Annotated in this window: 91 protein-coding genes, 3 tRNA genes and 2 pseudogenes; 41 read left to right on the top strand and 55 right to left on the bottom strand. The window is 67.4% G+C overall.

Going from position 1 to position 115343, the window contains the following annotated elements; translation table 11 throughout:
• Nucleotides 1-194 precede the first annotated feature (194 nt).
• From AC3WVS_RS00480 to treY, 8 genes are all read left to right on the top strand, one after another.
• The gene (locus AC3WVS_RS00480; RefSeq protein ID WP_492316894.1) at nucleotides 195-3611 is read left to right on the top strand and encodes a maltotransferase domain-containing protein; all 3417 of its coding nucleotides are present in this window, start codon (nucleotides 195-197) and stop codon (nucleotides 3609-3611) included.
• Between the two features lie 21 nt (nucleotides 3612-3632).
• A complete protein-coding gene (gene treS / locus AC3WVS_RS00475) occupies nucleotides 3633-6992 on the top strand; it encodes a maltose alpha-D-glucosyltransferase (RefSeq protein WP_492316893.1) in 3360 nt (1119 codons plus the stop codon).
• A complete protein-coding gene (glgB, locus tag AC3WVS_RS00470) occupies nucleotides 6989-9259 on the top strand; it encodes a 1,4-alpha-glucan branching protein GlgB (RefSeq protein ID WP_492316892.1) in 2271 nt (756 codons plus the stop codon). The genes treS and glgB overlap by 4 nt, the downstream gene beginning before the upstream one ends.
• Complete coding sequence (gene glgX, locus AC3WVS_RS00465; protein WP_492316891.1) at nucleotides 9256-11490, top strand: glycogen debranching protein GlgX; 2235 nt, start codon at nucleotides 9256-9258, stop codon at nucleotides 11488-11490. The genes glgB and glgX overlap by 4 nt, the downstream gene beginning before the upstream one ends.
• Nucleotides 11487-13736: a 4-alpha-glucanotransferase gene (gene malQ, locus AC3WVS_RS00460; RefSeq protein ID WP_492316890.1), complete on the top strand. Its 2250-nt coding sequence runs from the start codon at nucleotides 11487-11489 to the stop codon at nucleotides 13734-13736. The genes glgX and malQ overlap by 4 nt, the downstream gene beginning before the upstream one ends.
• Before the next feature lie 110 nt (nucleotides 13737-13846).
• Nucleotides 13847-16381: a glycogen/starch/alpha-glucan phosphorylase gene (locus AC3WVS_RS00455; RefSeq protein ID WP_492316889.1), complete on the top strand. Its 2535-nt coding sequence runs from the start codon at nucleotides 13847-13849 to the stop codon at nucleotides 16379-16381.
• 229 nt (nucleotides 16382-16610) lie between these two features.
• Complete coding sequence (gene treZ, locus AC3WVS_RS00450; RefSeq protein ID WP_492316888.1) at nucleotides 16611-18617, top strand: malto-oligosyltrehalose trehalohydrolase; 2007 nt, start codon at nucleotides 16611-16613, stop codon at nucleotides 18615-18617.
• On the top strand, nucleotides 18617-21304 hold the full coding sequence (treY, locus tag AC3WVS_RS00445; RefSeq protein ID WP_492316887.1) for a malto-oligosyltrehalose synthase: 2688 nt from the start codon (nucleotides 18617-18619) through the stop codon (nucleotides 21302-21304). Before treZ ends, treY begins: the two co-directional genes overlap by 1 nt.
• 32 nt (nucleotides 21305-21336) lie before the next feature.
• Here the strand turns inward: treY and AC3WVS_RS00440 are convergent, their stop codons facing one another.
• Nucleotides 21337-21972 carry a malto-oligosyltrehalose synthase gene (locus AC3WVS_RS00440; RefSeq protein ID WP_492316886.1) on the bottom strand — a complete coding sequence of 212 codons (636 nt, stop codon included), beginning with the start codon at nucleotides 21970-21972 and terminating at the stop codon, nucleotides 21337-21339.
• 418 nt (nucleotides 21973-22390) lie between these two features.
• On the opposite strand from AC3WVS_RS00440, the gene AC3WVS_RS00435 reads away from it, so the two are divergent.
• The 3 genes from AC3WVS_RS00435 to AC3WVS_RS00425 are packed head-to-tail and all read left to right on the top strand — an operon-like array spanning nucleotide 22391 to nucleotide 23435.
• Nucleotides 22391-22756: a BON domain-containing protein gene (locus tag AC3WVS_RS00435; RefSeq protein WP_010814552.1), complete on the top strand. Its 366-nt coding sequence runs from the start codon at nucleotides 22391-22393 to the stop codon at nucleotides 22754-22756.
• A gap of 34 nt (nucleotides 22757-22790) precedes the next feature.
• Nucleotides 22791-23021: a hypothetical protein gene (locus tag AC3WVS_RS00430; protein ID WP_010814553.1), complete on the top strand. Its 231-nt coding sequence runs from the start codon at nucleotides 22791-22793 to the stop codon at nucleotides 23019-23021.
• A gap of 30 nt (nucleotides 23022-23051) precedes the next feature.
• Entirely contained in the window at nucleotides 23052-23435 is a 384-nt protein-coding gene (locus AC3WVS_RS00425) for a hypothetical protein (protein WP_010814554.1), read from the top strand.
• Nucleotides 23436-23537: 102 nt separating this feature from the next.
• On the opposite strand, the gene AC3WVS_RS00420 is transcribed toward AC3WVS_RS00425, so the two are convergent.
• The 3 genes from AC3WVS_RS00420 to uvrA all read right to left on the bottom strand — a co-directional run bounded on the left by AC3WVS_RS00420 (nucleotide 23538) and on the right by uvrA (nucleotide 30736).
• Complete coding sequence (locus AC3WVS_RS00420; protein ID WP_492316885.1) at nucleotides 23538-24398, bottom strand: endonuclease/exonuclease/phosphatase family protein; 861 nt, start codon at nucleotides 24396-24398, stop codon at nucleotides 23538-23540.
• A 24-nt stretch (nucleotides 24399-24422) separates the two neighbouring features.
• On the bottom strand, nucleotides 24423-24773 hold the full coding sequence (locus AC3WVS_RS00415; protein WP_492316884.1) for an endonuclease: 351 nt from the start codon (nucleotides 24771-24773) through the stop codon (nucleotides 24423-24425).
• A gap of 101 nt (nucleotides 24774-24874) precedes the next feature.
• A complete protein-coding gene (gene uvrA / locus AC3WVS_RS00410; protein WP_492316883.1) occupies nucleotides 24875-30736 on the bottom strand; it encodes an excinuclease ABC subunit UvrA in 5862 nt (1953 codons plus the stop codon).
• 225 nt (nucleotides 30737-30961) lie between these two features.
• Here uvrA and AC3WVS_RS00405 point away from each other — a divergent pair, with 225 nt between their 5' ends.
• Together AC3WVS_RS00405 and AC3WVS_RS00400 are read left to right on the top strand one after the other, a co-directional pair.
• Entirely contained in the window at nucleotides 30962-31240 is a 279-nt protein-coding gene (locus AC3WVS_RS00405) for a type II toxin-antitoxin system RelE/ParE family toxin (RefSeq protein ID WP_035815279.1), read from the top strand.
• 11 nt (nucleotides 31241-31251) lie between these two features.
• Nucleotides 31252-31587 carry a HigA family addiction module antitoxin gene (locus AC3WVS_RS00400; protein WP_492316882.1) on the top strand — a complete coding sequence of 112 codons (336 nt, stop codon included), beginning with the start codon at nucleotides 31252-31254 and terminating at the stop codon, nucleotides 31585-31587.
• Between the two features lie 51 nt (nucleotides 31588-31638).
• Here the strand turns inward: AC3WVS_RS00400 and AC3WVS_RS00395 are convergent, their stop codons facing one another.
• From AC3WVS_RS00395 to ribA, 3 genes are all read right to left on the bottom strand, one after another.
• Nucleotides 31639-33009, bottom strand: coding sequence for a serine hydrolase domain-containing protein (locus AC3WVS_RS00395; protein ID WP_492316881.1), 1371 nt, complete (start codon nucleotides 33007-33009; stop codon nucleotides 31639-31641).
• A 46-nt stretch (nucleotides 33010-33055) separates the two neighbouring features.
• Entirely contained in the window at nucleotides 33056-33535 is a 480-nt protein-coding gene (locus tag AC3WVS_RS00390; RefSeq protein WP_010814561.1) for a MarR family winged helix-turn-helix transcriptional regulator, read from the bottom strand.
• A 178-nt stretch (nucleotides 33536-33713) separates the two neighbouring features.
• Entirely contained in the window at nucleotides 33714-34310 is a 597-nt protein-coding gene (ribA, locus tag AC3WVS_RS00385; protein WP_010814562.1) for a GTP cyclohydrolase II, read from the bottom strand.
• A gap of 268 nt (nucleotides 34311-34578) precedes the next feature.
• Between ribA and AC3WVS_RS00380 the strand changes: the two genes are divergently transcribed.
• Complete coding sequence (locus AC3WVS_RS00380) at nucleotides 34579-35109, top strand: riboflavin biosynthesis protein RibA (protein WP_492316880.1); 531 nt, start codon at nucleotides 34579-34581, stop codon at nucleotides 35107-35109.
• 8 nt (nucleotides 35110-35117) lie between these two features.
• Here AC3WVS_RS00380 and AC3WVS_RS00375 read toward each other — a convergent pair whose 3' ends face one another.
• Nucleotides 35118-35588, bottom strand: a complete 471-nt coding sequence (locus tag AC3WVS_RS00375) for an Lrp/AsnC family transcriptional regulator (RefSeq protein WP_492316879.1) — start codon at nucleotides 35586-35588, stop codon at nucleotides 35118-35120.
• Between the two features lie 151 nt (nucleotides 35589-35739).
• On the opposite strand from AC3WVS_RS00375, the gene AC3WVS_RS00370 reads away from it, so the two are divergent.
• On the top strand, nucleotides 35740-36081 hold the full coding sequence (locus AC3WVS_RS00370) for an AsnC family transcriptional regulator (RefSeq protein WP_492316878.1): 342 nt from the start codon (nucleotides 35740-35742) through the stop codon (nucleotides 36079-36081).
• A gap of 7 nt (nucleotides 36082-36088) precedes the next feature.
• Here the strand turns inward: AC3WVS_RS00370 and AC3WVS_RS00365 are convergent, their stop codons facing one another.
• Nucleotides 36089-37012, bottom strand: coding sequence for a LysR family transcriptional regulator (locus AC3WVS_RS00365; RefSeq protein ID WP_010814566.1), 924 nt, complete (start codon nucleotides 37010-37012; stop codon nucleotides 36089-36091).
• A gap of 130 nt (nucleotides 37013-37142) precedes the next feature.
• Here AC3WVS_RS00365 and metE point away from each other — a divergent pair, with 130 nt between their 5' ends.
• Complete coding sequence (gene metE, locus AC3WVS_RS00360) at nucleotides 37143-39521, top strand: 5-methyltetrahydropteroyltriglutamate--homocysteine S-methyltransferase (protein ID WP_492316877.1); 2379 nt, start codon at nucleotides 37143-37145, stop codon at nucleotides 39519-39521.
• 89 nt (nucleotides 39522-39610) lie between these two features.
• Here metE and AC3WVS_RS00355 read toward each other — a convergent pair whose 3' ends face one another.
• The 6 genes from AC3WVS_RS00355 to AC3WVS_RS00330 all read right to left on the bottom strand — a co-directional run bounded on the left by AC3WVS_RS00355 (nucleotide 39611) and on the right by AC3WVS_RS00330 (nucleotide 44698).
• Nucleotides 39611-41026 (bottom strand): DUF1254 domain-containing protein, encoded by a 1416-nt coding sequence (locus tag AC3WVS_RS00355; RefSeq protein WP_492316876.1) that lies wholly within the window; start codon nucleotides 41024-41026, stop codon nucleotides 39611-39613.
• Between the two features lie 247 nt (nucleotides 41027-41273).
• The gene (gene pcaD, locus AC3WVS_RS00350; protein ID WP_492316875.1) at nucleotides 41274-42053 is read right to left on the bottom strand and encodes a 3-oxoadipate enol-lactonase; all 780 of its coding nucleotides are present in this window, start codon (nucleotides 42051-42053) and stop codon (nucleotides 41274-41276) included.
• A gap of 39 nt (nucleotides 42054-42092) precedes the next feature.
• Nucleotides 42093-42377: a muconolactone Delta-isomerase gene (gene catC, locus AC3WVS_RS00345; protein ID WP_013953231.1), complete on the bottom strand. Its 285-nt coding sequence runs from the start codon at nucleotides 42375-42377 to the stop codon at nucleotides 42093-42095.
• 53 nt (nucleotides 42378-42430) lie between these two features.
• Nucleotides 42431-42727, bottom strand: coding sequence for a YciI family protein (locus AC3WVS_RS00340; RefSeq protein WP_492316874.1), 297 nt, complete (start codon nucleotides 42725-42727; stop codon nucleotides 42431-42433).
• A gap of 41 nt (nucleotides 42728-42768) precedes the next feature.
• Nucleotides 42769-44109, bottom strand: a complete 1341-nt coding sequence (locus AC3WVS_RS00335) for a short-chain fatty acid transporter (protein ID WP_011617321.1) — start codon at nucleotides 44107-44109, stop codon at nucleotides 42769-42771.
• Nucleotides 44110-44320: 211 nt separating this feature from the next.
• The gene (locus tag AC3WVS_RS00330) at nucleotides 44321-44698 is read right to left on the bottom strand and encodes a hypothetical protein (RefSeq protein ID WP_035815245.1); all 378 of its coding nucleotides are present in this window, start codon (nucleotides 44696-44698) and stop codon (nucleotides 44321-44323) included.
• Nucleotides 44699-44922: 224 nt separating this feature from the next.
• Here AC3WVS_RS00330 and AC3WVS_RS00325 point away from each other — a divergent pair, with 224 nt between their 5' ends.
• Entirely contained in the window at nucleotides 44923-46620 is a 1698-nt protein-coding gene (locus AC3WVS_RS00325) for an MBL fold metallo-hydrolase (RefSeq protein ID WP_492316873.1), read from the top strand.
• 89 nt (nucleotides 46621-46709) lie between these two features.
• A tRNA-Arg gene (locus AC3WVS_RS00320) sits at nucleotides 46710-46786 on the top strand.
• Between the two features lie 81 nt (nucleotides 46787-46867).
• On the opposite strand, the gene AC3WVS_RS00315 is transcribed toward AC3WVS_RS00320, so the two are convergent.
• A complete protein-coding gene (locus tag AC3WVS_RS00315) occupies nucleotides 46868-47764 on the bottom strand; it encodes a hydrolase (RefSeq protein ID WP_492316872.1) in 897 nt (298 codons plus the stop codon).
• A 217-nt stretch (nucleotides 47765-47981) separates the two neighbouring features.
• Between AC3WVS_RS00315 and AC3WVS_RS00310 the strand changes: the two genes are divergently transcribed.
• Entirely contained in the window at nucleotides 47982-49787 is a 1806-nt protein-coding gene (locus AC3WVS_RS00310) for a GGDEF domain-containing protein (RefSeq protein ID WP_492316871.1), read from the top strand.
• A 184-nt stretch (nucleotides 49788-49971) separates the two neighbouring features.
• Here AC3WVS_RS00310 and AC3WVS_RS00305 read toward each other — a convergent pair.
• From AC3WVS_RS00305 to AC3WVS_RS00275, 7 genes are all read right to left on the bottom strand, one after another.
• Nucleotides 49972-50058: transfer RNA gene (locus AC3WVS_RS00305), tRNA-Leu, on the bottom strand.
• 95 nt (nucleotides 50059-50153) lie between these two features.
• On the bottom strand, nucleotides 50154-51440 hold the full coding sequence (locus tag AC3WVS_RS00300) for an amidohydrolase family protein (protein WP_492316870.1): 1287 nt from the start codon (nucleotides 51438-51440) through the stop codon (nucleotides 50154-50156).
• 62 nt (nucleotides 51441-51502) lie between these two features.
• Entirely contained in the window at nucleotides 51503-52195 is a 693-nt protein-coding gene (locus AC3WVS_RS00295) for a TetR/AcrR family transcriptional regulator (RefSeq protein WP_492316869.1), read from the bottom strand.
• The gene (gene upp, locus AC3WVS_RS00290) at nucleotides 52195-52881 is read right to left on the bottom strand and encodes a uracil phosphoribosyltransferase (RefSeq protein ID WP_492316868.1); all 687 of its coding nucleotides are present in this window, start codon (nucleotides 52879-52881) and stop codon (nucleotides 52195-52197) included. Before upp ends, AC3WVS_RS00295 begins: the two co-directional genes overlap by 1 nt.
• A 72-nt stretch (nucleotides 52882-52953) precedes the next feature.
• Nucleotides 52954-54276 carry a URC4/urg3 family protein gene (locus AC3WVS_RS00285; RefSeq protein WP_492316867.1) on the bottom strand — a complete coding sequence of 441 codons (1323 nt, stop codon included), beginning with the start codon at nucleotides 54274-54276 and terminating at the stop codon, nucleotides 52954-52956.
• Nucleotides 54273-55511, bottom strand: a complete 1239-nt coding sequence (locus AC3WVS_RS00280) for a GTP cyclohydrolase II (protein WP_010814581.1) — start codon at nucleotides 55509-55511, stop codon at nucleotides 54273-54275. The genes AC3WVS_RS00285 and AC3WVS_RS00280 overlap by 4 nt, the downstream gene beginning before the upstream one ends.
• 276 nt (nucleotides 55512-55787) lie before the next feature.
• Nucleotides 55788-56888, bottom strand: a complete 1101-nt coding sequence (locus tag AC3WVS_RS00275; protein ID WP_492316866.1) for an acyltransferase family protein — start codon at nucleotides 56886-56888, stop codon at nucleotides 55788-55790.
• A gap of 652 nt (nucleotides 56889-57540) precedes the next feature.
• On the opposite strand from AC3WVS_RS00275, the gene AC3WVS_RS00270 reads away from it, so the two are divergent.
• The 6 genes from AC3WVS_RS00270 to AC3WVS_RS00245 all read left to right on the top strand — a co-directional run bounded on the left by AC3WVS_RS00270 (nucleotide 57541) and on the right by AC3WVS_RS00245 (nucleotide 63416).
• The gene (locus tag AC3WVS_RS00270) at nucleotides 57541-58638 is read left to right on the top strand and encodes a substrate-binding domain-containing protein (RefSeq protein WP_492316865.1); all 1098 of its coding nucleotides are present in this window, start codon (nucleotides 57541-57543) and stop codon (nucleotides 58636-58638) included.
• Nucleotides 58639-58690: 52 nt separating this feature from the next.
• Nucleotides 58691-59713 carry an ABC transporter substrate-binding protein gene (locus AC3WVS_RS00265; RefSeq protein WP_492316864.1) on the top strand — a complete coding sequence of 341 codons (1023 nt, stop codon included), beginning with the start codon at nucleotides 58691-58693 and terminating at the stop codon, nucleotides 59711-59713.
• Nucleotides 59714-59818: 105 nt separating this feature from the next.
• Nucleotides 59819-60637: an ABC transporter permease gene (locus tag AC3WVS_RS00260; RefSeq protein ID WP_492316863.1), complete on the top strand. Its 819-nt coding sequence runs from the start codon at nucleotides 59819-59821 to the stop codon at nucleotides 60635-60637.
• A gap of 10 nt (nucleotides 60638-60647) precedes the next feature.
• Nucleotides 60648-61523 (top strand): ABC transporter permease, encoded by an 876-nt coding sequence (locus AC3WVS_RS00255; RefSeq protein WP_492316862.1) that lies wholly within the window; start codon nucleotides 60648-60650, stop codon nucleotides 61521-61523.
• Nucleotides 61516-62574, top strand: coding sequence for an ABC transporter ATP-binding protein (locus AC3WVS_RS00250; RefSeq protein ID WP_492316861.1), 1059 nt, complete (start codon nucleotides 61516-61518; stop codon nucleotides 62572-62574). Before AC3WVS_RS00255 ends, AC3WVS_RS00250 begins: the two co-directional genes overlap by 8 nt.
• Nucleotides 62571-63416 carry a phosphodiesterase gene (locus AC3WVS_RS00245; RefSeq protein ID WP_492316860.1) on the top strand — a complete coding sequence of 282 codons (846 nt, stop codon included), beginning with the start codon at nucleotides 62571-62573 and terminating at the stop codon, nucleotides 63414-63416. The genes AC3WVS_RS00250 and AC3WVS_RS00245 overlap by 4 nt, the downstream gene beginning before the upstream one ends.
• A 196-nt stretch (nucleotides 63417-63612) precedes the next feature.
• Here the strand turns inward: AC3WVS_RS00245 and mdcH are convergent, their stop codons facing one another.
• The 18 genes from mdcH to AC3WVS_RS00155 all read right to left on the bottom strand — a co-directional run bounded on the left by mdcH (nucleotide 63613) and on the right by AC3WVS_RS00155 (nucleotide 85447).
• Nucleotides 63613-64530, bottom strand: coding sequence for a malonate decarboxylase subunit epsilon (gene mdcH / locus AC3WVS_RS00240; RefSeq protein WP_492316859.1), 918 nt, complete (start codon nucleotides 64528-64530; stop codon nucleotides 63613-63615).
• Nucleotides 64527-65171, bottom strand: coding sequence for a malonate decarboxylase holo-ACP synthase (locus tag AC3WVS_RS00235; protein ID WP_492316858.1), 645 nt, complete (start codon nucleotides 65169-65171; stop codon nucleotides 64527-64529). Before AC3WVS_RS00235 ends, mdcH begins: the two co-directional genes overlap by 4 nt.
• Nucleotides 65159-65995 carry a biotin-independent malonate decarboxylase subunit gamma gene (gene mdcE, locus AC3WVS_RS00230; protein ID WP_492316857.1) on the bottom strand — a complete coding sequence of 279 codons (837 nt, stop codon included), beginning with the start codon at nucleotides 65993-65995 and terminating at the stop codon, nucleotides 65159-65161. The genes AC3WVS_RS00235 and mdcE overlap by 13 nt, the downstream gene beginning before the upstream one ends.
• A complete protein-coding gene (locus AC3WVS_RS00225) occupies nucleotides 65992-66843 on the bottom strand; it encodes a biotin-independent malonate decarboxylase subunit beta (RefSeq protein WP_492316856.1) in 852 nt (283 codons plus the stop codon). The genes mdcE and AC3WVS_RS00225 overlap by 4 nt, the downstream gene beginning before the upstream one ends.
• Nucleotides 66840-67157, bottom strand: coding sequence for a malonate decarboxylase subunit delta (locus tag AC3WVS_RS00220; protein WP_492316855.1), 318 nt, complete (start codon nucleotides 67155-67157; stop codon nucleotides 66840-66842). The genes AC3WVS_RS00225 and AC3WVS_RS00220 overlap by 4 nt, the downstream gene beginning before the upstream one ends.
• Nucleotides 67138-68079, bottom strand: coding sequence for a triphosphoribosyl-dephospho-CoA synthase (locus AC3WVS_RS00215; RefSeq protein ID WP_492316854.1), 942 nt, complete (start codon nucleotides 68077-68079; stop codon nucleotides 67138-67140). Before AC3WVS_RS00215 ends, AC3WVS_RS00220 begins: the two co-directional genes overlap by 20 nt.
• Nucleotides 68079-69737 (bottom strand): malonate decarboxylase subunit alpha, encoded by a 1659-nt coding sequence (gene mdcA / locus AC3WVS_RS00210; protein ID WP_492316853.1) that lies wholly within the window; start codon nucleotides 69735-69737, stop codon nucleotides 68079-68081. Before mdcA ends, AC3WVS_RS00215 begins: the two co-directional genes overlap by 1 nt.
• 137 nt (nucleotides 69738-69874) lie before the next feature.
• Nucleotides 69875-70792 (bottom strand): LysR family transcriptional regulator, encoded by a 918-nt coding sequence (locus tag AC3WVS_RS00205; RefSeq protein WP_492316852.1) that lies wholly within the window; start codon nucleotides 70790-70792, stop codon nucleotides 69875-69877.
• Nucleotides 70793-70889: 97 nt separating this feature from the next.
• Nucleotides 70890-72293, bottom strand: a complete 1404-nt coding sequence (locus AC3WVS_RS00200) for an SLC13 family permease (RefSeq protein WP_492316851.1) — start codon at nucleotides 72291-72293, stop codon at nucleotides 70890-70892.
• A 585-nt stretch (nucleotides 72294-72878) separates the two neighbouring features.
• Nucleotides 72879-72954: transfer RNA gene (locus AC3WVS_RS00195), tRNA-Ile, on the bottom strand.
• Nucleotides 72955-73072: 118 nt separating this feature from the next.
• Nucleotides 73073-73540, bottom strand: a complete 468-nt coding sequence (locus AC3WVS_RS00190; protein WP_492316850.1) for a fumarate hydratase — start codon at nucleotides 73538-73540, stop codon at nucleotides 73073-73075.
• Nucleotides 73541-73788: 248 nt separating this feature from the next.
• Nucleotides 73789-74142 (bottom strand): hypothetical protein, encoded by a 354-nt coding sequence (locus AC3WVS_RS00185; RefSeq protein ID WP_492316849.1) that lies wholly within the window; start codon nucleotides 74140-74142, stop codon nucleotides 73789-73791.
• Between the two features lie 207 nt (nucleotides 74143-74349).
• Nucleotides 74350-75735, bottom strand: a complete 1386-nt coding sequence (locus tag AC3WVS_RS00180) for an FAD-binding oxidoreductase (RefSeq protein WP_492316848.1) — start codon at nucleotides 75733-75735, stop codon at nucleotides 74350-74352.
• 120 nt (nucleotides 75736-75855) lie between these two features.
• Entirely contained in the window at nucleotides 75856-79116 is a 3261-nt protein-coding gene (locus AC3WVS_RS00175; protein WP_492316847.1) for an AfsR/SARP family transcriptional regulator, read from the bottom strand.
• A gap of 759 nt (nucleotides 79117-79875) precedes the next feature.
• A complete protein-coding gene (locus AC3WVS_RS00170) occupies nucleotides 79876-80952 on the bottom strand; it encodes a lipocalin-like domain-containing protein (protein WP_492316846.1) in 1077 nt (358 codons plus the stop codon).
• Entirely contained in the window at nucleotides 80949-83474 is a 2526-nt protein-coding gene (locus AC3WVS_RS00165) for an FtsX-like permease family protein (RefSeq protein ID WP_492316845.1), read from the bottom strand. The genes AC3WVS_RS00170 and AC3WVS_RS00165 overlap by 4 nt, the downstream gene beginning before the upstream one ends.
• Before the next feature lie 3 nt (nucleotides 83475-83477).
• The gene (locus AC3WVS_RS00160) at nucleotides 83478-84173 is read right to left on the bottom strand and encodes an ABC transporter ATP-binding protein (RefSeq protein ID WP_492316844.1); all 696 of its coding nucleotides are present in this window, start codon (nucleotides 84171-84173) and stop codon (nucleotides 83478-83480) included.
• A gap of 209 nt (nucleotides 84174-84382) precedes the next feature.
• Nucleotides 84383-85447: a VWA domain-containing protein gene (locus AC3WVS_RS00155; protein ID WP_492316843.1), complete on the bottom strand. Its 1065-nt coding sequence runs from the start codon at nucleotides 85445-85447 to the stop codon at nucleotides 84383-84385.
• A gap of 74 nt (nucleotides 85448-85521) precedes the next feature.
• On the opposite strand from AC3WVS_RS00155, the gene AC3WVS_RS00150 reads away from it, so the two are divergent.
• The 4 genes from AC3WVS_RS00150 to AC3WVS_RS00135 are packed head-to-tail and all read left to right on the top strand — an operon-like array spanning nucleotide 85522 to nucleotide 89550.
• Entirely contained in the window at nucleotides 85522-86469 is a 948-nt protein-coding gene (locus AC3WVS_RS00150; RefSeq protein ID WP_492316842.1) for a S1C family serine protease, read from the top strand.
• A 12-nt stretch (nucleotides 86470-86481) separates the two neighbouring features.
• Nucleotides 86482-87495: an AAA family ATPase gene (locus AC3WVS_RS00145; protein WP_439669149.1), complete on the top strand. Its 1014-nt coding sequence runs from the start codon at nucleotides 86482-86484 to the stop codon at nucleotides 87493-87495.
• A complete protein-coding gene (locus AC3WVS_RS00140) occupies nucleotides 87473-88495 on the top strand; it encodes a DUF58 domain-containing protein (protein WP_492316841.1) in 1023 nt (340 codons plus the stop codon). The genes AC3WVS_RS00145 and AC3WVS_RS00140 overlap by 23 nt, the downstream gene beginning before the upstream one ends.
• On the top strand, nucleotides 88492-89550 hold the full coding sequence (locus AC3WVS_RS00135; protein ID WP_492316840.1) for a VWA domain-containing protein: 1059 nt from the start codon (nucleotides 88492-88494) through the stop codon (nucleotides 89548-89550). The genes AC3WVS_RS00140 and AC3WVS_RS00135 overlap by 4 nt, the downstream gene beginning before the upstream one ends.
• A gap of 229 nt (nucleotides 89551-89779) precedes the next feature.
• On the opposite strand, the gene AC3WVS_RS00130 is transcribed toward AC3WVS_RS00135, so the two are convergent.
• Complete coding sequence (locus AC3WVS_RS00130; protein WP_492316839.1) at nucleotides 89780-90025, bottom strand: helix-turn-helix domain-containing protein; 246 nt, start codon at nucleotides 90023-90025, stop codon at nucleotides 89780-89782.
• Between the two features lie 8 nt (nucleotides 90026-90033).
• Between AC3WVS_RS00130 and AC3WVS_RS00125 the strand changes: the two are divergent.
• Nucleotides 90034-90252, top strand: a pseudogene (locus AC3WVS_RS00125) (3-keto-5-aminohexanoate cleavage protein); the annotation flags it as partial.
• A 119-nt stretch (nucleotides 90253-90371) separates the two neighbouring features.
• Here AC3WVS_RS00125 and AC3WVS_RS00120 read toward each other — a convergent pair.
• The 4 genes from AC3WVS_RS00120 to AC3WVS_RS00105 form a co-directional block, all read right to left on the bottom strand.
• Nucleotides 90372-91769 carry an efflux transporter outer membrane subunit gene (locus tag AC3WVS_RS00120; protein ID WP_492316838.1) on the bottom strand — a complete coding sequence of 466 codons (1398 nt, stop codon included), beginning with the start codon at nucleotides 91767-91769 and terminating at the stop codon, nucleotides 90372-90374.
• 10 nt (nucleotides 91770-91779) lie between these two features.
• The gene (locus AC3WVS_RS00115) at nucleotides 91780-92958 is read right to left on the bottom strand and encodes an HlyD family secretion protein (RefSeq protein ID WP_492316837.1); all 1179 of its coding nucleotides are present in this window, start codon (nucleotides 92956-92958) and stop codon (nucleotides 91780-91782) included.
• Nucleotides 92959-93414, bottom strand: a complete 456-nt coding sequence (locus AC3WVS_RS00110; protein WP_492316836.1) for a DUF3302 domain-containing protein — start codon at nucleotides 93412-93414, stop codon at nucleotides 92959-92961.
• Nucleotides 93415-93483: 69 nt separating this feature from the next.
• A complete protein-coding gene (locus tag AC3WVS_RS00105; RefSeq protein WP_492316835.1) occupies nucleotides 93484-93909 on the bottom strand; it encodes a hypothetical protein in 426 nt (141 codons plus the stop codon).
• A gap of 269 nt (nucleotides 93910-94178) precedes the next feature.
• Between AC3WVS_RS00105 and AC3WVS_RS00100 the strand changes: the two genes are divergently transcribed.
• Complete coding sequence (locus AC3WVS_RS00100; protein WP_492316834.1) at nucleotides 94179-94655, top strand: hypothetical protein; 477 nt, start codon at nucleotides 94179-94181, stop codon at nucleotides 94653-94655.
• A gap of 368 nt (nucleotides 94656-95023) precedes the next feature.
• Here the strand turns inward: AC3WVS_RS00100 and AC3WVS_RS00095 are convergent, their stop codons facing one another.
• From AC3WVS_RS00095 to AC3WVS_RS00085, 3 genes are all read right to left on the bottom strand, one after another.
• Nucleotides 95024-98017, bottom strand: coding sequence for an ATP-binding protein (locus AC3WVS_RS00095; RefSeq protein WP_492316833.1), 2994 nt, complete (start codon nucleotides 98015-98017; stop codon nucleotides 95024-95026).
• Nucleotides 98017-98667 carry a response regulator gene (locus AC3WVS_RS00090; RefSeq protein ID WP_492316832.1) on the bottom strand — a complete coding sequence of 217 codons (651 nt, stop codon included), beginning with the start codon at nucleotides 98665-98667 and terminating at the stop codon, nucleotides 98017-98019. The genes AC3WVS_RS00095 and AC3WVS_RS00090 overlap by 1 nt, the downstream gene beginning before the upstream one ends.
• 303 nt (nucleotides 98668-98970) lie before the next feature.
• Nucleotides 98971-99507: a GNAT family N-acetyltransferase gene (locus tag AC3WVS_RS00085; RefSeq protein WP_492316831.1), complete on the bottom strand. Its 537-nt coding sequence runs from the start codon at nucleotides 99505-99507 to the stop codon at nucleotides 98971-98973.
• A gap of 282 nt (nucleotides 99508-99789) precedes the next feature.
• Here AC3WVS_RS00085 and AC3WVS_RS00080 point away from each other — a divergent pair, with 282 nt between their 5' ends.
• A complete protein-coding gene (locus tag AC3WVS_RS00080; protein WP_492316830.1) occupies nucleotides 99790-100152 on the top strand; it encodes an EF-hand domain-containing protein in 363 nt (120 codons plus the stop codon).
• Between the two features lie 182 nt (nucleotides 100153-100334).
• On the opposite strand, the gene fabI is transcribed toward AC3WVS_RS00080, so the two are convergent.
• The 4 genes from fabI to AC3WVS_RS00060 all read right to left on the bottom strand — a co-directional run bounded on the left by fabI (nucleotide 100335) and on the right by AC3WVS_RS00060 (nucleotide 105715).
• Entirely contained in the window at nucleotides 100335-101117 is a 783-nt protein-coding gene (fabI, locus tag AC3WVS_RS00075) for an enoyl-ACP reductase FabI (RefSeq protein WP_492316829.1), read from the bottom strand.
• Between the two features lie 76 nt (nucleotides 101118-101193).
• A complete protein-coding gene (locus AC3WVS_RS00070; RefSeq protein ID WP_492316828.1) occupies nucleotides 101194-102384 on the bottom strand; it encodes an acetate/propionate family kinase in 1191 nt (396 codons plus the stop codon).
• A gap of 4 nt (nucleotides 102385-102388) precedes the next feature.
• Complete coding sequence (locus tag AC3WVS_RS00065) at nucleotides 102389-103327, bottom strand: phosphate acetyltransferase (RefSeq protein ID WP_492316827.1); 939 nt, start codon at nucleotides 103325-103327, stop codon at nucleotides 102389-102391.
• Nucleotides 103328-103393: 66 nt separating this feature from the next.
• Nucleotides 103394-105715, bottom strand: coding sequence for a DUF3141 domain-containing protein (locus AC3WVS_RS00060; RefSeq protein ID WP_492316826.1), 2322 nt, complete (start codon nucleotides 105713-105715; stop codon nucleotides 103394-103396).
• A 245-nt stretch (nucleotides 105716-105960) separates the two neighbouring features.
• On the opposite strand from AC3WVS_RS00060, the gene AC3WVS_RS00055 reads away from it, so the two are divergent.
• A complete protein-coding gene (locus AC3WVS_RS00055) occupies nucleotides 105961-106482 on the top strand; it encodes a hypothetical protein (RefSeq protein ID WP_492316825.1) in 522 nt (173 codons plus the stop codon).
• A gap of 66 nt (nucleotides 106483-106548) precedes the next feature.
• Here the strand turns inward: AC3WVS_RS00055 and AC3WVS_RS00050 are convergent.
• Nucleotides 106549-106647 (bottom strand): annotated as a pseudogene (locus AC3WVS_RS00050) (NAD(P)-dependent oxidoreductase); the annotation flags it as partial.
• A 256-nt stretch (nucleotides 106648-106903) separates the two neighbouring features.
• On the opposite strand from AC3WVS_RS00050, the gene AC3WVS_RS00045 reads away from it, so the two are divergent.
• Both AC3WVS_RS00045 and AC3WVS_RS00040 read left to right on the top strand, forming a co-directional pair.
• Nucleotides 106904-107842 (top strand): amino acid ABC transporter substrate-binding protein, encoded by a 939-nt coding sequence (locus AC3WVS_RS00045; RefSeq protein WP_011617360.1) that lies wholly within the window; start codon nucleotides 106904-106906, stop codon nucleotides 107840-107842.
• A 188-nt stretch (nucleotides 107843-108030) separates the two neighbouring features.
• Entirely contained in the window at nucleotides 108031-108342 is a 312-nt protein-coding gene (locus AC3WVS_RS00040; protein ID WP_011617361.1) for a hypothetical protein, read from the top strand.
• Between the two features lie 69 nt (nucleotides 108343-108411).
• Here AC3WVS_RS00040 and AC3WVS_RS00035 read toward each other — a convergent pair whose 3' ends face one another.
• Nucleotides 108412-109302: a hypothetical protein gene (locus AC3WVS_RS00035; protein WP_492316824.1), complete on the bottom strand. Its 891-nt coding sequence runs from the start codon at nucleotides 109300-109302 to the stop codon at nucleotides 108412-108414.
• 527 nt (nucleotides 109303-109829) lie between these two features.
• Here AC3WVS_RS00035 and AC3WVS_RS00030 point away from each other — a divergent pair.
• The 6 genes from AC3WVS_RS00030 to AC3WVS_RS00005 all read left to right on the top strand — a co-directional run.
• Nucleotides 109830-111569, top strand: a complete 1740-nt coding sequence (locus AC3WVS_RS00030; RefSeq protein ID WP_492316823.1) for a glycosyltransferase family 39 protein — start codon at nucleotides 109830-109832, stop codon at nucleotides 111567-111569.
• Nucleotides 111570-111605: 36 nt separating this feature from the next.
• Complete coding sequence (locus AC3WVS_RS00025) at nucleotides 111606-111977, top strand: EamA family transporter (protein ID WP_011617364.1); 372 nt, start codon at nucleotides 111606-111608, stop codon at nucleotides 111975-111977.
• A 55-nt stretch (nucleotides 111978-112032) separates the two neighbouring features.
• Entirely contained in the window at nucleotides 112033-113205 is a 1173-nt protein-coding gene (locus AC3WVS_RS00020) for a DegT/DnrJ/EryC1/StrS family aminotransferase (protein WP_492316822.1), read from the top strand.
• Nucleotides 113184-114221 (top strand): glycosyltransferase, encoded by a 1038-nt coding sequence (locus AC3WVS_RS00015; protein ID WP_492316821.1) that lies wholly within the window; start codon nucleotides 113184-113186, stop codon nucleotides 114219-114221. The genes AC3WVS_RS00020 and AC3WVS_RS00015 overlap by 22 nt, the downstream gene beginning before the upstream one ends.
• A complete protein-coding gene (locus AC3WVS_RS00010) occupies nucleotides 114221-115162 on the top strand; it encodes a formyltransferase (RefSeq protein WP_492316820.1) in 942 nt (313 codons plus the stop codon). Before AC3WVS_RS00015 ends, AC3WVS_RS00010 begins: the two co-directional genes overlap by 1 nt.
• Nucleotides 115159-115343, top strand: a 185-nt coding sequence (locus tag AC3WVS_RS00005; protein WP_492316819.1) for an NAD-dependent epimerase/dehydratase family protein, incomplete at its 3' end; no start/stop codon positions are given. The genes AC3WVS_RS00010 and AC3WVS_RS00005, both read left to right, overlap by 4 nt.

The raw sequence follows: 115343 nt of genomic DNA, 5'->3' as shown, positions 1-115343 counted from the left end.
TACAAGCAGTAAGGCATCGCGCACATGAGATGCCGCGGCGCTTGCCCTTGAGGTGCCTTGGCTGGGCGCGCAATTGGAGACTGGCCGGGCGCGCTGGCACGCACTTCGCATGGCTGTGCCATCCCGCCGGCCGGCCGCAAGGCGCCGGACCGGGATTTTGTTGCTCCGTCGGAGCGAAACACCGGGAGGATTTTGTGCGGATCTGCCAGATCGACCTGACCGGAACGCCCGATGCCGATGAACACGCGCTCCAGCGCGTGGCGGCACTGGGCTTCGACCACGTACTGATCGGCGGCTGGCCGCACCTGCCCGGCGAAGACGCTTTCGCGGCTTGCGCCCGGCACGGGCTGGCCCCGCTGCTCGACATCTCACTGGACCGCTATGCGGTCGACCCCGCCGACGGCGCCGGGCCAGCTCCCGACCCTGGCTGGATCGACAGTGCGGTTCCAGCCTTCGCCCCACACGAGACCGACAGCCACATCCCCGGCGCGCGCCTGCGCTGGCATGACCAGCCCGCGGCCGACGCGCTGGTGCTGTGGTGGGCGGCCCGGCTACGCCAGGCCTGGGCGGCAGGCGCGGCGGGCTTCTGCTGCCGTGCGCCGGCACGCGTGCCCGGCAGGCATTGGGCCGCGCTGACCGTTACGCTGCGCAGCGATGCCGTGCCGGCACAGGCGCGCGGTGCGCCATGCTTCCTGGCATGGACGCCGGGGCTGACGCCGGCGCAACTGGATGAGCTGGCGCCCGCCGGCTTCGACGGCGCGTTCTGTTCGCTGCCGTGGTGGGATTTTCGCAGCCCCTGGCTGACCGAGGAAATCGCGCGCCTGCGCCCCTTCGGCCGGGTGCTGGCCGCCCCCGCGCTGACGCCGGCAAGCCATGACGCGCTCAGCGCGCGGCGTGCGCTGTGGACCGCCGCGGCGATCGGCGACGGCATCCTGGTGCCGGCCGGCTTCGAGACCGGCGGCGCGCTGGCACGCGACCCGCTGGCCGCGGATGGCGCCCCGCATCAGGGCGTGCCGTACGACATCACCCACGAGCTGCTGGAAACCAATACCTGGCTGGCTGCGCGCGATCCGGCGCCGGCACTGGCCGTGCGCCTGCTGAGCGGACCCGACGCGCCGCTGACGGTGCTGGCACGGCTGCCGGTGCCGGACGGCGCCTGCCCCGCTCCCGACGCGGCCGGCACCCGTAGCGACCCAGAGGTACCGGACGGTGCCCCCGCCCTGGCAGTGGTGCTCAATCCGGACCCCGCGGCGCCCGGCACGCTGGGCGCCGACCGCGTGCTGAGCGCGCTGCCGCACGCCAGCGCGCACCTGGAATCGTCACTGGGCGGTCCGGGCGGGACGGTCGATGCCAACTATCGGCTCGATGCGCTGGCCAGCATCACGCTGGCGCCGGCCGACATCCGCCTCTATGAAGTGCCACCGGTGCCCCTGACGCGGCCCGGCATGCCGGCAGCCGACGCGCGCGCGCCGCACGGCCATGAAACGCTGGCCGCCACCGGCCTGGGCAGCGTGGTGGCGGCGATGGAGGCCCCGCGGATCGCCATCGAGCACGTCGAACCCGCCTGCAACGAAGGCCGCTTCGCGGTGCGGCGCGTGGTGGGCGAGCGCGTGACCGTCAGTGCCGATATCTGGATGGATGGCCACGACAAGCTTGCCGCCACGGTGTTGTGGCGTGCGCCGGGCGAGACTGACTGGCACCAGGCGCCGATGCAGCCCGTGATCAACGACCGCTGGGAAGGCAGTTTCCCGCTGGTGGCGCTGGGCCGGCATGAATTCACGGTCGAGGCCTGGCGCGACACCTTCGCCAGCTGGCTCGACGAGATCGGCAAGAAGCGCGCGGCCGGCCTCAACGTGGCGCTGGAGATCGAGGAAGGCGCGCGGCTGGTGGCCGATGCGCTGCTGCAGCCTGCCAGGAACGGGAAGCTGGGCAATGGCGGGAAGAACAGCCGGACGGCAACCGCGGACACCGAGCTCTCATCCATCGTCGACGAACTGATCACCGCTGCCGGCGATGACGCTCGCCGGCAGGAGATCCTGCTGTCGCCACGCACCGCGGCCGCGATGCAGGCGGTGATGGCAACCCCGGCGGGGCGCCCGTTTGCCTCGCGGCATCCGGTGGCCATGCCGGTCGAGGCCGATCGCCTGGCCGCGCGCTACGCCAGCTGGTACGAGCTGTTCCCGCGTTCGCAAAGCAACGACGAGACCCGCCACGGCACCTTCGACGATGTCATCGCCAGGCTGCCCGCGATTCGCGCGATGGGCTTCGACGTGCTCTACTTCACGCCGATCCACCCGATCGGCCGCACCCACCGCAAGGGCCGCAATAACAGCCTGCGTGCCGAGCCGGGCGATCACGGCAGCCCCTACGCCATCGGCGGCGCGGAAGGCGGCCACGATGCGCTGCATCCCGAGCTGGGCACCTTCGAAGACTTCCGCCGCCTGCGCGACGCGGCCGCTGCCCATGGCCTGGAGCTGGCGCTCGACTTTGCCATCCAGTGCTCACCCGACCATCCGTGGCTGAGGGACCACCCGGAGTGGTTTGCGCACCGCCCCGACGGTTCACTGCGCTATGCCGAGAACCCGCCCAAGAAGTACGAGGACATCGTCAACGTCGATTTCTACGCCGCGCCGCCCGCGGGCGCCGCGCTATGGCAGGCCCTGCGCGACGTGGTGATGTTCTGGGCCGACCAGGGCGTGCGCATCTTCCGCGTCGACAACCCGCACACCAAGCCGCTGCCGTTCTGGGAGTGGATGATCGCCGACGTGCGCGCGCGCCACCCCGACACCATCTTCCTGGCCGAGGCCTTCACCCGGCCCAAGATGATGGCGCGGCTGGCCAAGCTGGGCTTCAGCCAGTCGTACACGTACTTCACCTGGCGCAATGCCAAGTGGGAGCTGACCGAATACCTGACCGAGCTGACGCAAAGCCCGCTGCGCGACTTCTTCCGGCCGCACTTCTTCGTCAACACCCCTGACATCAACCCCTACTTCCTGCACCAGGGCGGGCGCCCCGCGTTCCTGATCCGCGCGGCGCTGGCCACGCTGCTGTCGGGGCTGTGGGGCATGTACAGCGGCTTCGAGCTGTGCGAGAGCGCGCCCTTTGTGCTGAACGGCAAGGTGCGCGAGGAATACCTCGATTCCGAGAAATACCAGCTGCGCGTGCGCGACTGGCAGCAGCCCGGCAATATCGTTGCGGAGATCTCACGGCTCAACGAGATCCGCGCCGGGCACCCGGCGCTGCAGAACCACCTGGGGCTGCGCTTCTACCATGCCGGCAGCGACGCCGTGCTGTGGTTCGCGCGCTTCATGCCGGGCACCGACTACCTGTTCGGCGACGACGTGCTGCTGGCCGCGATCAACCTGGACCCGCGCACGGCGCACGAGACCGATATCGAAATCCCGTTGTGGGAATGGGGGCTGCCCGACCAGGCCGGCCTGGCGGTGCACGACCTGATGCACGGCCGGCGCTTCGAGCTGCGCGGCAAGCACCAGCGCATCCGGCTCGATCCGGCGCAACTGCCCTTCACGGTCTGGCATGTGCGCCCGCTTGAGCGTCCCGCCCCCCGCCCACCCGCGGCGCCGGCCTCGACCGACCCGCACGGCGCCTGACAGGCATACGTGGAGACACGGATGAAACGCCTTACCGAAACCGGCAGTGCCGCCCTGCTCAACGCCGATCCGCTCTGGTACAAGGACGCGATCATCTACCAGCTCCACATCAAGTCCTTCTACGACGCCAACGGCGACGGCGTGGGCGATTTTGCCGGGTTGCTGGCCAAGCTCGACTACCTGGTCAACCTGGGCGTGGACACGGTCTGGCTGCTGCCGTTCTATCCGTCGCCGCGGCGCGACGACGGCTACGACATCGCCGACTACCGCAACGTCCACCCCGACTACGGCACGCTGGCCGAGGCGCGCCGCTTTATCGCCGCGGCGCACGCGCGCGGGCTGCGCGTGATCACCGAGCTGGTGATCAATCACACCTCCGACCAGCATCCGTGGTTCCAGCGCGCGCGCGCCGCCAAACCCGGCTCGGCGGCGCGGCGCTACTACGTGTGGTCGGACCATGACCAGGCCTACGCCGGCACCCGCATCATCTTCTGTGACACCGAGAAGTCCAACTGGAGCTGGGACCCGGTGGCCGGCGCCTACTTCTGGCACCGCTTCTACTCGCACCAGCCGGACCTGAACTTCGACAACCCGCAGGTGCTCAACGAGGTGCTGTCGGTGATGCGCTACTGGCTCGACATGGGCGTCGACGGGCTGCGCCTGGACGCGGTGCCCTACCTGGTCGAGCGCGAAGGCACCAGCAACGAGAACCTGCCCGAGACCCATGCCGTCATCCGCCATATCCGCGCCCACCTGGACGCGCGCTTCCCCGGCCGCATGCTGCTGGCAGAAGCCAATATGTGGCCCGAGGACGCGCAGCAGTACTTCGGCCTGACCGGCCCGGAGCCGGAAGGCGACGAATGCCACATGGCCTTCCACTTCCCGCTGATGCCGCGCATGTACATGGCGATCGCGCGCGAAGACCGCTTCCCGATCACCGACATCATGCGCCAGACGCCGGAGGTGCCGCCCAACTGCCAGTGGGCCATCTTCCTGCGCAACCATGACGAACTGACGCTGGAGATGGTGACCAGCAGCGAGCGCGACTACCTGTGGGAGGTCTACGCCACGGACCGGCGCGCGCGCATCAACCTGGGCATCCGCCGCCGGCTGGCGCCGCTGATGGAGCGCGACCGCCGCCGCATCGAGCTGATGAACAGCCTGCTGTTCTCGATGCCGGGCACGCCGGTGATCTACTACGGCGACGAGATCGGCATGGGCGACAACATCCACCTGGGCGACCGCGACGGCGTGCGCACGCCGATGCAGTGGTCGCCCGACCGCAACGGCGGCTTCTCGCACGCCGACCCCGAGCGCCTGGTGCTGCCGCCGCTGCAGGGCCCGCTGTATGGCTACGAAGCCGTCAACGTCGAGGCGCAGGCGCGCGACCCGCATTCGCTGCTGAACTGGATGCGGCGCATGCTGGCGCTGCGGCGCAAGCACCGCGCCTTCGGCCGCGGCACGCTGCGCTTCCTGTTTCCGGGCAACCGCAAAATCCTGGCCTACCTGCGCGAATACGAGGACGAGCACATCATGTGCGTGGCCAACCTGTCGCGCGCGCCGCAGGCCGTCGAACTGGACCTGTCCGCCTTCAACGGCCGCGTGCCGGTGGAGATGATGGGCGCCACGCCGTTCCCGGCCATCGGCACGCTGACCTACCTGCTGACGCTGCCGCCTTATGGCTTCTACTGGTTCGTACTCAGTGACGAGGCGCAGCCCCCGTCATGGCACGTGGAAGCACCCGAGCAGATGCCGGACCAGATCACCCTGGTGATGCAGAACACGAGCCGGCCGGAGCTGACCGACGCCTCGCGCCGCATCATGGCCAGCGACGTGCTGCCGCACTACATCAGCCGGCGCCGCTGGTTCGGCGCCAAGCACGAGCGCATCGAGCGCATCGAACCGGCGTACCTGCTGCCATTCGCGCGCGGCAGCAGCGGCGAAGATGTCTACCTGGGCGAGGTCGAGGTGACCCTGCCTGGCCGCACCGAACGCTACCAGCTGCCGCTGGGCATCCTGTGGGACCGCGAGAGCGCCGACAGCGTGTCGCAGCTGGCACATGGACTGTCGATGGCGCGCGTGCGCCAGGGCAGCCGCGTGGGGCTGGCCACCGACGGTTTCGTGGTCGAGCCCTTTGCGCGCGAGGTGGTGCGCGCGCTGCGCAATGACGTGCAGATGCACGCCGGCAACGACATCATCCACTTCCGCGCCGAAGCCGGCCTGGCCGCGCTGGAACTGGAGCGCGACCCGATCGAATACATGTCGGCCGAGCAGTCCAACAGCTCGCTGTCCTACAACAACACCGCCGTGCTCAAGATGGTGCGCCGGGTCTCTGGCGGCATCCACCCCGAGGCCGAGATGACGCGCTACCTGACCGCGCAGGGCTATGCGCACGCGGCGCCGCTGCTGGGCGAGGTGGTGCGCACCGGACCGGATGGCGTGCCGCATACGCTGATGCTGCTGCAGGGCTATGTCCTGAACCAGGGCAATGGCTGGGACTGGACCCTGGACTACCTGGGCCGCGCCATCGATGACGCGCTGCCCTCGCAGGAGAGCGAGGACGAGTTTGCCGAGGCCATGAACGGCTACGCCGCGCTGGCTGGCACGCTCGGCCGCCGGCTGGCCGAGCTCCATGCGGTGCTGGCACGGCCCAGCGGCGACGACGCCTTCGCGCCGCTGCCGGCCACCGCAGGCGATGCGCGCGCGTGGGCCGAGCAAGCCCTGCGTGCGCTGCAGCGCGCGCTGACGCGGCTGGAGTCCGCGCCCGCCACCGTGCCGGGACCGGTGCGCCAGGGCTTCGAGGCCGACGTGCAGACCCTGCTGGCCGCGCGCGACGCGCTGCCCGCGCTGGTCGAACAGCTCGCCGCTGCCGCGCCGGGCAGCCTGCAGACGCGCATCCATGGCGACTTCCATCTGGGCCAGGTGCTGATTGCGCAGAACGACACCTACCTGGTCGACTTCGAAGGCGAGCCCGGCCTGCCGCTGGACTGGCGCCGGCGCAAGACCTCGCCGCTGCGCGATGTGGCCGGGCTGCTGCGCTCGCTGGACTACGCCGCGGCCACGGTCGGCACCGACCGCCAGGAGCGCACCCACAGCGAACTGCCGCCGCAGCTGGCCGAACGCCGCGCGGTGCTGCTGGAGCGCTTCCGCAGCACCGCCAGCGAAGCCTTCCTGAACTCCTACCACCTGCACATGCAGGACTCGGGCACACCCTGGGTCGCGCCCGGCCAGCTGCAGCCATTGCTGGACCTGTTCCTGCTGGAACGGGCAGCCTATGAGGTCGACTACGAAGCCGCCAACCGCGTGGCGTGGATCGACCTGCCGGTCAGCGGCCTGGCGCGCCTGCTGCGCAAAGTGCTGGCGCCGGGAGACCAGCCATGAGCCCCGCCCATGGCACCCAACCCGGCATGCTGCCGGGCCACGAGCTCGAGGCCCTGCTTGGTGCGCGCCACCATGACCCGTTTGCGGTGCTGGGTCCGCACCCTGACGGCAACGGCACGCTGGTGCGCGCCTGCCTGCCAGGGGCGGCGTCGGTGCAGCTGACCGATGCCGGCGGCACGCCACTGGCGGAGATGGCGCGGCTCCATGGCGGCGGCGTCTTCGCCGCGCGGCTGCCGCGCGAATACAAGGGCAGTGCGCCCGATTACCGGCTGCGCGTGCAATGGTCCGACGGCACCGCGCAGTGCAGCGCCGACCCTTATGCCTTTGGCCTGCTGCTGGGCGAACTGGACCTGCACCTGATCGCCGAGGGCCGCCACTTCGAGCTGGGCGCCTGCCTGGGCGCGCAGTGCCAGCGCGTGGACGGCATCGACGGCGTGCGCTTTGCCGTGTGGGCGCCGAACGCGCAGCGGGTCTCGGTGATCGCTGACTTCAACGGCTGGCACCCGGCGCGGCACCCGATGCGGCTGCGCCACCCCAGCGGCATCTGGGAGCTGTTCATCCCCGCCGCGCTGGGCGCGCAGCCCGGCAGCCGCTACAAGTACGACCTGCTCGACCCGCACGGCACCGAGCTGCCGGACAAGGCCGACCCGCTCGCGCTGGCCACCGAGGCGCCCCCCGCCACCGCCTCGGTGGTGGCCGGACCGGACCAGGGCGCGCCCCCCTTCGCCTGGCATGACGCCGACTGGATGGCGCGCCGCGGCGGCACCGATGCCTATGCCGCGCCGATGTCCGTCTATGAAATCCATGCCCTGTCGTGGCTGCGGGCGGCCAACGACCCGCAACGCGGCTGGGAAATCCTGGCCGAGAGGCTGGTGCCGTACGTGCAGGAACTGGGCTTTACCCATATCGAGCTGCTGCCCATCACCGAGCACCCGTTTGGCGGCTCGTGGGGCTACCAGCCGCTGTCGCTGTATGCTCCCACCGCGCGGCTGGGGCCGCCGCAGGCCTTCGCCGCGTTTATCGACCGCTGCCACCAGGCCGGCATCGGCGTGATCCTGGACTGGGTGCCCGCGCATTTCCCGACCGATCCGCACGGGCTGGCGCGCTTCGACGGCACCGCGCTGTACGAGCACGAGGACCCGCGCGAGGGCTTCCACCAGGACTGGAACACCCTGATCTACAACCTCGGCCGCAACGAGGTGCGCGGCTTCCTGCTGGCCGGCGCGCTGCACTGGCTGGAGCACTTCCACGCCGACGGCCTGCGCGTGGACGCGGTGGCATCCATGCTCTACCGCGACTACAGCCGCGAGCCCGGCCAGTGGGTGCCGAACCGCTTCGGCGGCCGGGAAAACCTGGAAGCCGTCGACTTCCTGCGCGAACTGAACGCCGTGGTCCACGAACGCTGCCCCGGTGCGCTGACCATCGCCGAAGAATCCACCGCCTGGCCCGGCGTGACCGCCAGCGTCGCCAGCGGCGGGCTTGGCTTCGACTTCAAGTGGAACATGGGCTGGATGCACGACACGCTGCATTATCTCGGGCACGAGCCCGTCCATCGCGCCTGGCACCACCAGGACATGACCTTCGGGCTGGTCTATGCGTGGTCCGAGGCCTTCGTGCTGCCGCTGTCGCATGACGAGGTGGTGCACGGCAAGGCCTCGATGATCGGCAAGGTGCCCGGCGACGAGTGGCAGCGATTTGCCGGCCTGCGCGCCTACTACGGCTTCATGTGGGCGCACCCGGGCAAGAAGCTGCTGTTCATGGGCGGCGAACTGGCGCAGTGGCAGGAATGGAACCACGATGCCGAGCTTGACTGGGCCTTGCTGGACCACCCCATGCACCGCGGCATGCACACGCTGGTGCGGGACCTGAACCGCCTCTACCGGGAGCTGCCCGCGCTGCATGCGCTGGACCACCGCCCCGAAGGCTTCCAGTGGGTGGTGGGCGACGACAACCATAACAGCGTGTTTGCGTGGCTGCGCCGCGCGGGCCCATACAGCCGCGAAGTGGTGCTGGTGGTGGTCAACATGACCCCGGTGCCGCGCTATGGTTACCGGCTCGGGGTGCCGTATGCCGGCGCCTGGCAGGAATGCCTGAATACCGATGCCGCCGTGTATGGCGGCAGCAATGTCGGCAACAGCGGCGCGGTAGCGGCAGTGGACGTGCCTTCGCACGGGCAGCCGGCTTCGCTCGCGCTGACGCTGCCGCCGCTGGCCACGCTGGTGCTGCGCTTCGATCCGGGTGGCGGCATCCAGGGCGCATCGACATGAGCCGACAGTTCGCGGACCGGCTGCTGCCGGGCAAGCCGTATCCCCTCGGGGCCCACTGGGACGGCCTGGGTGTCAATTTCGCGGTGTTCTCGGCCCATGCCTCGCGCATCGACCTGTGCCTGTTCTCCGACAACGGGCGCAAGGAGCTGGCGCGCCTGCGGCTGCCGGAATGCACCGACGAGATCTGGCACGGCTACCTGCCCGATGCCGCGCTCGGCACCCTGTACGGCTACCGCGCGCACGGCCCCTACGATCCCCCGCACGGCCACCGCTTCAACCCGCACAAGCTGCTGCTCGACCCGTATGCGCGCCAGTTGAGCGGCCCGGTGCGCTGGTCCGATGCGCTGTTCGGCTACCGCCTGCAAAGCGCGCGCGGCGACCTGACTCCGGACCGCCGCGACAGCGCCCCCACCATGCCCAAGGCGGTGGTGGTCGACGAGAGCTTCCACTGGGGCGACGACCGCCCGCCCGCGGTGCCGTGGCCGTCCACCGTCATCTATGAAGCCCACCTGCGGGGCCTGTCGATGCTGCGCGGTGACCTGCTGCCCAACCTGCGCGGTTCCTTCGCCGCGCTGTGCGACCCGCGCTTTATCGACCACCTGGTGCAGCTCGGCATCACCACCGTCGAGCTGCTGCCGGTCCACGCCATCCTGCAGGACCGCTTCCTGCTGGAGCGCGGACTGCGCAACTACTGGGGCTACAACACCATGGCGTACTTCGCGCCGGAGCCCGCCTACCTGGGCACCGGGCAACTGCAGGAGTTCAAGGTGGCGATGCGGCGCCTGCACGCGGCCGGCATCGAAGTGATCCTGGACGTGGTCTACAACCATACCTGCGAGGGCAACGAGCTGGGACCGACGGTGTCGTGGCGCGGGCTGGACAACGCCAGCTACTACCGGCTGGTGCCGGGCGACGAGCGCCACTACATCAACGACACCGGCTGCGGCAATACGCTCAACCTGTCGCATCCGCGCGTGCTGCAGATGGTGATGGACTCGTTGCGCTACTGGGTCCACTGCTACCACGTCGATGGCTTCCGCTTCGACCTGGGCACCACCCTGGGGCGCGAGGGCAACGGTTTCGATGCGGGCTCGGGCTTTTTCGATGCACTGATGCAGGATCCGGTGCTGAGCCGCGTCAAGCTGATCTCCGAGCCGTGGGACCTGGGCCCGGGCGGCTACCAGCTTGGCAACCACCCGCCCGGCTTTGCCGAGTGGAACGACAAGTTCCGCGACGTGGCGCGCCGCTTCTGGCGCGGCGACGCCGGCCACCGCGGCGAGCTGGCGGCGCGGCTGGCGGCCTCGGCCGACCTCTTCGACCGCCGCCACCGGCGCCCCTGGGCCAGCATCAACTTCATCACCGCGCACGACGGCTTCACGCTGGCCGACCTGGTCAGCTACAGCAGCAAGCACAACGAGGCCAACGGCGAAGACAACCGCGACGGCACCGACGACAACGCCAGCGCCAACTGGAGCCCCGACGGCAGCATCGAAGGCCCCACCGACGACCCCGCCATCCTGGCCTGCCGCGCGCGCGTGGCGCAGGCACTGATGGCCACGCTGCTGCTGTCGCAGGGCACGCCGATGCTGACCGCCGGCGATGAATGGGGCCGCAGCCAGCAAGGCAACAACAACGCCTACTGCCAGGACGACGAGATCTCGTGGCTGGACTGGAAGCAGGCCCAGACGCCCGGCGCGCAGCCGCTGCAGCACATGGTGCGCCGCCTGCTGGCCCTGCGCCGGCGGCTGCACTCCCTGGCCGGCGACCGCTTCGCGCACGGGCGCGAGGAACCGGCGCAGGGCATTGCCGATATTGCCTGGTTCGATACCGACGGCAAGCCGCCCACCCCCGAGGAATGGGCCGACCCGGAGATCCGCACGCTCGCGCTGCGCCGCGCGGCCGCGCCGCCCCAACCGGAGCGCGCGCAGCTGGGCTCGCTGGCGCAGGACGAAGAGAGCGATGCCGGCGCCGTGCAGGTAACCTTGCTGCTGCTCAACGCCGGCGATGCCGAGGCCTCCTTCCTGCTGCCCGGGCCCACGCTGGCCTGGACACTGCTGTTCGACAGCAGCCGGCCCGACGCCACCGAGGCCGAACTCGCGGGCGAGGCGGTCGCCGACAGCCAGGCGGTGGCGGGCCACTCGCTGGTGCTGCTGGCGGCCCAGGCCCGCAGCCGCCAGAGCGCGCCCCAGGAAAGCCCGCCGCTGGGCGCGCCGCAGGAGGCACAGGCATGAGCCGGCGCGCCACCCGCCACGACACGCCCACGCCGCTGCATGCGCTGGCACTGCGCGCGGGCCTGCTGCCCCGGTGGACGGATGCCTGGAACCAGCCCCAGACTGTGTCCGACGCCGCACTGCGGCGCGTGCTGGACGGCCTGGGCCTGCCTTGCGCCACCACTGGCCAGTGCGAAGCGTCGCGCGCATGGCTTGCCTCCGATGACGCCGCGCATGCACTGCCGCCGCTGGTCACCGCCGAGCGCGGCAAGCCGGTGGCGGTGCCGTGGCCACATACCCTGCCTCAGCGGTCCTACCGGCTGACGCTGGAAGACGGCGCCATCGTCACCGGCACCGCGGTGCGTGGCAACGACGGCAGCGCGCGCGACAGCGACGGCACCATGCTGCTGCCCGCCATCGACGTATGCGGCTACCACCGCCTGGAACTCGGCGATGCGCACACCGTGCTGGCGATCGCGCCGCCGCGCTGCTACGGCGTTGCCGATGCGCTGCGGCACGCCGGCCGCGCGGGCGAACTGACCCGGCCCTGGGGCCTGGCAGTGCAGCTCTACGGCCTGCGCCGCGGCGCGCCCTGCGGCCTGGGCGACCTGAGCGCGCTGACCCAGTGCTGCATCAGCGCGGCCGGCGCCAGCGCCGACGCCGTCGCCATCAACCCGCTGCACGCCGGCTTTGCCGCGCTGCCCGGGCGCTATAGCCCGTATGCGCCGTCCAGCCGCCTGTTCCTGAATCCGCTCTATGCCGACCCCGCCGTGCAATTCGGGCAGGCCGCGGTAGACTGGGCCGTCGCCGCGCTCGGCGCGGGCGCGTCGCTGCAAGCGCTGGAAGCCCGCAGCGAGATCGACTGGGTCAAGCTGACGCCGCTGCGCTACGCCATCCTGCGGTGGCTATGGGAGCGCAGCGATGCGCTGCTGCCGCGCGCGGCGCTCGATGACTGCGCCGCCTTTCGCGCGCGCGGCGGCACCGCCTTGCACGCGCACGCCTGCTACGAGGCCATCCAGGCCCAGCGCCTGGCCGACAGCGCCAACGGCATGAACCACAACCCCGCGCCTGACTGGCGCTGCTGGCCGGTGACGCTGCGCGCGCCCGGCGATGCCGCCGTGGCGGCCTTTGCACAGGCCCATGCCGATGAGGTCGCCTACCACGCTTTCCTGCAATGGATTGCGGCCGACGGCATGGCACGCGCGCAGCGTGCGGCGCGCGGCGCTGGCATGGCGGTCGGCATCGTCTCCGACCTGGCGGTGGGGGCCGACCCTGGCGGCAGCCAGGCCTGGACGCGGCAACAGGAAATCCTGGCGGGCTTCCATGCCGGCGCACCGCCGGACCTGTACAACCCGCTCGGGCAGGACTGGGGCGTGGCGGTGTTCTCGCCGGGCGGGCTGCGCCGCCGCGGCTACGCGGCCTTCCTGGAGATGCTGCGCGCCAACCTGGCCCATGCCGGCGGGCTGCGCATCGACCATGTGCTGGGCCTGGCACGCATGTGGCTGATGCCTGCCGGTGCCCCGGCCAGTGAAGGCGCCTACCTGCGCTATCCGCTGCAGGACATGTTGCGGCTGGTGGCGCTGGAATCATGGCGGCACCGCGCCATCATCATCGGCGAAAACCTGGGCACGGTGCCGCCGGAGCTGAATGCGGCGCTGTCGGCCCGTGGCGTGCTGGGCATCGATGTGCTGTGGTTCCAGCGCGAGGAGAGCGCGCCAGTGGATGCGGCCGAGGCAGCTCAGCGGGTGCCCGCCCCGGCGCCCGACACCGTGCCCGCCTTCCTGCCTCCCGCAGCCTGGCCGCCCGATGCCATCGCCACCACCTCGACCCACGACCTCCCCACAGTCACCGGCTGGTGGGCCGGCCGCGACCTTGCGTGGCGCGACCGGCTGCACCTGCTGGCGCCCGGCGAAACCCTCGCGGCGATGCAGGCCGGCCGTGCGCGCGAGCGCGGCGCGCTCTGGCAGGCGCTGTGCGCAGCGGGGCTGTGCAGCGGCGCCGTGCCGGACCCCGCCGATGCCCCGCTCGATGCCGTGCTGGCGTGGCTCGGCACCGCGCGTACCGCCCTGCGCCTGGTGCCGCTGGAAGACCTGCTGGGCGAGGCCGAGCAGCCCAACCTGCCCGGCACCACCAGCGTCCATCCCAACTGGCAGCGCCGGCTCGATGCCGATGTACGTGCGCTGTTCGATACCCCGGCGGTGCAGGCGCGAGCCGACGCCTTGCGCGGCGGCCGCCGCGGCGCACGCCATCCGCCGCCACGCGCGTAGCCACGGGTCGCCCGCAATATGTGCCGCTTGCACGACCAGAGCCGCGATCTCGGTGCAGGGATTGCTCCATCCACTAAGCTTGACCCACGCACATGCGCAGGAGCCTCGCCATGAAGGAATCTGTCCGGCCCGAGCATGCCGATGACACCCGTACCGCCCTGTCCGGCGCCAGCCTGCGCCGGGCCTTCCTCGACCACGTCTTCCATACCCAGGGCAAGCTGCCCGGCCACGCCAGCCAGAACGACCTCTACCAGGCAGCGGCGCATACCGTGCGCGACCGCCTGGTGCAGCGCTGGATCAGCACCGCCGAGGCCTACCTGGGACAGCCCTCGCGCACCGTCGCCTACCTGTCGGCGGAATTCCTGATGGGCCCGCACCTGGGCAACAACCTGATCAACCTGGGCATCTTCGACGAGGTGCGCGAGGCCATGGCCGCTGCCGGGCTGGATCTCGACCGCATCCTGGAGCAAGAGGTCGAGCCGGGGCTGGGAAATGGCGGCCTGGGCCGGCTGGCGGCCTGCTTCATGGATTCGCTGGCGACGCTGGAAATCCCCGCGCTCGGCTATGGCATCCGCTACGAGTACGGCATCTTCCAGCAGACCATCATCGACGGCATGCAGGTGGAATCCACCGACACCTGGCTGCGCAACGGCAACCCGTGGGAGATCCAGCGCTCAGAGTGGGCCGTGCAGGTGCGCCTGGGCGGCCACACCGAGCACTACACCGACGACCGCGGCCACTACCGCGTGCGCTGGGTGCCGGCCAAGACCGTGGTGGGCGTGCCGTTCGACTCGCCGATCCTGGGCTACCGCGTCAATACCGTGAACACCCTGCGGCTGTGGCGCGCGGACGCCACCGAGGCCTTCGACTTCCATACCTTCAACCGCGGCGACTACCTGGGCGCGGTCAGCAAGAAGGTCACTTCCGAGAACCTGACCAAGGTACTCTACCCCAACGACGAGACCAGCCAGGGCAAGGAGCTGCGGCTGGAGCAGCAATACTTCTTCGTCGCCTGTTCGCTGCAAGACATGCTGCGGCTGCTCGCCGTCGACGGCATCCCGGTGACGCGCTTCCACGAGAAGTTCGCGGTGCAACTGAACGACACCCACCCGGCCGTGGGCATTGCCGAGCTGATGCGGCTGCTTGTCGACGACCATGACCTGGCCTGGAACGAGGCCTGGCACATCACGCAGAATGCCTTTGCCTACACCAACCACACGCTGCTGCCCGAGGCGCTGGAGCAGTGGCCGCTGCCGCTGTTTGCCCGTGTGCTGCCGCGCCATCTCGAGATCATCCTGGAGATCAACGCGCGCTTGCTGGACGAGGTGCGGATCCGCTTCTACGGCGACGAATCGCGCCTGGCGCGGCTGTCGCTGATCAATGAGCACGGCGAACGGCATGTGCGCATGGCCAACCTGGCGTGCGTGGGCAGCCACGCCATCAACGGTGTGGCCGAGCTGCACTCAAGGCTGATGCGCGAGGACGTGCTCAAGGATTTCTACGAGATGTGGCCGGAGAAGTTCACCAGCATCACCAATGGCGTGACGCCGCGGCGCTGGCTGGCGCTGTCCAACCCGCGTCTGACGCGGCTGGTGTCGGAGGCGATCGGCGACGGCTGGATCTCCGACCTGGCGCAGCTCCGCGCGCTCGAGCCGTATGCCGAGGACGCGGGCTTTCGCGAACAATGGCAGGCCGCGCGGCACCAGAACAAGGTAGCGCTGGCCGAGCTGGTCCGCGACACCACCGGCGTGGTGGTGGACCCGTCCTCCATGTTCGATGTGATGGTCAAGCGCATCCACGAATACAAGCGCCAGCACCTGGCGGTGCAGCATGTGATCGCGCTGTACCACCGCATCAAGTCCGACCCCGGCACCGAGATCCAGCCACGCACCTTCCTGTTCGGCGGCAAGGCGGCGCCGGGCTACGCCTATGCCAAGCTGATGATCCGCTTCATCACCTCGGTGGCCGACGTGGTCAACCGCGACCCGCAGGTGCGCGACCGGCTCAAGGTGGTGTTCCTGCCCAACTTCAATGTCACCTACGGGCAGCGCATCTACCCGGCGGCCGACCTGGCCGAGCAGATCTCGCTGGCGGGCAAGGAAGCGTCCGGCACCGGCAACATGAAGTTCGCGATGAATGGCGCGCTCAATATCGGCACCATGGACGGCGCCAATATCGAGCTGCGCGAAGCCGTGGGCAACGACAACTTCTTCCCGTTCGGACTGACCGCGCCGGAGGTCTATGCGCTGCGTGCCAGCGGCTACGACCCTGCCGCCTACTACCACAGCAACCCGCAGCTGCGCGCAGTGATCGACCTGGTCCAGCAGGGCTTCTTCTCGCGCGGGGACCCGGGGCTGTTCCGTCCGCTGTTTGACCCGCAGCAGAGGCACGACCCCTACCTGCTGATGGCCGACTTCGCCTCCTACATCGAGTGCCAGGAGAAAGTCTCCCAGGCCTTTGCCGAACCGGCGCGCTGGCAACGCATGTCGGTGCTGTCGTGCGCGCGCTCCGGGCGCTTTTCATCGGACCGGGCGATCCGCGAGTATTGCGAGCGCATCTGGCACATCGAGCCGGTGCCGGTGCGGCTGCTGCACCGCGCCAGCGGTGCGCCCTGGCAGGCTGAATCTCCGGTGCGCGCCGCGTAAGCGGCGTGACGGGCACTGCGGGCGTGGGCTAGCGCACGTCCGCACTGCGCGGGAAGTTTCTACAATGGCCCATGTAACCAAGCCCGGGCTGGCGGCTACGCCCCGCCAGCATGCGCCCTCGCAAAGCGTTGTTCCGTGGGCATGGAGTTCGCGTTGGACACAAGGACCGGCCATCCGGCCGGCTCTCCCTTTGCACGTTCCACAGCTGTTCCGAAGCCAGGAGCCGAATTTGCACGCCAATCCGTTTCTTCTCGCCCCCGGCGCCCGCTCCGCCACGCCCAACCTGGCCCCGCACGACTGCTTTGCGGCGCCCGCTGCCGTCGGGCAGCCAGGCCTGCCAGGCTACGACGAACCTGCGCACGATTACCTGTTCGGGCCGGCTTGGCTGCCAGACGGCCGCGTGCGGTTCCGGCTGTGGGCTCCGGACGCAGCCGAGCAAGGCCAGGCGGTACGGCTGGAGATCGCCGGGCTCGGTCCGGTGCACATGGCGGCCGGCGCCAACGGCTGGTTCGAGGCCATCGTTGCGTGCAGCAAGGGGGCACGCTACTGGTTCCGGCTTGACGACGGCACCACCGTGCCCGACCCGGCCTCGCGCTGCCAGGCCGACGATGTGCACGGGCCCAGCATCGTGCCCGCGCCCGACGCCGCCGGCGCCTTTGCGTGGGCCTGTCCGGACTGGCGCGGGCGCCCCTGGCATGAAGCCATCGTCTATGAGTTGCACGTGGGCCTGTGCGGCGGCTTTGCCGGCACGGCGCAGCAGCTGCCGCGGCTGGCGGCGCTGGGCTTCACCGCGGTCGAGCTGATGCCAGTGGCGGAATTCCCCGGCGCGCGCAACTGGGGCTATGACGGCGTGCTGCCGTTTGCGCCCGAGTCCGCCTACGGCACCCCGGATGAACTGCGCGCGCTGGTGGACCGCGCCCACCAGCTCGGCATGATGGTGCTGCTGGACGTGGTCTACAACCACTTCGGGCCCGAGGGCAACTACCTGCACCGCTACGCCAGCGCGTTCTTCCGCGCAGACCGGCAGACCCCGTGGGGGCCGGCCATCGATTTCCGCCGGCCGCAGGTGCGGCGCTTCTTCACCGAGAACGCGCGCTACTGGCTGGAGCAGTTCCGCTTCGACGGCCTGCGCCTGGACGCCGTGCACGCGATCGAGGACGAAGGCTGGCTGGCGGCGCTGCCCGGCGAGCTGCGCACCACGCTGGCCGAAGGCGACGGCGCCAGCCGCCATCTGCACCTGGTGCTGGAAAACGACAACAACGATGCCGAACTGCTGGCCAAGGGCTACGACGCACAATGGAACGATGACGCCCACCATGCCCTGCACGTGCTGCTGACCGGCGAGGGCGACGGCTACTACTGCGACTACACCCGCTGCGCCGATGAGGGCGAGGATGCGCCTGCGGGGCGCGGCGAGCCCGCGCTGCGCCACCTTGCGCGCGTGCTGGGCGAAGGCTTTGCCTACCAGGGCGAGTTGTCGGCGCACCGCTCTGCCGCCGCGCCGGGCGTGCCGTCAAGCGCGGACAGCGTGCGCCGCGGCCAGCCCAGCGCGCACCTGCCGCCCACGGCCTTCGTCTGCTTCCTGCAGAACCACGACCAGACCGGCAACCGCGCACTGGGCGACCGGCTGGCCGGCCTGGCGGACCGCAATGCGCTGCGCGCAGCGGTGGCGCTGCAGCTGCTGTGCCCGCAGGTGCCGCTGGTGTTCATGGGCGAGGAAACCGGCACGCAGCGGCCCTTCCTCTACTTCACCAGCCACCCGCCCGAACTGGCGCAGGCCGTGCGCGACGGCCGGCGCCGCGAGCTTGCGGCTTCCGCGGCATTCCGCGACGATGCGCGCGCCGCGGCCATCCCCGACCCCAACGACCCGGCCACCTTCGAGGCGTCGCGCCCCGAGCTGGAAGACGACGGCGACTGGACCCCGTACTACCACGAGCTGCTCGCGGTGCGCCGCCGTGAACTGCTGGACCGGCTGGCCGGCTGCCAGTCGGCCGGTGTCGATATCCTGGGGCCGGCCGCGCTGTGCGCACGCTGGCGGCTGATGGACGGCATGGAGCTGAGCCTGTGGCTGAACCTGGGCAGCGAAGCCGTGCCATGCATGCGGCCATGCCACGACATGAGCGCGGCGCTGCATGAAAGCCTGCCCGGCGCCGCGGCCGAGCTGTCCGCCGGCATGCTGCCGCCGCTGGCCTGCGTCGCCACCATGTGCGAGCCCGCAGCGGCGCGCGTCAGATAATGCCCGCCGGCTTGCCGGAATCCCTGCCAGGCGGTCATGGCGATGGCGGCGACCATGACCTGCCCCGCGCCACCGCCCGGCTGCAGCTGCACCCGGGCTTCACCTTTGCCGATGCCGCCGCCGTGGTCGACTACTACGCCGCGCTCGGCGTCAGCCACCTGTACCTGTCGCCAGTGTGCGGCGCGCGCCCGGGCTCCAGCCACGGCTACGATGTCACCGACTTCACCCGCGTGCGCGACGAGCTGGGCGGCGAGCCCGGCCTGAAGGCGCTGGCCGGGCGCGCCCGCGCCGCCGGCCTCGGCCTGGTGCTGGACATCGTGCCCAACCACATGGCAGCCGACCCCACCCACAACCACTGGTGGCGCGACGTGCTGACCCACGGACGCGCCAGCCGCTGCGCCGCCAGCTTCGACATCGACTGGACCCCGCGCGACCCCGCCCTGCATGGCAAGGTCCTGCTGCCGATGCTGGGCCAGTCCTACTGGGACACGCTGGTGGCGGGCGAGCTGCAATGGGTGCCTGCAAGCGCCGGCGATGCCGCCTACCTGCGCTACTTCGAGCACTCGCTGCCGCTGGCGCCGGGCAGCGTGGATGCCGCCGCCGCAACCCAGCCCGGCTGGTACGACCCCACGCAGGCCGAAGGCCGCACCCGGCTGCACGCACTGCTGGAGCGCCAGCACTACCGGCTGGCCTGGTGGCGCACCGCCGCCGCGGCACTGAACTGGCGGCGCTTTTTCGAGATCAGCGATCTCGTCGGCGTGCGCGAGGAAGACCCGCAGGTATTCGACGCCGTCCACGCGCTGGTCTTCCGCCTGCTGCGCGAAGGCTGGATCGACGGCGTGCGTGTCGATCATGTCGACGGCCTGGCCGATCCTGCCGGCTACTGCCGCCGGCTGCGCGCCGAACTGGACCGGCACGCCGCCGCGCGCCCGCCGTTGCTGCGCCTGGCGCACCCGTGGCTGGTGGTCGAAAAGATCCTGGGCCCGCGCGAACGGCTGGCGCCGGACTGGCAGGTGGATGGCACCACGGGCTACGACTTCATGGACGACGTTGCCGCCGTGCTGCACGACGGCAACGGCGAGGCGCCGCTGGGCGCACTGTGGACGTCGGCCAGCGGCGATGCGCGCCCGTATGCCGCCCATATCGCGGCGGCACGGCGCCAGGTGCTGGAGCGTCACCTGGTGACCGAGTACGAAGGCGCCGCCGCCTGCCTGCACGACTGCGCGAAGCAGGAGCCCGGCACGCGCGACCTGACACGTGCGGCGCTGCGGCGCGCGCTGGCCGCGCTGATGGCGGCGGTGCCCGTCTACCGCAGCTACTTTGACGCGAAACCCGGCGCGCGCGACGCCTCGGCCGCACAGGCCGACCACGCCATGCTGGACCAGGCCATGCAGGCGGCGCGCCCCGAGCTCGCCCCGGACGAGGCCGTGGCACTGGCCTTTATCGGCGGCTGCCTGCGCACGCCAGCCCCGCCCGACAGCGAAACCGGCGTGCTGCGCCGCCGCCTGCAGCAACTGATGCCCGCCCTGGCAGCCAAGGCCGGCGAAGACACAGCGTTCTACCGCTACGGGCGGCTGCTGTCGCGCAACGAGGTGGGCAGCGACCCCGGCACGCTGGCGCTGCCGCCGGCGCAGTTCCACGCGCGCATGGCGGCGCGGCGCATGGCCTGTCCTCATGCCATGCTGGCCACTGCGACCCACGACCACAAGCGCGGCGAGGACACACGCATGCGCCTGGCCGTGCTGAGCGAGATGCCCGACGCCTGGGCGGATGCCGTGGCGGCATGGGAACGCGCCTGCGCACCGCTGCTGTCGACGCTGCCGCAGGCCCCGGACCCCGGCGACCGCCTGATGCTGTACCAGACCCTGGTCGGCGCGTGGCCGATGGAGGACATCGGCAAGCCTGCAGGCGGCAACACCGTCGAGGCCTTCCTGGAGCGCGTGTCCGCGTGGCAGCTCAAGGCCATCCGCGAAGCCAAGCGCCACGGCAACTGGACCTGCCCCGACGCAGCCTACGAAGCCGCGTGCGAGGGCTTACTGCGCGCCATCGCGGCGGACTGGCCATTGGGTGTGCTGGCGCATATCGGCCAGTTTGCGCAGCACATTGCCGTGGCCGGCGCCGTCAACAGCCTGGCACAGGTGCTGGTCCAGCTGACCGCACCAGGCATCCCCGACCGCTACCAGGGATGCGAAGGCTGGGACCTGAGCCTGGTGGACCCCGACAACCGGCGCCCGCCCGATTTTGCGCAACTGCGCGCGCGCCTGGGCTGCAGCGCCGGCTGGGCCCACTGGCTGGCGCACTGGCGCGACGGGCGCATCAAGCAGCAGCTGATACGCCAGGTGCTGGCAGTACGCCACGCCCATCCCCGGCTCTTTGCCGACGGGCAATACAGCATGCTGGCGGCGCAAGGCGCGCTGGTGCCGCAGGTGCTGGCCTTTGCCCGCACCGCGGATGCGCACCAGGCCATCACCGTGGTGACGCGGCTGGCGGCCACGCAGGTCGACCCGACCATGCCGCGCATCCCGCCCGCGGGCTGGGGCGACACCACCCTGAACGTGAGTGCGCCGCAGCCGAGCCGCTGGACCGATGCGCTGACCGGCCATGTGCTGGACGCACCCATGGGCCGGCTGCGCCTGCGCGAGGTGCTGGGCGGCTTGCCGGTGGCGCTGCTGTTGCGCCAGCCGTAAGCGGCCCCGGGGCAGCGCGAACGCTCGCGGCCTCAGGACTTCTGCACCGCCGTGTGCAACACGATCGGCGTCAGCGGGCCGTGGTGATGGCGTGGCGTGCCATGCGGCACCGCCTGGCCGTGCTGCGGCGGCTGCGCGCCGTCGTGCGGCCCACGCCTTGCCTGGCCGGGCGAAGCGCCGCGTTCCTGCGGCAGGTAGGGCCGGATCACGACGGCAACGTAATCGTCCTCCTTGGGCGTGACGACGATATACGCCAGGCCCGACATCACCAGGCCGACCTCACCCAGCTCGGTCGCGATGCGCGCCACGATAAAGCGCTGCAGCAGCAGCGGGTTGACGCTGTCGTCAATCGCAAGCGCGGCCGTGCAGATGGTCAGGAAGCAGCGCTCGACCTCGCGGCACACCACCACCACCTCATCGATGGCGTAGCCCGAGCGGCTGGCGCGCACCAGCACCGACACCCCCGAGCTGGGCGCGGCGCGGTGCCAGCCCGGCTTGACCTTGAAGCTGGGCAGGGCCAGGCCGGAGCCGGTGTCGTGGGCCACGGTATTGAAGCGCTGGGCGAAGTCCGTGGGCGTCATCGCAAGCAGCTGGCGCTCCACCGGCGCCGAAGACACCGAGACGGACGAGGCCAGGACGACGGTGGACAGGATGCTGGCTAGGTTCATGACTACCTCGCAACGGATGAGCCGCTCCCCCCGGCTGCGCTGTCGGGCCCGGCGGCACGCGGCGCACAGGGGGCCGCCGCGGCATGGGGCCGGCGTTGCGGGCTGTGCTCGCCGGCACTTGCCGCTCGCCAGTTTTTGCCAGCATTTCCTCCACTATAGACACGACGGCACGCAATCACACGACGGCGCAAGCATCGCGCCGGTCATGCCGCGGCGGGCGCTGGCAGGCCGCACATGCAGTTTCTGCCGCGGCTGTAAAAACTACGCCGTGTGCGCCGAACCGGCAGCGTCGCAAGCCGCACAGGACCCAGCCCCGCACCGGCGGCGCCGGCGCCGGCGCCAGGAACGGAGCTTGCAGGTCCAAGGCAGATGCGGTGCAGGAATCGCCCTGCCCGCTGCCAAGTACAGGAGGATCGTCATGACACCACGCTTCCGCATCGCCCGCCTGGCGCTGCCTCTGGCGGTGCTGGCGATGGCCGCCTCCCAGGCCGTTGCGGCCGCCCCGACCGATGCGCCGGCGGCGCCGTCTTCAACCGGCCGCACGGCCGCGCCGCGCGACACAGCAGCCGCCAGCGACCGCGCCATCACTGCCGAAGTCCAGGCCCGCCTGGCCAACGCGCGCACGCTGGACCCCGCCAGGATCCGCGTATCCACCACTGACGGCGTGGTCAAACTGGAAGGCACCGTGCGCGACGATAAACAGCGTACGATGGCAATGGAACTGGCTCGTTCGGTGCGCGGCGTGAGCGCCGTATCCGACGAGCTGCGCGCCGGCACCGACTGACCGGCAGCGCCATGCCAACCTCCGTGGAGACGCCATGAGCACCCATCGCCAGCCCGACCATGACACCACGCGACGCCGCAGCGAGCGTCCCGACCCGCACAAGGGCGGCCCCGACACCGAACATGAACGGGGCAAGCCCGGGCGCGACCGCCGCCACGATGTCGAGCGCGAGCATGACATCCCGGACGAGAACACCGAGCCGCCTTCAGTCAGGCGCCGCGGCGACAGGCCCGATGACAGCGAAGCGCCAGTGGAGAACCACTGAATCCGCCGAGCCAACCGAACAGGAGGCACGATGAGCAAGACCGTACGTACCCACCGTATCGGCCCACGCCACGGTGACCGCGTGGGCGGCACCGCGCCCGCGCCGCGCGAAGGCGCGCAGGCTTCCGCCGGCCGCCGTTCGCGCGAGAACACCGCGTCCGGTGCCGCGCGCGCCGACGCGGGCCATATCCCGAGCACGCTCGACCCCGATCTCGAACAGGAAACCGACGATATCGATGAAGAAATCGAGCAACGCGAGAATGAGGCCCACACCGCGCAGGATGAGGAAAGCCCGGAGGAAGAGATCGCCGATGAAGTGATGCATGCCGCCGAAGACCTGCCGGCCGAAGTGCCGGTCGACAAGGCCGACCACACCGATGAGCGCGAGGAACGCCCACCCCGCGCACCGCGTTAGCTAGCGCCCGGCAAGGACGTATCCGTGCGGCAAGACGAACGGGGCCCCGGTGCGCCCGGAACCCCCGTCTTGATCCGGCCGGGACGCTCATCAAAGCTACCACTATGTCGTACTGAGGTCTCCACCGTCATACTGCGGCGCTGCGGGCACCTCAAAGCGAGCCAGCAGCGGCAGGTGGTCGGAGGCCACGCGCGCCAGCGGCGAACGGTGGCTGGCCACCGACACCAGGTGCGCGCGCGGCGACACCCAGATGCGATCGAGGGCAAACACCGGCCAGCGCGACGGGAAGGTGGCGGTGTGCGGCGTATGCTCGAAATACGCATGCAGCCAGCGCAACGGCCGGCCCCACAGGAACCATTCATTGACGTCACCGAGCAGGATGGTCGGCAACGGCGGCGCGGCGGCCACGTAGTTGAGCAACTGCTGCACCTGGCGCCGGCGCTCACCGGGGCGCAGGCCCAGGTGGGTGGCAATCACGCGCAGCGCGCTCTCCCAGCCCGACGCCGTGCAAGCCAGCGTGACATCGATGGCACCGCGCGGCTCGCAGCCCTTCACCGTCAGGTCGATCTGGTTCACCGCCTGCGGCGCAAAGCGCGCCAGCAGCGCATTGCCATAGTCGGCATTGCCGCGCACGCGCGTAAATCCAGAGACCACGTGCATGCCGGTATGGCCGGCCAGGTATTCCAGGGTATGGTCGTTGCTGCTGCCGGATTCCACTTCCTGCAGCGCGACGATATCGGCGTCCAGTTCCTCCAGCACCGCTGCGATGCGGTCAGGCCGATAGCGGCGGTCCGTGCCCACGGCGCGGTGGATGTTGTAACTGACCACCGTCATGCTGGCGATGCCGGCCGCGTCCGCCGCGCAGTGCAGCCCTGCCCGTGCGCTGGCGACCGCAGGCGTGTCGCCAGGGTCACGCGCCTGGGCAGGATTTACAAGAGACGGTAAGTCCGGTTGCATTCGCATGGCCGGCAGCGCTGGCCGCTAGGCTCAGGCGCCATCCAGGAACTCGTTCGGCTTGCCGATGCGGCGGCCCAGGTCGGGGGTTTCCCAACGTGCGCCCTCCATGTATGGATCCGGGGTGCGCTGCATGGTCGTGCCAGGCACGCCAGGCTGCGCCGGCACGGTCGAAGGCTGGGCCTCTGGCGCGGGTGCCAGGTCGGTCCGGGTGGGTGCGTTGGCACCCTGGCTGTACGGGTCGAACTTGTCAGTGCTGCGCGCGCCTTGCGAATACGGGTCATAGGTGCCGCGCGGCGTGCCTGGCGCCTGCGCCAGGGCGGGGATTGCGGCAGCGGCCAGGGCCACCGCTGCAAGAAGTCGGCTGGGGTGGATATGCTTCATGGTTACCTCCGTTTGCACGCGATGTGCGCGCCAGTAGCCATGGTCAAGCGAAAGACGTGCCCGTACGCCCTTCGCCGCCCCGATTCATGCGCCACTCACCCTTACGCGATGCCCACTTTCCCGGCCTCGGCATTGCCCCGCGCCAGCACCGGCACCAGTGCCGCGCCGGTATGGCTGGCCGCGTTGCGCGACAAGGCCTCCGGATCGGCCGCGCCGACGATGGCGCCGCCGCCCGCGCCGCCTTCGGGGCCAAGGTCGATGATCCAGTCGGCCTCGGCAATCACGTCGAGGTCATGCTCGATCACCACCACGCTGTGCCCGCCGTCCGTGAGCCGGTGCAGCACGCGGATCAGGCGCGCCACGTCGGCCATGTGCAGGCCCACGGTGGGCTCGTCCAGCACGTACAGCGTATGCGGCGCCTTCTGGCCGCGGCGCGTGATGTCGTCGCGCACCTTGCTCAGTTCAGTCACCAGCTTGATGCGCTGCGCCTCGCCGCCGGACAGTGTTGGCGACGGCTGGCCCAGCGTCAGGTAGCCCAGGCCCACGTCCTTCATCAGTTGCAGCGGATGGGCGATGTTCGACATGGCCGAGAAGAACTCCACCGCCTCGTCGATCTCCATCGTCAGCACGTCGCCGATATTCTTGCCGCGCCAGGTGACCGCCAGGGTCTCGGGGTTGAAGCGCTGGCCGTGGCAGACATCGCACGGCACCTTCACGTCCGGCAGGAAGCTCATGCCGATGGTGCGCACGCCCTGCCCTTCGCATGCCGGGCAGCGCCCGTCGCCGGTATTGAACGAGAAACGCGACGCCGTGTAGCCGCGCGCGCGCGCTTCCAGCGTATCGGCAAAGAGCCTGCGAATGGTGTCCCACACGCCGATATAGGTGGCCGGGCATGAGCGCGGCGTCTTGCCGATCGGGGTCTGGTCCACCTCCAGCACGCGGTCGATCGATTCCCAGCCGGTGACGGCGTCGCAGCCATGCCAGTTGTGCTCGACCTTGAGCGGCTTCCTGGTACTTGACTTGGCTGCCTTGGCCTCATCCTTCGCAGCATTGCGCGCGCGCCGGGTCGCCGGCGACGACAGCACCGAGCGGCCCACCGCGTCGAGCAGGTTGGTCATCAGCACATCGCGCGCCAGCGTGGACTTGCCCGAACCGGACACGCCGGTAATGGCCACCAGCCGCGACAGCGGAATGCGCGCCGTCACCTTGCGCAGGTTATGCAGCGACGCGCCGTGCACGGTCAGCCATTCCGGCGGATCGGCGGGCTTGCCCGCGGCACCGGGCTTCACCTTGCGCCTGGCCTGCAGCGGATGGATGATCGGGTGCGCCAGGAACTGCCCGGTGGTGGAGTCCGGCGCCGCCGACAGGTCGGCCACGCCGCCCTGCGCCACCAGCGTGCCGCCGCGCTTGCCCGCACCGGGGCCGATATCGATGATGTGGTCGGCACGGCGGATGGTGTCTTCATCATGCTCGACCACCACCAGCGTATTGCCCTTGTCGCCGAGCTTGCGCAGCGCGTCCAGCAGGATCTGGTTGTCGCGCGGATGCAGGCCGATGGTGGGCTCGTCCAGCACGTAGCAGACGCCCTGCAGGTTGCTGCCCAGCTGCGCGGCCAGGCGGATGCGCTGGGCCTCGCCGCCAGACAGGCTGGGCGCGGCACGGTCCAGGCTCAGGTAGCCCAGCCCCACTTCCTCCAGGAACTGCAGGCGGCTGCCGATCTCGCTGATGACATCGCGGGCGATCTCGGCATCACGCCCCGTGAGGTGCAGGCCGTCGACCCAGCGGCGGGTATCGGACACGGTCCACTGCGCCACGTCGACGATGGCGTTCTCGTCGAAGGTCACCGCGCGCGCGACCAGGTTCAGGCGCGTGCCGTGGCAGTCCGGGCACGGCGTGTCGACCACGCCTTCGGGCTCCTGCTCTTCCGACGGCAGGCTCTGCTCGCGGCCGCGGTTGTCTTCCACCAGCACGGTATCGTCGAACGCCGCGCGCTGCTCGCGCGTCAGTGCCAGCCCGGTGCCCACGCAGGTGGTGCACCAGCCGTGCTTGCTGTTGTACGAGAACATGCGCGGATCCAGCTCAGGGTAGCTGGTGCCGCACACCGGGCAGGCGCGCTTGGTCGAGAACACCTTGATCTCACCCACATGCGCGGTGCCGCCGTTGTGCATGGCGTGGTGCAGGCCGTCCAGCGGCGCCAGCAGGTGCATCACGCCCTTGCCGGCCTCAAGCGTCTGCGCCAGCAGCGCGCGCAGCTCGGCCTCGTTCTCGGCCGACACCACCAGGTCGCCTACCGGCAGCTCGATGGTGTGCTCGCGGAAGCGGTCCAGCCGCGGCCACGGGTCGACCGGCAGGAATTCGCCATCGACACGCAGGTGCGTATTGCCGCGCGCCTTGGCCCACTTGGCCAGGTCGGTATAGACCCCCTTGCGGTTGACCACCAGCGGCGCCAGCAGTCCCACGTGCTGGCCGCGATGGTCGCGCAGCAGCTGGGCGGCGATGGACTCCGGGCTCTGCGAGGTCACCGGCGCGCCGTCATGCACGCAATGCTGGATGCCCAGCTTGACATACAGCAGGCGCAGGAAGTGCCAGACCTCGGAGGTGGTCGCCACCGTGCTCTTGCGGCCGCCGCGCGACAGGCGTTGCTCGATCGCCACCGTGGGTGGGATGCCGTAGACCGCATCCACCTCGGGCCGGCCCGCCGGCTGCACGATGGAACGCGCATAGGCATTGAGCGACTCCAGGTAGCGGCGCTGGCCTTCGTGGAACAGGATGTCGAAGGCCAGCGTCGACTTGCCCGATCCGGACACACCGGTGACCACGTTGAACTTGCCGTGCGGAATATCGACGTTGAGCGCCTTCAGGTTGTGCTCATGCGCATTGACGATGCGCACCACGTCCTCGCCCTCGACCTCGCGGCGCGCGCGCCGTGCCTGCAGCGCGGCCTGCAGCGGCACGCCTTCGATCTCGGCGCGCTCGGCGGCAAGCGTGCCGGCTTCGCCGAGCGCCGCGTCATAGTGGATCAGCGCCTGGCCGGTATGCGATTCGGCGCAGCGCTTCACGTCTTCCGGGGTGCCGGTGCAGACCACGCGCCCGCCGGCATCGCCGCCCTCGGGGCCAAGGTCGACCAGCCAGTCCGCGGCGCGGATCACGTCCAGGTTGTGCTCGATCACGATCAGCGAATGGCCACCGTCCAGCAGCTTGCCGAAGGCGCGCATCAGCTTGGCGATATCGTCGAAGTGCAGGCCCGTGGTCGGCTCGTCGAACATGAACAGCCGGCGCGGGATGGCGCTGGGCCGGGTCCGCGACGGCGTGGCCTGCGCCGCTTCGGCAAGGAAGCCGGCCAGCTTCAGGCGCTGCGCCTCGCCGCCCGACAGCGTCGGCACCGGCTGGCCCAGCTTCATGTATTCCAGGCCGACATCGACGATGGGCTGCAGCACGCGCAGCACCGCGGGGTCGGCGGCAAAGCAGGCGGCCGCTTCGCTGACGGTCAGCTCCAGCACGTCGGCAATGCTCAGCAAGCGCGGCGGCTGGCCGGGCGCGGCACGCTCGATCTTCACTTCCAGCACTTCGGGGCGATAGCGGGTGCCGTCGCAGTCCGGGCAGCGCAGGTAGACATCGCTCAGGAACTGCATCTCGACATGCTCGAAGCCCGAGCCGCCGCAGGTCGGGCAACGCCCGTCGCCCGAGTTGAAGCTGAAGGTGCCCGCGGTGTAGCTGCGCTGCAGCGCCATCGGCGCCTTGGCGAAGATCTTGCGGATCTCGTCGAACGCGCCCACGTAGCTGGCCGGGTTGGAACGCGCGGTCTTGCCGATCGGCGACTGGTCGACAAAGACCACATCGTCGACCAGGTCCGCGCCGGTCAGCTTGCGGAACGCGCCCGGCGACTCGGTGGCCTTGCCGAAGTGCCGCGCCATGGCCGGATGCAGCACGTCCTGCAGCAGCGTGGACTTGCCCGAACCCGACACGCCGGTCACGCACACCAGCCGCTGCAGCGGGATCTCTACCGTGACGTCCTGCAGATTGTGCTCGGTGGCGCCTGCCAGCACGATGCGCGGCAGCGTGGCATCCACCGGCCGGCGCTGCCAGTGCGAGGCATCGGCCACGCGGCGGCGCCCGCCCAGGTATTCGCCGGTCAGCGTGCCGGCATTGCGGATATCGGCCGGCGTGCCGTCGAAGATGATATTGCCACCACGCTCGCCGGGGCCTGGGCCCATGTCGATCAGGCGGTCGGCAGCCAGCATCACGGACGGATCATGCTCCACCACCACCAGCGTGTTGCCCGCATCGCGCAGCCGGTGCATGGCCTCGACAATGCGGTTCAGGTCGCGCGGGTGCAGGCCGATGCTGGGCTCGTCCAGCACGAACAAGGTGTTGACCAGCGAGGTGCCCAGCGCCGTGGTCAGGTTGATGCGCTGCACCTCGCCGCCGGACAGCGTGCGGCTCTGGCGGTCCAGCGTCAGGTAGCCCAAACCCACGTCGCACAGGTATTTCAGGCGCGTGCGCACCTCGGCCAGCAGCAGCTTGAGGGCATCGTCCAGCATCGCGCTGGGCAGGGTCAGCTCGTCGAAGAAACGGCGGATGCGCTCGATCGGCAGCAGCATCAGGTCATGCACGGTCAGGCCGGGCAGCGCCTCCAGCCGGATGCGGTCCCAGTCCACCCCGCGCGGCAGGAAGCGGCGCGGTGGCGCCAGCACGGCGTCGGCATTGTCCTTCGAGCCCAGGCGCCACAGCAGCGACTCGGTCTTCAGGCGTGCGCCGCCGCAGGTTTCGCACGGCGTGTAGCTGCGGTACTTCGACAGCAGCACGCGGATGTGCATCTTGTAGGCCTTCGACTCCAGGTAGTTGAAGAACCGCATCACGCCGTACCAGTGCTTGTTCCACTGGCCGGTCCAGTCCGGCGAGCCATGGATGACCCAGTGGCGCTCGGCCTCGGTCATCTCCGCCCAGGGGGTGTCGCGCGGAATGCCGGCCTTGCCGGCGTAGCGCATCAGGTCGTCCTGGCACTCCTTCCAGGCCGGGGTCTGCATCGGCTTGATCGCGCCCCCGCGCAGCGTCTTGCGCGCGTCGGGGATCACCAGGCCAAGATCGACACCGATCACGCGGCCGAAGCCGCGGCAGGTCTCGCAGGCGCCGTAGGCGGAGTTGAACGAGAACAGCGCCGGCTGCGGGTCCGCATAGCGCAGGTCGCTGTCCGGGCTGTGCAGGCCGGTGGAAAAGCGCCATACGGGGCCCTCGTCGCCGTCAGCCAGCACATAGATGTTGACGCGGCCGCCGCCGCGCTTGAGCGAAGCTTCGATCGCCTCCACCACGCGCACCTTCTCGGCATTGCCGATGCGGAAGCGGTCCGCCACCACATCGAGCAGCTTGCGTGCGCCGGTGGGCGACTGCACCACGCGCTGCGCCTGCACGCGCGTATAGCCGCTGACGGACAGCCACTGCTGGACCTCCTCATCCGTGGCGGACTCGGGCAGCTCGACCGGAAAGGTCACCACGAGCCGCGCATCGTGATGCGGCTGGCCCTCGGCCGTGCGCGCCAGCAGCTCGGCGTAGATGGTTTCGGGCGAGTCATGGCGCACCGGCAGCGCGGTCTGCTTGTCGAACAGCTCCGCCGCGCGCGCGTAGAGCAGTTTCAGGTGGTCGTTCAGCTCCGTCATCGTGCCCACCGTCGAACGCGAGCTGCGCACCGGGTTGGTCTGGTCGATGGCGATGGCAGGCGGCACCCCGTCCACGCGCTCCACCTGGGGCCGGTCCATCCGGTCAAGGAACTGGCGGGCGTAGGCGCTGAAGGTCTCGACGTAGCGGCGCTGGCCTTCGGCATAGAGCGTGTCGAACACCAGGCTGGACTTGCCCGAGCCGGACGGCCCGGTCACCACGGTCATCTCGCCGGGGCGCAGGTCGAGATCGACATTCTTGAGGTTGTGCTGGCGGGCGCCGCGAATGCGGATTAGCTGCTTGCTCGACACGATTTCTCTTTTCGAATCAGGACGTTAAGGAGGTGACGGGAAGCTGCCCGACCACTGTACATCCATACAGTCTATCAGGTTGGAAAAGAATTGGTATCGATCACCTCGCCCGGAATCAGACAAGTGACGGTGCGGCGCGAGAGGCGAGCGGTTTTCATGGACGTTCGCGCCAGGCCAATGCCTGACTTTCGCTGCATTGCTATTTATCGATTACCGATATACGATATGATCCAGTCATTCAGATGTTCGGACACGGCTGAACTGTTCGCGGGCCGCTGTGTACCACGCTTCGGCAATATCCGCGCCGTGGCCGAACGCAAGCTGCGGCTGCTGCAGAGAGCGTCGACGCTGGAGTTCCTGCGCTCCCCACCGGGCAATCGCCTGCAGTTGCTGACGGGCGACCGCAAAGGCCGCTACAGCATCCGCATCAACGAACAGTGGCGAATCTGCTTCATCTGGACCCACGACGGCCCCGCGGCCGTTGAGATCATCGACTATCACTGAGGAAGACAGACATGGTTCGCTTCAAGGACGGCATGCGTCCCATCCACCCGGGCGAAATCCTGCGTGAGGATTTCCTGGTACCGCTCAACATGAGCGCCAACGCCCTGGCCCTCGCGCTGCGCGTGACCGCGGCGCGCATCAACGACATCGTCCGCGAGCAACGTGGCATCACGCCGGACACCGCCCTGCGCCTGGCGCGCTATTTTGGCGGCGATGCGCAGTCGTGGCTGAACCTGCAGCTGGACTATGACCTGAAGGTCGCGCAGCGCGACCACGGCGAGCGCATCACCGCGGAAGTGGCGCCGCGCAATGCCGCGGCGGCCGGTCAGCCGGCCGCTGAAAAGTAGAAACCGGTATTGCCGGGGCGACGCTGCCCACGCCGCCCCGGGGCCATCCCCCTATCGCATCAGCGTTTCCGCCAGCGCCCGGAAAGCACGGAACGTGATCGGATTGTTGGCCGCGTTGCCGGCCACGGGGTGCGACGCGTATCGCACGATGGTCAGCTCGGCCTTAGGGTCGATATAGATGCGCTGGCCATGGATGCCGGCGGCCTGGAACATGCCGTGGCTGTCGTGCGAGACCCACCACATGTCGCGATAGCTCCAGCCCGGCAGCACCGGCGCGCTGGCCGACCTGGCAAACTGGTCCCGGTCGCCGCCGCTGCGGATATCCGCCACGACCGAGGCCGGAATGATCTGCTTGCCGTTGAAACGCCCGTTGCCGCGGATGGTCTCGCCAAAGCGCGCGAGGTCGCGCAGCGTGGTGTTCAGCCCGCCGCCGCCCGACTCCGTGCCGATGCTGTCCACGGTGAAGTACGCATCCTGCTCCGCGCCCATCGGTTGCCAGATCCGCTCCGAGAGCAGCCTGGCCAGCGACTGGCCCGAGGCCCTGCGCACGATCCACGCCAGCACCTCGGCATTGACCGTCTTGTAGGCAAACACCGCATTGTGGTCGCCTTCCTTCTGCAGGGTCTTCAGGAAGTCGTAGAACGTCCCCGGGCCGCTGTAGCCCGCCGGGCGGGCCAGCATGCCGCCCGCACGCGCGTAGTCCCACACCTCTGCCTTGGGATTGGCATAGTCCTCGGAGTAGCGCACGCCGATGGTCATGTCCATGACCTGCCGCACCGTGGCGTCGCCATAGGCCGTGCCAGCCAGTTCGGGCAGGTAGCGCGTCACCGGTGCCGCCGGGTCGAGCTTGCCGTCGGCCGCGAGCATCGCGGCCAGCGTGCCGACGAATGACTTTGTGACCGACATGGCGATATGGGGCGTATGCCCGTCAAGCGCGCCGAAATAGCGCTCATAGATGACCTTGCCCTTGTGCATCACCAGGATGCCGTCGGTGTAGGTCAGCGCCAGCATCTCGTCGAAGGTGCGGCGGCTGCCGTCCGCATCGGTGAACTGCACCGAGCTGATATCCCGTTCCGCACGCGGCAGCGCGCTGGCCGGGCCGGCGCCGCGCCAGACGGACGCGGTCGGCACCAGTTCCCGGACATGCGAGAACAGCCAGCGATTGCGCGGAAACCTGTCGGCGCCCGGCGTATGCGTGATCAGCTTGTCCGGCGGCGGCGGGAAGCCCTGCATCCAGCCCAGGCGGTTCGGGTCGCTGTCCAGCGCGGCGACCAGGGTCGGCGCCGCGGCTGCCGGGGCGGCCGCACTCCCGGCGGTGCTGCCGGTGCTCTGGCTCCAGGCCGGCAGACTGGCCGCGCACAGCGCCATGCATGCCAGGCGGCGCCAGGGGCGCGAGGATTCCGGATAGGTCTTCAATGACATGCTGTCTCCTTGCCTTGTCTTGTTTGAGGGATTGCCGCCCGCGGGGCTAGCCCGCCTGCGCATCCGCGCCCTGCTGGTGCTCGATCAAGGCCGCGGTCAGCTTGTCGATGCAGCGGTCCAGCGTCTGCACCTCCGCTTCCGTCAGCACGGAAAGGAACATCTTCTCCAGCATGTCGCCGCGCTGGTACGTCCGTGCGACCAGTGCTTCGCCCGCCGCGGTCAGGTAAAGGTTCAACTGCCTGGCGTCGGCCTCGCCGACTTCACGGCGCAGCAGGCCCCGCTTTGCCAGCGCGGTGACCAGCTTGGAAGTCACCGTTTTCTCCAGCAACACCAGTTCGATCAGGCGCGTCAGCGTCAGGCCCGGCTCCAGCCCGGCAAAACGCAGCACACGCAACTCCCGCAGGCCGATGCCGAACTCGCGCTCGTAAAAGCCGGAGGCGGAACTCTTGGTCATTTCGCAAAGGCGGTTCAGGCGAAACGACATGAATTCCAGGATGGAATCGGTGGTGCTGGCAGTGTTGGACATGGGAACGGGTGATCAGGCGGCCAATAGATTCTATGAGCAATAGTTTCCACGAGCAACTAACCAAGGGTAAGTACGGTTCTTCGCGCGATCGCCGGGCATAAGAAAAGGCCCGCCCCAGGATTCCTGGCAGCGGGCCGGTCCAGGCAGCGCGGCGGCTGCCTGCAGCGCTCAAGCGCGATCAGTCGAGCAGGTGCCCCATGCGCGTGCGCTTGGTAGCCAGGTACTTCTCGTTCTCGGCGTTGGACGGCACGATGTGGCGCAACTGCTCGGTGACCGTGATGCCGGCCTTCTCGAGCGCTGCGGCCTTGAGCGGATTGTTGCTCATCAGGCGCACGGACTTGACGCCCCACTGGTGCAGCAGGTCGGCGGCGAAGGCGTAGTTGCGTGCGTCGATCGCCTGGCCCAGGGCCAGGTTGGCGTCGACCGTGTCGAGCCCGCCGTCTTGCAGGCGATAGGCGCGGATCTTCTCGGCCAGGCCAATGCCGCGGCCTTCATGCCCGCGCAGGTACAGCAGGATGCCGCGGCCTTCGGCGGCAATCTTTTCCATGGCGAGCTCGAGCTGCGGACCGCAGTCGCACCGGCAGGAACCGAAGACGTCGCCGGTCAGGCATTCGGAATGCATGCGGATCAGGACGCCATCGCCCGTCACATCGCCCACGCTGAGCGCCAGGTGTTCAATGCCTGAATCGGCGCCCTTGAAGGCGTGCGCCGTAAAGTCGCCGAATCGCGTCGGCAGGCGCGCCGAGTCGATCAGCTCAATTTCTGTGTCATTCATACCGGAATTCTTGGTCAAAAGGCGGGGGCGCGGCCCGGCACCGCCGACATTATGAGCGGAATTGCACCTTCGCGCTCGGATTCCCCGCCGTGGCGGGGCGGGACGGCCGTCGGCGAAGTCCTACAGCAGTACGCGCAATCCCCTTATGCAGCCGCTTCAAGCGGGTCGGTAGACTCGGTTTACAGCACATCGCCGGAGCCGTTCCAGGCGACAAAAAGCGCAGCGCGCATCACCTGACGGCGGCCCTCGGCCCCAGCAGGAGCAGGCCATGACCGGTAATCCCTTGAACGCTGAGCAAGCCAGTACCAAGATCGCAGCACTGTTCGACACCAGGTCGGCAGCCAACGACGCCGCCGAACGGGTCTGCCATGAGGCCCATCTCCGGCGCAGGCAGGTGCGGCTGGTGCATCCATACGAAGCGCACTTCGGCCGCAAGCTGGAGCCCGAGAACGACGCCATCGCGCGCACCGCGGTGCGCTCGCACCTGATGATGGGTACGCTGGGCGCGGTGATCGGGCTGGCCATTGTCGGCATCCTGCACCGGCAGGGAGTCGAGGCCGTCATGGACAGCCCGGGATTCGCAGTCGGGGCGGCCCTCTTCCTGGGCATGGTGTTCGGCATGCTGCTGGCGGGGCTGGTGACCGCACGACCGGACCATCAACTGGTGATAACGCCGGTGCGTGAGGCCGTGCAGCATGGCCGCTGGGCGCTACTGGTACATCCGACCACGCCGCAGCAATGCAACGAGGCTATGCGCGCGCTGCGCAATACCACCGCCGAGGTGCTCAGGACGGCCTGACAAGCTGCTCAGGGCTCGACCGAAGGCTCGCGCTTGAGCGTGCGCAGCACAAAGGTCGAGCGGCTGTGGCGCAGGCCAGGCAGCTTGTAGAGCTTGTGCCGCAGGAACTCCTCATAGCCCAGGGTCCCCGCCACCGCGACCTTGATCAGGTAGTCATATTCGCCGGTCAGCAAGTGCGCCTCCATCACTTCAGGCAGTTCCGCCAGCGCCTTGCCGAAGCGGTACAGCATGTCGTCGTCGTGCCGCTCGAGCGTAACCTCGATCAGCACGGTATCGGGCAAGCCCAGCGCCTTCTGGTTCAGCAGCGCGGCGTAGCCTTCGATCACCCCGCTTTCTTCCAGCGCGCGCACGCGGTTCCAGCAGGGCGTGGCCGACAAGCCGACTTGCTCGGCCAGCTTCGCATTGGACAAGCGGCCATCGCGCCGCAGTTCACGCAGGATGCGCCGGTCGGTGTCGTCTAGTTTGGGCGACTGTGCCATCACAATAGCTCACAAAAAAGAATCATCTTTAAATTCTGCCATAAAAGGATAGTTATTCTCCAATACAATCCATAGTGGAGAAAATAGAGAAGCCAATTTTGCGCAGCGGCTGGTAAATTTACTTTATCGAACGACCTGCCGGAAACGACACATGCCAGCCGCCACCCTCCCCACCCTGCGCCTCTCGCTGCGACTCGAAACCACCGACCCGTTCGGCACCATGGAATGGGTGCTGGCCAATGCGCGCCGTACCGGCCTGGCGCCGGCGCAACTCAGCTTCGACGCCGCCCGGCAGGCCGTGCTGCATGCCACCCTGACGGCGGAGAATGCCGGCCTGCTGTGGCTGTTCCTGCGCCGCCTCGACAATGGTTTCGACGTGGAACTGCTGTTTGCCGACGTGGATGACCCGGACAGCGACGCCGTGGCCGAGCCGGCGCCGCGCGCCGCCATGCGCCGCACTGACAGTGAGCCGGCCCTGGCCCTGTCCGCGTGAACCGCGCCTAAGCAGCCTGCGGCAGCAACTCGATCCCATCGAGCTGCGCCGCGCACGTATCGCGCACGATCGAGACAAAGTCCGCCACGTAGGGCCTGCGCGCCATCGCCGCCGGCACCGTGGCATAGAGCTCGCTCCACAAGCCTCTGGCACCGATGCGCTTGGCCAGCACGTAGTCGTGGTCGACGTAGTTCTTCACCCCCCAGTTGGGCAGCGCCGCCACGCCGCGGCGGCTGGCTACCAGCTGCAGCACCGCTACCGTCAGTTCCGCCGTGCGCCGTTCCAGGTGGATGCCCGCGGGCTCCAGCACCTCGCGGATCAGGTCGATGCGCTGCTCTGGCACCGGATAAGTAATCAGCGTTTCGCCGGCCAGGTCCCCGGCTTCGATGCGGCGCTTGTTGCGCAGCCGGTGTTCATTGGCGATCACCGCCAGGATCTCGAAGCGGAACAGCGGCGCCACCTCCAGCCCGCGTCGGGCCGCCGGCTGCGAGCCGATCACCATGTCGGCGCGGCCGTCGCTGAGCAGCGCGATCGGGTCGGCGTGGAAGCCCGCCACCAGGTCCACCTCCACCTCCGGCCAGCGGCGGCGGAACTCATCCATCACCGGCATCAGCCAGTCAAAGCAGGTATGGCATTCCAGCACCACGCGCAGCTCGCCGCGGGTGTCGCCCTTGAGCCGTTCGATATCGCGGTCGGCCGCGCTGACCGCGGCCAGCACCTCGCGCGCCAGCGCCAGCAGGCGTTCGCCCGCCGGCGTGAAGCGCAGCCCCTGGCGCGTGCGGTCGAACAGCGGCAGGCCGTAGTGCGATTCGATCGCCTTGATCTGGTGCGACAGCGCTGACTGGCTGACATGCACGCGCTCGGCCGCGGTGGCCAGCTTGCCGGACTCGGCAATCGCCACCAGCGAGCGCAAATGGCGGACTTCGATCATGCGGCGCCCCCAACCTGTTGCCCGTCTATCTTGATATGAAACTCATTCATATGTTGTTTAAAACTTGTCGCTTGATTCATTTTACGGGCAAACCGACACTGTGCGCCAGACATCTTCCGGAGCAACCTCCATGGCACGCACCCATATCCTCGGCTTTCCCCGCATCGGCGAACGCCGCGAACTGAAATTTGCGCAAGAAGCGTTCTGGCGCGGCGATCGCACCGAAGCCGAGCTGCGCGACGTGGCCGCGCAACTGCGCCGCCGCCACTGGCAGCTGCAGGCCGACCGCGGCCTGGACACGGTCGCCACCGGCGACTTCGCCTACTACGACCAGATGCTGAGCCTGACCGCGCTGCTGGGCGCGCTGCCGCGCCGCTTCGGCTTCGATCCGGCCCGGCTCACGCTGACGCAGTACTTCGAGCTGGCACGCGGCAACCGCGAGCAGCCGGCCATGGAAATGACCAAGTGGTTCGACACCAACTACCACTACCTGGTCCCCGAGCTGGACGCCGAGACCACTTTCGACGGCGGCCCGGCCTGGTTCTTCGAGGAAGCCGATGAGGCGCTGGCGCTTGGCCTGCGCGCCCGCCCGGTGCTGATCGGGCCGGTCACCTACCTGTGGCTGTCCAAGAGCCATGTGGCGGGCTTCGACCGCCTGACCCTGCTGCCGCAACTGCTGCAGGGCTATCGCCGCATCCTTGGCCAACTCAAGGCGCGCGGCATCGAATGGGTGCAGATCGACGAGCCGGCCTTGTGCCTGGAGCTGGAGCCGGCCTGGCTCGACGCATTCGACACCGCCTACGCTGCCTTGCGCGAAGCCGGCCCCAAGCTGCTGCTGGCCACCTATTTCGACACCGCCGCCGACCATGCGCAGCGCGCCGCCGCCCTGCCGGTCGATGGCTTCCATATCGACCTGGTGCGGGCGCCGGAACAACTGGCCGCATGGCAGGCCGCGCTGCCCGCGCACGCCGTGCTGTCGCTGGGCGTGATCGACGGCCGCAATATCTGGCGCACCGACCTGCGCCGCGTGCTGGACACGCTGCGCCCGGTGCAGGCCGCGCTGGGCGAGCGCCTGTGGCTGGCACCGTCGTGCTCGCTGCTGCATGTGCCGGTGTCGCTCGCGCATGAAGTGCGCCTCGATGCCGAGCTGAAGTCGTGGCTCGCCTTCGCCACCGAAAAGCTCGACGAGCTGTCCGTGCTGGCCCGCGCGTTGAATCAAGGCGACGCCGTGGTCGCCGAAGCGCTGGCAGCATCCGACGCCGCGCAGGCCTCGCGCCGCGCCTCGCGCCGGGTGGTCAACCCGCGGGTGCAGCAGCGGCTGGCAGCCGTGAGCGCCGGCATGGCCGACCGCGCCAGCCCCTTTGCCGAGCGCATCGAGCGCCAGCGCCAGGCGCTGCAGCTGCCGCTGTTGCCGACCACCACGATCGGCTCGTTCCCGCAGACCGCCGCCATCCGCCAGACCCGCGCCGCGTTCAAGCGCGGCGAGATCGGCGCGCTCGAATACCTGGAACGCATCCGTGCCGAGATCGCGGTGGCCGTGCGCAAGCAGGAAGCACTGGGCCTGGACGTGCTGGTGCACGGCGAAGCCGAGCGCAACGACATGGTCGAGTACTTCGGCGAGCAACTGTGCGGCTACGGCTTTACCGAGAACGGCTGGGTGCAGAGCTATGGCTCGCGCTGCGTCAAGCCGCCGGTGATCTACGGCGACGTGTACCGGCCCGAGCCGATGACGGTCGATACCGCCCGCTATGCGCAATCGCTGACCGAGCGGCCGATGAAGGGCATGCTCACCGGCCCCATCACCATGCTGCAGTGGTCCTTCGTGCGCGACGACCAGCCGCGTGCCACCACCGCGCGCCAGCTGGCCCTGGCCATCCGCGACGAAGTGTGCGACCTGGAGCAGGCCGGCATCCGCGTGATCCAGATCGACGAGCCCGCGCTGCGCGAAGGCCTGCCGCTGCGCCGTGCCGACTGGGATGCCTACCTGGACTGGGCCGTCACCGCCTTCCGCCTGTCGGCCAGCGGCGTGCAGGACCAGACCCAGATCCACACGCATATGTGCTATGCCGAGTTCAACGATATCCTGCCCGCCATCGCGGCCATGGACGCGGACGTGATCACCATCGAGACCTCGCGCTCGGCAATGGAACTGCTGGAAGGCTTCGGCGACTTCGACTACCCGAACGAGATCGGGCCGGGCGTCTACGACATCCACTCGCCGCGCGTGCCGTCGGTGCAGGCCATGGAGCGGCTGCTCGACCGCGCCTGCGAGGTGGTGCCGCCGCAGCGGCTGTGGGTCAACCCGGACTGCGGCCTGAAGACGCGCGGCTGGGAGGAGACCGAAGCAGCGCTGGCCAATATGGTCAGCGCGGCCCGCGCGCTGCGCGCACGGCTGTCGGCGCGAGGCGCAACGACATGGAAGCGCGTCAGCAAGCCTGCAGGCGCCACCGGTGCGGCAGTGCCCCACGCCAGCGGCGCCTGCACGGCTTGCGCCACGCACGCGCACTGAGACGGCGCAGCGGCAATTGCGCTGGCAAGAAATGACAAAGGCCGCATGCCCTGGCAGGCATGCGGCCTTTGTCCTTGCTCGCGGCCTCGTCAGTCCACCTGCATCACCGCCGGCGGCATCCAGGTGCCGTCCAGCAGCACCTGCTCCGGCCAGTACGCGCGCAGCATCATGTTCAGGCCATCGGGCGGCGCCGGCAGCCAGTTCGCTGCCTTGGCGCCGGCCGGGCGCTCGTGCTGGATATAGATATCGAGCGAGCCGTCGCGGTTGTAGCGCAGGCGGTCGCGGCTGCCCACGGCGTAGCGCTGGATCGGGTTGGGAATGAACGCCTGCCGGTCGTTGTACAGCGTCAGCGACCAGAACGCGCGCGCCGGCGGCAACTGGTCCTTGTCGAAATGCAGCACATAGCGCGCCCCGCCCTGCAGCGGCTTGCCGTTGGCATCCGTGCGGGTGGAGGCATAGATCGCGTCTTCGGGCAGGTTGGCACCCAGGCCCACCCACGCGGTCACCGCGCGGCGGCCGTAGCTGGTGCCATAGGTGCCCAGGTCGCGATGCATGACCCAGCCGTTGCCGGCATCGGCATTGCCCTTGCGCGCACCCTGCACGATCGCCGCCAGCGCAGCGGTGGCTCCCTCCTGCACCGCGCGCGCGGTGGAGGGCTCCATCACCGTGGTCTTGAACGGCACCCCCGGGGTGATGCCCATGCGGCGGAGCTTGTCGACCATGGCGGCATCGGCGGGCGCCGGCGGATTGGCCGGCAGCAAGGCGGCAAAGCGCGTGAAGAAAGCCTGTGCATCCATTGCGGCCACCTGCTCAACGGGCGAGCTTTCAGTGTCGATGGCCGTGGGCCGCGGCGCGGCCTTCTCCGGCACGCGCCGCCCGCCACCCCAGGCCGACAGCGGCGTCAGCCGGTACTGGTCCTGCAGCCGGTGCACCGCCGGGAAGTCCTGCTTGCCATTGGCCTGCGTACGGCCGATCAGCCAGACCATCGACGTGGGCGAGCGGATCTCCTGCATGCCCTTGGGCAGCGTGCCACGCCAGTCAGGCCCGGTGATGGCGAAGTTGCCGCGGCGGGTGCCGGTGGTGCGCTTGCCCGGCGACGCGAACACATTGGTCCACGCATCCATCAGCGGCATCAGGTAGTAGCGCCCGTGCGTATCGGGCACCGACAGGATGACCGGCTCCCTGGACAGGTCGAGCCAGGCCGACGAATACAGCGTGTCGGCGTTGGGGCTGACCACGTCGGTGAAGCTGGCGTCGGGGAAGGTGCGCTTGTGGTGGAAGGTATTGACCGGCGTGCGCAGCGTCATCAGCTCGCGCGTCACGTCCATCAGCACCATCGGATAGGCGAAGGTGAAGACCTCGGCGGACAAGGCCTTCATGGCCTGGTCCGACGGCGGTTGCTCGGCGACTGCCGGGCTGGTTCCGTGATCCGGCGCGGACGCACAGCCGGACAGCATGACGGCGAGCGTGACCGCGCTCGCCAGTTGACGCAAGGATGGCTTCATGACCCCGTTTTCCCAATGTTTTTGCGGCTTTTCGGGTGTTGCGGCTATGACTGCCGGCATGTCGTCCCGAAGGCGCATCTATTCCGTGCGCATCTTGTCCCGCGCGCCGGTGACCTGTCAATTCCTCTGAAGCCGGGAAGCGAGGGCAAGCGCACCGAACGCCGGCGGCATCGGTCAGGGGTGAATCATAAAGCACTATCAGGGGTGATGAAAACCGCAGGCATGGCTGGGCCTTCCCCCTCAAGCCTCAGCGCGTCAGGAAATCCAGCACCACCTTGCTGAACGCGTCGGCCTGCTCCAGGTTGGAGATATGTGCGGCCTCCAGCTCGACATAGTGGGCGCCCGGGATCGTCTGCGCCAGGAACACGCCATCGCGCGGCGGCGTGGGCAGGTCGCCTGAACCCGCGACGACCAGCGTCGGCGTGGCGATCCTTTCGATTTGCGCGCGCAGGTCGGCATCGCGCACGGCCAGGCAGTTGGCCGCATAGCCCGCGGCCGGGGTGGCCCCGAGCATGGCGCGCAGCGATGCCACCAGCTCCGGATGCGCGGCCGCGTACGGCGGGGTGAGCCATTTGTCGACCACCGCGGCCGCGATCGATGCCACGCCGTCGCGCCCGACCGCAGCGGCGCGGTTGGTCCAGTTCTCCGGCGGGCCGATATAGGCGGCGGTATTGCACAACACCAGCTTGCGCAGGCGCGGGCCATGGTTCAGGGCCAGCCACATGCCAGTGATGCCACCCATCGACAAACCGCAGAAACTGGCCTGGCCGATGCCAAGGCGATCGAGCAGCGCGATCACGTCGCCGCCGAGCTGCGCGATGCTGTACGGACCCGCCGGCACCGACGACTCGCCATGGCCGCGCGTGTCATAGCGCAGCACGCGGAAGTGCTGGCTGAAGGCCGCCACCTGCGGCTCCCACATGCTGAAGCTGGTGCCCAGCGAATTGGACAGCACCAGCACCGGCAAGTGCTCGGCGCCATCGAGGCGGTAATGCAGTCGGACGTTGGCGAGGTCGGCGTATGGCATGGCGTTTGGCTCAGGATCAGGGGGCTGGGTGGCGGGCGCTCAGTTCGGCGCGATGGCCGAACCGTGTTGCGCCAGCGGCGTGACCTTGATCTCCATGTACGGGTACAGCGGCAGCGTGGTCAGCAGCGTGTGCAGTTCGTCGTTGTCGCCGACATCGAAGATGCTGACGTTGGCGTACTGGCCCACCACGCGCCACAGGTGGCGCCACTTGCCTTCGCGCTGCAGGCGCTGCGACATGGCCTTCTCGTCGGCCTTGAGCTGCTCCACCAGTTGTGGATCGAGCGATGCGGGAATCTTGACGGTCATTTCGGCCATGAACAACATGGGGTCTCCTTGTCTGGGGGTACGGTGGGATGGAGGCAGCGCGGGCTGCCTCGTCAAAGATGGCGCACGCCGTCGAGATAGGCCTTGCGCCAGCGCACGATGCGCACCTCGGCAAACAAACCCGCCTCGGTGAACGGATCGGCGTCGATGAATTGCTGTGCCGCGTCGCGGGTGTCGACATCGACGATATAGATGCCGCCGCCGGCATCCGAGCCATCGTCGTTGAGCTTGGCGCCGCAAGCCAGCAGCAGCGCCTTGTTGGCTTCCAGGTAATCCAGGTGGCTGGCGCGGGTGGCCTGGCGCACGTGCTGGAGATTGGGCTTGTCGACGGTTTCGATCAGGTACGGCATGGCAGTCCTCCTGTCAGCGGCGCGCTGGCCGCGGGTCAATGTCAGGCAATCTGCGCGCCCCACAGCAGCAGCGCGGCAATGTAGATCAGGCCCACCCAGAACATCATGATCACGGTGTAGCCCATCACGTCCTTCAGGTTCAGCCTGGACAGCGCCAGCGCCGGCAATATCCAGAACGGCTGCACCAGGTCGTTCCAGGCATTGCCGAGCATCACCGACATCGAGGTCTGGCTGACCGAGCTGTTGATGGCCTTGGCCGCATCGACCATGAACGGGCCCTGGATCATCCAGTGGCCGCCGCCCGACGGCGCGAAGAAGTTGATCACGAACGAGCTGAGCAGCCCCCAGAACGGCAGCGTCTGCGGTGTGGCGATCTCCACGAACACGCGCGAGATGGTATCCACCAGCCCCGAGCCGGCCATGATCGCCATGATGCCTGCATAGAACGGATACTGCAGGATGATGCCGGAAATGGTCTTGATGCCTTCGTTCAGCTTGGCCACGTAGTTGACCGGCGTGCCCAGCAGCAGCACGCCCGCGAACAGGATCAGGAAGTTGATCAGGTTCAGGTCGAGCGAGCCGCCCTGCGTGAAGTAGATGACCGCGTAGGCCATGCCGCACAGGCCGATGGCCAGGCTCAGGATACGGCTGTTGTTCAGGCGCGCGGCCAGGGTGTTCTCGCCGCCCATGCTGTGGGCCGAGCCGGCCTCGGCCTTGGCGGGTTCCTGGTCGCGGCGGATCTCCACCACATCGGCCGGGTTGCGCGGATGCAGCCAGGCATTGAGCAGCGGCAGCGTGACGATCACCGCCAGGCTGGTCAGCAGCATCGGCGTGGAGAAGATGGTTTCAGACAGCGGGATCACGCCCATCAGCTTTTCCATCGGGTGGCCCGGGGTGGAGATCAGCACCGGGATGCTGGCCGACAGGCCCAGCCCGTACAGGGTGAAGCCGCTGTACGCGGCGGCGATGATGAGCGGGTAATGCACGCCACGGACCTTCAGCGCCAGCTTCCTGGCGATGATGCCGCCGATCACCAGCCCGAAGCCCCAGTTCAGGTAGCTGCCGATGCCGCCCACCAGCGTGGCGACGATCACCGCGGTGCGCGGCGAGTGCACGGCGCTGACGATGCGGTCGAGCATGCGGTCAGTGAACGGCGCGGTGGCCAGCACGTAGCCCATCGCCAGGATCACCGCCATCTGCGTGGTAAATGCCAGCAGGTTCCAGAACCCCTTGCCCCAGCTGGCGATCACGGCCGGCGCTGCCTGCCCTTGCACCGTCACCGCCAGCGCCATCGTCAGCAAGGTCAGGCCGATGGCAAATACGAAGGGATCCGGCAGGTACCGGCGCATGAGTTCGGTGAAGAACCCGGCAATCTTGCTCATAGCTTCCTTGTCTCCAGTTTCGGCCAAAGTTACGCCATTAGAACTACAGTTCTATATGCGAACTTCGCAAATACGCGTGGCTATGCTAAAGGCCGGTCGACCGGTTGGTCAAGGAAATGGGGACGCGCGATTACATTCGTTTCGCGCAACAATTATTGAATGAGACCTGGAATTTTCTACGCAGGCCATGCAATGCGGCAGATCGGCAGGATCAATAGCGCATCTGCACATCATCGACCTTGCCCGTCCGCGCGTTGTACAGGCAGGCATAGTGGAAGCCGATCGCCGACGAACTGTCGTCAGGCTCGAACACGCCTTCGCCATTGACCGAGGTTTGCGCATTGGGGCGCAGGTAGTACTGCTCGCGGTCGGCCATCAGCATCACGCTGCCAGGCTGCGGGTAGCGGCGCTTGAGGGCTTCCGCCACGGCCGGCTCGCAGGCCGTGGACGCGGCCCTGGATGCGGCTTGTGGATCGACGGTGATGCGGGTGGTGGCCGGGGGCACCGGGCGCGGTGCCATCTGCGGCGGCGTTTCGCAGGCGGCCAGCAGGCACACCAGCGGCAGGCACAGGCAAGAAGCTCGGATCACGCGGACCTCCTCAGAAGGAGGGCGCCGGCAACGGGCACCCCAAAAAGTGAAGCGGAGCTATCAGGTTACTGCCTCTGGCCGGAAAAGCCAAAGCCGGCGCGCCCGGGCAGCCGGGCAATGCCCCGCCGATAGCGAATCCTTGAACGCGGCTAAACTATGGCACGCGGCAGCGCCCCGGGTTCCGGCCAGGTGCGTGCCGCCAGCACAACCATGATGCCGACACAATGACAACCACAGAGACAAGCGGCAACCGCCCTGCCACCCCTGCCCCCCTGCTGCGCACCGCCGCCAGCCTGCTCGTCGTACGCGATGCGCCGGCCGGCATGGAAGTGCTGCTGGTACGCCGCGTCGAACGCGCCAACGACCGCAGCAGCGGCGCCTACGTCTTCCCTGGCGGCACGCTCGACGCGCAGGACAAAGCCCTGCACGCGCATGCCCACGGCCTGGACGACGCCCTTGCCAGCGAACGCCTGGGCCTGCCGGCCAGCGGCCTGGACTTCTACCTGGCCGCCTTGCGCGAATGCTATGAAGAGGCCGGCCTGCTGTTTGCCTGCGACCGCGACGGGCGCCCGCATTCGCCGCACCAGCTCGACGCCGCCCGCCAGGCGCTGCTGCGCGAGGCAGTGCAGCGCGGCGGCCCCGGCCTGGCCCATGCTTGCGAGCAACTGGGCCTGCACCTGGCGGCCGACCGGCTCGCCTATCACAGCTACTGGCTGACGCCGCCCGGCCTGCCCAAGCGTTTCGATACCCGCTTCTTTGTCGCCATCGCCCCCGAAGGCCAGGTGGCCGTGCCCGACGGCACCGAGATCGTGGAGCACCGCTGGGTCCGCCCCGGCGAGGCCGCCGATCCCGCCAGCGGCCTGCTGCTGATGCACGTCACGCGCCGCACGCTGAGCTCGATCGCGCAGTTCGAAAGCGCCGCGGCCTGCTTCGCCTATTACTCGCAGTTGCGCGGCATTGCCTGCATCATGCCGCGGCTGGCCACCGGCGCAGCCGGCGTGCGCCCGGTGATGCCCAACGAGCCGTGCTACGCCGAGATCGGCCGCATCGATCCCGACGGTAACACGCACGGCCGTTATGAGCTGGCGCCGGGCGTGCCGGTACGGCTGTCCGAGCGCGTCTGGCGCGTGACCGCCAACAACGGCAGCGTGATGACGGGCCCGGGCACCAACACCTACCTGGTAGGCGGCGGTGCGCGCAATGAATGGGCCGTGATCGATCCGGGCCCCGACGATGGCGAGCATGTGCGCGCCATCCTTGCTGCCGCACCCGGCCCGATCCGCTGGATCCTCGCCACGCATACCCACCTGGACCACTCGCCCGCTGCCGCCGCGCTGCAGGCCGCCACCGGCGCCACGGTGCTCGGGCGTGCCGCGCCAGCCGGCCAGTGGCAGGACCTCAGCTTCGAGCCACAGCGCGAACTGGACCACGGCGAGCGCCTTGCCATCACCGAGGACTGCACCCTGCGCGTGTGCCACACGCCGGGCCACGCCTCGAACCATCTCTGCTATTTGCTGGAAGAAGAAAAGACACTCTTCACCGGCGACCACGTGATGCAGGGCTCGACCGTCGTCATCGGCCCGCCCGATGGCGACATGCGCGCCTACCTGGACTCGCTCGCAGCGCTGCAGGACGAAGACCTCGACTGGCTGGCGCCGGGCCATGGCTTCCTGATCGCGCGCCCGCAGGACGCCATCCGCATCCTGGTCCGGCACCGGCTGCAGCGCGAGGCCAAGGTCGCTGCCGCGCTGCGCGAACTGGGTCCGGCACCGATCGGCGAGCTGCTGCTGCGCGTCTACGACGATGTGCCGCCGCGCATGCATCCGGTTGCGCAGCGATCGCTGCTGGCGCACCTGCTCAAGCTGCGCGATGACGGCAAGGCGCAGGAAACGGACGGCATCTGGTCGAACGCCGCGGCGTAACACCGGGCGCGGGCATCGGGGCCACTTGAAGATTTTTGGCGGGGGGCTTGCGCAAACCAGAAATTGCGCTACAATGGCGCCTCTCGTGTGCGGCTGTAGCTCAGTTGGATAGAGTACTTGGCTACGAACCAAGGGGTCGTGGGTTCGAATCCTGCCAGCCGCGCCACCTATGCAGAAAGAAAAAGGGCTTCCGGAAACGGAAGCCCTTTTTTCATTGCGGCGCTCGCATCTGGCGCCACCCTCCCCACTACCACCGATAGCGCGCGCCGACCGTTCCGCCCGGGTTGCGCCCCGCCCTCACCTTGAACCACAGCTTCATGCCGGTCGACGTATTGCCATGCGCGCCGATGTTGAAGGAGAACAGCCCGCGCAGCAGGTCGGCATCGATCTTGGTGCCGTTGATGTTGATGACCTGCTTGCGGCTGTCCTGCCACCAGTCTGCCTCGACAAAGGGATAGATGCCGGCCAGCCGCGTCGGCTGCGCGCCGTACAGGCGCACGCCGATACCGGCGGCGCTGGCGTCGCCGGGCATGGCTTGCATCGGCATGCCGGAGACGGGGGACATGCCAGGCTGGTAGGCCAGCTGCAAGCGCGGCTGGATGGTCAGCCCGCCTGCGCGCGGCACCACGGCATCGACCGCCAGCGCCATGGTGCGCACGCGACTGTCGGCAAAACCGCCTGCGCTGGTGATGTCGTCCAGGTGCAGCGACACCCGGCGCGGGCGTTCGGCCATGGCGGCAGTTTCACGGTCGACCGCGGCAAGGCCGGGAGCATCGTCATCGGGCCCGGGGCCTAAGGCGAGCGTTAACGCGGATGGGGACGACTGCGACGGCGCGGCATACTCGACGGTGACGGGCTCGGCGGGCGTGGCGGACCAGGCAGGAGCAGCGGTGTCGGCAACCAGCAGATCGGGCACGTCGGCCATGGCGGGCTGCCCGGCTTGCGCCTGCAGCGGCTGGTCCCAGCCGGAGACGCCCTGGCTTTCCGGAACGGCGTCATCTGCATGGGCCAGTGCACACATCAGCATGGCCAGGATGACGCTGTACTGCAGGTGATGCAGGACCATGCCGTGGTGCGCGGCACATGCGTGCCACCCGGGGCAAGTCCCCGCCTCCCTTTCTCTCGATGACAAGACCGTAGTCATGGCAACCACCTTCGGACGTTATATGTGCCTGCCCGATGAGCTTGAGCATAGGTCAAATGCCCTGCCAGCGTTAGCCGGTAATGTTCGGCCGCGCGCGCCCCGTACGACCCTGTCAGTGAGCAAATTCGGCCTGGCCGCTGCGCCTTTTCGTCAATAATGGCGGTAATGACAAATCTTGCAGACATCGCCCGGCAAGCTGCCGCCGGGAGCAAACCTTATGGCCTTGTGGCAACGTGCGCGCCGGCATGAGTCCGAACCCGGGGGCATGGCACCGCCGGCCGGACGCAGCCGCAGCCTGAAGCGCAAGCTGGCGATCGCCACGGCGGTCGGCGGGCTCTGCACCCTGGTGCTCGCCGCGCTGGTGATGGCCCGCTCGTATGGCGACTTCACCTCGGCGCGGCAGAACCTGTATGACATCTCGGCGTACCGCGAGCTGCTCGAGGCCGCCAACGTGCTGTCCGCGGAACGCGGACCGGCCAACAGCGTGCTGGGAGAGCCACCCTCGCCCAACACTCCCGCGCGCGAACGCCTGCAAGCCTTCCGCGCCCGCAGCGATGCCGCGCTGGCGCGCCTGGCCGCGCCGCCGCCGGCACCCTTCGGCCTGCACAACCACCACCTGCCGCCGCTGATGGTCGAGCGCGTGCGCGAACGCCTGGCGCGGGCGCGGGCCGAGATCGACGAACTCGCCGGGCGCCCGCGCCAGGAGCGTGACATGGACGAGATCCGCCATGCCATCGAAAGCATGTTCGAGGTCGTGGACGCGCTGCAGCCGGCCATCGCCTGGCAGGTGCGCGAACTGTCCGCCTGCGACGACGGCCTGGCGGCGCCGGCGCTGACCGGCAGAATGCTGGGCGACCTGCGCGAGTATGGCGGGCGCATCGCCTCGCAGATCATGGCGCCCGTGGCGGCGCGCCAGCCGATGCCGGTGCAGAGCCTGGTGGATGCCACGCGCTCGCGCGGCCGGCTGCTGGAGCTATGGCAGCTGGCGGGGCCGGCGCACAACATGTTCGGCGCCGTGCCCGCGCTGGAGCAGGCATACGCCGACGCCGGCCACCAGTTTTTCGGCCAGGGCCTGTCGATGATCGACAGCCTGCTTGCGCAGGGCCGCGTGTCGGGCCATTACTCGATGACGCCGACGGAGCTGACCAACCGCTATGTGCGCACGCTGGAGCCGCTGGAGCGGCTGCGCAGCGTATTCCTGGACGAGGTGGTCGCGCATTTCACCGCGACGCGCGCGCAGGCGCTGCGCGAACTGACGGCCGCGTGCGGCACGTCGGCGCTGATCCTTGCCGTGCTGGGCTACGTGCTGGTGTTCATGCAGCGCTCGGTGTTCCTGCCGCTGCTGCGCGCCGGCGACGAAGTGATCGGCCTGGCCGAGGCGCGCGACCACCCGCACTACGCTGCGCCAGCGGCGTCCGCCAGGCCCGCGGCGGAGATGCGGCGCCTGTTCGATGCCATCGAGATCCTGCGCCGCAAGCTGCGCGAGCGCGCCTCGCTGACCGAACAACTGGAACACCAGGCGCGCACCGACAGCCTGACCGGGCTGCTGAACCGGCGCGCGCTGGAGCTGGTGGCCGCGCAGTACGCGGCACACGACAGCGCCAGCCTGGTGCTGATCGACGTGGACCGCTTCAAGCAGATCAACGACCGCCATGGCCATGCCGCCGGCGACCAGGTGCTGCGCGACATCGCTGCGATGATGCGCGCGCTGGTGCCGCCCGAAGGCGTGCTGGCACGCTTCGGCGGCGAGGAGTTCGCGCTGCTGCTGTCGCACGGCAGGCCGGGCGAGGCCGCCGCGCTGGCCGAAACCCTGCGCGCGGAAATCGCGTCGCGCCCGGTCTACCTGTCGGGCAGCACCCAGCTGTGCGTCACCGCCAGCTTCGGCGTGGCCATCGGGCGCGGCGGCGAGCGTCACTGGCAGCGGCTGTTTGGCGCGGCCGACGCTGCCATGTACCGCGCCAAGGCCGAAGGGCGCAATTGCGTGCGCGAGGCACAGCGTGAGGAAGGGGTGGCAACCGGCTGAACCAGGCCGACCGTGGAACCAGCACTGAAAACGAAGGACGAAAAAAAACCCGCATCGCTGCGGGTTATTTCCAGATAACCGAGGCCGCTGCTTCGGTATCGAATGGCGGCGCCCGGAAAGGACTCGATCATTCAGGCCGGGCTGAAACGAAGAAAGGCTCGCTTGCGCGAGCCTTTCCAAATATTGGTGCCCAGAAGAGGACTCGAACCTCCACAGTGTTGCCACCGCTAGGACCTGAACCTAGTGCGTCTACCAATTCCGCCATCTGGGCTTCGTTTCGCTGCATTGCTGCTGCGATGCGAAGAACGAAATTATGCCGAGCGCGTCAGGGACTGTCAACACCCTGACACAAAAAATTTGTGATTCTTATTGCCCGCCGCCGCGCCGCAGGAAATCCACCTGCGCCGGCCGGCCAGGCAGGTCCAGCGCGGCCATTGCCGGGGGCATGCTCGCGATGGTCTTGCCGGCACGCAGCACCCGCAGCCGCGTGGCGCGCAGGCGGATTGCCTCCACCGGGTCGCGCGCCTGCAGCAGCACCAGGTCGGCGCGGCAGCCAGGCGCCACGCCGTAGCCATCCAGCCCCAGGATCTGCGCGGGCGTGGCGGTCACCGCGGCGAAGCAGGCGCGCATGGCCTCCTGCCCGGTCATCTGCGCAACGTGCAGCCCCATGTGCGCCACTTCCAGCATGTCGCCGGAGCCCAGGCTGTACCACGGATCCATCACGCAATCGTGGCCGAACGCCACCGGCACGCCGGCCGCCAGCAATTCCGGCACCCGCGTCATGCCCCGGCGCCGGGGATAGGTATCGTGCCGCCCCTGCAGCGTGATGTTGATCAGCGGATTGGCGATCGCCGCCACGCCGGCCTCGCGCATCAGCGGAATCAGCTTGGACACGTAGTAGTTGTCCATCGAATGCATCGAGGTCAGGTGCGAGCCCGCCACCCTGCCCTGCAGGCCGAGCCGCACGGTCTCGCTGGCCAGCGTCTCGATATGGCGCGACAGCGGGTCGTCGCTCTCGTCGCAGTGCATGTCGACACGCAGGCCGCGGTCCGCCGCCAGCTCGCACAACAGCCGCACCGATTCGGCGCCCTGCGCCATGGTGCGCTCGAAATGCGGGATCCCGCCGACCACGTCGACGCCCATGTCCAGCGCGCGCTTCAGGTTGTCCAGCGCGCCGGGCGCGCGCAGCACGCCGTCCTGCGGAAACGCCACCAGCTGCAGGTCCAGGTAGGGGCGCACGCGCTCGCGCACGTGCAGCAGCGCCTCCACCGCCAGCAGCCGCGGATCGCACACGTCCACATGCGAGCGGATCGCCAGCAGCCCGCGCGCCACCGCCCAGTCGCAATAGGCCAGCGCGCGCTCGACCAGCGCTTCCTGCGTCAGCATCGGCTTGAGCTCGCCCCACAGCGCGATGCCTTCGAGCAGCGTGCCCGACTGGTTCACGCGCGGCAGCCCGTACGACAGCGTGGCGTCCATATGGAAGTGCGCATCGACGAACGGCGGCGTCACCAGGTGGCCGGCCGCATCGATCTCGTCGGCGGCGCGCGCGGCCAGTGCCGGCTCAACCGCGGCGATGCGGCCCGCGGCAATGCCGATATCGATGTCGGTGCGCCCGTCGGGCAGGTTGCAGTGCCGCAGGATCAGGTCGAGCATGGAGGTCTCTCAGGCAGGAGGCACGGCGATGTTCTCACGGCGCCGGCTCCGGCGCCACGGCGTCATGCGCGCCGGTCGCGCGCCGCGGGCTCGGGGTCGAGTCCGCAGCCGCGCAGCAGCAGCGCCACCAGGTGCTCGGTGGCCTGCGCATAGTCCTGCTGCTCCAGCTGGCTGACGCCGAGCACCGCGCATACCTGCGACTCGAAATCCGCATAGGTCTGCGTGGCCGCCCAGATCGTGAAGAACAGGTGCTGCGGGTCGACCGGCGCCATCTGGCCGCGGTCGATCCACTGCTGCACCACCGCGGCCTTGCGCGACACCAGTTCGCGCAGCACCTGCCGCAGGACCTCGCCGATCTCATGCGCGCCGTGCAGCAGCTCATTGGCAAATACGCGCGATGCATCCGGATGACTGGCCGACAGCCGCATCTTGGCGCGGATGTATTGTTCCAGCGCCACCTGCGGTGGCAGCTCGGCGCGGATGATGTCGGTCTCCGACAGCCACAGCTGCAGCGTATGCGCCAGCACGGCACGGTACAGCGCCTGCTTGGTGCGGAAGTAGTAATGCAGGTTGGACTTGGGCACCCCGGCACGCACCGCGATCTCGGCCATGGTGGCGCCGGCAAAGCCCGCGCGCGCAAAGACATGCTCGGCCGCGCGCAGGATCATGGCCTGGTTCTCCTGCCGGATGCGCCCGCCCGGCGCATCGCACGCGGGCAGCGGGCGCCGCGCCGCGGCGCTGGCCTGCGTGTCCATCAGCGCGTGCCGTAGAGGCGGTCGCCGGCGTCGCCCAGCCCGGGCACGATATAGCCGTGCTCGTTGAGCGTGTCGTCGATGGCCGCGGTGACGATGCCGACCTCAGGGTGCGCCGCGCGCAGCGCGCGCAGCCCCGGGCGCGAGGCGATCAGGCACACGTACTTCATGGTGGTGACGCCGGCCTCTTTCAGGCGGTTCAGCGCGGCGATGGCCGAGTTGCCGGTGGCCAGCATCGGGTCCACCACGATCACCATGCGCTCCTGGATGTCTTCCGGCATCTTGAAGTAGTACTCGATCGGCTCCAGTGTCTCGGGGTCGCGGTACAGGCCGATATGCCCGACGCGCGCCGCCGGCAGCAGCTCCAGCATGCCGTCGATAAAGCCGTTGCCGGCGCGCAGGATCGACACCAGGCACAGCTTCTTGCCCGACAGCACCCGCGACTGCATCGGCGCGATCGGCGTGCGGATGGCGACGGTCTCCATGGCCAGGTCGCGCGTGGCTTCGTAGGTCAGCAACTGGCTGATTTCACGCACCAGCCGGCGGAAGTTGTCGGTGGTGGTGTCCTCGCTGCGCACCAGGGTGACCTTGTGCTGCACCAGCGGGTGGTCGACGACCAGCACGCCGGCCAGGCCGGCAGCATCGGCATCGAGTGGGTCAACAGCGGGAACAGCGGACATGTCGTTCATGGTGACGCTCCTGATGCCAGGTTTCACATGCAATGCCTGCCGGCAACGTCGGCCGCCTGGCGGCCCACGTGCTCAGAACACGGTGCCGTCGCTGATGATGGCGAACGGCGGCGCGCCACCCGGGCGCCGCTTGGCGGCAATGCGGCGCCCCGCCGCCCAGGTGCCGCCTTCGAGCACGCGCGCCAGCGGGAAATTTTCATCCTGCAAGCCAAGCGCCTGGCGCACGCCGTCGGCCACCAGGTCCAGGCCGGTCACGGTCAGCGCGCGCCATTCGACGATCACGGGCTCATCCACCGCATGCGGCACGGCGGCAAAGCCGGGGTCGCGCGGCACCATCAGCTCGAAGTCGTAGAGCAGGCCGCCGTTGCGGTATTCGGGCAGGCCCGTCAGCGCGTCCAGCCCGGTCACGGTCAGGCCGGCGTCCTCCAGCGGCTCCAGCAGCGAATAGGTCAGCCATTGCGTGAGCTTGTGGAACGGCACCAGCCCGCCCGGCGCGGCCGGATGCCGCCAGCAGTCGCCCAGCGACACGCCTTCGACAATGATCCGCCCCGGCCATACCGGCCCCAGGCCGACCAGCAGCGTGCGCAGCAGGAAGCTGGCGTCGAGCTGCCCGTTGACCGCATGCGCCTTCAGGTAGTCGTACAGGTTGCCCAGCCGCGCCGGCCGGCCGAACAGCGCCGGGGTCGCCTCCATCACCTCGCCCAGGCGGCGCAGCAGGCCGGCGCGGCCTTCCAGCCCCACCAGCGGGTTGTGCTGCGCGACCTGGAAGGCGTGGGCGATGCTGTCGGCATCGATGCGCTGCAGCCGCTCGGCGTCCGCGCGCAGCGGATCGCCCGGCGCGGCCGAGAAGCCGCCGCGCGCGAACAGGTCGAAACTGGCCACGCCCAGCCCTTCCGAGCGCGTCAGCACCAGGTCGCTGGCCGGATCGCGGTAACGCCAGTCAGGGCCGGCACCGGCATCGAGCAACACGCTTGGAATCACCAGGTCGATGCCGATGCGGGCGCGCTCCTCGCGGTGCTCGGGCCCGCTCAGCGCGGCACGCTCGCACAGCACCTGCCAGCGGTCCGCGCGCTGGTCGACGCCGGCGCTTTCAAAATGGCGCCAGCGGCTGTGGTACGGCACCTGCAGGTCCGGATAGCGCTGGCGGATGGTGCTGGCGACATAGTCGGCAATGGCATGCACGCGGTCCGGATGCCAGGTGAAAAGTTCGGACGCGCCGCTGGCCACGTGCTCGGTGACCGCCGCGCAATGCGTGCGCACCGCCTCGGCACACAGCAGCGCCGAAGCGGGATGCCCTTCCGGCACCGGGCTCAGCCAGCCGGCACCCGGCCGCATCTCGTTACCTGTGCCCTGGCGGTCCATGCCGGGCTTGCCATCCTCGGGAAACATCGTCATTCGTTCAACCCCCTGCCCTTTGCCAGGGCCAGTTCGTTCGCATCCGGCGGCGTGTAGTGCGTAAAGTAGCCCGCGGCCACCTTGGCATCGATCTCGACACGGGCGTCGGCGGGAATCAGGGTCTCGGGGATGGCCACCTGCTCGACCACCTCGATGCCCTGCGCCACCAGCGCGCCATGCTTCATGTTGCTCATCGACGCCCAGCGGTCGATGCGGCGGATGCCCAACCAGTGGAACACATCCGGCATCAGCTCCTGGAAACGCATGTCCTGCACGCCTGCCACGCATTCGGTGCGGGCAAAGTAAGTCTCGGCACGGTCGCCGCCCACCTGCCGCTTGCGTGCGTTGTAGACCAGGAACTTGGTCACCTCGCCCAGCGCGCGGCCCTCCTTGCGGTTGTAGACCACCAGCCCGACACCGCCCTGCTGCGCCATCTCGATGCACACCTCGATGCCATGTGCCAGATACGGCCGGCAGGTACAGATGTCTGACCCGAACACATCCGATCCGTTGCATTCATCGTGCACGCGGCAGGCCACGCGGGTTTCGGGCTTGCCCAGCTGGCTCACGTCGCCGAAGAAATACAGCGTCATGCCGCCGATGGGCGGCAGGAACACCTTCAGGTCCGGCCGCGTCACCAGTTCCGGGAACATGCCGCCGGTCTGCTCGAACAGGCTGCGGCGCAGCACGCTTTCCTTGATGCCGAAACGGGCCGCCAGCCCGGGCAGGTACCAGACCGGATCGACCGCAGCCTTGGTCACGCGCACATCGCCGTTGGCATGGAGGATGTCGCCGTCGGGCTTGAGCCGGCCGGCCGCGATGGCCGACATCAGCTCCGGCATGTTGATATGCGCGCGGGTGACGGCGATGGTCGGGCGGATATCCACGCCGGCCGCGATGCGGTCGGCAAACACAGTGGAAACCAGGTGGCCCCAGGGATCCAGCGAGACAATTTTCTCCGGGTCGCCCCACTGCGGATGCGGGCCGATGGCCTCCGCCGGCGCGGTATCGGTCAGGTCGGTGCGATGGTCGCGCTGCAATGCGCCCGCGGCAACCGCTAGGGCCCGGTAGATCGCGTAGGCACCTGCGTGAGTACCGATCACATTGCGCTGCGCCGGATTCGCCAGGCTGGCAATGACCGGCCCGCGCTCGGCCGCCGTGGGGGCGCCCCAGTGGATAGGCTCGGCCGGCTTGTCGCGGCGTGCGTGCGAGGTCAGGACGATATGGTCGGACATGGCACCCTCGGTTCCCGATGGAATCCTGACCAAATGGTCAGGTTTACGATTCCATACTAGGCAACCTTTGTGCCATCGCCCAATGCCGTTTACGCGAGTGTTGCTCCGATGTGTGTGGCGCCGAACGCAAGTTCGGGCGGGCGGCATGCACGCATGGCGTGCAGGCGGCGTGGCATGACGGGTGCACAAGCACCAACAAGAAGCGCGCACGGCCATGCTGGCACGGCGCCATCCGGGAGAAGCCGTACCGCCGCTGCACGGCCGTGCCTGCAAACGTTACACGCGTTGCCGGCTGGCGCGGTCGCGGCCGTTGCCCAGCAGCGCACGCAGCGCCGCCAACGGCCGGGCGCTTTCGATGTAGCGATAGAACAACGCGCCGGCCACATTGCTGAGCGCCCATGCTGCAACCATGCCGAGCGCGTTCAGCACCGGCCGGCCCGGCGCCAGGTTCGACACCAGCGCGTTGACCAGCAGGCAGACCGGAAAGTGAACCAGGAACACCGAATAGGAAATGCGCCCGAAGAAGCCGACCACGCGCGCCCGCGGCCAGCGCTCCAGCCAGCCGCCGCGGCGCGCCACCGCCAGCAGCAGCGCAGTGGCCAGCGCCACCGCGATGCGCAGCCGGAAATCGAAGGCCAGCGCCGCCAACGCCACCGCGCCGAGGACCAGCAGCGGCAACACCGGGCGACCGGGGTTGGACGCCCAGTAGGCCAGCGCCCCCATGCCATAGGCGCCGAAGAAGTACAGCGCCCAGATATCCCACGCGGCATCGCGGTTGAACCAGAACAGCGACGCCACTGCCACCAGCGCCACGATGCCAATGCTGACCCCGGCACCCGCCGGCGCTTTCCCGCACGCCGCGGCGCGCGCGGCCCACAGCGCGCCCAGCAGCAGCGCAAACAGCTGCAGGTCGATGGCCACGTACCAGACCCCGGCCGAGAGCGCGTCGACATCGAGCACGTTATGCAGCAACGTCACGTGCGCCAGGAACTGCAGCAGGCCGGCCGGCGCGGGGATCGAATCATGCACCATCCATTGGCGCGCCAGGGCGGCACCGGCGATGCTGAGCAGCAGCGCCGCGGCAAAGGGCACCACCAGCTTCTGGTAGCGCCGCCACAGCACCAGCAGCGGATGCTGGCTGATCTCCAGCCGGCCATGCGGCGCCAGGCTGCGCGCGGCGAGGAAACCGCTGACCACCAGGAAGACCTGCACGGCGATGCGGGCGTAGTCGTACAGCCAGTCCACCAGCCCCGGGGCCAGCCGATACGCGGTATCGGACATCGGGCCATAGAAGGCCAGGTGATGGAGCACGATCAACTGGGAGCTGACCGCTTTCAGGGCGTCAATGCACGGCAGGCGCGACGGACGGGGGCTCATTGTTATAGGAATGTTGCGATTGCACGGAAGGGGCGATTCTACCTGCTTGCACCGACTTCAATATGGCGTGTACGCCACTACATGGAGATTCGTTACACACTGCCCCGGCTTGTTGCGAGTTTGCCGTCGCGGCCCAATACACCTGTAGGATAGATGCGGGGGGACGTCAGGCTTGAACCACCCATTGAAGGGGCGTTTCGTTGTGCGCCAGTAGGCTAAGCTACATCCAGGATTGCCACTTTGGGGCCGCTTATGCAGCACCGCACGCTCTTCCCCCGCACCGGTCACGCCTTCCGTTGCGGCTTGGCTGAGTGCTCCCTCATCGCCCTTCTGGCCGCGGCCCTGGCGGGCTGCGAGGGAGTCCCCCGGGATACCGCGGCGACCCCGCCACCGCCGCGTCAGCCGATTGCGCCCAGCGACGACGTGTACCCCGCCCCGACCACGGTACGCGACACGCGACCTGCGGTGCGCACTCCGTAGGCGGCGTTTTTCCTACGCGGCCGGCATCCGGCCCTTGCACCCGGATGTCATCCCCCTGTCATCCACCCCAAACAAAATGCCATCCAGACAGGGTGCAGGCACCCGTCCGCCAGCCGCCTTCTGCGGCAGTGCAGCGACGGAATGTCTTGACGCCCCGTTTTTTCCACCTTCAATGAAAACGTTTTCATCCGGAGCTGCAAGCGTGAATCGCAAAGATCCAGCGGGGGGCAGGCCCGACACGACGGGTGGCGCCACCCTGATCGACGTGGCGCAAGCCGCGCGGGTGTCGCTCGCCACCGCATCGCGCGTGTTCAGCAGCCCGCACCTGGTGCGCGACAGCACGGCGCAGCGCGTGCGCGAGGCGGCGCGCCGGCTCAGCTTTCGCCCCAACCTGCTGGGCAGCAAGCTGCGCGCCCAGCAGACCCGCATGATCGGCGTGATGCTGCCAACGCTGGAAAACGCGGTGTTCGCCGAATGCTGGCACGGCATCGAGGAAGCGGCGCTGGCGGGCGGCTATTCGCTGATGCTGGTCACCAGCGGCTACGATCCGGCGCGCGAATGCGAGCGTGTGGAGTACCTGCTGCGCCATCGCGTGGACGGCATGGTGCTGACCGTGGCCGACGCGGCGCACAGCACGGTGCTGGATCAACTCGACGGCGAGGGCGTGCCCTACGTGCTGGCGTACAACCAGGCCGGACCGCGCAGCCGGCGTCATTCGGTATCGGTGGACAACCGGCGCAGCGCCTGCGCCGGCGTGGAGGCCCTGATCGCCGCCGGGCACCGCCGCATCGCCGTGGTATCGGGCGCCTTCGTCGCCTCGGACCGCGCGCGCCAGCGCTTTGCCGGCTATCAGGACGCCATGCGCGCGCACGGGCTAAGGCCCGCCACGCCAGTCTGCCTGCCATCGCACACCGCCAGCAATGCCGAACAGATCCGCGCGCTGGTCCGGGCAAACGATGCGCCCACCGCCTTTTTCTGCACCAATGACCTGCTGGCCATCGGCGTGATCTCCGACCTCAGGCGCCTCGGCCTGAGCGTGCCGCGCGACATCTCCGTGCTGGGCTATGACGGTATCGCGCTGGGCAGCGTGGTCGAACCGCCGCTGGCCACCGTCGTGCAACCCAATGCGGAGATCGGCGCCAGCGCCGTCGGCCGGCTGCTTGCCTGGCTGCACGATGGCGGACGAGCCTCGGCGGCGCTGGCGCGCGTCACGCTGCTGCCGCACGCACTGCGCGTCAACGGCACCGTGGCCGCTCCGCCGTCACCGTAACCGCGTGCGCATGTTGCATTCCCCACCCCTGTCCTCAACCAAGGAGCCTCTCATGCAACCTATTCCTTCCTGGCGCCGCCCGCTGCGCTGGATTGCCCTGGCGCTAAGCGCTGCCGCGTTCAGCCAGGGCGTGGCCGCCCAGACCGCGATCTGCTACAACTGCCCGCCCGAATGGGCCGACTGGGCGGCACAGATCCGCGCCATCAAGGAAAAGACCGGCGTTCACGTGCCGCTGGACAACAAGAACTCCGGCCAGTCGCTGGCGCAGCTGGTCGCCGAAAAGGCTAGCCCGGTGGCCGACGTGGTCTACTACGGCGTGACCTTCGGCATCCAGGCGAAAAAGGACGGCGTCACCGCTGCCTACAAGCCCGCCCACTGGAACGACATTCCCGACGGCCTGAAAGACCCGCAGGGCAACTGGTTCGCCATCCATTCCGGCACGCTGGGCTTCATGGTCAATGTCGACGCGCTGCGCGGCAAGCCGGTGCCGCAGTCATGGGCCGACCTGCTCAAGCCCGAGTACAAGGGCCTGGTCGGCTATCTCGACCCCGCCAGCGCCTTCGTAGGCTATGTGGGCGCAGTCGCGGTCAACCAGGCCATGGGCGGCACGCTCGACAACTTCGGCCCGGCCTTCAAGTATTTCAAGGACCTGCAGAAAAACCAGCCGATCGTGCCCAAGCAGACCGCTTATGCGCGCGTGCTGTCCGGTGAAATCCCTATCCTGCTCGATTACGACTTCAACGCCTATCGCGCCCGCTACAAGGATCACGCCAACGTTGCCTTCGTGATCCCCAGGGAGGGCTCAGTGGTGGTTCCCTACGTGATGAGCCTGGTCAACAAGGCGCCGCATGAGGCCGAAGGCCGCAAGGTGCTCGACTTCGTGCTGTCCGACGCCGGCCAGGCGCTGTGGGCCAACGCCTACCTGCGCCCGGTGCGCGCCGGCGTGGTGCCTAAGGAAGTACAGGCGCGTTTCCTGCCGGCCACCGAATACGCACGGGCCAAGGCGGTGGACTTCGGCAAGATGGCCGACGTGCAAAAGGCGTTCAGCGAGCAGTATCTGAAGGAGGTGCGCTGACGACTGGCGATGGTGTCACCCGCCTGATGGTTGTCTCCCCGCAAAGGGGGAGACAACCGGGCGGCTCACCCAAACCATCGCCCCCCCCATCACCCCGTCGCTGCCATGACAAACCGATCCCCCTCCCTCTTCCTGTTCGCCTTGCCGGCACTGGTGGTCTTCCTGGCCTTCTTCTGCCTGCCGATGGCGCGGCTCCTGGCGGTCAGCATCAACGGCGAGCAAGGCGCGGGCGTGTACTGGACCGTGGTCTCCAGTCCGCGCTACCTGCACAGTCTGGTGGTCACCGTGCTGCTGTCGGCCGCCGTGACACTGGCCACGCTGGTGATTGCCGGCATTGCCGGCACCTTCCTGCAGCGCAACGCGGTGCCTGGCAAGTCCGTGCTGGTGGCCATGCTGAGCTTTCCGCTGGCGTTTCCCGGCGTGGTGATCGGCTTCATGGTCATCATGCTCGGCGGCCGCAACGGCCTGCTGGCAATGGTCGGCGACAAGGTCGCCGGCGAGCGCTGGACCTTTGCCTACGGCCTGGCGGGGCTGTTCGTCGGCTACCTGTACTTCTCGATCCCGCGCGTGATCCTGACCGTGATGGCGGCCGTGGACAAGCTGGACGCCTCGCTGGAAGAAGCGGCCCGATCGCTGGGCGCCAGTCCCTGGCACGTGGTGCGCGACGTGATGCTGCCCGCGATGATGCCGGCCATGATCTCCAGCGGCGCGATCTGCTTTGCCACCAGCATGGGCGCGTTCGGTACCGCCTTCACGCTGGCCACGCAACTCGATGTGCTGCCGCTCACCATCTACAACGAGTTCACCAACTACGCCAACTTCGGCATGGCCGCTGCGCTGTCCATCCTGCTGGGCACCGTCACCTGGGCCTTGCTGGCGCTCGCACGCTGGTTCTCCGGCGACGCCGTGGCCGCGACCGCCTAGGAGCCAACCCATGACCCCAACCCATCGCCGCCCCGGCTACTGGCTGCAACTGGCGCTCACACTGGCAGTCTGCGCCTTCATGACCGTGCCGGTCGTGCTCTCCGTGCTGGCTGGCCTGACCAACAATATCTTCATCGGCCTGGAAAGCGGCCTGACCACGCGCTGGCTCGCGGAAGTCTGGTCGCTCTATCGCAATACCATCTTCCTGTCGCTGCTGATCGCGCTGGCCTGCCTTGCCTGCACGCTGGTGCTGGGCGTGCCGGCCGCGTACTACATGGCGCTGCGGCGCAACCGCATCACCCGGCTGATCGAGGAACTGCTGATGCTGCCCGTGGCCGTTCCGGGCCTCGCGACCGCGCTTGGCCTGATCCTGCTCTACGGCACCTGGCAGGCCCTGCGCACGAGCTGGCTGTTTATCCTGATCGGCCATGTGCTGTTCACCCTGCCCTTTATGGTGCGTTCGGTGCTGGCCATCCTTGCCGCCATCGATATCCGCACGCTCGAAGACGCGGCGGCCAGCCTTGGCGCCAGCCGCCTGCAGCGTTTCTTTACCGTGGTGCTGCCCAATTGCCGCCAGGGCATCCTGGCCGGCGCGCTCATGGTGGTCACGCTGTCGGTGGGCGAATTCAACCTCACCTGGATGCTGCACACGCCCACCACCCAGACGTTGCCTGTGGGCCTGGCCGACAGCTATGCCTCGATGCGGCTGGAGATCGGCTCGGCCTACACCATCGTCTTCTTCGTCATGATCATTCCGCTGCTGGTGCTGATGCAGGCGCTCAGCGCGCTGGGCGCGCGTTCCCGCAAGTACGTTCCCGAAGCGGTGCCCGCCCCTGCTGTTGCCGCCACGCCGGCCAACCCTCATACCGAGACCCGTCATGCATGAACCCACCACCATCAGGCTGCGCGATTGCGGCAAGACGTTTGCCGACGGCACGCTGGCGCTGCAGCCGCTGGATCTCGACATCGGCGCCGCGGAAACCGTGGTACTGCTAGGCCCGTCCGGCTGCGGCAAAACCACCACGCTGCGCATCATCGCCGGGCTGGAGTATCCCGATGCAGGCGGCGAAGTCTGGTTCGGCGATACCTGCGTGACCGCGCTGCCGATCGAGCAGCGCGGCGTGGGCATGGTGTTCCAGAGCTACGCGCTGTTCCCCAATATGACCGTCTCCGAGAACATCGGCTACGGGCTGCGCGTGCGGCGCGTGGACGCCGCCACGCGCCGCACGCGGGTCGCCGACATGCTCGCGATGATGCATCTCGAACCCTTCGCCGACCGCCGCGTGGACCAGCTCTCGGGCGGCCAGCGCCAGCGCGTGGCGCTGGCACGCGCCATTGCCGTGCAGCCGCGCGTGCTACTGCTGGACGAGCCGCTGACCGCGCTCGACGCCAAGCTGCGCGACGCCCTGCGCGCCGACATCAACCAGTTGCTGCGCAACCTGGGCATCACCGCCGTCTATGTCACGCATGACCAGGCCGAGGCCATGGCGCTGGGCGACCGCATCATCGTAATGGACAAGGGCCGCATCGCCCAGACGGGCACGCCGCAGGATATCTACCGCGCCCCGGCCAATGCCTTCGTGGCGGATTTCATCGGCACCATGAACCGCCTGCCCGCCGCTGCCGAGAACGGCGCCTGGCGCGTGCCTGGCGGCGTCGTGCCCCGGACGCACGAATCCGCGCCGGCGCAGCGCGCCGACCTGATGTTCCGCCCCGAAGACGTGGCGCTGGTGCACATGGACAACGCCCATCTGCACGGTAGCGTGGTCACGGCCCTGTTCCTGGGCAACTGCACGCGCCTGCTGGTGGAAGTCGGCGCCGCCGCGCCGCTCATCGTCGACACCACGCGCCGCGACAACTGGCACGCCGGAGACCGCGTCGGCCTGCGCATCGACACCGGCCACCTCATCACACTTCCCGAAGCCCTGGCAGCATGAACACCGCCCCCTACCTGGTCGCCCACATCACCGACCTCCACATCAAGGCCGGCGGCAAGCTGTCGTACCGGCTGGTTGACACCGCCGGCGCGCTGCACCGCTGCATCGACGCCCTGCTGGCAGCCCCGCAACAACCCGACGCAGTGATTGTCACCGGCGACCTGGTCGACTTCGGCGCCGAAAGCGAATACCAGTTCCTGCGCCAGATCCTGCAGCGGCTACCCATGCCCGTGCGGCTGCTGCCGGGGAATCACGACAGCCGCGGCGCGCTACGCCGGGTCTTTGCCGATCACGACTACCTGTTTGCCACCGGCAGCGGCGAAGACCCGGTGCACTACAGCATCGACGCGGGCCCGCTGCGGCTGGTGGCCTTCGACTGCACCGTGCCGGGCCAGCCCGGCGGGCACGTCGATCCCGGCGCGCTGCCATGGCTGGAAGCCGCACTGTCTGCCGACCCGGCCCGCCCCACCCTGCTGTTGCTGCACCATCCGCCGTTCTTTACCGGCATCGGCCACATGGACGAGCAGGGCCTGGCCAACGCCGACGCGCTCGAAGCCATCGTGCGCCGCCACCCGCAAGTGGAACGCGTGCTGTGCGGCCATCTGCATCGGCACATCACGCGCCGCTTCGGTGGCACGGTCGCGATCACCGCGCCCGGGCCGGCGCACCAGGTGGCGCTGGACCTGGACCCGCAGGCGCCCTCGTGCTTTCGCATGGAGCCGCCGGGCTACCTGCTGCACTGGTGGCATCCGGCACACGGACTCGTGACGCATGCGGCAGCGATCGGGGACTATGGGGCAGCGCATCCGTTCTTTGACGCGCAGGGCAAGCTGATCGACTAGCGGTGACGCTCTGGCAGGTTGTTCGTAAGCGCCAGGTGATGGCCTTGCAAAAGTACACGAATGGCGAAGCCATGCGTCGCAACCGCTTGCGCCATGTCCCAGCTTGCAGGTGGAGTCATCCGCGATGATTCCACCGCGGAGACTCCTCACCGAGGTGGTTTGCTGCTTTGCAGATCCGCTATTGCCAAACGGAGAATCAACGACGCATGATCGCCACGATCGAATCGACGCGGGTTCTGTCACAGGCCATTGCGATGCCATCTGCAAACACCGGTTGCGCCAGCCGTGTCAGCACATCACCCGGAGGCGCCTCCACCACCAGCCTGGCGCCATTGGCTCGGGCCAGCAGCATGGCTTCATGCCAGCGCACCGGCGTCGCCATGTTCTGCGCGAGATCCTCAGCGATCTTGCGTGGATCGCGCAGTTCGCGCGCCTTGCTCGCACTGAAGTAGCGCAACGTAGGCGCCGACATCGCCACCCCCTGCATGGCTTCGCCCAGGGAGCGCGCGGCGTCTGCCAGCAGCGGACAGTGCGACGGGACGTGGATGGCGACCGGCCTGGCGGCCTGCGCGCCAGCCGCTAGCGCCAGCGTCGACACTTCCGCCAGCGCCGACAGCTTGCCCGCGATCACAATCTGCGTGGGGGCGTTGAAATTGGCCAGGTACACCGGCTGCTGCGGCGTGCAGACCTGCGCCACCAGCGGTTCGAGCCGGTTCCGGTCCAGGCCGAGGATCGCCGTCATGCCATAGCCATGCGGAAAGGCCTGCGCCATCAACTCCCCGCGCAAGCGCACTAGTCGCAACGCATCGGCAAAGGCCAGCACACCTGCGGTCACCGCCGCCGCATAGGCGCCGATGGAGAGGCCGGCCACCGCGTCGGCGCGGGCGTCATGCGCGACCAGGCAGCGCGCCATGGCCACGCCTGCCGTCAGCAGGCAAAGCTGGGTCCATACCGTGGACTGCAGGCGTGTCGGCGTATCCATCTCCGCCGCCGGCACCTGCAGCACGTCTTGCGCCTCGGCCAGCACCGCGGCCACCGCGGGATGCGCGGGCAGGTCCTTCAGCATGCCGGGCCGCTGCGCGCCCTGGCCGGGGAAAGTAAGCAGGACATTCATGCCGTGGGTTGCCAGGGATCGTCGCACAGCCGCGGGCCGTGATCCGTCTTCAGCAGCACCCTGCCGCCGCTGCGCAGGCGTTCCAGCAGCGAGAAGCCACCAAACGGGGTCGCGACCTGTATATCGAGCCTGGCCGGCGCGGCGCGCTGCAGCTCGGCCAGCAGGTCCAGATGCGGGGCCGGGAGCGGTTGTGCGGCCTGCACGACGAGGTCAAGGTCGCTGTCGGCACGCAGCACGTTGTGCAGACAGGCGAGCGAGAAGCCGGCGCTGCCAGTCACGCCCCACCGGATACCGGCGGCGTCGAGCCAGTCGGCGATGGCCTCGAGCGCGAGGATTGCCGGCAGGGTCGCCAGCTCCGGCCGCCGCCAGGCACGCTGCGCGGCCAGGTCCATCGGCGTGACGATCTTGCGGATCGCCGCGGGCGTGATCCAGGTGCCGAAGCGTTCCGCGCGCGTACCGCCGCGCAAGCCGACGGGGACTGCGCCAGGCCGGCGGCCGTCGCGCCGCACGACCAGCGGGATCTCGCGCAGCGCTGGCAGGCAGACCCATTCCGGCAAGCCGTCGCGGCCCAGGTCGCTGGCCGGATCGCCCAGCCAGACCAGGTCGTGTGGCGCGGGCGTCGCAGTGTTCAGGCTTGCCATTGCCGCGACAGGCAGTCACGCACTGCAGCCGACGCCTTGCGGTTTGCGCCCGCCAGCCGGCCGGACAGTCCGTGGGTCGGGTCGCGTCGGATCTCCGCCAGCGCGGAAAGGATGGTGTCGCGCGCCAGGTGCACATCGGCCGGCACCGGGGCGCTGGCCGACTCGACGTCGATCAGCCGCCACAGGATGCCCAGCGTGGCGAAGTTTTCGATGTCGTAGGCCATCGGCGGCACCGTCGACGCCAGCGCCTCGAGGTCCTCGACTGTGCGCATGGTGACCCTGGCGGCGGCCTCCTTGCCCATCGCATGCACCAGCACGCCCTCGTCATTGAGCGCGATGATGCGGTTGGCCTGGTAGCCGTGCGCGAGGAAGGCTCCCGACATGGCACGCCCGACGATCAGCGCCACCACCGGATGGCCGGCCAGCCGCGCCTCGGCATAGGCAGCGACAGCGCCAGCCAGCGCCTGGTGGATGCCGAGCGCTTCTTCGCGCCGGCCGTACGCCTGGCTGGGGGTATCGACGATCGCCACGATGGCGCGCCTGACCGGCAATTCGCGGTCCGCTTCGATCGCTTCGCGCACCGCGCGCGCCAGCGACCAGCCTTCGAGCAGACCGGCCTCGCCATGACGTGCCCGCGGAAAGCGGCTGTCGGCGTCAGGCACCAGGGCGATCCAGCGAACCGCGGTCCCCGCCAGTTCGCCGTCGGCAACCAGCACTGAGTCTGGCAGACCCGGCTGGACCTGCGCCGCGGGCGCCAGTGCCTGCAGCCAGCGTTCACCACGGCTGGGTTCGCGCGCGATAGCGGTTTGGGTTGGTGAGTTCATGCGTCGGTCCCCCGTTGCAACAACGCCTGCACATCAGCCGGCGTGGGCTGCGCACTGGCGTCGTACGCCTGCAGTGCGGCCAGATATTGGGCGTATTGCTCACTGCGATAGCTTCCCTCGACCGGGCCGCGCAACAGTTCTGCGACCTGCCTGCGCATCGCGTCGCAATCGTCATCGACATACGCATCGGCGAAGCCGGTGGCAACGCGCTGCGTGCCGCCGGTAAAGCTCCAGATAAAGGGCCGGTCACGCGAGTCGTACTCGGCGATGCCCGCCTCCTGCTCGATCACGGCCGGGCCGTTCAGGCCGAGGCGCCCTTCCTGCGTCATCACCAGCGCGGTACACAGGCCCGCGGCAATCGACATGCCGCCGAAGCAGCCCACCTGCCCGGCGATCACGCCGACTACCGGCTGGTAGCGGCGCAGGTCGACGATGGCCGCATGGATCTCGGCAATCGCGGCCAGGCCGAGATTGGCTTCTTGCAGGCGCACGCCGCCGGTTTCCAGCAGCAGCACTGCGCGCGTCGGTTCGCCGCGGCGGTTGTCCTCGGCGGCCAGCTCGAGTGCGCCGGCAATCTTGGCGCCGCCGACTTCGCCCATGCTGCCCCCCTGGAAGGCGCCTTCGATGGCCAGCACCACCACCGGCATCCCGTCGATGCGCCCCTTGGCGACCACCACGCCGTCATCGCTCTGCGGCACCACACCCTGGGGCGGCAGCCATGGCGACTGCAGGCCGTCGAACGGGCCCGCCAGTTCGCGGAAGGTGCCCGGGTCCAGCAGCGCACGCGCGCGCTCGCGTGCCCCCAGTTCGATAAAGCTGTTGCGCGCCAGCAGTTCCGCCGTGTTCATGCGCCCTCTCCTGGTTGCGGGTCGCCCAGCACCTCGAAGGCCTCCGCCAGGCGCATGCCGACCACGCCCGGCGTGGCGCCAAAATCGTGGATGCGGATCTGCATCGACGCGCGCGGCTCGGCGGCAAAGACGCGCGCGAGCTGCGCATCCCAGACACGGCCATAGCCATTGACCGAGGTGGTGACCTCAACCGTGGTCACGCCGCCGCTGCCGGGCTCGACCAGAACCTCGAGGTCGCCCGACCCCACCACGCCCACCAGCACGCGCGCCCTGGCAGGCTGCCCCGCCGGAAATTCAAATCGTAGTTGTTCCATCAAAGTCCCCTGAATTGTTGCCCATCGAGTCCTGCGACAGCCGGTCGAGGAAGATCGTCGCGGCCAGCAAGTCCGCCGCGCCGCCCGGCGAGGCGCGCTGCGCCAGCATGCCGGTGTCCAGGTTGCGCAGCTGCCGCCGTCCCACCACCGTGCCCGCGCCACCGGCGGCGAGCACCGCCTTGGCGCCGGCCTGCATGTAGTCCAGGCCCTTGCGCCCCGACCTCGCCAGCACGCAGGTATCGTCCAGCTCGCTCATCAACGCCAGCAGCGCATTGAGACGTGCCGTGGATTCGGTGTCGCCGCGCGCGCGGCTGCGTTGCAGGGCCGGCAGCGCCAGCCGCATCACGTGCGGGAACCCTGCCCGTGCCTGGGCCCGCGCACCGCCAACGCCGTACGCCAGGCAGGCGAGTTCGCCCTTGTTGCCGGTAACCACCGGCCGGTGGCGGTCGGGCAGCGCGGCGATGGCACCCGCCGTGGCACTGATCGCCGCGGCACTGGCGCGCTGCCCGGCCGCGCCGAGCTGTCCCGCGGCGCCGACCAGCAAGCCGATGCACCAGATCGCGCCGCGATGCGTATTGACACCGCCGGTGGCGGACAGCATCACCGCCTCGGCCTCGCGGCCGAGCGCGCCCAGTTGCTCGCGCAGCCCATATCCGACGCGCGGCGCCTGCAGGCCGGCATCGGCCATGGCCGCGAACGACGGGCCCAGCGACTGCGCCGAGCGCAGCATCAGCGGCAATGTCAGGTCGGCATGTGCGCCGCTGCCACGGCTGTCGACCAGGCCAGGCTTGGGCGACAGCCGTGCTTCTTCCACGATCGCGCTGACCGCAAGGCCAGCGAGTGCCTGGGCGCGGGGAGCGGCCACCGGCTGGTGCCGGTGCTGCGCCGGCGTGTGCGGGATCCTTGCTGCTGCGCTCGCCATTACCAGCTCCGGAAGCGGGCGGGCGGCGCGTACAGCCCGCCGGACCAGTCCACCAGTTCGGCCATGCTCTTGGCCGCCAGCAAGCTGCGCGTGGCCTGGCTGCGCTGCACGCCCAGGTCTTCGGGCAGCGCGATGAGGCCGTCGCTGCGCATCCGGCGCGTCGTGGCGGGGTCATGCGTCATGCCGATCGGCGTGACGCCCGCCACTGCGGCAATCATCCGGCGCCGCTCTTCCAGCGATTGCGCCTTGTACAGGTAGGCGATGCCTTCCTCGGTCAGCACGTGGGTAACGTCGTCGCCGTAGATCATCACCGGGGCGAGCGGCATGCCGCTTTCGCGCGCGACGTCGACCGCGTCCATCGATTCCACGAAGGTGGGCTTGCCGCCCGCCTGGAAGGTCTCGACCATCTGCACCACCAGCTTGCGGCCGCGCGCGAGCGGATCGTCGGTTTCGATCAGGTCAAGCCAGGCTGGCGTCGGGTGCCGCCGCCCGCCGGGCTGGTGGCCCATGTTGGGCGCGCCGCCAAAGCCCGACAGCCGCCCGCGCGTCACGGTGGACGAGTGGCCGTCGCCGTCGATCTGCAAGGTCGAGCCGATGAAGAGGTCCACCGCATACTGGCCGGCAAGCTGGCAGAAGGCCCGGTTGGAACGCATCGAACCGTCCGCACCTGTGAAGAAGACATCCGGGCGCGCGGCGACATAGGCCTCCATGCCCAGTTCGCTGCCAAAGCTGTGCACGCTCTCGACCCAGCCGGTCTCGATAGCGGGGATCAGCGTCGGGTGCGGGTTGAGCGTCCAGTACTTGCAGATCTTGCCCTTCAGCCCCAGCGACTCGCCGTAGGTGGGCAGGATCAGCTCGATGGCCGCGGTGTTGAAGCCGATGCCATGGTTGAGCGACTGCACCTGGTGGCGCTCGTAGATGCCCCGGATCGCCATCATTGCCATCAGCACGTGGACCGGCTTGATCAGGCGGGGGTCGCGGGTAAACAGTGGCTCGCAGAAGAATGGCTTGTCGGCCTGCACCACGTAGTCGATCCAGGAGCCGGGCACGTCCACGCGCGGCAGGCCGGCGGGGTTGTCGACGATCTCGTTGACTTGCGCAATGACCAGCCCGTCGCGGAAGGCCGCGGCCTCTACCAGTGCCGGCGTGTCCTCGGTGCTGGGGCCAGTGTAGAGATTGCCCTCGCGATCGGCCTTGTAGCCGGCGATCAGGACGACGTTGGGGACCAGGTCCACATACAGCCGCGCATAAAGCTCGATATAGGTGTGGATCGCGCCCACTTCGAGCTGGCCGTCCTCCAGGAACTGCGAGATGCGGATGCTCTGCGCGCCGGCGTACGAGAAATCCAGCTTGCGCGCGATGCCACGCTCGAACAGGTCCAGGTGTTCCACCCGGCTGACGCTCGGGATGATCATGTGGAGTGCATTCACACGCGCGGGATCGACCTGTGCCAGCGAGCGCGACAGAAAGTCGGCCTGTTTCTGGTTGTTGCCCTCCAGCACCACGCGGTCGCCCGAAAGCAGCACTGCCTCCAGGAAGGGCACAATATCGCTGGTCGGCACCAGCTTGCCCTGGGCAATGGCGGCGGCGTTCTGCTTGCGGCGCGCCTTGGCTTCCCTGCGGGTGTTCCATTGGCGGCCTGTGCTGGTGGTGGTCATCGCATCTCCGGGCTGACGTCTGTCTGATGTGCCCACCTTAAAACAGGCGGTGCCCACCGAACAATCACGTTGGGCGGAGAACCATTACGCTGGCCGGAAGCAAGGCCTGAAGCGCGGCCGGACCCAGCCTCGGCGTCTTATGGCTCCGCGTCGCGCATGGCCATGCGGCACACCGCGGCCAGCGCCAGCAGGTTGGGATCGCGCTCGCGCCGGCGCAGGAAGCTCAGGCCGATGGTCTGCTTGATGTCGTATTCGCCGGCCAGTGGCACGAACGCCACGTTGCGCGAATACACTCCTTTTACCCGCCCTGGCAGAAGCGTGTAGCCGATGCCACCGCCCACCAGGTTCATCAGTGAAAAGATATCGCCGACTTTCATCACCACATTTGGCGTGAATTGGGCAATACGGAAGGCCTCGACAAAGCCGTGATAGGTGACGAAGCCCTCGCTCAACGCCACGAACGGCTCGTCGCGGCAGGCTCGCAGGTCGACCGCCGGCATGGAGGCGTAGGGCGAGTCGGCAGGCGCCGCAAAGAAGATATCGTCCTCGAACAGCGGGATCGACTCGATCTCCGGGTCGGGCTCGGGCACGGCCATCAAGGTGGCATCGATAGAGCCCTGCTTGAGTTTGTGCAGAAGGTCCGCATTGGAGCCCAGCACCAGTTCAGTCTGCAATTCCGGGCGCCGCAGCTTCAGCCCGATCACGATCCTGGGCACGGTCTGGACCGTCAGCGAGTAGAGCGAGCCGATCTTGAGCTGGTCGGCCGAAAAGCCGGCGGCCTCGCGCGTGGCGCGGATGCCGTCGGCCATGGCCTTGAGCACTTCTCTTGCCGTATCCGCCAGCACATAGGCCGCATCGGTCGGGATCAGGTTGCGGCCCTCATGCCGGAACAGCGCGCAGCTCGTGCCCTCTTCCAGCGAGTGCAGCGCACGGTGCACGCTGACCGTGCTGGTGTCCAGGATCTCGGCCGCCTTGGCCAGGTTGCCGGATTCCATGAACGCCAGCAGGGCTTCGAGTTTGCGGAAGGTGATCTCTTCGCCAATGCGGATTCTCATGGTTCTGGGCTCGGGTGTGGGGGCGGCCTCCCATCTTAGCCGCGTGGCGGCCAGTTCGCATGATTAGCAGGCTTGGCCGAGCCATCGCGACCGGAACTCAGAGCACGACAAAGATAAACCACAGCACAACCGGCGCGGTCACGGTCACCAGCGCCCCATAGATCATCAGCTTGCGGAAGAAAGCCTGCCGGTCCACGCCCTGGGCGTTGGCCAGTACCAGCGCACCATTGGTCGAAAACGGGCTTACGTCCACGATCGTCGAGGACACCGCCATCGCCGCGATAAAGCCGATCGCGCTGACGTCGGAGCCTTGCTGCAGGAACGGCACGGCAAGCGGGATCAGCGAGCCCAGCACCGCGGTCGACGAGGCAAACGCCGACACCACCGCACCCACAAAGCACAGCAGCAGCGCCGCCATCAGCGGCGAGGTCAGGTGGGCCACGCTATGGCCGACGAAATCGATCGTGCCCATCTTGTCCATCACGCCCACAAAGGTGCTGACGCCGACGATCAGCATGATCTCGGGCCACGACACCTGGCCCAGCGCGCGCTTCTGCAGCTCCGGTGCCATCAGCGTGAGCACCAGCGCGATGGTCAGCGAAACGAAGCCGATATCGAGCTTGAAGTAGAGCGTGAGGACGGCCAGTGCCACCAGGCCGGCCACGGTCAGGTACTGGTAGAGTCCGGCCGGCGCCGCGGCGGTGCCGGCGGCATCGCCCTCGAGCATCGATCCGCGGTCGCGCGCCCTCGTCTTCCGCTCTTCCATGCCGGCCTCGGCCTCGGCATCGCCATAGATCTGCGCGCCCTGTGCCGGCACGGCGTGGGCGCCGAAGGGATGGCCCATGGCCAGCACACCGTCGGCGACCGCCTGCGGCGCCACCGCCGGCGCCGCTTGCCGCATCAGGCGCAGGCCGCCGAATGCGACGAACAGTCCCGCGGCCACGGCAAGGTTGACACCCAGGCTGGCAAAGGCCGTCGCCATCTCGTTCAGCGGCAGCCCCGCCTTCTGCACGATCTTGTTGGTGATGCCGCCATAGATGCTGATCGGCGAGAAGCCGCCGCCCTGGGCACCGTGGATCACCATCAGGCCCATCAGCAGCGGGTTGATGCCGTAGCGCGCGGCGAACCCCAGCGCGATCGGCGCGATGATTGCGACCGCTGCCGGGCTGACCGCGCCGACCGAGGTCAGCACCGCCGCGATCATGAACATGATCCACGGGATCGCCGCGATCCGGCCGCCCACGGCGCGTACCGCAAGCCTCACCAGCCAGTCGATGGTGCCATTGTTCTGCGTCACTGCGAACAGGTATGTGATGCCGACCAGCGTCAGGAACAGGTCGGCGGGGAATCCGGCCAGGATAACCTTGGCCGGCATGGCGGCAACCAGCGTGCCGACCAGGAATGCGCCGACAAAGGCCAGCGCGCCCATGTTGATGGGCAGGACCGTGGCGATGACGAACATCAGCCCCAGGACAGAAATGGAAATCAGGTGTTGCGACATAGCGGCTCCGTCGCGGCAGGCGCGCCGGGGCGCCCATCGCTTGGTAGGAATGACGTGGGATTGGTTCTCGGCGGGAACTGCCGAAGGTGATGCGCCGCTACGGCAAGGTGTGGAAGGGGTAGGCCGTCACATGCGTCTCCTTGGTGGATATGGCCTCGCTTGAATACTTCAAGTCGGCGCCATTTTTGAGTCTTGCTTTTGAGCCAAGAATAAGGTGGCGGACAATGAGCATCAATTAAGGTGCGGGGGCAATCCTTACGGAGACCGGAATAGCATCGGGAGGGCGAGTCGGGCAAAAGCCCTGTGCAAACGCAGAGGTGAAAGCTGCTGCGGGTCGAGCCACGAGGTGTGGTGAACCCAGGCGACGACGTGACGTGCGAGCGGACTGTCGAGAACGACCAATGGATTTAAGGCGGTCCCCCGCGTATGCGGGGGTGAGGAACCACACTGGGTCATCAAGCCGCGAATTTGCTCGATCACGCTTGCGACCTCATTCGCGCGGGCCTCTTCAATCTGGGCTCACTTTACCCGCCGGCGATCCACGCGACATGAGGGACGGAGTTTTGCCAGGCTGGTGGTGAATAGTGGGCCTCCCGTGAGTTGAACACGGCACCAACGGATTATGAGTCCGCTGCGCTAACCAGGCATGAGCTAGAGGCCCAATTGGAAGGGGTAAAGCCGTCAGCACAAGGTTCGTCGGCCTCAGCTTTTCTCAGCAGTACCCCCATCTTGCATCAATCGGCTGGTTGGCGACATCGCGTTACCTGCCGAGGCAAGGATCACGCCGACGCTTCAGGCGACGCTACAGCCGGAACCACTTTCTTCGCCGAAGCCCGTTTTTTCGTCACGGATTTCACTGCGACCGCCTTCGGGCCTGCTTTCGCGGCGACCTTGCCCTTAGTAGCGGGCGCGGCCTTTTTCGCGACTGCTTTCGTTACGGCAGCTTTATTGCCCGTCGCCTTCTTGGCGCCTGCAGCCTTGGCCTTCTTTGCCAAGAGCTTGTCCTTTGCGGCTTGCTTTTCAAAGCGGGCCGCGGCCTTTGCGGCTTCCGCTGCCTGGGCAACCTCGCGCTTTGCCGCTTCAATTGCCTTCTTCGTGTCGGCGCGCAGCTTCAGCAAGCGCTTCTTCGCTGCCTGTGCCTCGCGGGCAAGCACGCTGGCCTTTTTCGTCGGCACGGCCACCTTCTTTGCGGCAGGTTTGCCCTTGGCAGTTGCACTTACCCGTGTCGTTTTAGTTGTTGCGACCATGTTTGGTTATTCATAGTTGTGAGTGAAGCGCGGAGTATAACCGCACGAGTGGCGTTACATAATACGTTTCCCCCAAATGGCAAAGCACCGAACATTGCAATGCGATTTGACTACCCCCCTGTCGATCGGGACTCGGTTGCCTGACGGCAGGGTTGCGTCATATCGGGGCAAGGCCAAGTCATGGCGCATTTTCCCGCGCCTGGACAACGGAGCAGGCCCAGACCAACCGCCCCGTTGCCCTGCCCTGCTCAGGACAAGCATTCCCCGCTGTCGCGCGCATCGCTGCGCGCACCGTCGGTGAAGCCATCGCGCGAGCTGATGCGGGCGCCATCGGTGTAAGGGTCAGGCTTGCGCATGCCGTCCAGGTACGGATCAAAGCCACGGACCGCGCACACGGACCTGCCCTGATACGCGACCACGGGCAGCATGGTGGCCTCGGTGGACGGACTGTGCGCGCCATCGGTAAAGGCGTCGCGCTGGCCGCTGTGTCCCGGCGCGGCGACGATCAGCCCATCGGTATAGGCACCGGCGTGGGCGGTCTGGCTGAGCCCGGCGGCAAGTGCGGCAGCGGCAAGCAGGGTCTTGGCAAGAGTCTTATGCATTGCTATCTCCAACAGGGTGTCGGCGGCGTTGCCGCGACGGCACTCCTCGTGCAGGCGATCAGCTACGGAACGGTACGGCCCGCACGGGATCGCCTCTGCCGTGCAAGCCGTTGCCTGGCGTGAACCGGCTGCCATCCGACGTGGCAGCGGCGTCGCGCCGGACTTCTGGAAAGGGGTACCTGCGCCCCATGTCGCAAGCGTGGTGCGTCAGGCGGGCCTGATGTTCTGATTCACGCGGAACAGGTTGGCCGGGTCGTATTTGCGCTTGATCTCCGCCAGCCGCGCATAGTTGTCGCGATAGGACGCCTTCACGTTGTCATTGCCCTCGTCCATCATCATGTTGATGTAGCCGCCGCCAGCAGAGTGCGGATGCAGGGCCAGCCAGTAGTCCTTCGCCCACTGCACGATGCGATCGTTGTTGGCCGGGTCGGGATCCACGCCGACAATCACGCTGGCAAAGTTGGCATCGCGGTAGCTGAAGGCCGTGTCGTCGCAGCCGGCGCGATGCGCTGCACCATTGATCGGATACAGGTGCATGGTCGAGTGCATCGACGGCAACTGCTGCGCGTACTTGATGTGCAGATCGATGGCCTTGTCGCTCAGGTCGCTGACGAAGTCGGCTTTCCAGTACCACTGCAAGCCCGCCGGATACAGTCCGTCGAACAGGCCCTGCAGGACAGGCCAGGGTATTGGCCCGGCAAAGTCCACCGCCGGCGGCATGGCCTCGCGAATCGGACGGAAATGCGTTTCGGCCTGGTCGAGCGGGCCGGTGTAGCACCACACCACTGCGCACATCTTCTGCAGGTGAACTTCCTCCGGGAAGGGCGCTGCGGGCGGCACCGTGACGAAACCGAACCAGCCATTGATGTCCTGCGGCGCGCTCAGGATGAAGTCGCGCCACCATTTCATCAGCTCGCGGGCCTGCTCCATCGGCCACAGCATCGGGCCGCCATAGACCGTGGCTACGGGATGAGCCTTGAACTCGAACGACGTCACCACGCCGAAGTTGCCACCGCCGCCGCGCAACGCCCAGAACAGGTCGGCGTTTTCGTCCTCGCTTGCTGTGACGATGCGCCCGTCGGCCAGAACGACCTCGGCGCTGAGCAGATTGTCGATCGTCAGGCCGTAGGCGCGGCTGAGGTAGCCGATGCCGCCGCCGAGCGTCAGTCCGCCCACGCCGGTGGTCGAGATGAAGCCACTCGGCGTCGCCAGCCCGTAGGCACTGGCGGCGTGATCCACATCGCCCCAGGTGCAGCCACCGCCAACCCGCAGTGTCTTGCGTCCGGCATCGACAAACACGCCCTTCATGGTCGACAGGTCGATCACCAGTCCACCATCGCATGTGCCGAGCCCGGCGCCATTGTGCGCGCCGCCACGCACGGCCAGCAGCATCCCGCCGTCGCGCGCGGCGTTCACCGCCGCGATGACGTCCGCAACATCGACGCAGCGCGCGATGATCGCAGGTCGCTTGTCGATCATTCCGTTGTAGACGGCACGCGCCTGGTCGTAAGCCGCGTCGCCCGGCTGAATCAGTTGTCCCCGAAAATGCGCCTTGAGTGCGGTTGCGACGGGTTCGCTCAATGAAGCTTCCATGGTTGCCTCCTGTCCGGTTGGTATGCAGGAGTTTTAGCAACCTCGGCGTTTTGAAAGCGTTAGGTGAACCGTTACAAAGGGATTCTGCCTCCCGATCGGCGCGCAGTGGTCGAGCCGAAGCTAACGCGCGAGTAACGCCCGCGCCTTGACGATGTCGGGCTGATCGAAGCCCTCGGTGAATCGCGCAAGCGGCGCCTCGACCACCTCATGCGCATTGCCGCGCCCCTGCGAGGTTCGCAGCGTTGTCAACGACAGGGTGGCACGCAGCTCAAGCGGTAGCGCGTGCTGGGCTGTGGCGATCTCGATCGCCTTGATCAGCGATGACTCGGCTTCGGCGAGGTTGGCGCTGCTGCGTAGCAGCAATTCACCGCGCAGACCGTACAGCTCGGCGTCCACCCAGTGCTCGCCAGTGCGCCCGGCGCATTCGAGCGCCTGGCCCAAAGCCGCCAACGCAGCCTCGGTCTCTCCTACGTCGCCCTGGCATTCAGCGAGCATGGCCAGATACAGCGGCAGACGCAGGCGTGCGCCCGTTGCGTGAAAGCCCTCGATCGCCCCCTGCACCGCCACCACGGCGTCGGCGCCGGGCGCCTGTTTCGCGTTCGCCCAGGCGAGCAGTATGCCGGCCCAGGCAAGGTAGTAGCCTACGTGGTACTGTTCGGCGATCTCGTGTGCCTGGCGGGCATAGTGCAGCGTGAGACCGTGCTCATGTCGCAGCGCATGCTGCGTCGCGAGATATGACAGCGCGAGCGCCTGGGAGAACGGGTGTGCTACCCGGTTCGCCACCTCCAGCGCTTCGCGTCCACGCTGAAGGGCCTGATCGGCAAGCCCCCTGAACCACAATGCGTGCGCCGACCACGCGGCGGCCAGCACGCCGAAGTTACCGCCCATCAGGGACGCATGCTCGGCGTGCTGGGCCTCGTCATAAGCGCGGTGCGCGCGTTGATACGCGGGCTCGGCAGCCATCCAGTCGCCTTGCTGGACCAGACTACCCATGACGCTGGTCCATGCCATCACCGAGTAAGTACCGGAGCCCAGCGGCCCCAATCCCGCAATCAGTTCCTCGCTCAGGCTACGTGCCTGTGCAAGTTCCGCCCTCACTACCAGGAAAAATGAAAGGCTGACCTGGGCGCGTGCTTGCTGACTGGCGTCACCCGCCAGCCGGCTCAGTTCCACCGCGCGTCGCAGCGGCGCCTCCAGTTCGGGGGCCGCCCAGCCTCGGGCGATGCGAATCGGTGGCGCCAGGTCGAGTTGCAGGGCCAGCGATTGACTGGCGCGCTCCTGCGGATCGGCAATCCGGTCCGCTTGCACCAGCCCGCGCGTCAGCAATGCAATGGCATCGTCATAGGCATACACACTCTGCGCAACGCCGGCCGCGCGCCGATAGAACGCCGCCGCCTGGGCTGGCAGGCCCGCCCGCTCATAGTGCGAGGCGATCTGCGCGCTTGCCGCGTCGGGCGCATCGCCTGACGCCTGCTCGAGCGCTCGCGCCACGCGCAAATGCAGGCGGCGGCGCTGTAGCGGACTCACGTCGGCGTATGCCACGTCGCGGATCTTGTCATGGCTGAAGTCAAACGCCAGGCCGCCACCGTCGGTCTGGCGCACGATGCGCCGCTGCCACAACTCGTCCAGCGCGCCTGCCAGGGCATCCTCGCCGAGGTCGCCTGCCTGGGCGAGGATGTCGGTCGTGAACGCCCGTCCAATGATTGCAGCAACCCCGACGATTTCGCGGGCGCCCGGAGGAAGCTGTGCCAGCCGGTTCGAAATGATGGTGTAAACCTTGGGCGGCAACTTCGACGCCATGCCGCCCTGTGCGTCCCCGACCGGCATGGTGTCGGAGCGGGCCCGCATCATTTCGACCGCAAACAGCGGGTTACCCTCGCTCTCTTCGAACAGCCGGGTTGCCTCCGTGTCGGCCAGCGGCCGGTCCAGGATCTGGGCCGCTATCTTTGCCGTTTCGGCGGCGTCCAGTGTCCCCAATGAGATCTCGATGAACTGGTCGTCGCGGCGTAGTGCGTCCAGCAGCCGGTTCGCCGCGTGCAGCGGCATGATTTCCTCGGGGCGCGCCGTTGCGACCACCATAAGCCTTGCCGCCGCGTCGAAACGCATCAGGAAGCGCAGCCATTCGAGCGTCTCGCCGTCGCACCATTGCAGGTCGTCGAGCAGCAGTAGCAGCGGCCCGCCTTGTGCAAGCACCGCTCGCGCAAGCGCCTCGAAAAACCGTTGGCGTTGCCAGTATTCGGTAAGAGGCGACGGCGGCGACAGTCCGGATTGCTGCGTGAGGAATTCCGGCAACAGGCGCGTGACCTCGGTCAGCCACAGTTTGTCGAGCTTGCCGATCGCACCACTCAGGGCAGGGCTGCGCAGCCAGCCAGTCACCGGTGCAAACGCGAGCCGTCCCTCGGCCGCATAGGCGCGCGAATGCGCCACGGTGATGCCTTGCTCGGCCAGATGGACCAGCAGTTCCTCCGCCAGGCGCGATTTGCCGATGCCGGCTTCGCCCAGGATCAGGACAAACTGCTTGTCGCCCAGCTGGGTACGCTGCCAGACTTCAAGCAGCCGGCGCCATTCGCCATGCCGGCCAATCATTGGCAGCATCGCATCCCGAGGGCGTTGGCGCTGCATTGACGCAGCCTGCGCAGCCAACCGCGCATAGGCCTCGCGCATGGGGTCGCCGGGCAGGACGCCCAATTCGCGCGCGAGCGTTTCCACACAGCTACGATAGGCGCGCATGGCCGATGCGTGATCGTGGTTCAGCGCGTGCAGGCGCATCAGCGCCAGGCAGGTGGGTTCGCGGCACGGGTCGAGCCGCTGCAACTGCAGTGTGTACTTCAACGCCTTTGCATAGTCGCGCCGGTCTTCACTCAGTTGACCGAGGCGCGCGAGCGCCGTGATGCACTGTTCGCGCAACCTTTCGCGCTCAGGGTGGATCCACTCGTCATAGCAGTTGGCCAGCAGGTCACCGCGATAGAGATCGGCGGCATGCGTCAGCAGCGCTTCTTCAGCGCCTGCGTCGCCGTGCCTCGAGGCCCTGGCCGCAGCCGCAAGCGCGGACTGGAACTGCGCTACATCGAGGTCAAGCGGCGAATCGGGCAGCCATCGCACCGTTTGCGCATCGGCATGGACAAACTGATCTGCCTCCGGCCAGGTCTTGCGCAGCTGAAACAGCAGTTGGCGCAGGGCATTGCGCGCCTGCGCCTGCGAGGAATCAGGCCAGAACAGTACGGCGAGCTGCTGCCGCGTCTGCGGTGCGTCGCGATGCAGGACAAGGCAGGCGAGCAGCGCCTGCAAGCGGGGGGAGTTTGCGTTAAACAGGGGCGCGCCAGCGCCGTCGAGCTGGAACTCGCCAAACAAACGGACGGAGAAGCGGGCCTGCGAAGTCATGCTGGAGCGCAATGCGGCACAATGCGATGGGGAGCTCCTGTAGGCAGCGTGCGGTGCGCACTGCGCTAGCGCTCGTGCGGGAACTCTCCAACACGCAAGCCCGCGCGAGCGCAATTCATGACTATACTCGCGTTGGCGCGTCCCATCCGGCCAACATCGACGAGCAGTCACTCCCTTTCCCGCTAGGTCCTAGCCGAAGACCTCGGATGCGTCCGTCATCAGTCTAAGCCCATGGGCTCGGATTCGCTCCTGGGCACGCCGGGCAAAGACTGATGCATCCAGGTTTGACCCGAGCTTCCGTACGCCGTGGGAGACTCGCCGAAAAATGAAATCAACTTCGTTTTCGGTGAAGTCGCCGTAGGCAAGGTATGCCCTCAGCATCTGGTTAAGGTAGGCATCACACTCACTTCGCTGCAATACGAGTGCGCTTGCCAGCAGAGACCGCGAGTGCCACCGCAGCCACCGGCGTCTCCAGTGCTTGTAGTCGTCCTTTACCAATTGACCCCTCCATTGCCCGGCGGCACTTTTCTTTACGCTGCCCGCAATCACCAACGAGTAGGGAGCACGCGGCGCGCTATTTGAAAATCATCATAGCGTGACGGAAATAGCAGGGCAATCGGCTTTCCTCTGGAGAAGGTCCCACCAAAGAGGGGGTGTGGCGAGAATCTTGCGGTTGAGGGAAATCGTGTGGATCGCCGAGCGAAGCGGCGGGCGGGCACTCCGACCGGCCGCTCCCAATTACCCGGGCCGGGCCTCAAGTCAAAGATTGAGGCGCTGGAAATACCCGGTCAGTTCGAGGTAGCCCCGTCCGACCGCCTTGCCTCCCCGCAACGCCGTCACCGCGCCCTCCCAATAGACCGCGCCGGTGCTCGCGCGGCTATCGAGTTCCTGATCATCCATCAGCGGTACCAGTTCGAGCGCAAGATCGCCTGCCCTCAACCGCATGGCAACCGGATAGCTCGTGCCGGTATGAGGCGAGCGCCAACGGCGTGCCGGCATGAAATTGACCTCTTCGGGAGCCAGTACCTGGACGCGACCGTCGCTGCCGCGCAGCGTGCCGCCTCCCCAGAACTTGCGCCCCGCCTTGTCCCGGATCTGGAAGGCCATCAACGCGCCGCCGTCATCGAGGTTGAGGCCGAGCCAGTCCCAGCCGACGGCCTCGTCGGCCAGCAAGGTCGACGACCATTCGTGATCCAGCCAGGCGCTGCCGTGCACGGTTTCCTGCAGGCTGCGCCGCTCCAGGGTGCCGCTCACCTTGAGCCCCGGCTGGCTGTAGTAATAGCTCGCCTGGGCCGCCAGCGGGCCCTTGCGGCTGTATCCCCGTTCGCCCTGCAGCAGCAACCGTTGGGTTGGCTCCATTGTCAGATCGAGGGTGAAATCCCGCGCGGGAAATCTGGCTCGGTAGCGCCCCGTGGTCTCTCGGCGCAGCGACCAGTTGCCGATGTACACATCGGTATCGGCAGTATCGGCAAGCGCCAGGCCGAAGCCGCTGCGCGCCGCACGCTGGTCGTGCTGGAGCTTGCCGGCCACGGGATCGCTCAGTGCGACATTGGCGAACAGCAGTTGCTGCGGCGCGAAGCGGCTTGGATTGGCCTGGTCAAACTGCGGGCGCGAGCGGAAGAACGTAACCTGGAAGCCGAGCGGCGCTCCTGCCTGCGTCTGCAGCCAGCCGGTGGCATACCACCATTCGGTGCGATAGTCGGGGTGCGCGCCGTGGTCGCGCGGGAAGGCCAGGGTTCGGCCTGCGGCGACTGGCGGATAAGCGGGCGCTGCGCCCAGCGCCGCGGCCGCCACGCCGGAACCCGGCAACAACAGCAGGAATGAGCGCCTCTTCACCAATCCTCCAGAACCGCGCGCACGGCGCTACGCGACATCGCCTGCCGCCCGCTCGCCAGCGCAGCCAGCGAGGCCGCCGCCACCACCGCGCTTGCCACCTGGGCCAGGAATACCCAAGGCACATGCAAGCTCATGGTCCAGTGGAACGACTGCGGATTGACAACGTGAACCAGGATGACCGCGATGACCCATCCCAGCGCAAGACCGGCTACCACGCCAAGCAGAGCGAGTAACGCGCCCTCCAGTGCCAGCATCGCGCCGATCTGCCAACGCATGAAGCCGAGATGCCGCAGCATGCCGAATTCGCGCGCGCGCGCCAGGGCCTGCGCGCTGAAACTGGCGCCGATGCCGAATAGCCCGATCACGACCGCTATGCCCTCCAGCAGGTAGGTCACTGCGAAGCTGCGGTCGAAGATTTTCAGGGTGATGGCGCGAATCTCGCCAGGCTCGGAGAATGTAATGTGTTCACCGCCGGCGACGCGCTGGCGCAGACTCTCCTTGACCTGCGCCGGGCCCGTGCCCTGCTCCAGCCACAGGGCGACGTCAGTGACACGCAGCTCGTCCGTGAGCCGCCGATAATCGTCCTGGCTGATCACCACCGTACCGTGCTGGCGTGCGTAATCGCGCCACACGCCGCCCACCAGGAAGGCGACGGGCCGGCCCTGCAGCGGCAGCGTAATACGTTGCCCCGGGCGGAAGCCATAGAGGTCGACCATCGCCTCGCTGACCCATACCGCCGGCGGATCACCCGGCTGCGCCGCGACGGGCGCAGCCGTCAGCGGCAGCCGCGCGCCCGGATTGCGCGGGTCGATCGGCCGGGCAATGACCGTGACGGGGGGACGCTCGGGATCAAGCAGGATCTGGTTCGAACGTAGAAACTCGGCACGCGCAACGCCACGGAGGCTGGCGATGGCCGCCTGGTCGTCAAGCGAGAAATACGCGCTATCGCCGCTTGACGAAGCACGCAGATAGAGATCGGCCGGCAGGACATTGTGCAGCCAATCGTCCACCGAGATGCGGAAGCTTGACACCATGATCGCCATCGCGGCCATCAGGCTAAAGCTGGCGACAATGCCGGCCAGGGCGATGGCGGCGCGGCCCGGTGCGCCGGCGAGCTGGGTCAGGGCAAGCTGCGGCACAGCCTGTCGCAAAGAGGGCAGCAAGCCGAACACAAGATGCGCCAGCCGTGGCATCAGCAGGATGGCGCCCACCAACAGAAGCGCGATCGCTGCATAACCGAAGACCGGCAGATCCGCCACCGGCCGCAGTGGCGTCAGCCCGAGCCCGGCTGCCATCGCAGCAAGCCCGGTCCACGGCGAGCGTAGCCGCTTGAGCGGCGTCTCCTCATCGCCCACCTTGAGCGCCTGCGCCGGCCGCGCGCGGGCGGCCTCCCATGCCGGTGCGAGACTGCCGAGCACCGCCGCCGACAGGCCGAGCGCGAAGAAGATCAGCGCTGCCGGCGCGTCGAAGCGGACCCTGGGCTTTACACCGTCAAAGTAGCCACCGCCCAGATCGCCGCCCGCGTACCCGAGCACCGCGGCGGCGAGGACGAAGCCAAGCGCCAGTCCGAGCATCGCGCCGAGCGTGCCTTGCGCCGCGCCTTCCGCCAGCAGCAGTCGCAGCAGACCACCGCGTGTCACCCCGAGGGCGCGCAACAGTGCAAGCTGCGAGCGCCGCCGCAGCACCGATACAGCCTGCATCGTGAACACCAGGAAGGCGCCTGTGAACAGCGCCACCAGCGCAAGCACGTTCAGGTTCACCCGATAGGCGCGCGACAGGTTGGAAGTCCGGCGCGCGTTGTCCTGCGGCGAACCCGCCACCACCCCTGGCGGCAGCAGCGCGGCCAGCGCTTGCGCAAAGTTGCCGGTGTCCACTCCCGGCCTGAGCTTGACGTCGATCCGCTGCAGCAGGCCAAGCCGGTCGAGGCGCCACTGCGCTGCTCCGATATCCATCACGCCCAGGCGCAGGCCCTCGCCCGCCGCCGGCAGCGTGCCGGCAATACGCAGCGTAAGCGCGGTCAGCCCGACTTGTACGGTGAGCGGGTCCCCGGGCTTGAGATCGAGCCAGCTCAGCGCCGCCGGCGAAAGGAACACGGCGTCGGGATCGAGAACGTCGAGCTTGCCCGCGCGCTCCTCGGCGGGCCGCCCGATCAGATTGGGTGTCACAGGCGCCGCCCGGAACACATCGATGCCAAACAGCGTCAGCGCACCGGTGCGCCCCGGCACCAGCGCATTGACTTCCACCACGGGGCTGGCCGCCGCCACCTCCGGCAGGCCCGCGATGCGCGGATAGAGCGATTCGTCGAAGCCCATGCGCGGCCCGCGGATCTCCAGATCGGCATTCCCCATCAGGGAGCGCACCGCCTGGGAAAACTCCGCCAGTGCAGCGTGGTTGACCAGATGCACGCCATAGCCCATTGCCACACCGATGGCCACGGCAAGGATGCCGATGATGGCGCGTCCGGGATGGGCGCGCAATTCGCCCGGGAGTAGCGCAAGGCCGAGTGAGCGCGGCGTTCGCATGGCTTAGGCGGCCGCGCTCATCGGCGGCTGTGGCCCCAGCGGCGTCAATCCGCCTGGCGTCAATTGCAAGACGCGATCCGCCGTCGCCGCAGCCACTGCCGAATGCGTGACGATAATCGCGGCCGTGCCGTTTGCGTTGACCAGTTCGCGCAGCAGGCTCAGCACCCGCGCGGCCGTCTCGTGATCAAGGTTGCCAGTCGGCTCATCCGCCAGCAGCAGCATTGGACGGTGTACCAGGGCACGCGCAATCGCCACCCGCTGCAACTCCCCGCCGGAAAGCTCGCGCGGCAGACTGTCCTCGCGCCCCTCAAGCCCAACCGCGGCGAGCATCTCGGCAACGCGCGCCGACGCCCCTTTTCGCTCGAGGCCGTTCAACAGCAGCGGCAGCGCCACGTTCTGCGCCGCGCTCAAATTCGGCAGCACGTGGAAGGCCTGGAACACGAACCCCAGCTTGCGACGCCTGAGCAAGGTTGCGGCATCGTCGTCCAGCTTGCCCAGATCCTGTCCGTCGAACTGGATGCGGCCACTGTCGGGCCGATCCAGACCGGCGATCAGGTGGAGCAGCGTTGACTTGCCCACGCCCGATTCGCCCATGACGGCGACAAATTCGCCGGCGTCCAGCGCAAGACTGACTCCGTGGAGAACCGTGCGCGGTCGGGCGCCGTTGTATGTCTTGGAGACATCTGTAAGGGTCAGCACAATGTCGTCAGCCTCGCGTGGCGCGCCTCTCCGTCAAAGCTGTGACGGGAAAGCGGACACAAGCCATTCTGCCACCGTTGAAGTGCATGGACTTGTCGAAGAAGGCCGCTAGAAGTCGGACGATTCGCACTGGGAACGGTGCAGCCACTTTGCCATTTCCTGGCGCTGGTTCGCTTCGCCGCCGATCGGGGGGATTACCGTGCTTCAGGTCACCGCCGGAACCACAGCATCGAGAGCCCGCACGCCACCCCCAGCAGCAGGACCGCTGCTGCCGAGAACAATGCACTGATCTCGGTTTCCTTGCGCTCGAGCGCGAAGCGGGCGCTGAGCTGGCGATACACCTGGCTCAGGTCCGCAGCCGAGCCTGCCTGGAAGTACTCGCCGTTCGTTATCGCCGCTACCGCCCGCAAGGCGGGTTCATCGAGCTGCATGTAGTAAGACAGGCCCGACTCTGCCGCGGCTCCGCCCTGCGGCGTACCGAAGCCCACCGTATAGACGCGCACGCCGCGCTGGGCGGCCATGCGCGCGGCGTCCAGCGGGTCCGGGCCGGTGGTGCGGCGGCCATCGCTGAGCAGGATCACCGCACCGTGCCGATACGAGCCGGGCTGCGCCGCCGGCCGTTCCTGTTCGCGCTTGCGGACGGCATCCGCCGCGGCGGCCTCTGTCAGCGATCTGCCGCCGGGCCCGGGTGCGAGCGACTCGCCGCTGAAAAGGATGGCTTCCAGGTCGATGCCATCGTCGGGGAACAACACTGCCAGCGCCTGGATCAGCCCGCTGCCGGTCGCCGTGCCGAGCTGGAGCTGGAAGCGATCGATTGCGTCGAGCATGTCCTGCCGGTTGTCGGTGGGGGGCAGCACCACGGTCGCGGTGGCGGCAAAAGAGACCATGCCCAGGCGCACGCTGGCCGGCAGCCCGACGATGAGATCCCGGGCAGCCTGCTTGGATGCGCCGATGCGGGTGGGTGCAACGTCGGTCGCCGCCATGCTGCGGGAGGTGTCCATGGCCAGCACCAGGGTGATGGTGTCGGACGGCAGCGTGATCGTCGCAGTAGGACGGGCGCAAGCCAGCAGGGCCGCGCCCAGCGCGAGCAGGAAGAGCAGCGGCGGAATGTGACGCCGCAGCCGTTGGCGAGGGCCCAGGGCGGCGCGCGGCAGCGCAAGGCTGGCGTATAACAGCGCGATTTTCTTGCGCCGCGCAATCAGGTACAGGTAAGCGGCTGCCAGCAGGGGCAGCGCGAGCAACAGCCAGAGCATTTGCGGCCAGAGAAACTGCATGCACCTGCTCCTTGGCGCGTGGGTAAGACGATGGTACTGTATTTTTCACGGCGGGACGGGACCTCGGGGGCGGAATGAGACGGGTAACGATCTACGGATGGGTCTCGGCAGCGGTGGCGCTGGTGCTCGCGGCAGTCGTGGGCTCTGCCTGGCTGTTGCAGCCGACGCCGCGCGTCCTCAAGCAAGCCGACATCGACTCCGCCGTGCTGCACACGCTGGAAACCAAGCGTCTGCCTTCGCGCACAGCCAGGGCGGCAGAGGCGGTTCGCGAGTCGGTGGTGGAAGTTCGCAGCTATGCGCTAGCCGAAAAGGCTGCGGACAAGCCGAAGAAAGCGGCATCCGCCCCCCACGCCAAGCGTGATTCCCCTGCCACACGCCGCAAAGCACCTCCCGAATCGCCCCCGCTATCCCCGCCGCCCTCGGGCGATGAACTCGCCAAAGGCGACCCACCTGGCGGCAAAGGCGAGTCCGGCGGCAAGCGCACAGCCCGCCACATCGGTTCGGGGGTGGTCGTGACCGAAAGCGGCATCATTCTCACCAGTTACCACGTCGTCGCCGACGCCCTGCGCCTGGAGGTCAGGTTCCACGACGGCCACACGGCCGAGGCCTCGGTGGTGCAGGCGTTCCCGGAGAAAGACCTAGCCGTGATCCGGCCCAGTTCCATCCCCGACGACCTGCCGCCGGCGACGCTCGGTTCCAGCCGGAACCTCGCGCCCGGCACTGAAGTCGTCGCGGTCGGCTTTCCGTTCGGCATCGGCCCGTCGGTGTCTGCCGGCGTGGTGTCGGGGCTCGACCGCAGGTTCGTCTTGCCGGACGGCAAGCGGGACCTGGACAAGCTCATCCAGTTCGACGCCGCCGCCAATCCGGGCAACTCCGGCGGACCGCTGGTGAATCTGGATGGCGAGGTGGTAGGGATCGTCACCGCCATCCTCAACCCCAACCAGAGCGGCACTTTCCTCGGCATCGGCTTTGCTGTCACCATCGAAAGCGCCGGCGCTTCCATCGGATCCTCTCCTTTCTAATCGCGGGGGCCTATGAACGACCAAACCAGGGGCGCAGTGGACAGCGCCGAGTTGATGGAACGCCTGCTGTATGAGGTGAAGCGCGTGGTGGTAGGGCAGGACCACTTCCTCGAACGGGTGCTGGTGGCGATCCTTGCGGGTGGCCACCTGCTGGTGGAAGGCGTGCCGGGCCTGGCCAAGACGCTGACCGTCAAGACGCTGGCCAGGACCATGAGCGGCTCCTTCAAGCGCATCCAGTTCACGCCTGACCTGCTGCCAGCCGACCTGATAGGCACGCGCATGTATAACCAGGGCACGGGCGAGTTCTCCACCGTGCGGGGTCCGGTCTTCGCCAACCTGCTGCTGGCCGACGAGATCAACCGCGCGCCGGCCAAGGTGCAGAGCGCCTTGCTGGAAGTGATGGAGGAGAAGCAGGTCACCATCGCCGGCGAGTCCCATCTGGTGCCCACGCCCTTCCTCGTCATGGCCACGCAGAACCCGATAGAAACGGAAGGCACCTACCCCTTGCCTGAGGCGCAGGTCGACCGTTTCCTGATGAAGGTCCTGGTGGGCTATCCCAGCGAGGAGGAGGAGGCCGTCATCGTCAACCGTGTCACCGGCCCCAGCATCAGCGTGAGCCCCATCGCGACGCCGGAGCGCCTGGCAAGCCTGCAGGACGAATGCGGCAGGATCTATGTGGATCCGAGCCTGCTCCAGTATGCAGTGCGCGTGGTGGCGGCCACCCGCAAGCCGGGAGGCTACGGGCTGGAGGACCTGGATCGATACATAGCGTTCGGTGCCAGCCCCCGCGCCACCATCGGCCTGATAGAAGGCGCGCGCGCCCTGGCGTTCCTGCGCCGCCGCCACTATGCGCTGCCCGAAGACGTGGTCGACCTCGTGCCGGATGTCTTGCGCCACCGCCTGGTGCTCTCGTACGAGGCCATGTCCGACGGCGTGACTGCCGACCAGCTCGTCACCCGCATCCTGCAGGCGCTGCCGGTCCCGGAGCGCCCATTGGAATCCCATGTTCGGGCGCCTGCGCAATAGGCGCCGGAGCGGCCCGGAAGCCGCACCCCGCAGCACACCCGCCGGCACGGCGCTGGCCAGCGTCGACCCAAGGCAGACCGAGGCCTTGCTGCGCCGCCTGGAATGGACCGTGGTGCGCCGCCTCGATGGCCTGCTGCAGGGCGACTACCGCACGCTGTTCCGCGGCTTTGGGCTGGATCTTGCCGACCTGCGCGAATACCGCCCCGGCGACGACGTGCGGCACATCGACTGGAACGTGACGGCGCGGCTGCAGACACCGCACGTGCGTGAGTACCAGGAAGACCGGGAGGTCTCCGTCTGGTTCCTGCTGGACCTGAGCGGATCGGTCGGTTTCGGCTCCGGCAGCGTGAGCAAGCGCGACCTGCTGAGCGACTTCACCACCGTCATGGCGCTGCTGCTGACGCGCTATGGCAACCGGGTCGGCGCCCTGCTCTACGGCGGGGCCACAGACGCGGGCGCGTCGGTGGTGCCGGCGCGCTCGGGGCGCCGGCACCTGCTGCACCTGCTCGACCGCATGCATGCCACACCGGCCGCGTCGCCGGGCGACACCCGCTTGCGCGACCTGCTGGAGCGCGCACGGGCGGTCGCGAAACATCGATCGGTGCTGTTCGTGGTCTCCGACTTCATCAGCGCCCCGGGCTGGCAGGCATCGCTCCAAATGCTGGCCCGGCGCCATGAGGTCGTCGCCGTGCGGCTGGTCGACCCGCTGGAGATGGCCTTGCCCGACCTGGGCCTGGTCGTGCTGCAGGATGCGGAAACCGCGGAGCAGATGTTCGTCGACACGCACGACCCGGCCTTCCGCAAACGCTTCGCCGCCGCCGCCCAGGCGCGCGAGGACGAGTTGCGCCTGGCCTTCACCAAGGCCGGCGTGGCGTGCCTGACGCTGTCGACCTACGCCCGCCTGGACCTGGCCCTGCTGCACTTCACCCGCCGGCGCCGCCATCGTCGAGGGGCCGCTGCGCCAGCAAAGCAGGAGAACGGGCCCAAGGAGGCAGCATGACCGATGCCATAAGCCGGCTACCCGTCTTCAGCTTCCTGTGGCCAGGCATGCTGTGGTTGCTCGCGCTCGTCCTCGTGCTGTCCGCTGGCTACCTATGGCTCGACAGGCGCCGGCGCCACGCCACGGTGCACTCTCCCACCCTGAAATCCGTCGGCGTTGCCATCAGGGGCGGCGCGACCTTGCGCCGCCACGTGCCGCCCATGATGCTCCTGCTGGCCCTGGCCGCGCTGACCCTCGCCATCGCCCGACCCCAGGCAGTGATGCTGCTGCCCTCGCACATCGAGACCGTGGTCGTGGTCATCGATCTGTCCGGCAGCATGCGCGCGCAGGATATCCAGCCCAGCCGCATCCGCGCCGCCCAGCAAGCGGCCAAGGTTCTGCTCGACACACTGCCCGCGGGCGTCAGCGCGGGAGTAGTCGCGATGGCCGGCACCGCCGCCGTGGCACAGGCCCCCAGCCGCAGCAAGGATGCCGCGGCCACGGCGATCGACCGCCTCAAGCCGCAAGGCGGCACGGCGCTGGGCAATGGCCTGCTCATCGCGCTGACGACGCTGCTGCCGCAGACGGCTGGTGACGCCGAGCGCCTCATGAACGGCGACACCACGCCGCTGCAAAAGCCGGACGCATCCCGCAGCGGCGAAGCCGTGACGCCCGGCTCTTATCCCTCCGGGGCGATCGTCCTGTTTTCCGACGGTGAAAGCAACACCGGCCCGGCCGCGACGCAGGCGGCGCAGCTTGCCGCCGCGCACGGCGTGCGCGTTTATACCGTCGGGGTTGGCACGACCGACGGCGTGGTGCTCTCGGTCGATGGCTGGTCGGCGCGCGTCAGGCTGGATGAGAAGGTATTGAAGGAAGTCGCCAATGCAACAGGGGCAGAGTACTTCCCGCTTGAGAATGCCGCGCAACTGAAAAAGGTGTACCGGGCGCTCAATATGCGGCTGGCATTTGGCAAGCGCGAACAGGTGGAAATTACTGCGTTCTTCGCCGCGCTGGGGGCGTTGCTGGCCACGTGTGCGGGGCTGCTGTCGTTGTGGTGGTTCGGGCGCGTGATGTAGGCACGGTGGCTCTGGCGGAGGAAACCCGGGCGTCCCTTTGCCGCAGCTGTGCCCCACACTCGGAGCCACTCATTCACCGCCCCCTGCCCACAACGAAGTCCCAATAGCTTTTTCGGAGATCGGATCCTCGCACCGAGGATCGGAATCCATGCGCGCATTGTAGCTGGCTCATCAGCGTTTCCGCGGCAGACTTCGTCGTTGCCCCCGATTTTGCGGTCTCCAACAACGGCTATTTGCCGCACCTTCCCCTGTCTGCTGGTTTAGTGTCGCGCCACCGCGTCGGCGTCATCCCGAACTGCGCAGTGAACCAACGGAAAAACGAGCCATAAGCGGAGTATCCGAGCGACTCGGCAATGCGTCCCAGCGAGAGGCTTCCGTTCTCCATGTAGTGGATGACGAGATCGCGCCTTACGCCATTGACCATGTCGGAGAAGACCTCTCCGGCGCTTTCGAGCTGGCGTTGCAGCGTGCGCACGTTTATTCCTGCATGCGCTCGAAACGCTGGACCGCATGGTGCGCAAGGGGGTCTACAAGGGCCCGCTGAACCTGACCTGCATCGGCATCGGTGGCGGCCACCATGGTCCGCATCCGTACAACCTGTTCGACTTCATCCAGCGTGCACCGGATGGCTGCACCGTTACCGCCGAGTCGTTGTTCAAGAACGTACTCCCGTGGAACACGATGGCGTTGGCGATGGGGATGCCGATGCTGCTCGAAGAAGTCGCGCGCTTTGACGCGCATTCTCAAAGCAAGAAGTGAATCTCTTCCATCCAGCACACCATGCCAGTCAGCTTCATGCTCTGACTGGCATTTTGACCCATTCAAGCGCTTTCCATGGTTTTCCTGCTCCAGTCACCCCCTAGCGCCAACAATAGCGCAATGCGCTGGTTGAGATGATCGCCCCTCAGGTGGATCAGATCCATCTCGGCAGCCAGCATTGCCTGCCGAGCCTTCAGGACGCCGCGCGGATCGGAAGCACCAATGCTAACGCGCGCCTCCTCGCGCTGTACCAATAGCTGGCTCTCGTTCACCCGATCCTGCATTTGCCTGGTGCGATCTGCAAGATTCGATTCGGCACGCAACCCCGCATCGACCTCGCCCAGTGCCTGCAGGGCACTGTTGCCATAGGCGATCATGGCGGCCTTCTGCTCGGCGCTGTAGTAGTCCGCCCTCGCCTTGAGCTCTCCTCCCGTGAACAGCGGCGCGAAGATCGCGCCATTCAGTCCCTTGATCGGAGTGCCGGACTGGTTGAGCAGCAGCACGTCGCTACGGATGCCGGTAATGGCCGCGCTGATTGAAATGCTTGGCAGCCGCGCTGCCTCGGCGGACTGCCTCAGGTCGAAGGCCGCGGCGACGCGGTGCGCCGCGGCAGTCAAGTCCGGGCGGCGATCAAGCAGGTCTGCAGGCAGGCCTGCCTGCGGGGCTATGGGCATGGCGGGCAACTCCAGCTTCGCCACACTATTCCCGACTTCCCCGGCAGGGTAGCGGCCCAGCAGCAGCTCCAGGGCTTGCGCGGCCTGGCTCCTGGCCAGTTCGGCCTTCCGCAGCGAATCCACCTGCGTGCGCAGCGCATTTTTCGCTTCCACCGGTTCAGTATCCGGTGCCGCCCCAATGGCAACCCGCCGCTCGCTGATCTGCACCAGTTGCTCCTGTACCGCCACGGCCTGTCGCTGCCGGTCCTCCAGCTTTGCTGACCGGATCAGCGTGAACCATGCTTTGGCAGTAGCGGCTGCGACGACGCGCTGCGCCCAGAGATATTCGTCCGCGGTAGCGGCATACTGGGATTTTGCGGCACGCGATTGTGCACGGATGCGGCCCCAGAGATCGATCTCCCAGCTCGCACCAATCGAGAGGAACTGGGTTTCCGAATGGCCAGCCCTGCCCTTCACGCCCGCGCTCGGTAACAGGCCGCTGCTTTGCATGGTAACGAGTGCCTGCGCCTGCTCGACGCGCACTGCTGCCAGCCTGAGATCGCCGTTGTGCGCAATCGCTTCCCGGGCCAGCCGCTGCAGCTCAGCATCGTCGAAGCTTGCAAGCCAGTCGTCCGCGGGCTCGCCTGCTGCGGCCTCGTTTGCCCAGGTGCGCTGCCATTCAAGCGCGGGGACCGCCTGGCCTCGAAGGCTGGCGCTATCCGGCGGCGCCTGCAGGGCGCAGCCAAAGAGCATGGCGAGCGGCAGCGCCAGCAGTACCGGAAGGGTCTTGTTGAGAGATGACGACACAGGCTTGCCTTTAATGGAGCTTGAATACCAGATAGTTCAGCTTGGAACTGACGCGCAGGAAGACCATCCGAACGATATGGAACATCTTCATGTGCGAGGTGTAGATGGCACCCGCGCCGACCGCCCCGACCGGAAGCATCTGGCCCTTCGATTCGTCGCGCAGGTCCAGCTTGACGGCGAACCGGTTCGGTACGGCTTCCGTGGCACCAGTGTTCGGAATCATTCCACCCTGCGCGAACTGGCCTTGTGATTGCGCCCAGACGATCGAATCCACCCTTGCCTTGATGATTTTACCCGGGTGCGTCGGCAGGTAGATCTCGGCGGCATCCCCCGTCTTGACGTTGTATAGCTCGTTCTGCTTGTAGAAGGCGACCACCTCCTGCTCGTCCTCAACGAAGCTGAATGCCGGCGAGAACGGAAACGGGACCAGCATCGTGCCCACGCGCACCTGCAGGTTCACGACCTTGCCGTCGGCGGGCGCCCGGTACTCGGTTTGGCCAAGTTCCCATCGGGCGTTCTCGAGCATGACTTCGGTTTCCGCGCGCTTGGCGCGCGCCGTGGCGATGGCGGCGAATTCCCCCTGGCTTTTGGCAGACAGCTTCTGCCTGGCCTCGTCCTCGACGGCTTGAGCGCTGACCAGTTCGCCTTCCAGTTCGTGCCGCCGCGCCAGGGCATCTTCCCGGTCAAACTTCGATCCGGCACCTGCCGCAAGCAGGGCCTCATGTTCCCTGAGCCGCTGTCGGGCGAGCGACAGCTTGGCTTGTACCGTGGCAACCTTGCCGGCCGCTCCGCGCACGGACTCGCTGAGTTGGCGAGCAACGGCCTGCGCTTCGGCAAGCGCGGCATCGTCCGCCATCAACCTGCCCTCAAGTTGCCTGACCGAGGCCTGATAGGGCGTCGGGTCGATGCGCAACAGGACATCGCCTTTCTTGTAGTGCCGGTTACCCTCGGCCGGAAGTTCGACAATGCGCCCCCTTGCCTGCGGCACCACCTGGAGCACCTTGCCGACCACCCTGACATCATGGGACGAAGGTGCCACCACGTTCAGCGTCAGGACCAGCAGCGTCAGGGCAACCACCGGAATCGTGACCACGATGACCATGGACGTCGTGTTCCATGGCAGCCATTTGAACTTGAAAAAGATCAGCCAGACGGCCAGCGCGTAGATAGCAAGCAGCAGCGCATCCATTCAGCTCTGCTCCCCTGCGCCGGACGTAGCGCCGCGTGCCGGCGCCCGCAGGGACGCGACGTTCCCGGGCCGGCCGATGGGGGCATGTGCCGCGCCTCGCGCCGCTTCGTCTTCCGGCAGTTTGTCGGTGCCATAGGCCGCCCGGTAGAACACCGGCTTGGTGTGTGCCCAGAGCCAGGCCATCGGCCACAGCAGTCCGCCGAAGAAGAGCGAAAGCAGGCATAGCGCATGGATGGCTTCCCTTTGCGGATGCTGTTTCCGGTGGGCGACCTTATCCGGCCAGATATGCAGCATCCAGAACAGGTAGATGGCTGCGAGCGGCACGAATATCATCACCACCCAGGAGATGGCATTGGCGGCGCTCTCGAGGGCCTTTCCGCTGAGGAAGGAGGCGAACGCTGGTTCATGCATTGCCAGCAGGCCAACGCCCGCCAGCAGATATTGACGCAGTTTCATCGGGGAAATAGAGAGATCGGGCACCAGGGCCCGGTGTTTGACTTGCCAGGTACTCGGTTGGATTGAGAACTACAGTGTGCTGGCCGGCGCAGTACCCGCTGATTCGCTGCGGCTGTTCCTGGCGGCGCTATCCGGCATGCGCCCCGCTTGCCGGCCGGATTGTGCATCCGCCGGGCAGTTCCGACACGGGCTGGCTGGAACCGGCCCGGTTGACCTTTCGCTGTTGCCGGCCGGCACATCGTCCGCGTACAGGAGGTTGTACTTGCTCTGGCCGGCATTGCTGGCGGCACGGCAGGCCGCGGATTGCAGGCCGGCGCCAGTACCGGAGCAGGCTTCCGGCCGCGCGGCGGTGTCTCGCTGCGCGTGAGCGGGCAGGTTCTGCGCGTACGATTGCGCGGCGCCGGCAATCAGCAGGGCCATGACAAGGTTGGGCACCCCACGACCGCGCGCGCTGGCGCCCGCTATCGAGACAGCCGAAAGGCAGTGCTTGATCATTCCTGTAGTTTCCTTCGAAGTGGATCAGATACCGTCGACGCAAACCGGCGCGGCCGGTCGCATCTCCGTGGATGTGCACACCTTATGCCGGTGGCGCGGGCGGGGCTATCAAAGAAATTAGAAAGTGAGGGTGCGTCGAATCGATGCGCGCCAAGGGCCGCCCGGCATTTCGAATTCCTTTGATGGCCACCATGGCGAGGCAGGCTTACTCTGTCCGCCGTCGTATGCCCTCCCAGGTGAAGATCAGGTTCACCTGAACTGACTATCCAATGAATGCTGTTTCCGCGATTTCCACATGTGTTATTGCCATTGCCACGGCAAGCGCCATCTCAGGATGCGCGATCCCTACCTCTGAGACCTGGCATCCGTTCCAGGAGCCCTGGCCGTGGACCAAGATCGTCACTGTCAACCAGACCGATCATGACGTGCTGGCACTACGCGCCGGCCCTTGCGAGACCGGACCCGCGTCGCGGCGCTCGCTGTCGGCACCCTCCTTCTGCTTCCTTGGCACCAAGCCGGAGGGGCCCATCGCGATAACCTGGAGCGATGCCATAGCCGGCACGGAATTCCATGCCGCATCCGAACAGGGCGAACTGCTTGCCTCGACGGCACCCCTGCCACGCCTTTGGCGGGAAACGCCTCATGCGGGCAACGCCATCGGCAACTTCCTCTGCGTGGTCCTACGCAATGATGCGCGGGTAGATGTTGCCGTTACCGCCAGCGCAGAAGCCTGCGCCGTTCTTTAGGACGCCTCTGGCATGTTGCTCGGCGCGGTAGACCGGCTGCCGCCAGCCCGGTCTACCTCCGCGGTGCCGCCGTGCACACGGCAAGAGCAAGACTTCTACGATTGCTCATGAACTCTCCTGAGGAGGTGCCAGGCCGGGGCATGGCGCCATCTTTCCCCGGTGGCGGGGATTCGCGCCTCGGTGCGGCGGCAATCAGCGCCAGCCAATGCGCCCGGCCGGGGCACAGAGAAAAATACCCCCCGTACAGGCGGGCGAACCAAGGGCCTCGCAAGGGGGCAGTACCCAAGACGAGTGAGTGGTGCCTTAAGCAGGCATCCAGCCTTCCCCTCAATGCTGACCGCGCCCAGGTGTATTCACAATCATAGAAGTCAGAAAGCCAGCGGACGGGAACCGCAGGCGACCCCTTTCTCACCACGCCCGCGCTCGCATACGCTCATCAGGCCTTGAACGATGAAGGCGGACTGCAGTTCGATCTCGTCGTCCCAGCGTTTGGCTTCAGCCACGTAGCCGTGCAGGTCAGCGCAGAGTTCGGACAGTCCTGAGCGCCCCACGACCCCGAGCGTCCCCGCGATACGATGCAGCAGCCGTTCCATGTGGCGGATGTCTCGCGCTGCCCGGACCGCCTCGAATTCGTTCAGGTCCACCATGGTCTGCGCCAGGAACGCTTCGGCGTATTCTCCGGCGACCGACGGCAGCTCAGGGAGATCGTCATCGGTTAGCAGCACTGGCGCCGCCCCATCATCCGTGTGTGGCGGGTCGGCCTTGGCGGCAACAGCATCGAGCACCGAAGCCAGCGTCGCCAGCGACACCGGTTTCGTGAGATAGCCGGTAAATCCGCTTGCCAGCCCCTCGGTAACATCCTTCGGTCTCGCGCTTGCGCTTACGGCATAGACGGGTATCTCCGGCCTGCACCGCCTGATTTCACGAAGCAGGTCGAATCCATTCATTACAGGCATGTCCACATCCGTCAGCACTGCATGCACGCCCTGCTCAGACAACACTGCCAAGGCCTCGTTGCCGTTGCCTGCTTCGATAACGCTCGCACCTAACAGGTGAAGCTGGTCGTGCAGCAGTTTCCTGTTCAGCAGATTGTCTTCCGCGACCAACACGGAAAGGCCCGCGAACGGCGCTGCAGACTGATCGTGTATGGCAGCCACGACACGGTCTTCGTCGACATGCCTGGTCTCCGGAGCATTATTGAGGACCGCCTGTGCAGCGGCATGGATACCGGCCAGGCTGTAGGCAGACACCTCCCGGCTGCCATCCGGCCGTATGGTCGGGACGAGCGGGCCCAGTTGCTTGAGCCACACGATAGTGGCGGGGTTCCGCCACCACGCTATGACTTGGGCAGGATCCAAGGACTCGGTCACGAGCAGGCAGTCGAACCTGTCCCCGTCAATGGGCTCGTCGATGCTGGACCGAAAAAATGGCTGGCATGATCCCCAGTCGAAATGGTTCAGCATTCCTTCGAAACACTCTGGCTCACGGGACAGGACCAGCGCGCGGCGCGGCGCCGGGCGCCATTGCGCCGGGGTCTGATGCCCGCCCGGCGGGCTGAGCGGCAGGCGAACCGTGACGCGCGTGCCAACGCCTAGTACGCTGTCCAGCGTGATACGTCCGTTCATCCGCTTCACCAGCCGCATGCAGATTGACAGTCCAAGCCCGGTCCCGCCGGCCTGCGCGAGACGATTGTTGCCGACCTGGGAGAATGGCTGGAACAGCCGTTCCTTGTACGCCTCCGGTATGCCAACGCCGGTATCGGTGATGACGATTTCAAGGTTTGCATCCACCCATTGCGCGCGCAGGACAATCTTCCCCGCCTCGGTGAATTTGAACGCGTTGCCAAGCAGATTGTTGACGATCTGGGTCAGGCGCACCGGGTCAAGATTGAGCCGCGCCGGAATCTCCTTGCCATATACCGCGAAAAAGCTCAGCCCACGCCGCGCCGCAAGCGGAGCGTGCGAGATTGCAATGCGACCCAGGAGTTCCGTGACGACGACGGGCTCCTCCGCCAGACGCATCGCTCCCACGTCGAGCTTCGAAAAATCGAGCACGTCATTGACGATCTGCAGCAACCCTTCGGCCGACACCTGCATGGCGCTTACCCGCGCCCGCTGCTCCGGCTCCAGCCTACCGAGGGCCACGAGCTCCATGTTTCCCAGCAGCGAGGAAAGCGGCGTCCGTATCTCGTGGCTCATCGACGCAAAGAACGCCACCTTGGCCTTGGCCGCAGCCTCGCTGGCGAGCCTCGCTTCGTGCAACAGCTGCTGTGCGCGTGCCGCTTCGGCATAGGTGCCGGTCAGGAAGCGATAGTTCCAGTATCGATACATCGCGAACAGCAAGGCGAGAAGCGCGGCCGTAACCAGGCCGGTTACAAGCAGTTCCTGCCGCATTTCCCGGAACTGCTGCCCTAGCGGCAGTGCGAAGACCAGGTGGCCGAAATCCGCAATGAGCAGCGGGCGCCGCAGGGCCCATCCATAGTCCTGGACCCAGTGAAACAGCCCCTCCGGAAGTCCCTCCAGCCTGGCGTCCAGGCGCCGTGCGTTGGCCCGTGCACCTGAAGCAACCAGTGGCGTGCCCAGGCGATCGACGACAATTGGCTCCGGGATCGACAAGTTCGGCCAGGCTGGCCGAAGCAAGTCTTGCAGCGGGATCCGCGTCAACACGATGGCGTAAAGTGCGTCGCCTTTCGCGACCAGCGATGCGCCAACCATCTCCGGACTCCCTCCGGCCGCATTCGCCGGGATGCCCAGCCATACGACACGCTTCTCCCGCGCTGCCTGCAAGAGATCCATGTCGCGGCTCTGGAACCGTTCAAGAATCATCGTGGTGATGCTTGACGACGACAGCGGCGGAAGGGCCGCAGCCACGCCGGATCCCGATGCGTCGGGCGCTTCATACCGATACGTCGCCCCGTTCGCAATCGAGATCATCTCGATCGAAGGCTTCTGGCTTGCGGCAGTCAGCGTCCGGACAGCCTGGTCGCAACTCTGCTCCAACACCGGATCGGGAGGCGCAGACGGAGACACCTGTGTGCATAGACTGCCGGCATGCCCGCGCTGCGCCACGGGGACTTTGCCATTGCTGCGCAACTCAAGGATCAGGTTCGTCGCCGTCAGGGTGCTGCGGCGTTCGAGCACCGCATCGACGACGCCTTGCTCATACAGGCGCGCGACCTGCTCCTGGGCGCGCAGGGATTCATTCAGGCGGGCAAGCATTGCTGCCGAAGCGATCGCGATGGCGACCAGCCCCAGCAGCAGGACCACCATCGAGAACACACGGCGCTCCCGCTGCAGATTCCGCTCAACCGAGTGGTCGGCGTGTAGTGGCGATTGCTGCGAGCGCTCGCGCTCTTCCTGCATCAGGTAAGACCGTTGTCGCGTGCGTACGTGACAAGGTCCGCATTAGTGGTGATATTCAGCTTGCGCATTGCCGAGCGCTTCTGCGTCGCAATGGTAGCGAGCGATCGATGGAGATATCCCGCGATTTCCGTGAGCGTGCTGCCAGTCGCGAACATCCGCACAACTTCGATCTCCCGCGGGGACAGCGGGCTTGCCGTGCCGTTGACCAACGCCCCCGCACTTGACATCCTGGCCGCTATGCCCGGCGACAGGCGCTGGCCAGTACCTGTTATTGCATCGACACAGATTTGCCTCAGGATGCCCGGCTCCTCGTTCTTCCCGACGATGGCCGCAACGCCCATCTCCTTGATGCGCGTGAGCAGTCCGCCATTGGTCAACATCGTGAAAACCACGATCGGTGTATGTGGACGCGACTGCCTGAGCCGGTGGATCAGCCGAAGACCGTCATCATTGACCTGGGAGCGCTCCATCGTGAAATCGGTGACGATAAGGTCAGGTTGTTGCGTTTGTAGCGCCGCAAAGAGCTCTTTTCCTGACGAGCATATTGCGCAAATCCCGACATTCGGGATCTCGCTCAAGGTGGCCTTGACTGCAAGTTGAATTACCGGATGATCGTCTGCGATGACGACGGAGATGACAGGTGGCGGCATGCGCGTTAACTCAGACCGGCAGCACGCTTGTATGGATCGGGGCGACGTGCCCAACCGGCGGAACTGGCTGCATAGAGCACCGGATTCTACCAAGGGGTACTCACCTTCATTTGACAAAACGGGACATATATTTGGCTGATCGTCCCACGCGGAGTAATCGTACTGCGTCCCAGTCAAAGCTCTTCCAGGCGCGATTCCTGTCTAACCGTGCACGCGAGAAGCTAGCGTAAAGAGCACGCGTTTATATAGATCACCTCAAACGGAAGACATCGCAGCAAGACGCTTGCACCTATTCTCGCTGCCTTAAAGCGCAAGCGTCACCACGCGCAGCGTGGCATCGTCTGGACACGCTAAATCGGCAAATCCAAAACGTTTAGCCAGTCGCCGCATGGCGGTATTCGACGACAAAACATACCCTTCCATGCATCGATAGCCGCGGCTCCGAGCGATGTCGATCAGTGTGCCCAGCAGTCGGCTGGCCAGGCCGAGCCGATGCCAGTCATCGGCGACAGTCACCGCAAACTCGCAGGTATCGCTGCCCGGCGCGGCGGCGTAGCGTGCGCCACCCACAATAGACGACACCTTGTTTTCCGTGGCAAGCGCTACCAGCGCAAACTCACGCTCGGCCGACGGATGCGTCGCTTGCTCGAGCATCGCTTCCGGCAGCTGTTGCATGGCGGCCATGAATCTGGCGTAACGCGCATCGGCAGAAAGCCTGTTAAATGCCGCTAACAGGCCGACCTTGTCGTCTTCGGTAATCTCCCGCACCAGCACTTCCCGTCCATCGCACAGGGGCACGGTGAACGGGACGAAGTTTGTCGCGTCAGACTTGGCTTGCATGGCAACGGTGTCGTAAGGAATGTAAGCGAGTTCGTTGAATCGCCCCGCAGCATTTGATAGTAGCTGATCCGGCGCAGTTTTCCGATATCGAACATAGGCGATTACGCACGACATCGCCGCCATCGAGCCGTGTTATCGCGCCAGTCCGACCGGAATCAATTTGCCCCCGGTCTCCGCTACGAGCGTCTAGAATGCTGGGTGAGCCAAGACTCACAGAAGCTCGAATGGAAGTCGTTTCCGTGCCAAAGGTCCAAACACACATAATGAACTGAGGAGAGCGACATGACCGTGCGCAAATTGCCAGCAGTTGGTTTCGCAGTCCTGATGGGACTGATTTCTATAGGCGCGACCGCCCAGCCGGCACCAGGATCCCAACAGGGAGCGGCGCCAGCCGAGGTGCCGAAAGCTCCCCCGACTACGGCCCAGGCCAAGGCTCTGATTGCCGAGCGATTCAAGGCTGCCGATTCCAATCATGACGGCAAGCTGACTCGTGACGAAGCTCAGGCGGGAATGCCAAAGGTCTACGAAAGTTTCGACAAGATCGACGTAAAAAAACAGGGTCACGTCACCGAGCGCCAGATCGGTTCCTATTGGATGAAGAAGACCAAGGATCAGATGCAGAAGGAAGATCCGATCTGGAACTGAAGGCATCCCCTCTTGAACCGGCTGGATGAGCCTTGTGCCGTCAACCCACTTTAGTTTCCTCGTGGAAGCTTGGCTAGCTGATACGTTCACGCATAGTGGCCACCCGATGCCCAACGACTGGATGCCAGCTAGACTCCGGGCGCCACCCTTTTTCCTCCCGCGCTGTCAAAGCGCGCTGCGTTTCACGCCATGATATTGACGCCGCCATCCACATACAGCGTTTCGCCCGACAGCCGCCGGGCGTAAGGCGTGGCCAGGAAGGCGCAGGTGTATCCCACATCCATAATATCGACCAGCTCGCCAAGTGGAGCGCGTTCCACGGCGTCAGCAAGCATCAAATCGAAGCTCTTCAGCCCGGACGCAGCGCGAGTCTGCAGCGGCCCGGGCGAGATCGCATGCACGCGAATGCCGCGCGGGCCCAACTCGTACGCCAGGTAGCGTGATACCGCTTCCAGGGCGGCCTTCACCGGGCCCATGACGTTGTAGTTCGGCACCACCTTGTTGGCGCCGTGATAGCTCATGGTGAACATCGTGCCACCATCGCCCATCAGGGGCGCTGCCAGCCGGGCCATGCGCACGAAGGAGTGGCAGGACACATCCATGGCCTTGGCAAAGCCTTCAGCCGAACAATTGAGCAGGCCGCCCTGCAGATCGTCTTTCGGCGCCCAGGCCACCGAATGCACCAGGATATCGAGCTTTCCCCACTGCTCCCCGATCCGCGCAAACAACTCGTCCATTTCCTCCTGGCTCGTGACATCCAGGGGGAGGAAGATGGAAGCGTCAAGCTCCTGCGCCACCGGCTCGACAAACTGGCGCGCCTTTTCGCTGGCATAGGTAATCGCCACCTCGGCACCCAGTTCGCGGAAGGCCTTGGCGCACCCGTAAGCAATGGAGTGCTCGTTCGCAATCCCGCAGACGAGTGCGCGGGCGTTGGCGAGGATAGGCAGTTGTTGCGCTGCAGTCATGTCACTCTCTCCTGGATTCATTGTTGCCAGCGAGCCGTAGCTGCCATGCCGCTGGCTTGGTCGGCTGTAGCGGTGGTCATCGAGCGGGTGCCGCCAGGACCTCCCTGGTATGCCTGGCAATCATCAGTTCCTCGTTGGTCGGGATGACCCAGACCGGGACCTGGCCCGAGGCTAAGCTGATGCGTGGTCCGTCGCTGGCGTTCGCCGCGGGATCGACACTCACCCCCAGCCATGCCGCCAGCCGGCATACGCGCTCGCGGATCGGCGCGGCATGCTCGCCGATGCCAGCGGTGAAGACCAGCGCGTCCAGCCCCTGTGCGGCGGCGGCCAGCGAACCAAGCTCCCGGGCGACGCGGTACGTGTACAGTTCGACGGCAAAACGGGCCTGCTCATCGTCGCTGGCGAGCAGCGCGCGCATGTCGCTCGACAGGCCGGAGACGCCAAGCAGACCGGACTTTCGATAGATCAGGTCCTCGATGGCGCGGGCATCCATGCCGAGTTCGCTGATCAGGTAGAGGATGACGCCCGGATCGAGGCTGCCGCAGCGAGTTCCCATCGGCAGGCCATCCACCGCAGTGAAGCCCATCGTGCTGGCCACGCTGCGCCCCGCCACCAGCGCACACATGCTGCTGCCGTTGCCGAGGTGGGCCACGATCGTGCGGCCCGCCGCCGCACCCGCATCAACGCTCGGGAGGACATTGGCGATGTACTCATAGGACAGTCCGTGGAAGCCGTAGCGCCTGACGCCGCGCGCGCTGATCTCCGCGGGCAATGCGAATGCCTGTGCCACTTCCGGCTGCGCCCGGTGGAAGGAGGTGTCGAAGCAGACTACTTGGGGCAGTTCCGGGCGCCTCTCGGCAAGGATGCGGATCGGTTTGAGATTGTGTGGCTGGTGCAGGGGTGCGAGCGGGCATAGCGAGTCCAACTCTGCCAGTAGCGCGTCGGTCACCCTTTCCGGCTGGGTGAAGCGTACCCCGCCGTGCACCACCCGGTGCCCGACCGCGCTCAGCGTATGCCCTTCCCCATGGCCGCGCAGGAAGTCCGCCAGGAAGGCAATAGCCCCCTCGTGCCCGAGCGTGGTACCGGCATCCCACCGCCTGGTCTCGACCTCAGCGCCCACGGCGTCGGTGGCGTGGAATGCCGGTGCCGCGTAGAGACCTTCGATGCTCCCGCGCAGCACCAGCCTCAGTGCATCGTCATGGGTATTGTAGGCACAGTACTTGATGCTCGACGAACCCGCATTCAGGACCAGGATCAGTTCGGCCATGGCATCACCCCGCCACCTGGCCGGACTCGCGGCGTGCCTTGGCCACCAGCGCGGCCACCGCGCACGACGCCAGCCGGGTCATGACCGGGTCGGCACGGCTGGTCAGGATGATGGGCACGCGCGCGCCCAGCACGATGCCTGCGGCGTCGGCGCCGGCCAGGAAGGTCAGGCTCTTGGCAAGCATGTTGCCGGCGTCCAGGTCAGGCACCAGCAGGACATTGGCGCGCCCGGCCACCGGTGAGTCTATCTTCTTGATCCGCGCCGCGTCCAGGTTGATCGCGTTGTCCAGCGCAAGCGGTCCGTCGACGATCGCGCCGGTGATCTGGTGGCGGTCGACCATCTTGCACAGCGCGGCGGCATCCAGTGTGGACGGAACCATCGGGTTGACGGTCTCCATCGCCGACAGGATCGCCACGCGTACCTCCTTGACCTGCAAGGCATGGGCCAGGTCGATCGCGTTCTGCAGGATGCCGGCCTTCTCGGCAAGCGTCGGGGCAATATTGACGGCGGCGTCGGTGATGATCAGAGCGTCCTCGTGGCCGGGCACATCCATCACGAAGCAGTGGCTGATGCGCCGGCCGGTGCGCAAGCCGCTGTTACCCGCGACCACGGCTCCCATCAGCTCATCGGTGTGCAGACTGCCCTTCATGAGAGCCTCGGCCTTGCTTTCGCGCACCAGTTGCACGGCGGCCGCCGCCGCCGCATGGCTGTGTTCGGCATCGACAATCGGGTACTCGCGGATGTCAATGCCGGCCGCGCGCGCGGCGTCCTCGATGCGGGAACGCGGCCCAACCAGGATCGGCGCGATCAGGCCCAGCCGGGCGGCCTCTGCGGCGCCTTCCAGCGAAGACTGGTCGCACGGATGCGCCACCGCGGTCGGTGTAGGCGGCATGGCCTTGCAGTAATCAATCAGGCGCTGGTACTTCTCATGCTTGGCGTTCACGGGCTACTCCTGCGTCAGGGTCGTCGGTGTCGGTCGGCTGCGAGGCGGTGTGCCAGCCGCGGCGCGCTAGGACGCGCGCGTGAGCGGCGCGGCCGCGCCGCGGACGCGTTCCGGCTTGGCGCCGAGCGCCGTGCGGATCCGCTCCAGCATTGCCGTCTGCTCGACAGTGGGCCTGGCGCCAAGCAGGCGCTCATCGACACGCAGCTTCTCCGCCAGCGCCTGCAGCCGCTGGCGGTCGGCCTGATACCTGAGCAAGGCCGGCAGCGTCGCGAGGGCCTGTACGGGCGCGTACCGCGTGATCAGCTCCTGCCTGCCGCGGATCTCGCGCCAGGCGTCCGGCTCAAGTTCCGGCAGCAGATCGGCGTAGTCCGTGACCAGCTCCTTGCGCAGCTCCAGCCTGGACAGCGGCAGGGGCTCACCCCTGCGGCTCAGCAGGCAGGCCAGCCGGGCAATGGCCTCGGCGTATCCGCCTTGCCCGACCGCGGCCAGCGCCGCTTTGACTTCCGGCAGGTCATGCGGGTCGGTCGCCGCCGGGGCACCCGCGCGGGCGGAAGGCTCGCTCCTTGCCTGGAACGGGAACAGGTTGGCATACACGTTGAAAAAGGTGTATTCGGTCATCGCATCGCGCACGGCCCGGTATGCGTCCAAACCGGCGCTGAGCATTTCCGCGCCCACCTGCTCTTGCTGCCGCAGCGGATGATCCGGTTCCAACGTTTGCCGGCTGGCCCGGACCGCGTCGGCGGCGGGCTTCAACCATGCCATCCACGGATTCAGGTCCGAGAACAGCCAGTTCTGCATGCGTAGCGGATGGAATTCGCGCAGCACCCGCGCTGTCATCTCATTGGACACCGCCTGGACGTAAGGCTGCGCAAACAGCTCGTAGGCGCGCTGCGTGAAGTCCGACAGGTTGGCGACCGTCTCGAACGGCTTCTCGTCGGCGCGCTCAAAGCGGTTAAGCCTGCTGGCGATTTCCTCGAGCGAGTGCTCCTCGAACTGGACCTCATAGTCCACGCCATCGCTACCCTTGCGCTCATGGATGACCATGCCGTAGAGCCCAGGCGGCAGCAGTTCGATGCTCTTGAGCACCGAGACGATCTGTGCGTGCTCCTTCTGCGCGACCTTGCCGGAGACGAAGATGCCCAGATGGCCGACGCTCCGGTGCATCATGCCGACAATCACCTGGCCGCGAGCCTTGATCTCCTCGGTACTGCCGTAGATGTCCACCACCCAGTTGAATGCCTGCTGCGGCGGCGTGATGTTGTCGCCCATCGAGGCAAACAACACGATGGGCGAGCGGATCTCGCGCAGATCGAACGCCTTGCCGCCGGCGTTCTTGACTTCACCGCCCCAGAGCTTGTTGCCGACGAACAGGTTGCGCGTGATCCATTCGATCTCCTCGCGGTTCATCAGGTAGTAGCCGCCCCACCAGCGTTCGAACTCAAGAAAGCGCGGCGGCTCGGTATCGGCCTTCTTGTACAGGTTGTAGTACTTGTCCCAGAGACTGTTAGCCGGATTCAGGTTTTCGAAATTTTGTACCAACCAGGCGCCGTCAAACTTGCCGTTGCCGAGATCCGCCGTATACGACGCCAACCACGTGCCGCCCAGGAGCCCGCCGGAATAGCGCATCGGGTTGTCGCCTTCGCCCTCGCTCCAGGCACCGCTCCAGTACGACATCGGCGCGCCGTTGATCACGATCGGCCCGGTGTCGCCCGGGTCCGAGGCGCCGAGCATCATCGCAGCCCAGCCGCCTTGGCAATTGCCGATGATGGCTGGCTTGGCGCTGTGTGGATGCAGTTCACGCACTCTCTTGATGAACTGTTGCTCGGCCTCGCACACGTCCAGCAGGGTCTGTCCCGGCTCGGGATCGCGGAAGAAGATGACAAAATACACAGGATGGCCGGCACGCATTGCCACGCCGACCTGCGAGTCGTCCTTGAAGCCGCCGATGCCCGGGCCATGGCCGGCACGCGGATCGATGATGACGTAAGGGCGGCGGCTATCATCGATCGTCACGCCATCGGGCGGGATAATCTTCAACAGCGCGTAGTTGACGGGCCGTTCGAACTGGCGGGCATCCAGAACGGTCTCGTAGCCAAAATGCAGGACCGGCTTGAGCCCCTGCATGGTGTTTTCGACAAAGTTGTTGCCCCGTTGCCTGAGCGTGTCCCAGAACAGGATGGCACGCTGCATGCTGTCGATGGCATAGGCATAGCTGCTCATCGGATCCATGCCGGCCATCGGGTTGATCGGGCCTGCGCCCGGCTCCCCAACGGCTTGCAGCACGCGGCCACTAAAGGCCTCCTGCGCATTCTTCAGGCGCTTTTGCAGCACCATGCCGGTCTTGAGGCCAACTTCACGCGCGTGCACCAGTTGCTTTGCTGCATCCATGCCGTTCTCCGCTGCGAATTTTGTGACACGGTTGGCCAAGCGTGGCAGCCCAGCCCCCGATGTGCGTCGTGCTTCGAACTATAGTGTCGACCTTGGTCGCAATAGAACTTAATCTTTTCGGACGATGAGATAAGAAGGATTTCTTTCCAGGACGGCAGGATGAATGACCATATCCTATTGGACTCTGCGTGCGCTATGCTGAACTGGCGCGGCGCACACACCGCGGACCCGCTGGAGGAACGATCATGCGTTATCGCCTGCCCGCCTGCGTGACTGTCACAGTGGCGGCCCTTGTGCTGGGCGCCTGTGCCACTCTCCGGCCCCTGGAAACCGCAGAGGGCATGCTCGGCGGCCCGCAGCATGCCGTGCGCGATACGTTCGGCGCTCCCACGGAAACCTACCAGCTCGCTGATGGCACCACTCGGTGGATTTATTCGAAACAGCCGCTCGGCTTCGAAGTCTACGCGGCAGACTTTGACGCCAACGGCAAGCTTACGAGCTTTCGGCAGATGCTGACCGAGAAAGAAATCTACGAGGCACGCCCGGGGGTCTGGACCAAGCAGGATATTGCCGAGCGCTTTGGCCGTCCGCGCGAGCCCATCCAGTACTACCCGCTGATGAAGCGCGAGGCCTGGTCTTACCGGCTCTATGCGGGCGCCTACATGCCAGCGCATTTCAGTGCCTACTTTGACGAACGTGGCATGCTCGACCGGACCATGATCATCGTCGATGCGATCGGCGGCGACACGCGAGACGGCAGCAAGTAGGTCGGCCTCAGGCCGCATTGGACAAGAACACCGCCGGAAGGAGCCGGAGTCCATCCGAAGCAACGCGAGTCGTCGTGCATCCATCAGATTTCGCGTGGAACTGTTCAGCGGACAGCAAAGCACAACGAAATCCGCCGACGGCAGAACCTCGTCGATTTGCTCGGATCGGACACCTGCTGACGCGGATCAGGCGCTGGGCACCGTACGATCGATTCGTATTTCTCGATCGATCCCGGAGTTCCGTCCTTCTCGACCAGCCGCACGGTACCGCCGAGTCCGAGTTATAGACGATTGCCAGACGGCCCAGGCAAGGCTTTCGGGGCAGGGAATTTGCTTATGACAACAATGTCCTTCGCCCGCCCCAACCAAGGGTATACCCTCTCGTCTTTGCCTTTGCCGGCCGCTTTCCGGTTTCCCCCGCATGCCTGCCTTCACCCTGCCCGCCCTGTCCGCCCGACTCCTCCGCGCCCGCCGCTCGCTGGCCGCCGTCGCCCTCGCCGCCATGTCCGCGGCCGCGCTGACGCCGGCACTGGCCAGCACCCAGAGCCCTGTGCTCGACAAGATCCGCGAATCCGGCACCATCGTGCTCGGTTACCGCGAGTCGGCGCTGCCATTCTCGTTTGCCGATGACAAGGGCCAGCCGGCCGGCTATGCGGTCGACCTTTGCCTGCGCGCTGCCGAAGCAGCGCGCCAGCAACTGGGCCTGAAAGACCTGAAGGTGCGCTGGATGCCGCTCACGCCGCAGAACCGCATTCCCGCCGTGGTCAACGGGCTGGTGGACCTGGACTGCGCGCCCAACACCAATTCGCTCGAGCGCCAGAAGCAGGTTGCGTTCAGCGTCTCGCACTATGTGTCGACCGTGCGCATGCTGGTGCGCGCCGACTCGGGCATCCGCTCGTTCGGCGACCTGCGCGGCAAGACCGTGGTCACCAGCGCCGGATCGACCGGCGACCGCCACGTGCGCCGCATGAAGGCCCAGTACGGCTACCACGACGTCTACGCCAAGGACCACGGCGAATCGTTCCTGCTGCTCGAATCCGGCCGTGCCCAGGCCTTCGTCATGGACGACGTGCTGCTGGCCGGCCTGCGCGCCCGCGCCAAGGACCCGTCGCAATACGTGATCGTGGGCCCGGCGCTGTCGGTGGAGCAGAATGCGCTGATGCTGTCCAAGGCCGATCCGGAATGGAAGCGCCTGGTCGACCAGGCGCTGGCCAACACCTTTGCCGGCCCGGAGGTCACGGCGCTGCAGAAGCGCTGGTTCCAGCAGCCCATTGGCAGCCGCGGCATCAACCTGGCGCTGGCGCCGTCCGGCGAGGTGCGCGCGGCCTGGAAGCACCCGTCGGACGCGGTCACGGAGTAAACGGGCAAGCGGTCCCGAACCCCAATTGGGCTGGTGCCGCAATTCAGGGTTTCCATGAGGCCGTGGCGCCGGGGCAAGCCCCAAGTTGACAGCGATGAGCGATGTTGGCGACACTGGGCCGAGCCGTCCCGTGCAAGGGAGAGGCCACATACACGACCGCCCGACGGCGGCATTTCTCAGGAGAAACCATGAACAAGTTCGTCGCGACCGCGATCGCACTCTGCCTTGGCGCCGCTTCGCTGGCCGTGCAGGCACAGACCGGCGGCAAGAAGCAGTTCGATCCGTATTCCCAGGGCGCCAAGTCGGGTGAGAAGTTCGACCCGTACAGCCAGGGGGCCAAGGCCGGCGACAAGTTCGACCCGTACAGCCAGGGCGCGAACAAGAGCACCCGCAGCGACCTGACCGACGCTTCCGCGCCGGCCGCCGAGCAAAAGCCGGCCAAGAAGTCCACCAAGAAGAAGAGCAAGAAGAAGGCCGCTTCGGCGCCGGCTGCCAGCTGAGCCGCAAGCGCCTGACGCAAAAAAACCCGCCTTGGCGGGTTTTTTTGCGTCGTGCCCAGGCGCACAAGCCTATGGCGCTTGCGTGTCGCGCTCCAGCGCGGTGACATCGACGCGTTGCACCTTGTCATCCTGGCGCACTTCGGTGCGCAGCACGAACGCGTCGGCCGGGCAATACCAGTCGGTGACGTGCATCACGGTCGGCTCAACCTGCACCACTTCTTCGCCAACCAGCACCGGCCCCAGCGAGGTGCGCTTCTCGAAGGTAACCGGCAGGCATTCCTTGCGCCCCAGGACGGTATTGATCGTCTGCCGCTTGCCGACGTGGCGCGAGCCGATATGGATCGACGCATGCTGCGCTCGCATGGTGCTGACCACTTCGTCCGATCCCAGCGGATAGACCTTCAGCGAGACACTCGATTCAAAGGTCTCGCCCTCCAGCGTGGCGCCCTCGCGCAGGTCCAGGCCGGCGTAGTTGAACACGCCCATGCCGCGGAAGGCCGCCTCACCGTACATGCGCGCGTAGCGCGCGCGGGCGTTGATGACGGCATGCTGGCTCTCGATGCTGGTCGGGCCGCCGGGCGAACTGCGGTCGATCACCACTTCATGCACCTGGGTGGTAATCACCGGCGGCCCCATCAGCGCCGACAGGGCAGTCTTGGAATTGATCTCCAGTTGGGCGCGGCAGCCGGTCGGGCTGCGCACCACATCGCGCAGGGTCATGCTGACCGACATTGGCATCACGCCGTCGCCTTCCATCTGCACATGCGAGCCGGAGCGAAACCATGGGGCACTGCACAGCACGGCCGCCGCCGCTGCCTGCGCCTGGCTTGCCGCGGCCTGCGCCAGCGCCGGGCCGGCGCCCGGCAGCACCACACCCTGTGCGCCGGCATGCTGCGCCAGAGCCATGGCCGCGCCCGCCACCAGGCCTGCCAGCCGGTCTTGCTGCGCCTTTTTCTTCACATGAATCCCCGTCTAGAGTTTCCAGGCGCCCCCCGACCCAGCGCCCGGCCTGCCAGGCGACCGCCTGGACACTGAAATTATCGCGTTTTGTTGCATGTGTAACTCGGATTTTTCGCGCAGATCCTGTGGCAGCCGGTGGCCGACGCGCTGGCGGTGCTATGGCTGATCGGCTCCTGGGCCATCGTTTGCGGCATTCTGCTTATCCGCATGGGCCTGCGCCGTGCCCAGCGCCGGCGGGTAGCGTGCAACAGCCGGCCTGAGCAGCACTTTCCCCCTCCCCCGCGGCAATCCGGCACCCCGCAGGCCGTCTCCGGCACCCGCCGGGGGCGGCCTGCCCACCGTGCTACCATTGCCGGCCTCGCGTGTGCCGAGGCGGCAGTGGCGTGCGAGGCGCTGCCAGCGTGCCAGCCGCAGGCGACTTGCCTCCCTGGTGTCCACCAACAGGCAAGGCCATGCGTTGTGATGGCTTCCCGTCACCGCGCGCCCCACGCAGGACCATCGATCCGTCGCGCTTTTCCAGGAGATCTATGCGTAGTTCATCGACCTCGCGGGCTGCCGCGCTGTCCGTTGGAGCCACCACCGCCAGTGCGGTCGCACTGGCCAGCCTGTTTATCCTGCTGGTCTGGTTCGGCACCCTCGACATGCGTCACCTGCTGCGCTCCGATGAAGGCCGCTACGCCGAGATTGCCCGCGAGATGTTCGCCACCGGCGACTGGGTCACGATCCGCTATCAGGAACTCAAGTATTTCGAGAAGCCGCCCTTCCACCTGTGGGTGACCACGCTGGCCTACACGCTGTTTGGCGTGGGCGACTGGCAGGCGCGGCTGTGCGTGGCCCTGTCCGGCATCCTGGGGCTGGGCGTGTCGATGCTGGCCGCGGCACGCTGGTACGGCCGGCGCGTGGCGATGCTGACGGGGCTGGTGCTGGTTTCCGCGCCGATGTGGAATATTGCCGGACACTTCAACTCGCTGGACATGACGCTGGCCGGCGCCATGGCGTGCGTGCTGGCCTTCATGCTGCTGGCGCAGCACCCGGATGCCACCCGCGCCGAACGCCGCAACTGGATGCTCGCCTGCTGGGCGGCGATGGGCGTGGCGGTGCTGGTCAAGGGGCTGGTCGGGCTGGCGCTGCCGGGGCTGGTGCTGGTGGTCTACACGCTGGTGACGCGCGACTTCCGCTTGTGGTGCCGCCTGCATCTGCCGGGCGGCATCGTCGCCATGCTGGTGGTGACGGTGCCGTGGTTCTGGCTGGTGTCGGAACGCAATCCGGAGTTCCTGCATTTCTTCTTTATCCACGAGCACTGGCAACGCTATACCTCGAACGTGCACCAGCGCGAAGGCGCGATCTGGTTCTTCGTGCCGCTGCTGCTGGCCGGCTTCCTGCCCTGGCTGGGCCTGGTTCCGCAAATGTGGAAGGCCGTGCGCGAGCGCGCCGGCGTCGCTCGCGGCACCTCGCCGCGGCCATTCCAGCCCGCCCTGCTGGCGGCGCTGTGGGCCGTGGCGATCTTTGTCTTCTTCAGCCTGTCCGGCTCCAAGCTGCCCGGCTATATCGTGCCGATCTTCCCGGCGCTGGCGCTGCTGGCCGGCGTGGCGCTGGACACGTTGACGGAACGCACGTGGCGCTGGCAGGTCAATGCCATGATTGCCCTGGGCGTGGTCGGGCTGCTGGCGTGCCCGTTTGTCGGCATGATGGACAAACCCAGCACGCCCAATGTGGTCTATCGGGAATTCGCAGTGTGGACCGGCATCGCCTTCGCGGTGATGCTGGGCGGCGCACTGCTGGCGCGCCGGCTGCTGCGCACGCGTGGGGTGTTTCCCAGCGTGGTGGCCTATGCGCTGGCGATGTTCATCTGCTCCACGGTGGCGCTGCGCGGTCACGAAGCCATGGGCCGGCCCAGTTCCGGCGCGGACCTGGTGCCCGCCATTAATGCCGTGCTGACGCCGGACATGCCGCTGTACAGTGTGGGCATGCTGGACCACACGCTGCCGTTCTACCTGCGCCGCACCACCATCATGGTGGCGCATCCCGATGAGCTGGAATTCGGTATCGGCCAGGAACCGCAGAAGTGGATCCCGACCATCGATGGCTTTATCGCGCGCTGGCAGGACGGCAAGCGCGCGGTAGCGATCATGTTGCCCTCGACCTACAACGCACTGGCTGCGCGCGGCGTGCCGATGCACAGGATCGCCGGTGACCGCCGCCGTGTGGCGGTCGCCAATTTCGCGCTGCCGGGCAATGGCCCGCAGACGCAAGCCCCAGGACAGTAACCTGCAACTCCTGCTACTCCTGCACTACGCAGTGCCATGACGCTTTCCACTTTCGCTTTCATCCTGACCGGCGTGCTGCTCAATGCGGCTGCGCAACTGTTGCTCAAGGCCGGCGTCAATGCCATCGGCGCGATCACGCTGGACCGCGGCACGCTGCTGGTGACGGCGCTGCGCGTGCTGACCCAATGGCCGGTGCTGGCCGGGCTGACGCTGTACGTGGTCAGCGTGGGGGTTTGGATCGTAGGGCTGTCGCGCGTGGATGTGTCGATCGCCTACCCGATGCTGTCGCTCGGCTATGTGGTCAATGCACTGGCCGCCTGGTGGCTGTTCGGCGAGATGATCGGCCCCTTGCGCGTGGCCGGCATCCTGCTGATACTGGCGGGCGTCTTCCTGATCGCCCGCTCATGACGCGCCTGCGCGCACGCCGCCAGGTCCGACACCGACCGTACTTCTTCGCCCTGCCATGACCGCATCCGCCCCTGAGTTCCTGCCTTTTGTCCGGCCTGACATCGACGCCGCCGCCATTGCCGAAGTCGGCAAGGTGCTGGCCTCGGGCTGGATCACCTCCGGCCCGAAGATGCAGGCCTTCGAGGCCGCGCTGTCAGGCCTGTTCGGCGGACGCCCGGTGCGCACCTTCGCCAATGGCTCGGCCACGATGGAGATCGCGCTGCGCATTGCCGATATCGGGCCGGGCGATGAGGTCATCACCACGCCGGTCACCTGGGTCGCCACCGCCAACGTGGTGCTGGCAGTGGGCGCGCGGCCGGTGTTCGTCGATATCGACCCGCGCACGCGCAATCTCGACCTGGATGCCGTCGAGGCCGCGATCACGCCGCGCACGCGCGCCATCATGCCGGTGTACCTGTCGGGGCTGCCGGTGGACATGGACCGCCTGTACGCCATTGCCAGCAAGCACGGGCTGCGCGTGATCGAGGATGCCGCGCAGGCAATCGACTCGCGCTGGCGCGGCCAGCGCATCGGCGCCTTTGGCGACCTGGTCAGCTTCAGCTTCCAGGCCAACAAGAACATCACCACCATCGAAGGCGGCTGCCTGGTGATGAACACGCCCGAAGAAGCCGTGCGCGCCGAGCGCCTGCGGCTGCAGGGCGTGATCCGCACCGGCATGGACGGCATGGATGTCGAAGAGCCCGGCGGCAAGTTCAACCTGACCGACGTCAACGCCGCGGTCGGGCTGGCGCAGCTGGGCAAGCTCGACACCATCACCGCGCGCCGCGCCGAGCTGGCCGAGACGTATTTCCGCTGTGCCGCCGACAGTGGCCTGGAGGCGCTGGGCATCGAGCTGCCGCAAGCGCTGGATGCACACGATGCCACCACCAACTGGCACATGTTCCAGGTGGTGCTGCCGACCGAGCGCCTGCAAGGCGGCCCGGCCCGGGCGCGCCAGCAGGTCATGGAGGCCATGCGCGAGCGCGGCATCGGCACCGGCGTGCACTACCCGCCCATTCATCTTTTTACCTACTACCGCTCGCTCGGCTGGCGCGAAGGCATGCTGCCGCATGCCGAACGCATCGGGCGCGGCATCGTCACGCTGCCGCTGTTCCCCGCGATGCAAGCCACCGATGTGGAGCGGGTCTGTGCAATCCTCAGCGAAACATGCAAACGTCTCTCCAAATGAGCCCGGTCGAAGTCTCGGTCGTCATTCCGGTCTACAACGAAGAAGACGGGCTGCAAGCCCTGTTCGACCGCCTCTATCCGGCGCTGGATGGCCTTGGCGAGTCGTACGAGATCATCTTCATCAACGACGGCAGCGTCGACCGCTCGGCGCAGCTGCTGGCGGCGCAGTTCCACAAGCGCCCGGATGTGACCCGGGTGGTGCTGTTCGCCGGCAATTTCGGCCAGCACATGGCGATCCTGGCGGGCTTCGAGCAGACCCGCGGCAAGATCGTGATCACGCTGGACGCCGACCTGCAGAACCCGCCGGAAGAAATCCCGCGCCTGGTCGAAGCCATGCGCGCCGGCCACGACTATGTGGGCACCATCCGCCGCCAGCGCAACGACACCGCGTTTCGCCGCTATGCCTCGCGCGCGATGAACCGGCTGCGCGAGCGCATCACCAAGATCCGCATGACGGACCAGGGCTGCATGCTGCGCGCCTATGACCGCAACGTGGTCGACACCATCAATGCCTGCCGCGAGGTCAACACCTTCATCCCCGCGCTGGCCTATACCTTCGCCTCGAATCCCGTGGAAATCGAAGTCGGCCACGAGCAGCGCTTTGCGGGCGAATCCAAGTATTCGCTGTACCAGCTGATTCGCCTGAACTTCGACCTCGTGACCGGCTTCTCGATCGTGCCGCTGCAGTGGTTCTCGGCGATCGGCACGATCCTGTCGCTGCTCTCGGGCGTGCTGTTCGTGGTGCTGCTGCTGCGGCGCTTCGTGCTTGGATCGGAAGTACAGGGCGTGTTCACGCTGTTCGCCATGAACTTCTTCCTGATCGGCATCCTGCTGTTCGGCGTGGGCCTGCTGGGCGAATACGTCGGCCGCATCCACCAGGAAGTGCGCGACCGCCCGCGCTACCGCATCAAGGCCGTGCTGGAAGCGGACCAGCGTGTCACGCCGGCGGGCGCGGGCGCGGGCGCGGGCGCGGGCGCGGGCGCGGGCGCGGGCGCGGGCGCGGGCGCGGAGCAATGATGCGCGCCGTCGTCTTCGGCTACCACAATGTCGGCGACCGCTGCCTGCGCGTGCTGCATGCGCGCGGCGTGGAAGTGGCGCTGGTGATCACGCACCGCGACCGCCCCGACGAGAACATCTGGTTCCGCCGCGTGGCCGACACTGCCGCCGAGCTGGGCATCCCCTTCGTCTATGGCGAGGACCCTGCCGATCCCGCGATCTCCCAGGCCGTGCGCGACGCGCACCCGGACGTCATCTTCTCGTTCTACTACCGCGCCATGATCCCCGCGGGCGTGCTGGCGCTGGCCCCCGGCGGCGCCTTCAACATGCACGGCTCGCTGCTGCCCAAGTACCGCGGCCGCGTGCCGGTGAACTGGGCGGTACTGCACGGCGAGACCGAGACCGGCGCCACGCTGCACGCCATGGAAGCCAGGCCTGACGCGGGCTATATCGTCGACCAGACCGCGGTGCCGATCCTGCCGGACGACACTGCCGGCGAAGTCTTCGAGAAAGTCACCGTTGCCGCCGAGCAGACGCTGTGGCGCGCCCTGCCCGCGATGATCGCCGGGCAGACGCCGCAACACCCCAACCGGCTGGCCGAGGGCAGCTACTTCTCCGGGCGCAAGCCGGAAGACGGCCGCATCGACTGGAGCCGCCCGGCCGCCGAGGTCTACAACCTCGTGCGCGCCGTCGCGCCGCCCTATCCCGGCGCCTTTACCGACCTTGCCGGGCACCGCTTCATTGTGGCGCAGGCGCGCCGGCCGCTGCCGGAGCTTGCGCTGGCGCTGCCCGCCGGCACGGCGCCCGGCCTGCATGTGCATGACGGCCAGATCATCGGCCTGTGCGGCGACGGCGGCCTGGTCATGGTCACCCGATTGCTGGCACAGGATGGCTCGGCACTCACGCCGCAAGCCTTCGCCAAACTTATCCATACCGAATCATCCAACGAGGAAAGCCGATGAAAAAGGTCCTGATTCTTGGCGTCAACGGCTTCATCGGCCATCACCTGACGCGCCGCATCCTGGAAACCACGCCGTGGGAGGTCTACGGCATGGACATGTCGTCGGACCGCCTCGGCGACCTCGTCGACCACCCGCGCATGCACTTCTTCGAGGGTGACATCACCATCAACAAGGAGTGGAT

Source organism: Cupriavidus sp. CPT47-8839-RL05A (assembly GCF_058792255.1).
The sequence above is the reverse complement of the archived record's forward strand: the minus strand, read 5'-3'. Positions and strand labels throughout refer to the sequence as shown.

What these genes read in the sequence shown, in the direction of transcription:
- AC3WVS_RS00370 (WP_492316878.1), top strand. Translation starts at nt 35,740, where the DNA reads ATGCCAGCCGCCACCCTCCCCACCCTGCGCCTCTCGCTGCGACTCGAA.
- AC3WVS_RS00060 (WP_492316826.1), bottom strand. Translation starts at nt 105,715, where the DNA reads ATGGATGCAGCAAAGCAACTGGTGCACGCGCGTGAAGTTGGCCTCAAG.
- AC3WVS_RS00025 (WP_011617364.1), top strand. Translation starts at nt 111,606, where the DNA reads ATGACGCTTTCCACTTTCGCTTTCATCCTGACCGGCGTGCTGCTCAAT.
- AC3WVS_RS00440 (WP_492316886.1), bottom strand. Translation starts at nt 21,972, where the DNA reads ATGAACCTAGCCAGCATCCTGTCCACCGTCGTCCTGGCCTCGTCCGTC.
- AC3WVS_RS00110 (WP_492316836.1), bottom strand. Translation starts at nt 93,414, where the DNA reads ATGAAACTGCGTCAATATCTGCTGGCGGGCGTTGGCCTGCTGGCAATG.
- AC3WVS_RS00420 (WP_492316885.1), bottom strand. Translation starts at nt 24,398, where the DNA reads ATGCGAATGCAACCGGACTTACCGTCTCTTGTAAATCCTGCCCAGGCG.
- AC3WVS_RS00315 (WP_492316872.1), bottom strand. Translation starts at nt 47,764, where the DNA reads ATGACTACGGTCTTGTCATCGAGAGAAAGGGAGGCGGGGACTTGCCCC.
- AC3WVS_RS00085 (WP_492316831.1), bottom strand. Translation starts at nt 99,507, where the DNA reads ATGCAAGCCAAGTCTGACGCGACAAACTTCGTCCCGTTCACCGTGCCC.
- AC3WVS_RS00280 (WP_010814581.1), bottom strand. Translation starts at nt 55,511, where the DNA reads ATGTCCGACCATATCGTCCTGACCTCGCACGCACGCCGCGACAAGCCG.
- AC3WVS_RS00140 (WP_492316841.1), top strand. Translation starts at nt 87,473, where the DNA reads ATGTTCGGGCGCCTGCGCAATAGGCGCCGGAGCGGCCCGGAAGCCGCA.
- AC3WVS_RS00300 (WP_492316870.1), bottom strand. Translation starts at nt 51,440, where the DNA reads ATGCTCGACCTGATCCTGCGGCACTGCAACCTGCCCGACGGGCGCACC.
- AC3WVS_RS00020 (WP_492316822.1), top strand. Translation starts at nt 112,033, where the DNA reads ATGACCGCATCCGCCCCTGAGTTCCTGCCTTTTGTCCGGCCTGACATC.
- mdcH (WP_492316859.1), bottom strand. Translation starts at nt 64,530, where the DNA reads ATGAATGTCCTGCTTACTTTCCCCGGCCAGGGCGCGCAGCGGCCCGGC.
- AC3WVS_RS00235 (WP_492316858.1), bottom strand. Translation starts at nt 65,171, where the DNA reads ATGGCAAGCCTGAACACTGCGACGCCCGCGCCACACGACCTGGTCTGG.
- mdcA (WP_492316853.1), bottom strand. Translation starts at nt 69,737, where the DNA reads ATGACCACCACCAGCACAGGCCGCCAATGGAACACCCGCAGGGAAGCC.
- AC3WVS_RS00295 (WP_492316869.1), bottom strand. Translation starts at nt 52,195, where the DNA reads ATGGACACGCAGGCCAGCGCCGCGGCGCGGCGCCCGCTGCCCGCGTGC.
- AC3WVS_RS00115 (WP_492316837.1), bottom strand. Translation starts at nt 92,958, where the DNA reads ATGGATGCGCTGCTGCTTGCTATCTACGCGCTGGCCGTCTGGCTGATC.
- AC3WVS_RS00145 (WP_439669149.1), top strand. Translation starts at nt 86,482, where the DNA reads ATGAACGACCAAACCAGGGGCGCAGTGGACAGCGCCGAGTTGATGGAA.
- AC3WVS_RS00100 (WP_492316834.1), top strand. Translation starts at nt 94,179, where the DNA reads ATGAATGCTGTTTCCGCGATTTCCACATGTGTTATTGCCATTGCCACG.
- glgX (WP_492316891.1), top strand. Translation starts at nt 9,256, where the DNA reads ATGAGCCGACAGTTCGCGGACCGGCTGCTGCCGGGCAAGCCGTATCCC.
- fabI (WP_492316829.1), bottom strand. Translation starts at nt 101,117, where the DNA reads ATGACTGCAGCGCAACAACTGCCTATCCTCGCCAACGCCCGCGCACTC.
- AC3WVS_RS00250 (WP_492316861.1), top strand. Translation starts at nt 61,516, where the DNA reads ATGCATGAACCCACCACCATCAGGCTGCGCGATTGCGGCAAGACGTTT.
- AC3WVS_RS00135 (WP_492316840.1), top strand. Translation starts at nt 88,492, where the DNA reads ATGACCGATGCCATAAGCCGGCTACCCGTCTTCAGCTTCCTGTGGCCA.
- AC3WVS_RS00220 (WP_492316855.1), bottom strand. Translation starts at nt 67,157, where the DNA reads ATGGAACAACTACGATTTGAATTTCCGGCGGGGCAGCCTGCCAGGGCG.
- AC3WVS_RS00255 (WP_492316862.1), top strand. Translation starts at nt 60,648, where the DNA reads ATGACCCCAACCCATCGCCGCCCCGGCTACTGGCTGCAACTGGCGCTC.
- AC3WVS_RS00310 (WP_492316871.1), top strand. Translation starts at nt 47,982, where the DNA reads ATGGCCTTGTGGCAACGTGCGCGCCGGCATGAGTCCGAACCCGGGGGC.
- mdcE (WP_492316857.1), bottom strand. Translation starts at nt 65,995, where the DNA reads ATGAACTCACCAACCCAAACCGCTATCGCGCGCGAACCCAGCCGTGGT.
- AC3WVS_RS00105 (WP_492316835.1), bottom strand. Translation starts at nt 93,909, where the DNA reads ATGATCAAGCACTGCCTTTCGGCTGTCTCGATAGCGGGCGCCAGCGCG.
- AC3WVS_RS00285 (WP_492316867.1), bottom strand. Translation starts at nt 54,276, where the DNA reads ATGACGATGTTTCCCGAGGATGGCAAGCCCGGCATGGACCGCCAGGGC.
- AC3WVS_RS00165 (WP_492316845.1), bottom strand. Translation starts at nt 83,474, where the DNA reads ATGCGAACGCCGCGCTCACTCGGCCTTGCGCTACTCCCGGGCGAATTG.
- AC3WVS_RS00080 (WP_492316830.1), top strand. Translation starts at nt 99,790, where the DNA reads ATGACCGTGCGCAAATTGCCAGCAGTTGGTTTCGCAGTCCTGATGGGA.
- AC3WVS_RS00270 (WP_492316865.1), top strand. Translation starts at nt 57,541, where the DNA reads ATGAAAACGTTTTCATCCGGAGCTGCAAGCGTGAATCGCAAAGATCCA.
- AC3WVS_RS00155 (WP_492316843.1), bottom strand. Translation starts at nt 85,447, where the DNA reads ATGCAGTTTCTCTGGCCGCAAATGCTCTGGCTGTTGCTCGCGCTGCCC.
- AC3WVS_RS00185 (WP_492316849.1), bottom strand. Translation starts at nt 74,142, where the DNA reads ATGCATAAGACTCTTGCCAAGACCCTGCTTGCCGCTGCCGCACTTGCC.
- AC3WVS_RS00425 (WP_010814554.1), top strand. Translation starts at nt 23,052, where the DNA reads ATGAGCAAGACCGTACGTACCCACCGTATCGGCCCACGCCACGGTGAC.
- AC3WVS_RS00215 (WP_492316854.1), bottom strand. Translation starts at nt 68,079, where the DNA reads ATGGCGAGCGCAGCAGCAAGGATCCCGCACACGCCGGCGCAGCACCGG.
- AC3WVS_RS00070 (WP_492316828.1), bottom strand. Translation starts at nt 102,384, where the DNA reads ATGGCCGAACTGATCCTGGTCCTGAATGCGGGTTCGTCGAGCATCAAG.
- AC3WVS_RS00190 (WP_492316850.1), bottom strand. Translation starts at nt 73,540, where the DNA reads ATGGTCGCAACAACTAAAACGACACGGGTAAGTGCAACTGCCAAGGGC.
- glgB (WP_492316892.1), top strand. Translation starts at nt 6,989, where the DNA reads ATGAGCCCCGCCCATGGCACCCAACCCGGCATGCTGCCGGGCCACGAG.
- AC3WVS_RS00040 (WP_011617361.1), top strand. Translation starts at nt 108,031, where the DNA reads ATGAACAAGTTCGTCGCGACCGCGATCGCACTCTGCCTTGGCGCCGCT.
- AC3WVS_RS00205 (WP_492316852.1), bottom strand. Translation starts at nt 70,792, where the DNA reads ATGAGAATCCGCATTGGCGAAGAGATCACCTTCCGCAAACTCGAAGCC.
- AC3WVS_RS00455 (WP_492316889.1), top strand. Translation starts at nt 13,847, where the DNA reads ATGAAGGAATCTGTCCGGCCCGAGCATGCCGATGACACCCGTACCGCC.
- pcaD (WP_492316875.1), bottom strand. Translation starts at nt 42,053, where the DNA reads ATGCCATACGCCGACCTCGCCAACGTCCGACTGCATTACCGCCTCGAT.
- AC3WVS_RS00055 (WP_492316825.1), top strand. Translation starts at nt 105,961, where the DNA reads ATGCGTTATCGCCTGCCCGCCTGCGTGACTGTCACAGTGGCGGCCCTT.
- AC3WVS_RS00010 (WP_492316820.1), top strand. Translation starts at nt 114,221, where the DNA reads ATGCGCGCCGTCGTCTTCGGCTACCACAATGTCGGCGACCGCTGCCTG.
- treY (WP_492316887.1), top strand. Translation starts at nt 18,617, where the DNA reads ATGCCCGCCGGCTTGCCGGAATCCCTGCCAGGCGGTCATGGCGATGGC.
- AC3WVS_RS00225 (WP_492316856.1), bottom strand. Translation starts at nt 66,843, where the DNA reads ATGAACACGGCGGAACTGCTGGCGCGCAACAGCTTTATCGAACTGGGG.
- treS (WP_492316893.1), top strand. Translation starts at nt 3,633, where the DNA reads ATGAAACGCCTTACCGAAACCGGCAGTGCCGCCCTGCTCAACGCCGAT.
- upp (WP_492316868.1), bottom strand. Translation starts at nt 52,881, where the DNA reads ATGAACGACATGTCCGCTGTTCCCGCTGTTGACCCACTCGATGCCGAT.
- AC3WVS_RS00030 (WP_492316823.1), top strand. Translation starts at nt 109,830, where the DNA reads ATGCGTAGTTCATCGACCTCGCGGGCTGCCGCGCTGTCCGTTGGAGCC.
- AC3WVS_RS00015 (WP_492316821.1), top strand. Translation starts at nt 113,184, where the DNA reads ATGCAAACGTCTCTCCAAATGAGCCCGGTCGAAGTCTCGGTCGTCATT.
- AC3WVS_RS00340 (WP_492316874.1), bottom strand. Translation starts at nt 42,727, where the DNA reads ATGCCGTACCTGATCGAAACCGTCGACAAGCCCAATCTCCAGCACGTG.
- AC3WVS_RS00275 (WP_492316866.1), bottom strand. Translation starts at nt 56,888, where the DNA reads ATGAGCCCCCGTCCGTCGCGCCTGCCGTGCATTGACGCCCTGAAAGCG.
- AC3WVS_RS00355 (WP_492316876.1), bottom strand. Translation starts at nt 41,026, where the DNA reads ATGAAGCCATCCTTGCGTCAACTGGCGAGCGCGGTCACGCTCGCCGTC.
- AC3WVS_RS00265 (WP_492316864.1), top strand. Translation starts at nt 58,691, where the DNA reads ATGCAACCTATTCCTTCCTGGCGCCGCCCGCTGCGCTGGATTGCCCTG.
- AC3WVS_RS00375 (WP_492316879.1), bottom strand. Translation starts at nt 35,588, where the DNA reads ATGGCACAGTCGCCCAAACTAGACGACACCGACCGGCGCATCCTGCGT.
- AC3WVS_RS00175 (WP_492316847.1), bottom strand. Translation starts at nt 79,116, where the DNA reads ATGACTTCGCAGGCCCGCTTCTCCGTCCGTTTGTTTGGCGAGTTCCAG.
- AC3WVS_RS00245 (WP_492316860.1), top strand. Translation starts at nt 62,571, where the DNA reads ATGAACACCGCCCCCTACCTGGTCGCCCACATCACCGACCTCCACATC.
- AC3WVS_RS00325 (WP_492316873.1), top strand. Translation starts at nt 44,923, where the DNA reads ATGACAACCACAGAGACAAGCGGCAACCGCCCTGCCACCCCTGCCCCC.
- AC3WVS_RS00260 (WP_492316863.1), top strand. Translation starts at nt 59,819, where the DNA reads ATGACAAACCGATCCCCCTCCCTCTTCCTGTTCGCCTTGCCGGCACTG.
- AC3WVS_RS00200 (WP_492316851.1), bottom strand. Translation starts at nt 72,293, where the DNA reads ATGTCGCAACACCTGATTTCCATTTCTGTCCTGGGGCTGATGTTCGTC.
- ribA (WP_010814562.1), bottom strand. Translation starts at nt 34,310, where the DNA reads ATGAATGACACAGAAATTGAGCTGATCGACTCGGCGCGCCTGCCGACG.
- AC3WVS_RS00335 (WP_011617321.1), bottom strand. Translation starts at nt 44,109, where the DNA reads ATGAGCAAGATTGCCGGGTTCTTCACCGAACTCATGCGCCGGTACCTG.
- AC3WVS_RS00430 (WP_010814553.1), top strand. Translation starts at nt 22,791, where the DNA reads ATGAGCACCCATCGCCAGCCCGACCATGACACCACGCGACGCCGCAGC.
- AC3WVS_RS00090 (WP_492316832.1), bottom strand. Translation starts at nt 98,667, where the DNA reads ATGCCGCCACCTGTCATCTCCGTCGTCATCGCAGACGATCATCCGGTA.
- AC3WVS_RS00365 (WP_010814566.1), bottom strand. Translation starts at nt 37,012, where the DNA reads ATGATCGAAGTCCGCCATTTGCGCTCGCTGGTGGCGATTGCCGAGTCC.
- AC3WVS_RS00400 (WP_492316882.1), top strand. Translation starts at nt 31,252, where the DNA reads ATGGTTCGCTTCAAGGACGGCATGCGTCCCATCCACCCGGGCGAAATC.
- AC3WVS_RS00415 (WP_492316884.1), bottom strand. Translation starts at nt 24,773, where the DNA reads ATGAAGCATATCCACCCCAGCCGACTTCTTGCAGCGGTGGCCCTGGCC.
- AC3WVS_RS00150 (WP_492316842.1), top strand. Translation starts at nt 85,522, where the DNA reads ATGAGACGGGTAACGATCTACGGATGGGTCTCGGCAGCGGTGGCGCTG.
- AC3WVS_RS00180 (WP_492316848.1), bottom strand. Translation starts at nt 75,735, where the DNA reads ATGGAAGCTTCATTGAGCGAACCCGTCGCAACCGCACTCAAGGCGCAT.
- AC3WVS_RS00390 (WP_010814561.1), bottom strand. Translation starts at nt 33,535, where the DNA reads ATGTCCAACACTGCCAGCACCACCGATTCCATCCTGGAATTCATGTCG.
- AC3WVS_RS00405 (WP_035815279.1), top strand. Translation starts at nt 30,962, where the DNA reads ATGATCCAGTCATTCAGATGTTCGGACACGGCTGAACTGTTCGCGGGC.
- metE (WP_492316877.1), top strand. Translation starts at nt 37,143, where the DNA reads ATGGCACGCACCCATATCCTCGGCTTTCCCCGCATCGGCGAACGCCGC.
- AC3WVS_RS00045 (WP_011617360.1), top strand. Translation starts at nt 106,904, where the DNA reads ATGCCTGCCTTCACCCTGCCCGCCCTGTCCGCCCGACTCCTCCGCGCC.
- AC3WVS_RS00435 (WP_010814552.1), top strand. Translation starts at nt 22,391, where the DNA reads ATGACACCACGCTTCCGCATCGCCCGCCTGGCGCTGCCTCTGGCGGTG.
- AC3WVS_RS00095 (WP_492316833.1), bottom strand. Translation starts at nt 98,017, where the DNA reads ATGCAGGAAGAGCGCGAGCGCTCGCAGCAATCGCCACTACACGCCGAC.
- catC (WP_013953231.1), bottom strand. Translation starts at nt 42,377, where the DNA reads ATGTTGTTCATGGCCGAAATGACCGTCAAGATTCCCGCATCGCTCGAT.
- malQ (WP_492316890.1), top strand. Translation starts at nt 11,487, where the DNA reads ATGAGCCGGCGCGCCACCCGCCACGACACGCCCACGCCGCTGCATGCG.
- AC3WVS_RS00395 (WP_492316881.1), bottom strand. Translation starts at nt 33,009, where the DNA reads ATGTCATTGAAGACCTATCCGGAATCCTCGCGCCCCTGGCGCCGCCTG.
- AC3WVS_RS00380 (WP_492316880.1), top strand. Translation starts at nt 34,579, where the DNA reads ATGACCGGTAATCCCTTGAACGCTGAGCAAGCCAGTACCAAGATCGCA.